The organism is Pseudomonas sp. NFACC13-1, from assembly GCF_900104425.1.
Taxonomy (GTDB): domain Bacteria; phylum Pseudomonadota; class Gammaproteobacteria; order Pseudomonadales; family Pseudomonadaceae; genus Aquipseudomonas; species Aquipseudomonas fluorescens_AA.
In genome coordinates this window covers 1-90708 of sequence record NZ_FMXV01000028.1, presented here as the reverse complement: position 1 = coordinate 90708, position 90708 = coordinate 1, and the positions used below count along the sequence as shown (strand labels likewise).

95 protein-coding genes are annotated in these 90708 nt (G+C 61.9%); 28 read left to right on the top strand and 67 right to left on the bottom strand.

The features are described 5' to 3' along the window. On the bottom strand, positions 1-292 hold a 292-nt coding region (locus BLQ55_RS26075; protein WP_139230479.1), incomplete at its 3' end, for a transposase. A gap of 330 nt (positions 293-622) precedes the next feature. On the opposite strand from BLQ55_RS26075, the gene BLQ55_RS26070 reads away from it, so the two are divergent. The 6 genes from BLQ55_RS26070 (at position 623) to BLQ55_RS26045 (ending at position 6457) form a co-directional block, all read left to right on the top strand. Further along, on the top strand, positions 623-1246 hold the full coding sequence (locus tag BLQ55_RS26070; RefSeq protein ID WP_092204510.1) for a CDP-alcohol phosphatidyltransferase family protein: 624 nt from the start codon (positions 623-625) through the stop codon (positions 1244-1246). 11 nt (positions 1247-1257) lie between these two features. Then, positions 1258-3015 carry a bifunctional alpha/beta hydrolase/class I SAM-dependent methyltransferase gene (locus tag BLQ55_RS26065; protein WP_092258168.1) on the top strand — a complete coding sequence of 586 codons (1758 nt, stop codon included), beginning with the start codon at positions 1258-1260 and terminating at the stop codon, positions 3013-3015. Next, positions 3015-4358: a phosphatase PAP2/dual specificity phosphatase family protein gene (locus tag BLQ55_RS26060; protein WP_092258165.1), complete on the top strand. Its 1344-nt coding sequence runs from the start codon at positions 3015-3017 to the stop codon at positions 4356-4358. The genes BLQ55_RS26065 and BLQ55_RS26060 overlap by 1 nt, the downstream gene beginning before the upstream one ends. Beyond that, on the top strand, positions 4348-4803 hold the full coding sequence (locus BLQ55_RS26055; RefSeq protein WP_092204507.1) for a hypothetical protein: 456 nt from the start codon (positions 4348-4350) through the stop codon (positions 4801-4803). The genes BLQ55_RS26060 and BLQ55_RS26055 overlap by 11 nt, the downstream gene beginning before the upstream one ends. 99 nt (positions 4804-4902) lie before the next feature. Then, a complete protein-coding gene (locus BLQ55_RS26050; protein ID WP_092204506.1) occupies positions 4903-5523 on the top strand; it encodes a lysophospholipid acyltransferase family protein in 621 nt (206 codons plus the stop codon). A 1-nt stretch (position 5524) separates the two neighbouring features. Continuing rightward, the gene (locus BLQ55_RS26045; RefSeq protein ID WP_092204505.1) at positions 5525-6457 is read left to right on the top strand and encodes a phosphatidate cytidylyltransferase; all 933 of its coding nucleotides are present in this window, start codon (positions 5525-5527) and stop codon (positions 6455-6457) included. A gap of 137 nt (positions 6458-6594) precedes the next feature. Here the strand turns inward: BLQ55_RS26045 and BLQ55_RS26040 are convergent, their stop codons facing one another. The 13 genes from BLQ55_RS26040 to BLQ55_RS25980 form a co-directional block, all read right to left on the bottom strand. Continuing rightward, positions 6595-7752 carry a glutathionylspermidine synthase family protein gene (locus tag BLQ55_RS26040; RefSeq protein ID WP_092258162.1) on the bottom strand — a complete coding sequence of 386 codons (1158 nt, stop codon included), beginning with the start codon at positions 7750-7752 and terminating at the stop codon, positions 6595-6597. Between the two features lie 12 nt (positions 7753-7764). Beyond that, a complete protein-coding gene (locus BLQ55_RS26035; protein WP_092204503.1) occupies positions 7765-8466 on the bottom strand; it encodes a DUF1190 domain-containing protein in 702 nt (233 codons plus the stop codon). A 19-nt stretch (positions 8467-8485) separates the two neighbouring features. Further along, complete coding sequence (locus BLQ55_RS26030; RefSeq protein WP_025215702.1) at positions 8486-8914, bottom strand: DUF350 domain-containing protein; 429 nt, start codon at positions 8912-8914, stop codon at positions 8486-8488. A gap of 15 nt (positions 8915-8929) precedes the next feature. After that, a complete protein-coding gene (locus BLQ55_RS26025; protein ID WP_092258159.1) occupies positions 8930-9592 on the bottom strand; it encodes a DUF2491 family protein in 663 nt (220 codons plus the stop codon). After that, the gene (locus BLQ55_RS26020; RefSeq protein WP_092258156.1) at positions 9579-10613 is read right to left on the bottom strand and encodes an ion channel; all 1035 of its coding nucleotides are present in this window, start codon (positions 10611-10613) and stop codon (positions 9579-9581) included. Before BLQ55_RS26020 ends, BLQ55_RS26025 begins: the two co-directional genes overlap by 14 nt. A gap of 367 nt (positions 10614-10980) precedes the next feature. Further along, positions 10981-11679 (bottom strand): PspA/IM30 family protein, encoded by a 699-nt coding sequence (locus tag BLQ55_RS26015; protein ID WP_003185899.1) that lies wholly within the window; start codon positions 11677-11679, stop codon positions 10981-10983. Positions 11680-11701: 22 nt separating this feature from the next. Beyond that, positions 11702-12283 (bottom strand): YjfI family protein, encoded by a 582-nt coding sequence (locus BLQ55_RS26010; protein WP_092258175.1) that lies wholly within the window; start codon positions 12281-12283, stop codon positions 11702-11704. 373 nt (positions 12284-12656) lie between these two features. Then, entirely contained in the window at positions 12657-13490 is an 834-nt protein-coding gene (locus tag BLQ55_RS26005; protein ID WP_092258153.1) for a YfaP family protein, read from the bottom strand. A 3-nt stretch (positions 13491-13493) separates the two neighbouring features. Next, complete coding sequence (locus BLQ55_RS26000) at positions 13494-15113, bottom strand: DUF2300 domain-containing protein (protein WP_092258150.1); 1620 nt, start codon at positions 15111-15113, stop codon at positions 13494-13496. A gap of 1 nt (position 15114) precedes the next feature. After that, entirely contained in the window at positions 15115-19683 is a 4569-nt protein-coding gene (locus BLQ55_RS25995; RefSeq protein WP_092258147.1) for an alpha-2-macroglobulin family protein, read from the bottom strand. Beyond that, the gene (locus BLQ55_RS25990) at positions 19680-20339 is read right to left on the bottom strand and encodes a DUF1175 domain-containing protein (RefSeq protein ID WP_060740429.1); all 660 of its coding nucleotides are present in this window, start codon (positions 20337-20339) and stop codon (positions 19680-19682) included. Before BLQ55_RS25990 ends, BLQ55_RS25995 begins: the two co-directional genes overlap by 4 nt. Then, complete coding sequence (locus BLQ55_RS25985) at positions 20324-22033, bottom strand: DUF2138 domain-containing protein (RefSeq protein WP_060740428.1); 1710 nt, start codon at positions 22031-22033, stop codon at positions 20324-20326. Before BLQ55_RS25985 ends, BLQ55_RS25990 begins: the two co-directional genes overlap by 16 nt. 29 nt (positions 22034-22062) lie before the next feature. After that, positions 22063-22851, bottom strand: coding sequence for a YfaP family protein (locus BLQ55_RS25980; RefSeq protein ID WP_092204496.1), 789 nt, complete (start codon positions 22849-22851; stop codon positions 22063-22065). Between the two features lie 486 nt (positions 22852-23337). Between BLQ55_RS25980 and BLQ55_RS25975 the strand changes: the two genes are divergently transcribed. The 4 genes from BLQ55_RS25975 to BLQ55_RS25960 all read left to right on the top strand — a co-directional run bounded on the left by BLQ55_RS25975 (position 23338) and on the right by BLQ55_RS25960 (position 28507). After that, entirely contained in the window at positions 23338-23580 is a 243-nt protein-coding gene (locus BLQ55_RS25975; RefSeq protein ID WP_003185917.1) for an exodeoxyribonuclease VII small subunit, read from the top strand. Then, positions 23577-24464 carry a (2E,6E)-farnesyl diphosphate synthase gene (ispA, locus tag BLQ55_RS25970; RefSeq protein ID WP_092204495.1) on the top strand — a complete coding sequence of 296 codons (888 nt, stop codon included), beginning with the start codon at positions 23577-23579 and terminating at the stop codon, positions 24462-24464. Before BLQ55_RS25975 ends, ispA begins: the two co-directional genes overlap by 4 nt. A gap of 115 nt (positions 24465-24579) precedes the next feature. Next, the gene (dxs, locus tag BLQ55_RS25965) at positions 24580-26478 is read left to right on the top strand and encodes a 1-deoxy-D-xylulose-5-phosphate synthase (protein WP_092258144.1); all 1899 of its coding nucleotides are present in this window, start codon (positions 24580-24582) and stop codon (positions 26476-26478) included. Positions 26479-26626: 148 nt separating this feature from the next. After that, positions 26627-28507, top strand: a complete 1881-nt coding sequence (locus BLQ55_RS25960; protein WP_092258141.1) for a TonB-dependent receptor domain-containing protein — start codon at positions 26627-26629, stop codon at positions 28505-28507. A gap of 113 nt (positions 28508-28620) precedes the next feature. Here BLQ55_RS25960 and BLQ55_RS25955 read toward each other — a convergent pair whose 3' ends face one another. The 12 genes from BLQ55_RS25955 to nrdR form a co-directional block, all read right to left on the bottom strand. Beyond that, entirely contained in the window at positions 28621-29406 is a 786-nt protein-coding gene (locus BLQ55_RS25955; RefSeq protein ID WP_092258138.1) for a cobalamin-binding protein, read from the bottom strand. Further along, complete coding sequence (locus BLQ55_RS25950) at positions 29406-29825, bottom strand: hypothetical protein (protein WP_060740421.1); 420 nt, start codon at positions 29823-29825, stop codon at positions 29406-29408. The genes BLQ55_RS25955 and BLQ55_RS25950 overlap by 1 nt, the downstream gene beginning before the upstream one ends. Continuing rightward, positions 29822-30439, bottom strand: a complete 618-nt coding sequence (gene ribA, locus BLQ55_RS25945) for a GTP cyclohydrolase II (RefSeq protein WP_092204490.1) — start codon at positions 30437-30439, stop codon at positions 29822-29824. Before ribA ends, BLQ55_RS25950 begins: the two co-directional genes overlap by 4 nt. 109 nt (positions 30440-30548) lie before the next feature. Then, positions 30549-31307 carry a substrate-binding periplasmic protein gene (locus BLQ55_RS25940; protein ID WP_092258135.1) on the bottom strand — a complete coding sequence of 253 codons (759 nt, stop codon included), beginning with the start codon at positions 31305-31307 and terminating at the stop codon, positions 30549-30551. Positions 31308-31318: 11 nt separating this feature from the next. Then, a complete protein-coding gene (locus BLQ55_RS25935) occupies positions 31319-31822 on the bottom strand; it encodes a phosphatidylglycerophosphatase A family protein (protein ID WP_053125805.1) in 504 nt (167 codons plus the stop codon). Next, on the bottom strand, positions 31819-32784 hold the full coding sequence (gene thiL / locus BLQ55_RS25930; RefSeq protein ID WP_092258132.1) for a thiamine-phosphate kinase: 966 nt from the start codon (positions 32782-32784) through the stop codon (positions 31819-31821). The genes BLQ55_RS25935 and thiL overlap by 4 nt, the downstream gene beginning before the upstream one ends. An 18-nt stretch (positions 32785-32802) precedes the next feature. Then, positions 32803-33303 carry a transcription antitermination factor NusB gene (gene nusB / locus BLQ55_RS25925; RefSeq protein WP_057713127.1) on the bottom strand — a complete coding sequence of 167 codons (501 nt, stop codon included), beginning with the start codon at positions 33301-33303 and terminating at the stop codon, positions 32803-32805. Further along, complete coding sequence (ribE, locus tag BLQ55_RS25920; RefSeq protein ID WP_003206025.1) at positions 33300-33776, bottom strand: 6,7-dimethyl-8-ribityllumazine synthase; 477 nt, start codon at positions 33774-33776, stop codon at positions 33300-33302. The genes nusB and ribE overlap by 4 nt, the downstream gene beginning before the upstream one ends. A 310-nt stretch (positions 33777-34086) precedes the next feature. Next, the gene (gene ribBA / locus BLQ55_RS25915; protein ID WP_072410441.1) at positions 34087-35178 is read right to left on the bottom strand and encodes a bifunctional 3,4-dihydroxy-2-butanone-4-phosphate synthase/GTP cyclohydrolase II; all 1092 of its coding nucleotides are present in this window, start codon (positions 35176-35178) and stop codon (positions 34087-34089) included. Positions 35179-35194: 16 nt separating this feature from the next. Beyond that, positions 35195-35872 carry a riboflavin synthase gene (locus BLQ55_RS25910; RefSeq protein WP_092258129.1) on the bottom strand — a complete coding sequence of 226 codons (678 nt, stop codon included), beginning with the start codon at positions 35870-35872 and terminating at the stop codon, positions 35195-35197. A 46-nt stretch (positions 35873-35918) separates the two neighbouring features. Then, positions 35919-37052 (bottom strand): bifunctional diaminohydroxyphosphoribosylaminopyrimidine deaminase/5-amino-6-(5-phosphoribosylamino)uracil reductase RibD, encoded by a 1134-nt coding sequence (gene ribD, locus BLQ55_RS25905; RefSeq protein ID WP_092204486.1) that lies wholly within the window; start codon positions 37050-37052, stop codon positions 35919-35921. Further along, positions 37049-37513, bottom strand: coding sequence for a transcriptional regulator NrdR (gene nrdR, locus BLQ55_RS25900; RefSeq protein WP_013694316.1), 465 nt, complete (start codon positions 37511-37513; stop codon positions 37049-37051). The genes ribD and nrdR overlap by 4 nt, the downstream gene beginning before the upstream one ends. Before the next feature lie 127 nt (positions 37514-37640). On the opposite strand from nrdR, the gene BLQ55_RS25895 reads away from it, so the two are divergent. The 3 genes from BLQ55_RS25895 to trxA all read left to right on the top strand — a co-directional run bounded on the left by BLQ55_RS25895 (position 37641) and on the right by trxA (position 39815). Continuing rightward, positions 37641-38105: a YbaY family lipoprotein gene (locus BLQ55_RS25895; RefSeq protein WP_092204485.1), complete on the top strand. Its 465-nt coding sequence runs from the start codon at positions 37641-37643 to the stop codon at positions 38103-38105. Further along, the gene (locus tag BLQ55_RS25890) at positions 38102-38755 is read left to right on the top strand and encodes a class I SAM-dependent methyltransferase (RefSeq protein WP_092258126.1); all 654 of its coding nucleotides are present in this window, start codon (positions 38102-38104) and stop codon (positions 38753-38755) included. Before BLQ55_RS25895 ends, BLQ55_RS25890 begins: the two co-directional genes overlap by 4 nt. A gap of 187 nt (positions 38756-38942) precedes the next feature. Beyond that, positions 38943-39815: a thioredoxin gene (gene trxA / locus BLQ55_RS25885; protein ID WP_092172783.1), complete on the top strand. Its 873-nt coding sequence runs from the start codon at positions 38943-38945 to the stop codon at positions 39813-39815. 99 nt (positions 39816-39914) lie between these two features. Here trxA and BLQ55_RS25880 read toward each other — a convergent pair whose 3' ends face one another. Continuing rightward, positions 39915-40265, bottom strand: coding sequence for a hypothetical protein (locus BLQ55_RS25880; RefSeq protein WP_092258123.1), 351 nt, complete (start codon positions 40263-40265; stop codon positions 39915-39917). Between the two features lie 120 nt (positions 40266-40385). On the opposite strand from BLQ55_RS25880, the gene BLQ55_RS25875 reads away from it, so the two are divergent. The 5 genes from BLQ55_RS25875 to BLQ55_RS25855 all read left to right on the top strand — a co-directional run bounded on the left by BLQ55_RS25875 (position 40386) and on the right by BLQ55_RS25855 (position 44564). Then, a complete protein-coding gene (locus tag BLQ55_RS25875; protein WP_092258120.1) occupies positions 40386-40973 on the top strand; it encodes a DUF2796 domain-containing protein in 588 nt (195 codons plus the stop codon). A 136-nt stretch (positions 40974-41109) separates the two neighbouring features. Continuing rightward, on the top strand, positions 41110-41820 hold the full coding sequence (locus tag BLQ55_RS25870) for an ABC transporter ATP-binding protein (protein ID WP_092258117.1): 711 nt from the start codon (positions 41110-41112) through the stop codon (positions 41818-41820). Between the two features lies 1 nt (position 41821). After that, positions 41822-43087, top strand: coding sequence for an ABC transporter permease (locus tag BLQ55_RS25865; RefSeq protein ID WP_092204479.1), 1266 nt, complete (start codon positions 41822-41824; stop codon positions 43085-43087). 11 nt (positions 43088-43098) lie between these two features. Beyond that, entirely contained in the window at positions 43099-43617 is a 519-nt protein-coding gene (locus tag BLQ55_RS25860; RefSeq protein WP_025215734.1) for a DUF3299 domain-containing protein, read from the top strand. A 248-nt stretch (positions 43618-43865) separates the two neighbouring features. Then, complete coding sequence (locus BLQ55_RS25855; RefSeq protein ID WP_092258114.1) at positions 43866-44564, top strand: OmpW/AlkL family protein; 699 nt, start codon at positions 43866-43868, stop codon at positions 44562-44564. 124 nt (positions 44565-44688) lie between these two features. Here the strand turns inward: BLQ55_RS25855 and BLQ55_RS25850 are convergent, their stop codons facing one another. Together BLQ55_RS25850 and BLQ55_RS25845 are read right to left on the bottom strand one after the other, a co-directional pair. Next, entirely contained in the window at positions 44689-45618 is a 930-nt protein-coding gene (locus BLQ55_RS25850; RefSeq protein WP_092204477.1) for an NAD-dependent epimerase/dehydratase family protein, read from the bottom strand. After that, positions 45611-46495, bottom strand: a complete 885-nt coding sequence (locus tag BLQ55_RS25845; RefSeq protein WP_092204476.1) for a sugar nucleotide-binding protein — start codon at positions 46493-46495, stop codon at positions 45611-45613. The genes BLQ55_RS25850 and BLQ55_RS25845 overlap by 8 nt, the downstream gene beginning before the upstream one ends. A 293-nt stretch (positions 46496-46788) precedes the next feature. Here BLQ55_RS25845 and BLQ55_RS25840 point away from each other — a divergent pair, with 293 nt between their 5' ends. After that, positions 46789-51102: a DEAD/DEAH box helicase gene (locus BLQ55_RS25840; RefSeq protein WP_092258111.1), complete on the top strand. Its 4314-nt coding sequence runs from the start codon at positions 46789-46791 to the stop codon at positions 51100-51102. Positions 51103-51237: 135 nt separating this feature from the next. On the opposite strand, the gene BLQ55_RS25835 is transcribed toward BLQ55_RS25840, so the two are convergent. Further along, a complete protein-coding gene (locus tag BLQ55_RS25835) occupies positions 51238-53325 on the bottom strand; it encodes a mechanosensitive ion channel family protein (RefSeq protein ID WP_092258107.1) in 2088 nt (695 codons plus the stop codon). A gap of 338 nt (positions 53326-53663) precedes the next feature. On the opposite strand from BLQ55_RS25835, the gene BLQ55_RS25830 reads away from it, so the two are divergent. Genes BLQ55_RS25830 through BLQ55_RS25815 form a run of 4 tightly spaced genes read left to right on the top strand, consistent with a single transcriptional unit; the run spans position 53664 to position 57679 of the window. Beyond that, positions 53664-54590: a DUF72 domain-containing protein gene (locus BLQ55_RS25830; RefSeq protein WP_092204473.1), complete on the top strand. Its 927-nt coding sequence runs from the start codon at positions 53664-53666 to the stop codon at positions 54588-54590. After that, positions 54587-55396 (top strand): endonuclease/exonuclease/phosphatase family protein, encoded by an 810-nt coding sequence (locus BLQ55_RS25825; protein WP_092204472.1) that lies wholly within the window; start codon positions 54587-54589, stop codon positions 55394-55396. The genes BLQ55_RS25830 and BLQ55_RS25825 overlap by 4 nt, the downstream gene beginning before the upstream one ends. Continuing rightward, positions 55393-56691: a cardiolipin synthase ClsB gene (clsB, locus tag BLQ55_RS25820; protein ID WP_092258104.1), complete on the top strand. Its 1299-nt coding sequence runs from the start codon at positions 55393-55395 to the stop codon at positions 56689-56691. The genes BLQ55_RS25825 and clsB overlap by 4 nt, the downstream gene beginning before the upstream one ends. Then, positions 56678-57679, top strand: coding sequence for a lysylphosphatidylglycerol synthase domain-containing protein (locus tag BLQ55_RS25815; RefSeq protein WP_092258101.1), 1002 nt, complete (start codon positions 56678-56680; stop codon positions 57677-57679). Before clsB ends, BLQ55_RS25815 begins: the two co-directional genes overlap by 14 nt. Before the next feature lie 132 nt (positions 57680-57811). On the opposite strand, the gene BLQ55_RS25810 is transcribed toward BLQ55_RS25815, so the two are convergent. The 3 genes from BLQ55_RS25810 to BLQ55_RS25800 all read right to left on the bottom strand — a co-directional run bounded on the left by BLQ55_RS25810 (position 57812) and on the right by BLQ55_RS25800 (position 61007). Next, positions 57812-58570: an alpha/beta hydrolase family protein gene (locus tag BLQ55_RS25810; protein WP_092258098.1), complete on the bottom strand. Its 759-nt coding sequence runs from the start codon at positions 58568-58570 to the stop codon at positions 57812-57814. Continuing rightward, positions 58560-59663: a DUF3182 family protein gene (locus tag BLQ55_RS25805; protein ID WP_092258095.1), complete on the bottom strand. Its 1104-nt coding sequence runs from the start codon at positions 59661-59663 to the stop codon at positions 58560-58562. The genes BLQ55_RS25810 and BLQ55_RS25805 overlap by 11 nt, the downstream gene beginning before the upstream one ends. 345 nt (positions 59664-60008) lie before the next feature. Further along, a complete protein-coding gene (locus tag BLQ55_RS25800) occupies positions 60009-61007 on the bottom strand; it encodes a GlxA family transcriptional regulator (protein WP_092258092.1) in 999 nt (332 codons plus the stop codon). 98 nt (positions 61008-61105) lie between these two features. Between BLQ55_RS25800 and BLQ55_RS25795 the strand changes: the two genes are divergently transcribed. After that, positions 61106-61660, top strand: a complete 555-nt coding sequence (locus BLQ55_RS25795) for a cysteine hydrolase family protein (protein WP_092258089.1) — start codon at positions 61106-61108, stop codon at positions 61658-61660. 82 nt (positions 61661-61742) lie between these two features. On the opposite strand, the gene BLQ55_RS25790 is transcribed toward BLQ55_RS25795, so the two are convergent. Further along, entirely contained in the window at positions 61743-65042 is a 3300-nt protein-coding gene (locus BLQ55_RS25790) for an ATP-binding protein (RefSeq protein WP_092258086.1), read from the bottom strand. A 210-nt stretch (positions 65043-65252) separates the two neighbouring features. Here BLQ55_RS25790 and BLQ55_RS25785 point away from each other — a divergent pair, with 210 nt between their 5' ends. From BLQ55_RS25785 to BLQ55_RS25775, 3 genes are all read left to right on the top strand, one after another. Beyond that, on the top strand, positions 65253-67178 hold the full coding sequence (locus tag BLQ55_RS25785) for an MAC/perforin domain-containing protein (protein ID WP_092258083.1): 1926 nt from the start codon (positions 65253-65255) through the stop codon (positions 67176-67178). Positions 67179-67347: 169 nt separating this feature from the next. Continuing rightward, complete coding sequence (locus BLQ55_RS25780) at positions 67348-68202, top strand: hypothetical protein (protein ID WP_092258080.1); 855 nt, start codon at positions 67348-67350, stop codon at positions 68200-68202. A 144-nt stretch (positions 68203-68346) separates the two neighbouring features. Beyond that, positions 68347-68964, top strand: coding sequence for a hypothetical protein (locus BLQ55_RS25775; protein ID WP_176814254.1), 618 nt, complete (start codon positions 68347-68349; stop codon positions 68962-68964). Between the two features lie 124 nt (positions 68965-69088). Here the strand turns inward: BLQ55_RS25775 and BLQ55_RS25770 are convergent, their stop codons facing one another. Beyond that, entirely contained in the window at positions 69089-69610 is a 522-nt protein-coding gene (locus BLQ55_RS25770; protein WP_092204461.1) for a single-stranded DNA-binding protein, read from the bottom strand. A gap of 9 nt (positions 69611-69619) precedes the next feature. After that, positions 69620-71017 carry an MFS transporter gene (locus tag BLQ55_RS25765; RefSeq protein WP_092204460.1) on the bottom strand — a complete coding sequence of 466 codons (1398 nt, stop codon included), beginning with the start codon at positions 71015-71017 and terminating at the stop codon, positions 69620-69622. A 179-nt stretch (positions 71018-71196) separates the two neighbouring features. On the opposite strand from BLQ55_RS25765, the gene uvrA reads away from it, so the two are divergent. After that, complete coding sequence (uvrA, locus tag BLQ55_RS25760) at positions 71197-74031, top strand: excinuclease ABC subunit UvrA (protein WP_092204459.1); 2835 nt, start codon at positions 71197-71199, stop codon at positions 74029-74031. Positions 74032-74107: 76 nt separating this feature from the next. On the opposite strand, the gene bfr is transcribed toward uvrA, so the two are convergent. From bfr to BLQ55_RS25605, 31 genes are all read right to left on the bottom strand, one after another. Beyond that, on the bottom strand, positions 74108-74572 hold the full coding sequence (bfr, locus tag BLQ55_RS25755) for a bacterioferritin (protein WP_003186005.1): 465 nt from the start codon (positions 74570-74572) through the stop codon (positions 74108-74110). Between the two features lie 157 nt (positions 74573-74729). Then, positions 74730-76178 carry a catalase gene (locus BLQ55_RS25750; protein WP_092204458.1) on the bottom strand — a complete coding sequence of 483 codons (1449 nt, stop codon included), beginning with the start codon at positions 76176-76178 and terminating at the stop codon, positions 74730-74732. A 223-nt stretch (positions 76179-76401) separates the two neighbouring features. Further along, on the bottom strand, positions 76402-76788 hold the full coding sequence (rplQ, locus tag BLQ55_RS25745) for a 50S ribosomal protein L17 (RefSeq protein WP_003186009.1): 387 nt from the start codon (positions 76786-76788) through the stop codon (positions 76402-76404). Positions 76789-76830: 42 nt separating this feature from the next. After that, positions 76831-77832, bottom strand: coding sequence for a DNA-directed RNA polymerase subunit alpha (gene rpoA / locus BLQ55_RS25740; RefSeq protein ID WP_003186012.1), 1002 nt, complete (start codon positions 77830-77832; stop codon positions 76831-76833). Between the two features lie 22 nt (positions 77833-77854). Continuing rightward, entirely contained in the window at positions 77855-78475 is a 621-nt protein-coding gene (gene rpsD / locus BLQ55_RS25735; protein ID WP_003176404.1) for a 30S ribosomal protein S4, read from the bottom strand. An 18-nt stretch (positions 78476-78493) separates the two neighbouring features. Beyond that, a complete protein-coding gene (gene rpsK, locus BLQ55_RS25730; RefSeq protein WP_002555466.1) occupies positions 78494-78883 on the bottom strand; it encodes a 30S ribosomal protein S11 in 390 nt (129 codons plus the stop codon). Positions 78884-78913: 30 nt separating this feature from the next. Beyond that, positions 78914-79270: a 30S ribosomal protein S13 gene (rpsM, locus tag BLQ55_RS25725; RefSeq protein WP_003186020.1), complete on the bottom strand. Its 357-nt coding sequence runs from the start codon at positions 79268-79270 to the stop codon at positions 78914-78916. 130 nt (positions 79271-79400) lie between these two features. Continuing rightward, positions 79401-79517, bottom strand: a complete 117-nt coding sequence (gene rpmJ, locus BLQ55_RS25720; RefSeq protein ID WP_002555468.1) for a 50S ribosomal protein L36 — start codon at positions 79515-79517, stop codon at positions 79401-79403. A gap of 30 nt (positions 79518-79547) precedes the next feature. After that, positions 79548-80876, bottom strand: coding sequence for a preprotein translocase subunit SecY (secY, locus tag BLQ55_RS25715; protein WP_003186029.1), 1329 nt, complete (start codon positions 80874-80876; stop codon positions 79548-79550). Beyond that, the gene (rplO, locus tag BLQ55_RS25710) at positions 80877-81314 is read right to left on the bottom strand and encodes a 50S ribosomal protein L15 (protein WP_003186032.1); all 438 of its coding nucleotides are present in this window, start codon (positions 81312-81314) and stop codon (positions 80877-80879) included. 3 nt (positions 81315-81317) lie between these two features. Next, positions 81318-81494, bottom strand: a complete 177-nt coding sequence (gene rpmD / locus BLQ55_RS25705) for a 50S ribosomal protein L30 (RefSeq protein WP_003176408.1) — start codon at positions 81492-81494, stop codon at positions 81318-81320. Between the two features lie 2 nt (positions 81495-81496). Then, the gene (gene rpsE, locus BLQ55_RS25700) at positions 81497-81997 is read right to left on the bottom strand and encodes a 30S ribosomal protein S5 (RefSeq protein WP_003186035.1); all 501 of its coding nucleotides are present in this window, start codon (positions 81995-81997) and stop codon (positions 81497-81499) included. A 3-nt stretch (positions 81998-82000) separates the two neighbouring features. Beyond that, positions 82001-82351 (bottom strand): 50S ribosomal protein L18, encoded by a 351-nt coding sequence (rplR, locus tag BLQ55_RS25695; protein WP_003186037.1) that lies wholly within the window; start codon positions 82349-82351, stop codon positions 82001-82003. Positions 82352-82361: 10 nt separating this feature from the next. Next, positions 82362-82895, bottom strand: coding sequence for a 50S ribosomal protein L6 (gene rplF / locus BLQ55_RS25690; RefSeq protein WP_003186039.1), 534 nt, complete (start codon positions 82893-82895; stop codon positions 82362-82364). Between the two features lie 12 nt (positions 82896-82907). Continuing rightward, complete coding sequence (gene rpsH / locus BLQ55_RS25685; RefSeq protein WP_017848802.1) at positions 82908-83300, bottom strand: 30S ribosomal protein S8; 393 nt, start codon at positions 83298-83300, stop codon at positions 82908-82910. A 210-nt stretch (positions 83301-83510) separates the two neighbouring features. Beyond that, positions 83511-83816 carry a 30S ribosomal protein S14 gene (gene rpsN, locus BLQ55_RS25680; RefSeq protein ID WP_003186042.1) on the bottom strand — a complete coding sequence of 102 codons (306 nt, stop codon included), beginning with the start codon at positions 83814-83816 and terminating at the stop codon, positions 83511-83513. A 13-nt stretch (positions 83817-83829) separates the two neighbouring features. Beyond that, the gene (rplE, locus tag BLQ55_RS25675) at positions 83830-84369 is read right to left on the bottom strand and encodes a 50S ribosomal protein L5 (RefSeq protein WP_003186044.1); all 540 of its coding nucleotides are present in this window, start codon (positions 84367-84369) and stop codon (positions 83830-83832) included. 20 nt (positions 84370-84389) lie between these two features. Then, positions 84390-84704: a 50S ribosomal protein L24 gene (rplX, locus tag BLQ55_RS25670; protein ID WP_003186046.1), complete on the bottom strand. Its 315-nt coding sequence runs from the start codon at positions 84702-84704 to the stop codon at positions 84390-84392. A gap of 11 nt (positions 84705-84715) precedes the next feature. Next, positions 84716-85084, bottom strand: a complete 369-nt coding sequence (gene rplN, locus BLQ55_RS25665) for a 50S ribosomal protein L14 (RefSeq protein ID WP_002555479.1) — start codon at positions 85082-85084, stop codon at positions 84716-84718. A gap of 23 nt (positions 85085-85107) precedes the next feature. Next, a complete protein-coding gene (gene rpsQ, locus BLQ55_RS25660; protein WP_003194644.1) occupies positions 85108-85374 on the bottom strand; it encodes a 30S ribosomal protein S17 in 267 nt (88 codons plus the stop codon). A gap of 2 nt (positions 85375-85376) precedes the next feature. After that, positions 85377-85568: a 50S ribosomal protein L29 gene (rpmC, locus tag BLQ55_RS25655; protein ID WP_002555481.1), complete on the bottom strand. Its 192-nt coding sequence runs from the start codon at positions 85566-85568 to the stop codon at positions 85377-85379. Continuing rightward, entirely contained in the window at positions 85568-85981 is a 414-nt protein-coding gene (gene rplP, locus BLQ55_RS25650) for a 50S ribosomal protein L16 (RefSeq protein ID WP_025215754.1), read from the bottom strand. The genes rpmC and rplP overlap by 1 nt, the downstream gene beginning before the upstream one ends. A 12-nt stretch (positions 85982-85993) precedes the next feature. Beyond that, positions 85994-86680, bottom strand: coding sequence for a 30S ribosomal protein S3 (gene rpsC / locus BLQ55_RS25645; RefSeq protein ID WP_003176422.1), 687 nt, complete (start codon positions 86678-86680; stop codon positions 85994-85996). Between the two features lie 13 nt (positions 86681-86693). After that, complete coding sequence (gene rplV, locus BLQ55_RS25640) at positions 86694-87026, bottom strand: 50S ribosomal protein L22 (RefSeq protein ID WP_003103908.1); 333 nt, start codon at positions 87024-87026, stop codon at positions 86694-86696. A gap of 11 nt (positions 87027-87037) precedes the next feature. Further along, complete coding sequence (gene rpsS, locus BLQ55_RS25635; protein ID WP_002555486.1) at positions 87038-87313, bottom strand: 30S ribosomal protein S19; 276 nt, start codon at positions 87311-87313, stop codon at positions 87038-87040. A gap of 16 nt (positions 87314-87329) precedes the next feature. Further along, on the bottom strand, positions 87330-88154 hold the full coding sequence (gene rplB / locus BLQ55_RS25630) for a 50S ribosomal protein L2 (protein ID WP_003186055.1): 825 nt from the start codon (positions 88152-88154) through the stop codon (positions 87330-87332). Positions 88155-88168: 14 nt separating this feature from the next. Next, on the bottom strand, positions 88169-88468 hold the full coding sequence (gene rplW / locus BLQ55_RS25625) for a 50S ribosomal protein L23 (RefSeq protein ID WP_002555488.1): 300 nt from the start codon (positions 88466-88468) through the stop codon (positions 88169-88171). Next, positions 88465-89067, bottom strand: coding sequence for a 50S ribosomal protein L4 (gene rplD, locus BLQ55_RS25620; RefSeq protein ID WP_003186057.1), 603 nt, complete (start codon positions 89065-89067; stop codon positions 88465-88467). Before rplD ends, rplW begins: the two co-directional genes overlap by 4 nt. Before the next feature lie 12 nt (positions 89068-89079). Next, a complete protein-coding gene (gene rplC, locus BLQ55_RS25615) occupies positions 89080-89715 on the bottom strand; it encodes a 50S ribosomal protein L3 (RefSeq protein WP_003186059.1) in 636 nt (211 codons plus the stop codon). Between the two features lie 80 nt (positions 89716-89795). Next, the gene (gene rpsJ, locus BLQ55_RS25610) at positions 89796-90107 is read right to left on the bottom strand and encodes a 30S ribosomal protein S10 (RefSeq protein ID WP_003186070.1); all 312 of its coding nucleotides are present in this window, start codon (positions 90105-90107) and stop codon (positions 89796-89798) included. A 155-nt stretch (positions 90108-90262) separates the two neighbouring features. Beyond that, positions 90263-90708: EF-Tu C-terminal domain-related protein (locus tag BLQ55_RS25605; protein ID WP_092259402.1), on the bottom strand; the 446-nt coding region annotated here is incomplete at its 5' end.

The window sequence follows — 90708 nt, the reverse complement described above, 5'->3', positions numbered from 1 at the left end:
TGCCATCCCGGTCGCGTGGGATATCCAGCCGCAGCGGACCATCTCCGGTCAAAACGGTTTTTCCACTCTTGCCATTGCGCTGATTAGTTTCATCCTCCGGGCGCTGCGCGCCCGGGGGATAGCCCAAGTGATGGCCGAGTTCAGCGGTCAAGGCTCGTTCAATCAGGGCCTTCTTGAACGCTGCCGAGGCGTCCTCGATGGCTTCCGCTGTCATCAGCCCCTCACCAAACTGCTCAAGCAGCTCTTTGGGGATTTTGGGCAGGTCACGCAGGGGTTTCTTTTTGGTTGGCATACATGCACCTCTGACTCATGTTATGCCCGAACACAAAATTTCTGACACTCCCAGCCGCTGCGATCTTTCCAAAACCAATTGAGTATCAAGCGAAAGGTCAGATCAAAAGATCGCAGCCTTCGGCAGCTCCTACCGCAGCCCAGCGGGAGCAAGCTCCCTCGCCACGGGTCTGTGTTTTTTCAATTTCCCGGAGTGTCTAACGCAGATAAATGCGCAAACAGATGCCTACCCGCGCGCATTCTCGAGAAATACCCGCCAGCAACCCCTCAACCTATCGTAATCTCGCATCTGTATAAGCCCAGCCCCGCAACCGGCCGAGATCTTCCCCCGATGCCCTCCATCTACCAACTCAAGCCTGCCTTTCAAAACCTGCTGCGCCCCATGGTTCAACGCCTCTACAACAACGGTGTCACCGCCAACCAGGTCACCCTGCTCGCGGGTATCGTCTCGGTGTTGGTGGGAGCGGTCATTGCCTGGTTCGCCAGCCATCCGTGGATTTTCGTCCTGGTTCCGGTCTGGATGTTCCTGCGCATGGCGTTGAATGCGGTGGATGGCATGCTGGCGCGGGAATTTGGCCAACAATCCCATCTGGGCGCCTACCTCAACGAGCTATGCGATATCATCGCCGACGTTGCCCTGATCCTGCCTTTTGCCCTGTTTGCCGATACCAGTCTCCTGCTCGTGTTGTTGGTCACACTGTTGGCGCTGTTCAGCGAATACGCCGGCGTGCTGGGGGCGATGGTGGGGGCTTCGCGGCGGTATGACGGGCCGATGGGCAAGAGTGACCGCGCCTTTGTGTTTGGCGTGTTGGCCACCGGTATTGCCCTGGGTTGGCTCGGGGCGCTGTGGATAAATGGTGTGATGGCGGTGGTTGCCGCCCTGCTGGTTTATACCTTGGTCAATCGGGTGCGTCATGGCCTGGACCAGGTGAAGGAAAACGCTCCCTCAGCATAAAGGAACTTGCAATGCGCGAAGCCCAACACCGGACATTCACCACCCACGATGGCGTGGAACTGTTCTACCAACACTGGCCGGCTGTCGACGCGGCAGCGGGTGAACCCCGCCAGGCCGTGTTGTTGTTTCATCGTGGTCATGAACACTCCGGGCGCATCGCGCACCTGGTGGATGAGCTGGACCTGCCCGGGTTCGACTTCTTTGCCTGGGACGCCCGTGGCCATGGCCAGTCGCCGGGCGAACGGGGCGACAGCCCGAGCTTCGCCACCAGTGCGCGGGACGTGCAGACGTTCTGCGATCACATCGGCACGGCGCATCAGATCGACGAAGCGAACATCGCCGTGGTCGCACAAAGCGTCGGCGCGGTGATCGTGTCCACCTGGGTCCACGACTACGCGCCGCGCATTCGCTCGCTGGTGCTGGCGTCGCCGGCGTTCAAGGTCAAACTCTACGTGCCGTTCGCCCGTCCGGGCCTGGCGCTGATGCGCAAGTTCCGTGGCAACTTCTTCGTCAACAGCTACGTCAAGGCGAAATTCCTCAGCCATGACCCGGAGCGGGTGGCGTCCTACGACAGCGATCCGTTGATCACCAAGGCCATTTCGGTGAACGTACTGCTGGGCCTGTACGAAGCCGCCGACCGCGTGGTGGCCGATGCCCAGGCGATCCAGGTGCCGACACAGTTGTTGATCTCCGGCTCGGACTTCGTGGTACACCGCAAACCCCAGGAGCAATTCTTCGAGCGCCTGGGCAGCCTGCACAAGGAAAAGCACATCCTGCCGGGCTTCTTCCACGACACCCTCGGCGAGAAGAACCGTGCGCCCGCCGTTGCCAGTGCCCGCCGTTTCATCCTGCAAAACTTCGCCCGACCGCTGGACCGCCCTTGCCTGCTGGACGCCGATCGCCTGGGCGCGACCTGCGCCGAAGCCGAAACCCTGGCCACGCCGCTGCCCCACAACTCGCTACGCGACCTCTACTGGCGCATGACCCGTGCCAGCATGCGCTTTGGCAGCAAGTTGTCGGCCGGGGTCAAGCTGGGCTTCGACACCGGGTTCGACTCCGGCAGCACCCTGGATTACGTCTACCGCAACCGCCCCACCGGCACCTCGGCGGTGGGACGGATGATCGACCAGAACTACCTGAACTCCATCGGCTGGCGCGGCATCCGCCAGCGCAAGCTGAACGTCGAGGAACTGCTGCGCCTGGCGATGGCCGAGTTGCGCGCCCAGGACCGCGAGGTGCGCATCGTCGACATCGCCGCCGGCCATGGCCGCTACATTCTCGAAGCCCTGCAAGGCGTCAGCCCGTTGCCCGAGTCGATCCTGCTGCGCGACTACAGCGACATCAACGTGCGCGATGGCAGTGCGCTGATCGTTGAAAAAGGCCTGGGCGATATCGCTCGATTCGTCAAAGGCGATGCCTTCGACCGCCAGGACCTGGCGGCGCTGGAACCCAAGCCGACCCTCGCCGTGGTGTCGGGCCTGTACGAGCTGTTCGCCGACAACCAGCTGGTCGGCGGCTCCCTCGCGGGCCTGGCCGAAGCTGTGGAGCCTGGCGGTTTCCTGGTCTACACCGGCCAGCCGTGGCACCCGCAACTGGAACTGATCGCCCGCGCCCTCACCAGCCACCGTGCCGGTCAGGCCTGGGTGATGCGTCGACGCACCCAGGCGGAAATGGACCAATTGGTTGAGGCGGCGGGCTTCCGCAAGATCACCCTGCGTGTCGATGAATGGGGCATTTTCAGCGTTTCGCTGGCGCAGCGAGTGCAGTAATGAGCGCCGTCATCGCTCCGGCCCGCGAACCCGCACTGCTGAAACCGGCGGTGCTGTGGCTGCTGTTGTTGGCGCCGCTGTTCTTCACCACCTACGGCTTCGCCACCTGGGTCACCTCCCAGCGTGACGACGTCGGCACGCTGGTGTTCGCCTGGGAAAGCCACATGCCGTTCATGGCCTGGACCATCGTGCCTTACTGGTCGATCGATCTGTTGTACGGCCTGTCCCTGTTGCTGCCCAGCAGCCGCGACGAACTCAAGCGCCATGCCTTGCGCCTGCTCACGGCCCAGGTGATTGCGGTCAGTTGCTTCCTGCTCTGGCCGTTGCGCTTCACCTTCCCCAGGCCAGAGATGGATGGCGTGTTCGGTTGGTTGTTCGAGGTGCTGGCGGGTTTCGACAAGCCGTTCAACCAGGCGCCGTCGCTGCATATTGCGTTGCTGGTCATCCTTTGGGTCTGCTATCAGCGGCATTTGCAGGGGGTCTGGCGTTGGCTGATGCACGGTTGGTTCGCGTTGATCGGCGTGTCGGTGCTGACCACGTATCAACATCATTTCATTGACCTGCCTACGGGCGCCTTGGCCGGTTGGCTGTGTGTCTGGTTGTGGCCGCTGGATCGACCCAGCCCGCTGCTGAGTGCGCGTCTGGCGGCGGATCCTGCTCGCCGACGCCTGGCCTTGCGTTATGGCCTGGGCGCGGCGGCGCTGTTCGTTCCGGCGTTTGCCTTGGGCGGCGCGTGGCTCTGGCTGATCTGGCCGGCGGTCGCGGTGCTCATGGTGGCGCTGAATTACCTGGTGTTCGGTGCCGACGGTTTCCAGAAGCGTGCCGATGGTCGCTTGAGTCCGGCAGCGCGCTGGTTGCTGGCGCCTTATCTGGCGGCGGCGTGGATCAATTCTCGCGGCTGGACGCGCAAGCATCCGCAGCCGGACCAAGTGGCGGATAACGTCTGGCTCGGGCGAATCCCCACGCCGATGGAATTGAAGGACAGTGCGTTTACCGGCGTGCTCGACCTCTGCGCGGAACTATCCATGGACAGCACGGGCGTCGCCTATCGCTCATTGCCGGTGCTCGACCTGACAGCGCCGACCGCCGAACAATGCCTGACAGCGGCAGAAGCCATCGAAAGCCTGCGCCAGCACGGGCCGGTGCTGGTCTGCTGCGCCTTGGGTTATTCGCGCAGCGCCACGGCGGTGGTGGCCTGGCTGCTGCACAGCGGCCGGGCGGCGAACGTCGATGCGGCGATCGTGCAAATCCAGCGCGCCCGTCCGCGTATTGTTTTGCAGGCGGCGCACCGTCGGGCGCTGGAGCAATTATCCATAGCACGGGGGCACGTCCATGATCAGTGACATGGAGCTCCACACCGTGGCGAGCCTGTTGCGCCGGGGTCATTCGCTGGACCAGCTGTCCACCGGGCTGACGCTGCTTGGGGCGCTGCTGGGGTTGGGGCAGTGGCTGGTGGGCGTCATCGATCCGTGGTTGCTGTTGTTGAGTGTGGCGCTACTGGTGCTCGGCGTGCTGGAAAAATACTGGGCGCTGCGCGTGGCGTTTGACGCCGATCTGTTCCAGCGCATGGCTGACAGCACCCAGTCCCTGGCCGAGCGCACCTACACGCTGGATCAAGCCCTCATCTCCCTGGGCCTGCAACCAGCCGCACGTGCCGGTCGCCTCTGGACCGAACGCCGGCATGGCGCATTGCTGTTGCTGCGTCGACAGTCACGCTTATTGGCCGTACAAGTCGTCCTGGTGCTGGGCTTCATCCTGGCCAGTCCCTGGTTGGCTTCAAGTATCTAGATAGTTTTTGTGGAGAGGGAACAAGCTCCCTCGCCACAGTTAATGGTCAGCTGTTAAAGATTGCGTCACTACCCGAACTTCTCAGGACAAGGAATCTTCATGTTCGAACCCGTGGTCGCCAACCTCATCACCTCCGCCGCCCGCATGGTCACGGGCGCGCGCAGCCTGTGGCTCGGCTGCGCGCCGACGTCGGTGCAACGGATCTACTTCGCCAACCACAGCAGCCACGGTGACTTCGTGTTGCTCTGGGCCTCGCTGCCGCCGGCGCTGCGCAAGCTCACCCGCCCGGTGGCCGGGGCCGACTATTGGCAAACCAGCCCGGTGCGTCGCTACATCATCAACCGGGTATTCAACGGCGTGCTGGTGGACCGCGAGCGCAAGGATCCCTCCTACAGCCCATTGCAGCCGATGCTCGATGCGCTGGAAAACGGCGATTCGCTGATCATTTTCCCGGAAGGCACGCGCAATCCGGAGGAAGGCCTGTTGCCCTTCAAGAGCGGGATCTACCACTTGATGAAAAATCACCCCGAGGTGGAGGTGATCCCGGTGTGGATCGCCAACCTCAACCGCGTCATGCCCAAGGGCCGTGTCCTGCCGCTGCCGCTGTTGTGCACCACCAGTTTCGGCGCGCCGCTGTGCATCGAAGAAGGCGAAAGCAAAGAGCAATTCCTTGAACGCAGCCGCGCCGCGCTGCTGGCACTGGCCCCGGAGCACGTCTGACATGGATCGATATACCCTGATGTTGTTTGGCGGGATCGGCGCCATCCTGGTGCTGGCTTCGTTGATCGGTTTCATTCTCAGGCTGAAAACCCGCGGCGCGCCGAACTCGGTGATCGATAACCTCAACGCCCGGATCAATGCCTGGTGGATCATGGTGCTGGTGATCGGTATCGCGTTCTGGCTCGGCAACGCCGCAGTGATCCTGTTGTTCTACGCGGTGTCGTTCTACGCCCTGCGGGAATTCCTGACCCTGACACCGACCCGGCGCAGTGACTACCCGGCCCTGGTGGCGGCGTTCTACCTGGCGCTGCCGCTGCAATACCTGCTGATCTACTACGACTGGTACGGGCTGTTTTCGATCTTCATCCCGGTGTATGTGTTCCTGCTGCTGCCGATCCTGGCGTCCCTGGGCGGCGATAGCACACACTTCCTCGAACGCGCGTCGAAGGTTCAGTGGGGCTTGATGATCGCGGTGTTCTGCATCTCCTTCGTCCCGGCGCTGCTGACCCTGGACATCGCCGGTTTCGAAGGGCGCAACCTGTTGCTGATCGCCTACCTGGTGATCGTGGTGCAGCTCTCGGACGTGTTGCAGTACGTGTGCGGCAAGCTGTTCGGCAAACACAAGATCGCGCCGAACCTGTCGCCCTCGAAAACCGTGGAGGGGTTTGCCGGCGGCATTTTCCTGGCCTCGCTGATCGGTGGCGCGCTGTGGTGGATCACGCCGTTCAATCCGTGGCAGTCGTTCCTCATCGCCTTGCTGATCAACTTGCTGGGGTTTGCCGGCGGCATCGTCATGTCAGCGATCAAGCGCGACCGCGGCGTCAAGGACTGGGGCCACATGATCGAAGGCCACGGCGGCATGCTCGACCGGTTGGACTCGGTGTGCTTCGCCGCGCCGATCTTCTTTCATTTGGTGCGGTACTGGTGGACCTGAAAAAGCCCGCGGCAAACACCGGAACCTGTGGGAGCGAGCTTGCTCGCGATAGCGTCAGGTCAGTCAACATCCATGTCGGCTGATCCACCGCCATCGCGAGCAAGCTCGCTCCCACAGGGGGTTGGTGTGCAGGGCTATCAGTCGAGGATCAGGTGCGGCAGGAACCGGCTGGAATCCTTGGTGATCAGGCTGTTGTCTTCCCGCACGCCAATGCCGGCCGCCTGGTCGCCAATGACCCAGGAGCCGATCAGGGTGTAGCTGTCGTCAAACTTCGGCAGCGGCGCGAATTCCTGGAGGATGAACGGCGCGTCGGTGTAGGGGCCGTCTTCTTTTACAATCAAGCCATCAGCGGTCTGCAACTCGACGTTGGCGCCTTCCCGGGAAAAGAACGGCTTGCGCACCCAGCCCTTGGGCACGGCTTTGCTGGTGTCGGTATCCAGGTGAGCCGCGAGCAGGTTCGGGTGGCCTTTGTTGAATTCCCACAGCAGCGGCAGGATGCCTTTGTTCGAGATGATCGACTTCCAGGCCGGCTCGAAAAACTGCGTATCACACTGGGCAATCGCCGCACCAAAAGGCTCGTGGAAGATGAACTCCCAGGCATGCAGCTTGAACAGGTGCGGGATCCAGCGCTCTTGCAGGTCGACAAAACGCCCGTCACTGTTGAGGCCGATGTCTTCGATATCGATGTGCCGCGATTCAATGCCGACTTTTTCCGCGATCAGGCGCAAGTAATCCGTGGTGCCCTTGTCTTCCACCGAGCCTTTCATCGAGGCGAAATAGAACGGCTGGGTGAGCTGCAACTGAGCGAAGGCCTGGTGCAGCTTGGTGTCGATGCTGTTGAACTGGTCGGCATGGGCCGGCAGCGTGCCGCGCTCGATGCATTGCTCCAGCCAGCCCCACTGGAACGCCGCCGCTTCGTAGAGGCTGGTCGGTGTGTCGTAGTTGAGCTCCAACAGCTTGGCCGGACCGCTGCCGCTGTAGGAGAAATCCATGCGCCCATACAGGTGCGGGTGGCCTTCAAGCCATGAAGTGCGCACCAGGTCGAAGAACGGCGTTGGAATGCTCAGGCGCTCCAGCAACTCTTCGCTCTGGACCACGCGTGCCACGAGGTCCATGCACATGTCATGGATCTCGGTGGTCGGGTCTTCCAGGTCGTCCTCGATCTGCTTGAGGGTGAACTGGTAGTACGCGCTTTCGTCCCAATAGGGTTCGTCGTCGATGGTGTGGAACAGAAAGCCAAGCCGCTCGGCGGTCTGCTTCCAGTCAGGACGCTCTGCGCAATGGATCTTCTTCATGGCGCTGGTTCCTCAACCACCGGAGCTGCTCGAACCGCCCCAACCGCTGCGGGCACTGGACTTGCTGCCGAAGCCGCCGCGAGACGTGGACGAAGCGACCGACATCGCCTTGCTGCTCTTGATGGTGTCGGTGTAGCTGCCGTAGCGCGCCTGGTTGGACTTGGTAAAGGTCGAACCACTGGAAACCCGCTGGCTGAGCGTCGAGGAGCCGTAGTCGCCGCGATCATCGCGGTAACGGTAAACCGGCTCGGAGTAATAGCTGTTGCGGTTGCCGCTGAGCATGTTGCCGATCAGCAGCCCGGTCAGCAGGTTGCTGAAGCCCGAACCACCGCTGTTCGCTTCCGAAGCCGGCAATTGGGCCCGGGCGGCGTCGACCTGGGATTGCGTGACTTCGCCATCGGCGCTCAGTTCGAAACCACCCAGCTTGGGAATGAACTGGCCGGTCGAGTCCTGCTGGCACCAATCGGGCACGAAGTCGGCATCGCAATCGGCCTGGCTGGCGTACGTCGGCGCGATGCGACGGTGCTCGCTCATGGCGGTCATGTAGGCGTCGGCGCAAATGTCCACCGGCAGCTTTTCATCGACACATTGCTGGACGGACTGGAAGTTGTACTTCTTCTGCAGCTTGTAGGTTTTTTCCGTTGGCCCGCAGCCGGAGATCGCCAGGGCGACCGACGCGGCCAGCGAAAGCTGGACGTACTTGCTTCGTTTCATCGGGTTCTCCGTGGCGCAATCAGTTCGTGGAAGGCGTCATGCACGCGGCGTTCAACAGGCCGACGCTGATGGCCACGGCGGCGATGTAGATACCGGCGGCGATTTCACCCTTCTTGATGCGCTCGGAGGCGCCCTTGAGCACCAGGCTGGTCACCAGGAACGCCAACAACTGAACGACCGCGGCGATCACCGTCCAGACGACGAAATCCAGCATGCTGATCGAGTAGGCAATCACGTTGCTGGCCGGGATGGCGAAACCAATGAGGGCACCGCTCAGGGCGATCGCCGCCGCCACGTTGCCCGAGCGGATCAGTTCGAACTCTTTGTGCGGCGTGACATGGATGTAGATGAACTGAAACAGCGCGAACAGCACGGCGGCGCCGAGGATGTACAGGGCGAAGCCGAACACGGCGGCCTTGTTCAGGGAAATGGAGAGCGCTTCAAGCATGGACTTCTTCCTTATTCAAAGAGTGTTCAAGTCAGTGGTGTACAGCGAAATACCCAGCGAAGTGCTCAGGCTGACGGTGCCTTCGGCGTCCTCTTCGACGGAGAACAGCAGGAACTCCCGGCGATCGGTCAGGCCGGTGTCGCGGGCGTACAGCATCGAACGGTGCTCGACACTGTAGGACTCATCCGGATTGCTCACGCGCTCGCTCAACGTCACCAATTCTGTCTGGCCCGCCTCGGTGCCCCATTCACGGTTGTACTCGACGCCGTCGTGGGTATAGGTCGGCAGGCCGATCAGGCTTTCAGGGCCGGCCAGGCGACGCAACTCCGCTTCGCTGTTGATCGTGACGTAGCTGAGGTAGTTGAACAGGATCACCGACTCGACCTGCCCGGCGATGTCGCCGCTGGTGTGCACTTGCAGCCAGTAGTCTTCGTCGTTCATGTAGCAGCGCGACAGCCAGTTCGATTGCCCGAGGTCGACGATGCCCAGGCTCCAGATCTGCTGGGAACCGGGGATGACCACGGTGCTGTTGCCGTCGAGCAACAACTTGAGCGTGGCATCGAACATGACCTGCTTGCCGGAGGCCAGGCCCAACGGCCCGGTGACGGGCGCGCCATGGCTGGCTGTCGTGTTCGCGTTCGGGGCCTCGAGCCCCATCAACTGTTTAAACCACCCCATGGGAAATTTCCTTGAGTCGCGTGGAGGCGATGTAGAAGAGTTCTCCGCCCACGACGCGCGTGGTGCCGGGCGGGTTGATCGCTGGGTGTCGGGCGCCCTGGGCGCGGTAGCCGATCAGCGTAGCGTTGTGCTGCTCTTTCATCCGGGTGTAGAGGTCGCCGAACGTCGCTTCAAACGCCTCGGGCAGTTTCATCAGGTACTGGGTGGCGCCTTCGCCCACACAGAGCAATTCGTTGATGACCACTGACGAGCCCGGGTCCTGGGAGGCCCGCACCAGCATTTCGATGGCCATGCTGGAGGTGCATTCCAGGCTCGGGGCATAGGCGCTGGCGAGGGCGGCGATTTCGCTGTCATTGAAATGGGCGACCACATGCCCGGCAGGCCCCAGTTGATTGACCGCCAGTACGGTGGCCAGGGTCAGGTCATCGGAATGGGTGCGCACCAGCACGCGTTCGGCGCCCGGCACGCCAGCACGCTGCAGCAGAGCGACGGAGGACAGGCTGTCGCCCTTGATGAAGGATGTCTTGCCGGGCATGGGGTTTTCTTCGAGATCGCAATCGCAGATGACGATCAGGTTGTCATTGGAGGTTTCGTCCTGCAGCAGCAGTTCGATAACCCGTTCGCTGGAAGCGCCCTCCCAGCCGATGAGAACCGTGTGGCCGACCTTGCCGGTGAAATCGCCTTTGCCCTTCATGCCTTTTCTCCAAACATCAATGACACTGCTGGTGGTTTTGCCGATGGCTGCCGTCAGCAGCGCGATGCCCCCGAGCATGACCCAGATAGCCACGAAAATTCGCCCGGCGGATGTCTGTGGCAACAGATCGCCATAGCCGACGGTGAGCGTGGTGGTGAGATAGAAGTAGATAAACGTGGCGGCGGCGATGAGGTGTTGCTCGCCCAGCAGCACCAGGCCGATCCAGGCCGTGGACAGGTGCACGCCCAACGCAATGGCCAGGCCCGCCCACCCGAACCGATGGAAGAAGGACGATGCGTACGAGCGCAACAAAAGGAAAATCGACATTTCGTCCCTGACTCCGTGGGGCTTCGTTCCTGGCGGGATCATCGCTCTGCGTGTGAATGCCCGAGCGGAGTGACCGGACAGCATTAAACCTGTTGCGGCGCTTGGATAAAAGTACCTGCGTCACAATTAAATCCAGGAGCGCCGGACACTATTGTGGCGAGGGCGCTTGCTCCCACCGAGCCCTAGAGGCTGTGTAGGAGCTGTGTAGGAGCTGTCGAGTGCAACGAGGCTGCGATCTTTCCCCAAACACTTGGATCCCAAGCGAAAGATCAAAAGATCGCAGGCTTCGCCAGCTCCTACAAAGTCGAGCGGGAGCAAGGCCACAGGTTTTGTGCTCGGCCTGCCTGAATTGATCAGCCCGAACGGATTATTCAGCCGATTTTTTCTTCAGGCGTTCCAGGATCGCATTGGCACTGCCTTCGTTCGGCGTGATGCCTGCATCGCGCAGCTTGCGTTCCAGGTCGGAGCCGGTCGAAGCTTCGGCCAGTTCGTCCTGGGCTTGCAGTTCAGCGGCACGTTGCTGTTGCTTGGCCTGCAGGCGGTTGAGCGTGCCGACGGCGGTTTCCAGCTTGCCATTGGCGCCACCGCTGGCGATGGAGGCACTGACCTGGGCCTTCTGCACGCTTTCGCGGGCCTTGGCCATGTCCACTTGCTGACGCAGGCTCTTGATGCGGCTTTCGGCCTTGGTGATGTCCTTGCGCATGTTGTCCGCGTAGCCACCGAACTCGGTGGCGTGCTTTTGCTCGGCGTCCAGTTCGTTGGTCAGGGTCGAAATGGCTTCGGCCACTTCCAGCGCCAGGTCTTCGCGGTTGGCCTGGATCGCGGCCAGGGCCTTGGCTTCCAGGTCCTTGATCTTGGCGTTGTATTCGCCGACGCGATCGGTCGCCAGCTTGTGCTTGGCCATGATGGTGACCAGCTCACGCTTGGCATTGGCCAGCGCGCTGTCGGCATCGCGGATTTCCTGGTCGAGGATGCGCAGGGCCTGTTGGTCGACGATCGATTCGCCGACTTCGTTGGCACCGCCACGCAGTGCGGTGAACAACTTGCTCCAGATGGACTGAGTCATTGGATGATTCCTGTTCGGCGAATTAGATGAAGAAGCGTTCGAACGCTTCGCTGGCGCGCTGGACGTTGTCGACGAGGGTTTTGACCTCGGTGACGACGTTGGTCAGGCTGGAGTCGGAGCTCAGCGCGCCGAACATGTTGTAGACGACCTGTCCGTTGGGCATGGTCTCGATGCCGATGGACGACAGCGGGAACATTTCCCGGCTGCGCAACACGGCGTCGTTGAAGGCCGCCACGTCGCTGATCGACTCGACATCCACCAGGACGGTATCGACGATGATCTGGTCGCCCACGACTGCGATGTAGATCGGCAAGCCACCGAAGTCATTCATTTCCAGCTTGATGCTGGACTCGGAGCCTTGGACGAGGGAGAGAGTGATGTCGTTCGCGACCACTTCGTCCAGGGCCTGAAGGGCGCTGTAGAGGCGGTCGATGTTCCAGTTGTTACCTGCGCTCATGTAATTCTCCGACATGAATGAGCCAGCCAGAATCGGTTGGCGTAGCTGTTTCTCCATCTGCTTGAGCAGGCTTCGGTTTTCGGGAAGCACCCAAGTCTCGTGTTTCACATACCCGGCGGCACTCAGGCCCGCACGCATCTGCTTCATGTAGAAGCTCGACGGTTTTTTCGCGGAGGGTTTGGCGCGCTCTTCCGTGCGGCTCGCTGAATCGGTCACAGACCCTTCAGGCGGATCTGATTGAGCGCTGGTTGGCATGGTACTGACCCCACTGTGAAAAACTCACGCGTGAGAAACACTACAGGTAGTTTCAAAAGCCCACAATAGCTCACGCGTGAGATTTTTATTTGTCACAAACGACGGATGAACCCTGTGGGAGCGAGCTTGCTCGCGATAGCGGTATATCAGTTTGCAGAGAGGCTGGATTTACCGACGCCATCGCGAGCAAGCTCGCTCCCACAGTTTTTTGAGCGTTCACAGATCAGGCGTCCACCATCGATCCTCTGTGGGAGCTGATGGCGGCTTACGGATAGCTGAAGCTCTTGACCAGCGTCAGCTCGCCCACCGCCCGCATCGGCACGACGAAGGTTTCCATCTTCTCGTTCGGCGTGCCTTCCTCCGTGATCACGGTGACTTGTGCGGTGGTCAGGGCTTGTTGCGCTTGCGCCCCACCGCCCTCACCTTCTTCGCCGTCCTCCTCATTGCGATAACCGCCGCCGTAGTAGTTCACATACACCAGGTACTGGCCTTTGATCGGCGCGGGCATGGCGAAGATTTCCGGGCCGTAGCCGGTGGTGACGTCGACGTCGAGGGCGGCACCGTTGGCAGCGACGCGGTCGCCGTACCAGATGTGGGCACCGTCGGGGGTGACCAGGTGCAGGTCCAGGTCGGTGCCGTCGCTGTCCCAGGTCAGCAACACCCGCAGCTTGGCCGGCGTGGCACCGCCGCTGGTGTTGAGAAACTGCGTGCGGTGGCGCTGCTGGCCATCGGCGCTGCGCACTTCCACGCTGTTGCTGCCGTTGGGGAACGAGAACGGCCGGTCGAAGCGCCCCTCCTCATCCAGCTTCAGCGGCAGGCTGACGCCGTTGACGATCAACTGGCCCGGCGCATTGCTGTCCTTGGGCGCGCTTTTGATCTGCCCGGTAATGCGGGCGGTATTGGCCTGGCCTGGGGGTGTGTTGACCGACGAGGCCGGGTAGTTGACGGTCTGGCTGAAGCTTTCGCCTTCACCGCCCGGCGCCCCGCTGCGCCAGCCGCCAATGGGGGTGTCTAGCTTGATAGCGTCAGCGGCCATGGCCGGTGGCAACGCGGTCAGGGCGCAGAGCAACAGCAAGACCTGTGGATAACGGAGTGTCATGGTCTATTCCAGCAAGAGGTGACGGGCGAGCCCTTCGATATAGGTTTCGTCCTGGCCGTTGGGGTGAGCTTCGAAGGCCAGGTGCAGATATTCATGGGTCAGGTCGAGACGGTCTTGCAGCGACAGCACGCCGCGCACATAGATGCGCTGGCGCTCGCGGTCGACATAAGGCCGGCCAAAGGCAACGCGGCAGACGGCGAAAGCGCTGATTTCGTTGTAGCCCACTTCACCTTCCAGCCGCTCACGCCAGCCCCGGCGCTGCTTGAGCAGCCAGTCCTGGGCGGCGGGCAGCGCCTCGCAGGACGCCACCGGATTGTCCCAGCGACTGAGGCTGGCACGCGGGTAGGCGTGCAGCAGGATGGCGTCGTAGCGTTGGCCGGCGTTGGCTTGTTCCACGGCTTGCGCCCAGGACAGTTTGTCCGGGCCGGGCTGGTCGGAGTGGTAGGTAACGTCGGTGCCGGCCAGGACCAGGTCGCTGGTCCAGGCGGCAATGGCGCGGGCTTCAGGCGCCGCCGGGCGTGGCGCGACGCGCTGGCGATGGCTGCTGTCGTCGATGCTCAAGCAATCACCGTTGCGTTGGGCGTTCTGCAGCAGATAGGTGCGGATCGCCACGGCCAGTGCCTTGGCGGCTTCGGCGGGCTCGGCCTTGGCTTCGCGCTGCAGCACCCGGGCGACGTATTCCTCCCGGTCCAGGCGCGCCACCAGCTTGCCGGGCATCAGGAACAGCTCGCCATCGCTGTGGATGTCCAATTGGTTGCCGTTGGTGAATTCGACGCGGTAATCCCCGCGCAATTGACCCGGCGCGGCAGGCCGGTCACCGGCCATCACCCGCTGCCAGGGATAGCGGGCGAACAGGCCGACTTCCACGCAACGCCCGGTTTCCGCCGGCCAGCGGGACGGCAATGCCGCCGCCAAACCTTTGCCGTAGACCTTCAGGACTTGCTGGCTGGTGCCACGGCCCCCGGCCCACACCGGGGTGCCGTCGGCCAGCCAACCGGCGAAACCGCCTTGTCGGGAGGATGGCCCCTGGTCCCCCAGCCAACTCCAGGTCTTGACCCGCAGGCGACTGCCCAACTCGCCAACCAGCCGCCCGTCCGCCGCGCCGAGCACCACATCCAGCAGCACCCGACGGGCCTGGTCCTGGGCCGGCAGCATGGCCAGGGCCTTGAGCAGCTCCGCGACCGGCACCTGCGTCTGGGGCTGCAAGGCCGGCAGGTCCGACAACCAGGCCGGCGCCTGGCGAGCCTGCCAGTAATCGCGCCAGTTCGAAGCCGACAGCCCGAGCCGCTGCGGCTCGAAATACAAGCCACAGGACTTCACCAGCGCCTGATCGCGACCGATGCTCTGCCCGGCATTGCAGCAATAGACCTCTTCCTTCGACTCGCCGCGGCACTCATAGACCGGCTCGCGAGCGTCGGTGTCCACCAACCAGGCGTAGACAAACAGTTTCCACAGACTGCCCAGTGGTGCCTGCAAGGAAGCGGGCAGCGGCTGGCGATCCAACACCTGGGCCTGGCTCACTCGCAGCAATTGACCGTCGAAGGCCAGGCGCAACGGCTCGTCCTGCGCCGTTGCCAGCGCAGGGATCAAGCACAACAACCACCCAACCCACCGCCTGCGCATGTCAGTTGACCGTGACCTGACCAAGCGCCGGTTTCTGCTCACGAGCCTGATTCTGCGGCGCGTAGACCTGGGTGAAGCGCACCGGTGGCAAGGTGAACTGGCCCTTCTGGGAGAAACGCACCAAGTGCCGCAGGCGCAGCTCGCCACTGAGGGCGTCCACCGGTACCGCGTACGCCATCTGGCCAGGCTCGAAGCGGGCTTTTTCCAGGGACGTCGGTTCGCTGTCGGCCTTGCCCATCAACTGGATGCCCCACGTGGTGCGCTCCACATCGGCACCCGGCGGCAGCGGCACTTCGAGCATGCCGTAGCGCAGTGGCGTCGAGGCCTTGCTGTTGATGATCACTTCATCCAGGTAGAGGCTGTCGCTGGACAACGGCTTGTTGCCCACGGCTTCGAGCTTGAAGGTGAAGGCCTCATCCCCCGGTACCAGGCGCGACAGACGCCGGGTGATGGACACCGCCATTGGCGCTACCGGCGGTTGCTGGCTCTGGAAGCTCAGTGCCGCTTGCACCGGACGCGCCTGGGTGCTGGTCAGGGTCAGCGTCGTTGGCGGCTGCGTGCCCTGCCACTGCCAGTAGGTTTCACCGCTCGCACCCTGCTTGGCTGCCCAGCCTTCGCTCGGTGCCAGGGCCGGGTCCGGCGCCGCCTGTTCGATGCTGCGCTGCAACCAGGTCAGGGTCAGGGCCCGTTCCAGGGTGGACTGCTGCGGCAGCACCCGTTGCAGCAACGCACTGGCGCGGGCCTGGTCGAAGGTCTGCAACGACAACACCAAGGCCTCGACGAACGGCTGGGAGCTGAGTTCCAGCTGCTGTTGCGCCGCATCGGCTTGACGGCTGAAGGCCGCCGGCAACGGCACCTTGGCCTGTTTCGCCAGGGACGCGGTCAGGACACGGGCGCTGGCCAGGCCAAGGGCCGAGTCCGGCGCGTACATGACCAGGCTGTCTTCACCGCTGTCCAGTACGCTCTCGGTACTGTCTTCACTGGCCTTCGCCAGATCGTCCATCAGGCCGCTGAGCAAGGTGTTCACCGGCAGTTGCATCTGCTTGGCGAACGACAGGATCAACGCCCGTTGCAGCAGCGGCGTATCACCGGCCTGCTTGGCATAGACCTCCAGCACCCGCTGCCAGTGTTCCGGCGGCAGGCTCAGGGCCAGGGCCTGGCTGGCGTGCCAGTCGGCGTAATAGGCATAGGCGGTGAGGAAGGCATCCGGCTCACCGTCCTGGCCCCACCAGGTGAAGCTCGCCGACGGTCCGGCCATCTGCACCAGGCGCAAGCGGCTGTTTTGCATGATCAACCGCAAGCGGTCGCGGATCTGCGGGTTCGACGCCAGGGTCGGATAGGCGATGCTCAACGGCAACAGACGGCTGGCGGTCTGCTCGACGCCTCCGTACGGGTAGCTCAGCAGGTCGTCCAGGGCCGAACGGAACAACGCTTGCGGGCTGTCATCCAGGCGCAGGCGAATATCGCTGGCGTCGGCCGGCAGGGTCAGCGGGGTGTCGGCGCCCAACACGTCAACGCGCTGGCTCTGGGTGACTTGCCAGCCGTTGCCAATGGCGTTCAAGTGCATGGCCAGGGCGTCCTGGGTTTCGCCGCTCAACTGCAACTGCACGCTCAGGTCACCACTGCTCAGCTCCATGGCCGGCAGCGCCACGTAGTTGATGCCGTTTTTCAGCTCCGCCGCCACACGCTGTTCAGCGCCGGCGTAACGGATCAGCAGTTCGGCCTTCAGCGGTTTTTCCGCTTGGCTGAACGCGAACAGGCCCAGTTGCGGCTTGTCGCCCGTGCGGAAACGGGTCGGGCCGCTCCACTTCAGGTACAGCGGTTTTTCCGAGGCGATGAACTGCTTCTTCTGTCCCACCTGGCCGTCGTCCGCGATCGCCTTGGCCGTGATGCGCCAGCGGGTCAGGGAGTCCGGCATCTTGAAGGTGAAGCGCGCCTTGCCGTTGGCGTCGGTGACCAGCTCCGGTTGCCACGCGGCGGTGTCGACGTCTTCACGCCGCGGCCGCTCCAGCACCTTGACCCCACGTTCGCTGCGGTTGGCCTTGCCCGGCGCACCGGGGCTGCCTGGCAGTGCCACGTCGTAGCTGATGAACGACAGGCTGGCACTGGTGCGCACGTTGTTACGGCGCGGGTGATAGAAGAACTGGTCGATGGTCGGCGCGACTTCCGGTTGCAGGGCGTAGACCATTTCGTCCACCACGCTGACCGTCAGGTGCGCCGGAATCGCCTTGCCGGCGAACTGGGTGCTCAGGTCCACGGTCACGGTGTCGCCGGGGCGGTAAGTCGCCTTGTCGGTGACGACGGCAACGTCGATCTGCGGCGTGACCACCTTGATGCCGGCGTTCTGGAAGCTGTACTGGCCGCCCTTGGTGTACAGCACCGAGAAGGTCAGGTTGGGCGCAAAGTGATCCTTCACGGCAATGCGCGCGCGGTATTGGGTGTCGCTGAGTTTTTCCATCTTCAGCCAGTCGCCGCCCTTGGACAGCAGCGCCGTGGCCTCGACCTTGTCCCGCTCCAGCGACAGCAACGCATCGCTGACCGGCTCCGGGAAGGTGATCAGCGCCAGCGCTTCGTCACCGGTCTTGTATTCAGGTTTGTCGAAGACGATCTCGACCGTGCCCGGCACGGCCTTGACGCCTTCACCGGTCACCGCATGGGCGGCGGCGCCGATGACCCGGCCATGGTCGTCCTTGAGCGTCAGGTTGTAGGTGCCCGGGCGTTCGAAGGTCAGGCTGAAGCCCTTGTCCTTGGCCGCCAGCTTGCCTTCGCCGGTGCTCTGGTCTTCCAGGCGCACCCAGGCGTAGCTGCCGGGTGTCACGGCCTTGGCTTGCTCGTTGCCGCCTTCGTTGGCGTAGCTGAACGCCACTTTCTGGCCGACGGCGCTGAACCGCTGGGGAGCACTCAGGCGGAAGTTCGCCGCGCCACGGTCGATGAGGATTTCCTTGGTGGTCTTGACCCGATACGCCGCCCCATCGCTGGCGAACACCGTGAGGGTGTAGCGGCTCGGCTTGTCGGCGGCCGGCAGGTCGAGGGTCGCGTTACCCTTGCCATCGGTGGTCACTTCGCTGCTGGTCAGCTCCACCGGGAATTGCCCCAGGTATTGCAGCTCGTTATCCACCATCGACAGTTGCTGGGCCCGCAGGCTCAGGCTCACCTTGGCATTCACCACGGGTTTGCCGTCCGGGTACAGCAGCACCAGATTGCCCTTGACCGGCTCGCCGGTCCGGTAATCCTGCTTGGCCAGGTTCAGGGCGATCTCGAAATGCGGCTTGATGTATTCGGCCACGCGAAAGGCGCTGCTGTAGAGCTGGTCCTTGTAGCTGAAGCGCAGTTCATAACCGCCGGCCACGGCGTTTTCCGGCAGTTGGAAACGGCCTTGGGTGCCGGCCTTGGCGTCCAGCTTCAGGGCCAGGGTTTGCAGCGCGGTGCCGGTGGCGTCCAGCACGCTGACATTCACGTCGGCGGCGGTCGGCTGTACCGAATCACGGGCGTTCTTGAACTCACGGCCAACGATTTTCAGCGACACCCAATCCCCCGGCCGGTACAGCGGCCGGTCGGTGAAGGCATAGAGCTTGGTGTCGTAGATTTCGCTGTCGTAGTAGAAGTTTTCCGAGACGAATACCCCGCCCTCCTCGTCTTCACCGATGACGAACGAACGTTCCGGGCTGACGTGCTTGAGGCGCAGCAGGCCGTCTTCATCGGTGGCACCGCTGCTCATCACGCCCAGGCCGTCGGTCCACAGCACATTGACCTTGGGCACCGAACGCCCTTCATGCTTGCGTGCGGCCCAGACCAGCAATTCGTCGCCAGCAATCTTGCTCACGGCCACGGTGTTGGAGACGAAGACCATGGTGGTCGCGCGGTATTTGCCGATCAGCGCTTCCACCAGGTACAGGCCTGGCTTCAACTGGCCCAGCGGCACATAGACGTTGCCCGGCGCGACGCTGACGAACTCACTGGACGAACCGGCCAGGTTGACCCCGGCTGGCGGCTGGATCGGCTTGGCCTGCCACAGTGGATAACGGAACTGGCTGACCACCGGCAAGCCCGGGATCAAGGCGAATTGTGCCGGCGCTTCATACGGCGTCGGCGCGACCAGGGCGTCGCCAATCTTCAATTCCGGCACTTCTTCGGTGACTTGCTGGCGGGACTCGTAGGAGAACGCCCGCTGCATCACCCGACGGGACTTGCGGTACCAGTTGTCCCACAGGTACGCGAGGGTGTTCGACAGGCCTTCACCCTTGAACTGGCCGTCGCTGACCACGCGGTGCAGGTTCTTCTGGCGCTTGAGGAAGTCCAGCGGCTTGTCGATGCGATAGACGCGGATGTCGGCGCCGCCGTAGGGCTCCATGCGGAACCGACGGTAGTCGCGGCCCGGCGCTTCGAGGCGAACCATGGCCTGTTCGTCGCTGGCGAAGCTGCTGTCGGCCAGCAGGAAGAAACTTTCACCGGCCACCGGCGTGTAGCCGCTGGGCTCCACCGTGTCTTCGGCATTCACGACAGGTGCCAGCAACAGGGCGAACAGCAGGGGCAATTTTGAACACAAGCGCAGCATGCGGGCACCGGTCATTGGGAGAGAAAGTTGAGTCGATAGACGCCGATGAAGTTGGGGTTGGCTGCGTCGGGTATCCATCGGGTGTCCTTCCAGTTCATGAGTTGTTGCAGGCTTGCGGAGCGCATGCCGTTGTCGGTAGGGGTTGTGGTGCCGGTGTGATAGGCGATGTAGCGGCCCATCCAGATCATCAGGTGCTGGTCGTCGCCCTGGTCGAAGAACATCAGGTCGCCGGGCCGGGCCTGGGCGACATCGCGGCCCACCAGGCGACTGTTGAACTGGATCAGCTTGATGGCGTTGACGTAGGGCCCGACCTTGCCGCCGCCCTGCTGCCATTGCTGGGCTAGGCGCCGCTGCGCATCGCTGAGCGGCAGTTCCGGCGGCAGGTAGCGATTGGACAGGCCATTGCTGCGCAGCCATTTTTCATCGTGGACCTTGAGCGCTTCGTTGGCGGCGAAACGCACCAGCCCGGCGCAGTCCTGCTGATACCAGCGCGGGCTCGGGCCTCGGCTCAGCTGCTCCTGGGCGATGCGCACGAACCAGGCGCGAAAGACCTGGGATTGCTGCACATCCAGCGCCGGCGCCTCGACGGCAAGCGCCGGCCCGCCGAGCAGCAACGCCAGCAGCAACGTCAACGCGGGGTTGCGGATCAGTGCTGTCACAGCGCTTTCCATTCCAGCGGCAGCCACTGCCAGTGACCATCCGGTTCGCTGCCCGCAGGCAAGGTCAGCGCGTATTTGCCATAGCCGCCGAGGGTGCGCAGTTTCGGGATCAGGTAGGTTTGCGCGGCGTTGTAGAACACCGGCTCCATGTCCTGGGGCAAGCTGTCGAGGGTTTCACGCTGCATCAGTTGCGCCATCGAATCCGGGCCGAAGTAGACCGGCATCAGCAGGTCCTTGGGCACGACGTCGGCCATGGGCGGGAAGCGTTTGTCGAGGGTGCCCAGGGCCTTGTCCACGAGTTTGTCATCGAGGGAGAACAGCAAGGTCGAACCGTGGCGTGCCAGGCTGACCCGCAGGAACGCCTTGCCGGTAATCGCCTCGGGCTGCTCCGCTTCCTTGGCCAGGTAAGGGCCGAAATTGGAGCTGACCTGACGCAGCCATTGGTGCGTCGAGCCTTGTTGTTTCTCGACGACCGGGAAGGCATGTTCGGCGACATTGTTTTCGTAGGCGCCGACCATCGAACCGAACAGGTTGCCCAGGTCGGCATCGAGCTTGCCATCGTCTTCATTCAGGCTCGCCACCAACAGCGGCGTGTACAGGCGTGAATCGGCGTACCAGCACAGGCCTGCGGCGCCGGCCACATGGTCGACCATGGCCTGGGCGGCTTTTTCGTCGGCGCCGAGTTTGACCAGCAACGGTTTCTGTTGCTCAGCCGCCAGGGGCAAGGCCACGCAGGCGCTGGCGCCCATGGGCATGGCTTGCCAGATCGGCTTGAAGTCGAAGTCCGGCTGGTTTTCCAGCTCGTCCATGGCCAGGAAGCTGTGCCAGCCCTTGTCGTCCATGTCGAAACGCAAACCGGCGAAGTTCGGGATGAAACGCTGGTAGCCCATGGCGAGCACGCTGGCGTTGACCGAGATGCGTTGCTTGACCTCCGGCGCCTTGGGCGGCAGGCCGAAGGCTTCGGGGAACAGTTTGTCGCCGTTGAGCAAGGCGGCCAGGGCGGTCGTCGAAACGCTGCCCGGTTCAACCGCGGAGCCGCTGGCCGGATCGTACAGCTTGGTCGGGTTGGACAGCACGACCAGCTTGTCGCCATGGGAGGCGAAGAGCAGGGATTTGCTGGCGTTATAGCTGAGCTGGTAGAGCGCAACGTCGTCACCGCCGACCTTCAGGTCGCTGAGCTTGCTCAGTTGCGCGTCATCCAGTGCGACTTTCGCCAACGGCTCCAGCACCTTCGCCAGGCCGCCGCGATCCATCACCAGCAGGAAATCCTTGAGGCGACCGTCCGCACCGCGCCACAACGCGACATCGGCTGGCTGGTCGAAAAGCTCTTCGATCAGGCTGTCCTGCAGCTTGAGGTCGTGCTCGTAGATGATCCGGCGCAGGCTTCCGATCAGCCCGAGGCGGTCGGCGTGGGCCTCGTAATAGAAGACGAAGTCCTCGGTGAGCGTGGCCTTGAGGAACGGCACCGCCAACAGGTCCTTGGGCAACTGGCTCAGGGAATGCGCCTCGAGCAAGCCGTCGGGGCGGCTCAGGCCGAGTTTTTCCAACGCCAACTCCATGGGCGGCGCCTTGGGCTTGGTCATGAACCAGCCCAACCCGGCGGCCACACCCGCTACCAGGCACAGCCCGATCAGTATCGCCGGCCAGCGGCGCACAGGTTTGGCGACAGGGGTCGGCGTGGTCGGGGAAGCAGTGTTGTCGCTCATATTCACAAGGGCCTGTTCATCCGTGGAGCTTAGTAATTGAAAGTCTTGACCAGCAACAGATCGCCAATGGCGCGCAGGGGCACGACAAAGGTCTCGCGTTTTTCATTGACGGTGTTTTCGTTGAGCACCAGGTTGATCTGCGAGGTGATCACCTCGTTCTGGTTGCTGGCCTCATCAAAGTTGTAGCCTTCGCTGCCGTAGTTGCCCCAATAGTTCACGTAGACCAGGTAGGTGCCGTGCATCGGCGCGGTCATGGTGAACATTTCAGGGCCGGGGCCGTCGACGCCATCCGGGTCGAGACCGCCGCCGTTGCTCAGCGCCGGCTGGCCGAAGAACGCATGTTGGCCGTCGGGTGTGACGATATGCAGATCGAGTTCGGCCTGGGGATCGTCCCAGCCCAGCACCACGCGGATCTGTGCCGGGGTGCGCAGGTTGTTGGCTTCATAGAATTGCACGCGCTTGAGGGAGCGGCCTTCGGAACTGCGCACCTCGACGCTGTTGGAACCGGCGCCGAACGCATACGGCCGGGCGAAACGCCCCTCGTCGTCGGTATAGAGATTCAGTGGATTGCCGTTGACCGCCAGGCTATGGGGCTGGCGCGCCGTGCCCATGTCCTTGATCCGGCCCTCGATCATCGTGCGGTTGCGCTGCACGCCCCGGTCGATAGGCGGTGTGGGATAGGCGACCTGGGGGTTTTCCGTGCGATCGAGCAGGCCACTGTAGCGCCAGCCCCCGACCGGCTCCGACAGCTCGGCCGAAGGCTCGGCCCACGCCAACGGCGCACCGAGCAACACGATCAATAAAGAAAGAAAACGCACGTATGCCTCCTGCCATGCACGACGCAACCCGGCGCCCTTCCCCGGGCGCTGCTTGTCATTATTCGGGTTTCGTCTGGAGGCCCCGCTACAAGGGGCCGTAGATGGCGCGAAGAGTAGCTATTCGGCGGATTTTCCACAATCGGGGAACACGCGATTCTGTGTGGGAAATCACGTACTGAGAGGTGCGTGAGCCGAATAGAGCCGTTATTCGGCTCACCAAATGAGCCGAATACGGAAACTGACGCTTATTTCGGAGGCAAACCCGTGGCGAGGGAGCTTGCTCCCGCTGGGCTGCGAAGCGGCCCTACCTGCCGGGCTTGAACCGGATTGCGACTGCTGCGCAGTCGAGCGGGAGCAAGCTCCCTCGCCACCAAAGCAGGTCGGTGCAAGCCCGCTGTCCCGCTTCGATCCCCCTGCCCTGATTTGCCCCAAAACCCCATGTCTGCTAGTGTCGCGCCGGTTTAACAGTCAACCGGAATAGCCGCCATGGCCCGCAAAAAAGCTGCACTGGATTTCGAACAATCTCTGGCCGACCTGCAAACGCTGGTGGAACGGCTGGAGAACGGCGAATTGTCGCTGGAAGACTCGCTGACCGCCTTCGAGCAGGGCATCGGCTTGACTCGCGACTGCCAGGCGGCGCTGGCCCAGGCCGAGCAGAAAGTGCAATTGCTGCTCGAGCGCGACGGTGAGCTGACCGAAGAACCTTTCGACGCGGAACAACCTGAATGATCGGTGCCTATCAGGCCAGCAGCCAGGCCCGGGTCAATGCTGCACTGGATACCTTGTTCAGCGCCCCGAGCCCGGAACTGGCGCGCCTGTACGAAGCGATGCGCTACAGCGTGATGAACGGCGGCAAGCGTGTGCGGCCGCTGTTGGCCTATGCCGCGTGCGAAGCCTTGGGCGGCCAGGCCGAACAGGCCAACGGCGCGGCCTGCGCGGTGGAGCTGATCCACGCGTATTCGCTGGTGCACGACGACTTGCCAGCCATGGACGATGATGACCTGCGCCGCGGCCAGCCGACCACCCACAAGCAATTCGACGAAGCCTGCGCGATCCTGGCCGGCGACGGCTTGCAGAGCCTGGCCTTCAGCGCCCTGCTGGACCCGGCCCTGAGCGACTGCCCGGCGCAGATTCGCCTGGACATGGTCAGCGCCCTGGCGTTGGCGGCGGGCCCCGCTGGAATGGTCGGCGGCCAAGCCATCGACCTCGGTTCGGTGGGCCTGAAGCTGGACCAGGACGCCCTGGAATACATGCACCGGCACAAGACCGGCGCGCTGATCGAGGCGAGCGTGCGCCTCGGCGCGCTGGCCAGCGGTCGGTCCACCCCCGAGCAGTTGCAGGCCTTGCAGGTCTACGCCCGGGCCATCGGCCTGGCGTTCCAGGTGCAGGACGACATCCTCGACGTTGAAAGCGATACCCAGACCCTCGGCAAACGCCAGGGCGCCGATATCGCCCGGGACAAGCCGACCTACCCGGCCTTGCTCGGCCTCGATGCGGCCAAGGCCTACGCCCTGGAGTTGCGCGACCAGGCCTTGGCCGCGCTGCGACCGTTTGACGCGGCGGCCGAGCCGTTGCGCGACTTGGCGCGATATATCGTCGAACGACGCAGCTGATACAGGGTCAACCCATTCATAAGTGCGTATCGGCCAAGTTCCGGCCTACGCGTGGGCAGCTTGCGATGCATAAGGTAAACTGCCGCCTCTTTCTATACCTATAACGATTCGCCTGATGCCCACGACGTTTCAAGAGATTCCCCGCAAGCGCCCGACCACGCCCCTGCTGGACCGCGCCAACACGCCGGACGGCCTGCGTCGCCTGGGTGAAGCCGAGCTGGAAACCCTGGCCGATGAGTTGCGCCTGGAACTGCTCTATACAGTCGGCCAGACCGGTGGGCACTTCGGTGCCGGCCTGGGCGTCATCGAGCTGACGATCGCGCTGCACTACGTGTTCGACACCCCGGACGACCGGCTGGTGTGGGACGTCGGGCACCAGGCCTATCCGCACAAGATCCTCACCGATCGTCGCGAGCGCATGGGCACGCTGCGCCAGAAGGACGGCATCGCCGCCTTCCCACGTCGCTCCGAGAGTGAGTACGACACCTTTGGCGTCGGCCATTCCAGCACGTCCATCAGCGCCGCCCTGGGCATGGCGATTGCCGCCCGCCTGCAAAACAGCGAGCGCAAGGCCATCGCCGTGATCGGCGACGGTGCACTGACCGCGGGCATGGCCTTCGAGGCGCTGAACCATGCGCCGGAAGTCAACGCCAACATGCTGGTGATCCTCAACGACAACGACATGTCGATCTCGCGCAATGTCGGCGGGTTGTCCAACTACCTGGCGAAGATCCTCTCCAGCCGCACCTACGCCAGCATGCGCGAAGGCAGCAAGAAGGTGTTGTCGCGCCTGCCCGGTGCCTGGGAAATCGCCCGCCGCACCGAAGAGTACGCCAAGGGCATGCTGGTGCCCGGCACGCTGTTCGAGGAACTGGGCTGGAACTACATCGGCCCCATCGACGGCCACGACCTGCCTACCCTGATCGCCACCCTGCGCAACATGCGCGACCTCAAGGGCCCGCAGTTCCTGCACGTGGTCACCAAGAAAGGCAAAGGCTTCGCCCCGGCGGAAGTCGACCCGATCGGCTACCACGCCATCACCAAGCTCGAACCCCTGGACGCCCCGGCCGCCGCGCCGAAAAAGGCCAGCGGACCGAAGTACTCCAGCGTTTTCGGCCAATGGCTGTGCGACATGGCCGCCGCCGATCCACGCCTGGTGGGCATTACCCCGGCGATGAAGGAAGGCTCGGACCTGGTGGCGTTCAGCGAACGCTACCCGCAGCGCTATTTCGACGTGGCGATTGCCGAGCAGCACGCCGTGACCCTCGCCGCCGGCATGGCCTGCGAAGGCGCCAAGCCGGTGGTGGCGATCTATTCGACCTTCCTGCAACGGGCCTACGACCAGTTGATCCATGACGTGGCGGTGCAGAACCTCGACGTGCTGTTCGCCATCGACCGCGCCGGCCTGGTGGGCGAAGACGGCCCGACCCACGCCGGCAGCTTCGACCTGTCGTTCCTGCGTTGCATCCCCGGCATGCTGGTGATGACCCCGAGCGATGAAAACGAGCTGCGCAAGATGCTCACCACCGGCCACCTGTTCGATGGCCCGGCGGCGGTGCGCTACCCTCGTGGCACCGGCCCGAACGCGACCCTCTCGACCGACCTCGAACCCATCGAGATCGGCAAGGGCGTGGTCCGCCGCCAGGGCAAGCAAACCGCCCTGCTGGTGTTCGGCGTGCAACTGGCCGAGGCCTTGAAAGTCGCCGACACCTTGGACGCCACCGTGGTGGACATGCGTTTCGTCAAACCCCTGGACGAAGCCCTGGTGCGCGAGATGGCCGGCAGCCACGAGCTGCTGGTGACCATCGAGGAAAACGCCATCATGGGCGGTGCCGGCGCGGCGGTCAGCGAGTTCCTGGCCCGGGAGAACATCCTCAAGTCGGTGCTGCACCTGGGCCTGCCGGACAGTTACGTCGAACACGCCAAGCCGGCGCAGATGCTCGCCGAATGCGGGCTGGACGAGGCGGGGATCGAAGCGGCGGTGCGTCAGCGGTTGCAGCTGTTGGGCCGGTAATTTCCAGACCACACAGATCCCCTGTGGGAGCGAGCCTGCTCGCGATAGCGGTGTGTCAGTCAACACCTATATTGACTGACACACCGCTATCGCGAGCAGGCTCGCTCCCACATTGGTTTTGTGTGACCCCATTAGTCACGGAACACCCATGAAACTGCGCCTCGCCCTCACACTTTCCCTACTGCCAACCCCAGACCTGCTGGCCGAGCCCTTCGAACGCGACCAGGCCTTGAAGCTGCCCGACATCGTGATCAGCGCCAACCGCCAAGTCGAGGCCCGCAACGACAGCAGTGCCGCCAACACCGTGTTCACCCGCGACGACATCGAGCGCCTGCAACCGGCCAGTGTCACGGACTTGCTCAGCCGCGTGCCGGGTGTGCAAGTGGCGCCGCTGGGTGGGCGCGGCAGCCTGCCGGGGATTTACATTCGCGGGACCAAATCGGCCCAGAGCCTGGTGCTGGTGGACGGCCAGCGTATCGGCAACGCCACCTCCGGTGACAGCAACCTGCAACGCCTGAACATCAACCAGATCGAGCGCGTGGAAGTGCTGCGCGGTTCGCGCTCGGTGATCTACGGCGCCGACGCGGTGGGCGGGGTGATCCAGATTTTCACCCGTCGCGGCAACACCCAGGGCCTGCAACCGCGCCTGCATATGGGGGTCGGCAGCCACCAGGCCCGGGAGCGCAGCCTGGGCCTGTCCGGCGGCGACGAGCAGACCCGTTTCAACCTCGGCGCCAGCCTCGACGACAGCGCCGGCAGCAACCGGACCCACGAGTCCTACGCCAGCGACCGCGACGACGATGCCAACCGCAACCAGTCCTTCAGCCTGAGCCTGAGCCACGCGGCCAGCGATGACCTGGAAGTTGGCCTGAACCTGCTGGATAACCGCGGCAAAAGCGAATACGACAACCCGTTCGGCCGCTTCGACCCGAGCACGTTCGAGTCCCTGCCCCAGCAGCCCTACAGCGAGTTCGCGGTGAGCAGCTTCAGCACCTATGTGGACGGGCGCATCAACGACACCTGGAAGTCCCGCCTGGAACTGGGCCACAGCGAGAACCGCGAAAAGACCTTCGACAAGCTCAGCGCTGTCCGCGAAGTCTTCAACACCTACCGCGATTCGGTGACCTGGCAGAACGATGTGACGCTGGACGAGCGCAACAGCCTGATCGTCGGCGGCGACGGGTATCAGGACCGGGTCAACAGCAGCACGCCGTTCGACGAAGACAGCCGCTGGAACCGTGCGGCGTTCATCCAGCACCGCCTCCAGACCGAAACGTTCTCGACGGAACTGGGCCTGCGTCGCGACCAGAACCAACAGTTTGGCGGCCAGAACAGCTGGAGCGGCACCCTCACCGTGCCAGTCAATCCGGCCAACGACCTGTTGCTGACCTACAGCGAGAGCTTCCGCGCACCGACTTTCAACGACCTGTACTACCCGGACTTCAGCAACCCCGACCTCAAGCCCGAGACGGCCAAGAGCTACGAGCTGCAATGGCGCAGCCAACTGAGCGACAGCGCCCGCCTGGAAACCTCGCTGTACCGCACCGACCTGGAAGACGCGATCATTTTTGGCCGCGACTCACGCCCGCAGAACGTCGCCTCGGCGCGGATCAACGGCTTTGAAATGGCCTATCTGCAGGATGTCTTCGGCTGGCAGGGCAATCTGGCCCTGGCCATTATCGACCCGCGCGACCGTGACAGCGGTCACACCCTGGCCCGCCGCGCCCGACGAACCTTGAGCCTGGACCTGGACCGGCAATTCGACCGCCTCGGCCTGGGCGCCACCTGGCAAGCGGTGAGCGGCAGCTACGACGATGAAGACAACCGCAACGCCCTGGGCGGCTATGCCCTGCTCGGGTTGCGTGGCAGTTGGACGCTGACCCGGGAGGTGAAGCTGGAGATGAAGGTGGATAACCTGCTGGACAAGGGCTACAGCCGGGCGCTGTATAGCCATGATGGGGGGCAGTATGGGTATCGGGAGGAAGGTCGGGCTTGGTTGTTTGGGGTGACTTGGACCCCGGAATTCTGATCCAGGAACTGTGGTGTCTGGCCTGGCGTCATCGCGAGCAAGCTCGCTCCCACAGTTACCTGTTATGAAATCCCTGTGGGAGTGAGCTTGCTCGCGATGGCAGGCGCCGCGGTCTATCTGTCTGGCGCAATCAACTCACATAGCCGCGCCGTCGCCTCGATCATCTGCCCACTGGGCCGCTCCAGGCCTTTGTCATTGACCAACAACAACCGCCCCTGCGCCACCGGCCAGGTTTTCCAGGCATCGAGCTGCCTCTGTTCCGTGGCCAGGATGACGTGCGGATTACGTCGCAGCACCGCTTCCACACTCACCTGCGGCGCCGGCACGCTCAGGTCGGCAAAAACGTTGTGGGCACCGCACACGCTCAGCGCATCACTGATGATCTGCCCACCACCAACGGTGTACAGCGGCCGGTCCCAGACCTGGTAGAACACCGGCAACGGCGGGTCTCGTCGATAGCGCTGGCGTAGCGCCTCGAGACGCACGCGCAGCTGAGCCGCCCGTTGCACGCCCCGCTCCGGGCGGCCGAGCTGCTGGGCGATGGCTTCGATTTGCGTGATGAGTTGGTCAAGGCTGCGGGGCTCGGCGACATGGATGGGGATGCCCAGGCCCTTGAGCTGCTCGCGCTGGGCCGGGCCGACACTGCCAGGCCAGAGCAGGAGCAGATCGGGCTTGAGGCTGAGCAAGCGCTCCATGTCCAGTTGCCCGTAACGGCCTACCGAGGGCACGTCCCTGAGCGCCGGCGGGCGATCCCCGCCATCCAGCACGCCCACCAACAGGTCGGCGGAGCCCAGTTCAACGACGATTTCCGACAGCGACGGCGCCAGGCTGACGACCCGCGAGGCGGCCATCGTCGAGGCACTGACGGCCAGCAGCAAGACCGCCAGCCAGCGGCTCATCAGCCGAGTTGACGCGGGATGCGGTACAGGTAGAACAACACGGCGGTCGACAAGGCCAGCAGCATCAACGGCACGGCTTCCAGGCCCACGAACACCGCCAGGGCACCGATCCAGGCCGGCAGCCCGGCCACCAGGAAGGCGGCGCGACGACGGGCCGCCAGGTCGATCCAGGCCTGGGGCTCTTCGGGTGTGTCGAGGGCTTTCTGGGTGGCGACCAGGGCCTGTTTATACGGCCCGAAGAATCGCAGGCTGACAAACATCGACGCCAGGCCGGCAATGAACAACGGCATCGCCAGCACCGGCAGAATCGCTTCGCCCTGGCCGAACACCGCATTGATCACGAACAGTGGCAGCAAGGCCAGGGCCAGGTATTTCCACCAACTGACCGACAGCCGCCGCCGAACCTGACCGCGCGTCACGCCCGGTCAACCTCGCCTTGGTGCTCGTTGCCCATCATGTGGTCGAGCTTGCTGGCCTTGGTTGCCAGGTAGAGTTTGTTGTGGGGGTTATGGCCGGTGTGCAGCGGCACACGCTCGGCCACCACGATGCCCATGTCGGTCAACGCCTTGACCTTGCGTGGGTTGTTGGTCATCAAGCGCAGCGACTTCACGCCCAGATGCTCCAGCATCGGCAGGCAGATGCTGTAGTCACGCAGGTCGGCGGCAAAGCCAAGGCGCTCGTTGGCTTCCACGGTATCGGCACCGCCATCTTGCAGTTCATAGGCGCGGATCTTGTTCAACAAGCCGATGCCACGGCCTTCCTGGCGCAGGTACAGCAACACGCCACGACCTTCGCGGGCGATGGCCTGCAGCGCGGCCTCGAGTTGCGAACCGCAATCGCAGCGCTGGCTGAACAAGGCATCGCCAGTCAGGCATTCGGAATGCAGACGGCCCAGCACCGCCGAACCGTCGGCGAAATCACCCAGGCTGAGCACGACATGCTCGCGGCCGGTGGCTTCATCGAGAAAACCATGCATGGTGAATTGCGCAAAGGGCGTTGGCAGCTTGGAAGCGGCAACAAAAACGACAGGCACCGGTGTGCTCCTGATCTAGTACTGGAGTTTCGCAGAGGCGGGCATTGTAACAGCACGTCCCGACCGACGCTTAGGCTGAATTGTCGGCCATAACCATCGAAAAGTTTGATTACGGCTTCGGTGGCTTGCCATTCTCGTCGAAAGGATAGGGTTGCTTCCAATGTTCGAAAATCGGCTTGAGCTGGCCGGTTTTCACCAGCACTTCCATCCGCCGATCGAACAGTTCGCTCAGTGCCCGTCCGTTGGCGGTGTTGGCAAAGCCCAGGTAGAGGGGCAAGTTGATCAGCGGCGAGAGTTTGAACTGCTTCGGGTTATCGGCCTTGGCGAGCACTTCTTCGATTTCCATCGACGCATCGATGTAAAAATCCGCTCGCTCATGGATCAGCATCGGCAAGATACCCACCGCCCGGTGGATCTCATTGAAACGCCGGACATTGGGCAGGTAGTTGTTGTATTCGTACCCGCGCATCCATACCAGCCGATAGTTGCCAATCGTCGCCAGGGTGGGCGTCGGCTTGGAGGCCAACCCCAAGGCATAGATGTGATCGACGTCGTAGTGCCACTTCGGGTAAAGCACGCCTTCGGATTCATCCCGATAGGCGCCGACCTGCACGTCGACCTCGCCGCGCTGCACCAGCCCGATCGAACGGGTGTAGGGCACGCTGCGGATTTCCAACTTGACGCCTTCAGGCTCGAACACCGCGCGCAAGATGTCCCAGCCCATGCCCTGGCCATCGGCCTGGGTGTAATCGGCCCACTCCTCGCTGGCCGCGCGGATCTTGTCAGGCAGCGGCGCCGACTCGGCCACCCTCACACCCGCACAGGCTCCTAGACACAGCAACAGCAGTAGTGCGCGGCTTACGCCCATGCCTGGCTCCTTCAGGTGAAACACCACACCAATCCTTGCATTGCCAGCCAGGCGAAAACCCCGGCCAATACATCGTCGAGCATGATCCCGACACCTCCGTGCACATGTCGGTCGATCCAGCGGATCGGCCACGGCTTGAGGATATCGAAGAAACGGAACACCAGAAATCCCGTCAGCAACCAATACCAGCCTTCCGGCACCAGCCACAAGGTGATCCACATGCCGACCATTTCGTCCCAGACGATGCCCTCATGATCGTGCACCCGCAGGTCGTCCGCCACTTTGCCACACAGCCAGAAGCCAAACAGCATGGTGATGCCGAGCATCAACCAGTAGCCCCAGTCCGGCAACATCTGCCACAACGGTATGAAGGGTAGCGCAACCAGCGAGCCCCAGGTGCCCGGCGCTTTAGGTAAAGTGCCCGAACCAAAGCCAAATGCCAGGAAATGCCAGGGATTGCGCCAGACCGAAGGCGGAACGAACTCTGCCGGGACCTGGTTGGGATGATCTGTCACGGTGTCTCCCGAAAATGTTGATAGCCCCGTACATGCGGGGTGATGTCGTGCCCGTCGCTGTCGACCAGCGTGACGCCTTGCCCGGCCAGCACGCTGCCGATCACATGGATCGGCCAGCCTTCGGCCTGCAACGCCGACAACCGGCTCGGCGGCAGGGTGAACAGCAGCACGTAATCGTCACCGCCACTCAGGGCGGCCTGCGCGGCATCGGCTCCACCAAGAAACGCGACCAGAGCGCTGGACAGCGGCAGTCGGTCCCGTTCAACCTGCAAGGCTACCCCGGACGCCAGGGCGATATGCCCACAATCAGCCAGCAGGCCATCGGAAATATCCATCGCCGCGCTGGCCTTTCCCCGCAACGCCAGGCCCAAGTCGATCTGCGGCCGGGGCGACCAATAATGAGCCAGCAGTGGCTCGGCAATCCCGGGCTCGGCGTGACGCTGGCCGAGCACCAACGGCAAGGCGCCGGCGGCATTGCCCAGGTCGCCGCCGACACACAGCAGGTCGCCGGGCTGCGCGCCGCCGCGGGTCAGGGCCTGGCCGGACGGCACATGGCCGAACACGGTCATGGTCAGGCTCAACGGCCCACGCGTGGTGTCCCCTCCCACCAGCGCCACGCCACAGGCCTGGGCCATCTGGTTCAAACCGCGGGCATAGGCTTGCAGCCAATCGGCGGTCACCGTCGGCAAGGTCAGGGCCAGGGTAAAGGCCAAGGGCTTGGCGCCCATGGCGGCCAGGTCGCTGACCGCCACGGCCAGCGAGCGCTGGCCGAGCAGGAACGGGTCGCAAGGGTCTGGAAAATGCACACCGGCCACGAGCGTGTCGGTGGAGACCGCCAGCTGTTCCCCGGAAGGAGCCGCCAGCAAGGCGCAGTCGTCGCCGATCCCCAGCGCAACGCCCTCGCCGCCCTGCGCGCAAGGCGCGGCGGCGAAGTAGTTACGGATCAGCTCGAACTCACCCATTGGGATAACAAGCGCCAATCAGCGCTTGAACGCCTTCACTTCAGCTTCACGCAGGCGCGGGGCGAGCTTGTCGAGCACACCGTTGACGAACTTGTGGCCATCGGTGGAACCGAAGACTTTCGCCAGTTCGATCCCTTCGTTGATCACCACGCGGTACGGTACGTCGACGCGCTTGAGCAGTTCCCAGGTGGACAGGCGCAGCACCGCCAGTTCAACCGGATCCAGCTCTTCGATGGTCAGGTCCAGGCAAGGCGTGAGGGCGGTGTCGATTTCGGTCTTGAACTGCGGGACCCCGTGCAGGATCTCGCGGAAATAAGCACCGTCGACATCGCTGAAATCGTTATCGACCCGAAACTGCGCTTCGATCTCGTTCAGCGATTGCTTGGCCATGTGCCATTGATACAGCGCCTGGGTCGCGAGCTGACGGGCTTCGCGACGCTTGGCGCTTTTCGATGGCTTGCCGGCGTCCGCAGGCTTTGGATCGCGCGGGTTGAAACGATCGCTTTCGTCGCTAATCACTTGGCCTCCAACTGCGCCAGCAGGCTGACCATTTCCAGGGCGGACAGGGCAGCTTCGGCACCTTTGTTACCGGCCTTGGTGCCGGAACGTTCGATGGCTTGTTCGATGGAATCAACGGTCAGCACGCCAAAAGCGACCGGCACGCCGAACTCCATGGACACCTGGGCCAGGCCCTTGGTGCATTCGCCAGCCACGTATTCGAAGTGCGGAGTACCGCCACGAATGACCGCGCCCAAGGCGATGATCGCCGCATATTCGCCCTTTTGAGCGACTTTCTGCGCAACCAGCGGAATTTCGAAGGCGCCAGGGGCACGGATGATGGTGATGTCGCTTTCGCTCACGCCATGGCGAACCAGGGCATCGACCGCACCGCCAACCAGGCTCTCGACCACGAAACTGTTGAAACGGCCCACTACCAGAGCGTAGCGGCCTTTAGGGGCGATGAAGGTACCTTCGATGGTCTTCAGGGTCATTCGTCAGATCTCTTAAAGAGCCAGAGCGCGTTCTATACGCGCTCCTTCAGTGATATTAGCCACGAATACAGGGCCGTGAATCCCGCCATCTCGTTCACTTGCACACCCTCTGTGGCGGGGGAGCTTGCGTCGTAGGAGCTGTCGAGTGCAACGAGGCTGCGATCTTACCCCAGACAATTGAGTCGAGAGAGAAAGATCAAAATCAAAAGATCGCAGCCTTCGGCAGCTCCTACATCCAGCGGGAGCAAGCCCTCGCCACAATGAATCTAACTAGCCTTAAGTGAACAACAATGCCGGAATCCCCGGGCCATTATTCGGAGGGCACGTATTCTACAACTTCCAGATCGAAACCGGATATCGCATTAAATTTCATCGGTGCGCTCATCAGGCGCATTTTACGCACGCCCAGGTCACGAAGGATCTGCGAACCGGCACCGACGATGCTGTAGGTGGTCGGTTTTTTCACTGCGGTTTGATCCGCGGTTTCGCGAATGTGCGCCAGTAGCACGTCGCCATCGAGCGGGTGGCCGAGCAGCAACACCACGCCGCTGCCGGCCTCGGCCACCGCGGCCATGGCGGCCCGCAGGCTCCAGCGACCGGGTTGCTTGACCATCAGCAAATCGCGCAGCGGGTCCATGTTGTGCACGCGCACCAAGGTCGGCTCTTCGGCGCATACGGTGCCCAGGGTCAGCGCCATGTGCACGTCGCCTTCCACCGAGTCGCGGTAGGTCACCAGGTTGAACTGGCCCAGTTCGCTGTCCAGCGGCTGCTCGGCAATCCGCTGAACGGTACGTTCGTGGATCATCCGGTAGTGGATCAGGTCGGCGATGGTGCCGATCTTGATGTTGTGTTCGGCGGCGAAGGTTTCCAGCTCCGCGCGACGGGACATGGTGCCGTCGTCGTTCATCACTTCGCAGATCACGCCGCTGGGTTCGAAGCCGGCCATGCGCGCCAGGTCGCACGCCGCTTCGGTGTGGCCGGCGCGGGCCAGGGTGCCACCGGCCTGGGCCATCAGCGGGAAGATGTGGCCGGGGCTGACGATGTCTTCGGCCTTGGCGTCCCGGGCGGCGGCAGCCTGTACGGTGCGCGCGCGATCAGCGGCGGAGATCCCGGTGGTCACGCCTTCGGCGGCCTCGATGGACACGGTGAACTTGGTGCCGAAGCCCGAGCCGTTGCGTGGCGCCATCAGCGGCAGCTTGAGCAGTTCGCAGCGCTCGCGGGTCATCGGCATGCAGATCAGGCCACGGGCGTGCTTGGCCATGAAGTTGATGTGTTCGGCCTTGCAGCACTCGGCGGCCATGATCAGGTCGCCTTCGTTCTCGCGGTCTTCGTCATCCATGAGGATGACCATCTTGCCTTGGCGGATGTCTTCAACCAGTTCTTCGATGCTATTGAGCGCCACGCGGCACCCCCTTGGGTCAGGATTTGAGGTAGCCGTTGGCGGCCAGAAAACTTTCGGTGATGTTACCGGCCCGCCGTTGTGAAGAGTCAGGCTCTGCGGCCTTGTCTCCCATAAGCAGGCGTTCCAGGTAACGGGCCAGCAAGTCGACTTCCAGGTTGACCCGGCGACCTGGCCGGTACGAAGCCATGATGGTTTCGCTCAGCGTGTGGGGAATGATCGTCAGCAGGAATTCGGCGCCATCCACCGCGTTGACCGTCAGGCTGGTGCCGTCGACGGTGATCGAGCCTTTATGGGCGATGTACTTGGCCAGTTCCTTCGGGGCGCGGATGCGAAACTCCACGGCCCGGGCGTTATCCGTGCGCGAGACCACTTCGCCGACGCCGTCCACGTGGCCGCTGACCAGGTGCCCGCCCAGGCGAGTGGTGGGGGTCAGGGCTTTTTCCAGGTTGACCGGGCTGCCGCTCTTGAGGTCGTTCATGGCCGTGCAGTCGAGGGTTTCGCGGCTGACGTCCGCCAGGAAGCCGTTGCCTGGCAGTTCAACGGCGGTCAGGCAGACGCCGTTTACCGCGATGCTGTCGCCCAGCTTGACGTCGCTCAGGTCGAGCTTGCCGGTTTCGACGTGGACCCGCACATCGCCGCCCTTGGGGGTGAGTGCACGGATGCTGCCGATGGATTCGATGATGCCGGTAAACATGGAGTCCTCCTCGAGAACGGGCCGCCGCGTGAGCGAAAGCCGGGAATTATACGCTGGCCGGTGGAACGGGAATGGCGATGACTCGCCAGTCATCGCCCACGGCGCGGATTTCGGTGATTTTCAGCTGGGGAGCGTCCTTCATCTGCGCCAGCGGCCAGTCCAGCAGTGGCCGCGCCGAAGAACCGAGGAATTTGCCGGCGATGAAGATCTGGAACTCGTCCACCAGCCCCAGTCGGGCGAAAGCCCCCGCCAGGCGCGGACCGGCCTCCACCAGCACTTCATTGACATCCCGGGCAGCCAGCGCCACCAGCAGCCGACGCAGATCGACCTGGCCGTCATCGCCCGCCACGATCATGCATTCAGGACCGTTGGCGTACTGTTCTTCCACCGCCATGCAGGTAGCGACCAGCGCCGGGCCGGCCTTGAAAAACGCCGCATCCAGGGGCACCCGCAGGCGCCCGTCCACCAGTACCCGCAACGGCGGACGGCTCATGACCAACGCAGTCTGCTCGGCATCCAGCCCAAGTTCATCGGCGCGTACGGTCAGCCGGGCGTTGTCCGCCAGCACCGTATCGGCACCGGTCAGCACCACACTGGCCTGGGCGCGCAAGCGTTGGACCGCCGAACGTGCGGCCGGGCCGGTGATCCACTGGCTTTCGCCGCTTTCCATGGCGGTGCGGCCATCCAGGCTCATGGCGAGCTTGACCCGCACGAACGGCAGGCCCTGTTCCATGCGCTTGAGAAAACCTTCATTGAGCTTGCGCGCCTCACCTTCCAGCACGCCGCTTTCAGTGGCGATGCCGGCCTGGGCCAGGCGTTGCAGGCCGCGCCCGGCGACTGCCGGGTTAGGGTCCTGCATCGCTGCCACCACCCGCGCCACGCCGGCGTTGACCAGCGCATCGGCACAAGGCGGGGTACGCCCGTGATGACTGCAAGGCTCGAGGGTCACGTAGGCCGTGGCGCCCCGGGCGTTGTCACCGGCGGCCCGCAGGGCATGGACTTCGGCATGGGGCTCACCAGCGCGGATGTGCCAGCCTTCGCCGACAATCTGCCCGTCACGCACGATCACGCAACCGACCCGGGGGTTGGGGTCGGTGGTGTAGTGACCACGTCGCGCCAACTCCAGGGCACGGGCCATGTAGTGGGCGTCGAGGACAGCCTGCTGCGCCGGGCCGGTCATTCTTTCACCGGTTCGCGGGCCAGGCGGTCGATTTCTTCACGGAACTCGTTCAGGTCCTGGAAGCGCCGGTATACCGAGGCGAAACGGATGTAGGCGACTTCGTCGAGCTTCTGCAGCTCGGCCATCACCAACTCTCCGACCACCAGGGACTTGACCTCGCGCTCGCCGGTGGCCCGCAGCTTGTGCTTGATGTGCACCAGCGCCGCTTCCAGGCGCTCGACGCTCACCGGGCGCTTTTCCAAGGCGCGCTGCATGCCGGCGCGCAGTTTTTCTTCGTCGAACGGCTGGCGGCTGCCGTCGGTTTTGATCAGGCGCGGCAACACCAGTTCAGCGGTCTCGAACGTCGTGAAACGCTCGCCGCAAGCCAGGCATTCGCGGCGGCGGCGGACTTGTTCGCCCTCGGCGACCAGTCGCGAGTCGATGACCTTGGTGTCGTTGGCACCGCAGAAGGGACAGTGCATGGTGGCAGGCAACAAAAAAAGGGAGGGCCATGGTAGCGCATCCCACTGGCAAGACAAGCCATAGGGTTTACGGTATACAGACGGGCCTACCGTCAGATCCATGGAATTCACCTTGCTGGAGCCACACATGCCGCTACGATCGCTCGTTTTGCTCAGTTTTTTCAGCCTGCTGATGGCGTGCAGCAGCGATGCCCCCAAGCCCGCCGCTCCCGCTCCGGCCCCCGCGCCGAAACAGGCCCAGGAAAAAGCCCGCCAGGCGGCCGAGCTGGGGCCATTACCGGCGTACCAGCGTGAAATCAGCGGCACCCTGCAAGGCGTGCCGGCCGGAGCCGAAGTGGAACTGGCGCTGCTGGTGATCGACGACAAGGACCGTCCACAACAATTGCTCGCCAGTTCCAGCCTGATCGGCACCAACCAGGCCCTGCCCTTCCGTTTGCGCTTCAACCCGGAAGCCTTCCCGGTGGGCGCCCGCGTGGAACTGCGTGGCCGCGCCAGCCAGTCCGGCCAGTTGATCCTGCACTTGCCGGAACAACGCATCAGCCAACCGACCACCCAGGCATTGGGCACCCTGCAATTCGTCAAAGCGCCATGAGTGCACCGCAAGACCTGCAACGGGCGTTGAGTGAATTGCTTGGCGACGCGCGTCTGGTGGCTTGTCCGCTCCCCGGCGCTGACTTGACGTTGTGGCTGATCGACGGCGACAACATGGACCGCGCCTTCAGCCCGGAAGAAACCCGGCGCATTCTCCACGAGCCGCCCTATTGGAGTTTCTGCTGGGCCAGCGGCCTGGCGATGGCCCGCTACCTCACCGAGCAGCCGCAGTGGGTGGAAGGCAAGCGGGTGCTGGATTTTGGTGCCGGTTCCGGCGTGGCGGGCATCGCGGCGGTCAAGGCCGGAGCCCTGGAAGTGGTGGCCTGCGACCTCGACCCACTGGCGATTGCCGCCTGCCAGGCCAATGCCGCGCTCAATGGCGTGGAGCTGGGTTATTCGACGGACTTTTTCGCCGAGACCGATCGTTTCGACCTGATCCTGGTCGCCGACGTACTCTACGACCGGGCCAACCTGCCGCTGCTCGACCAGTTCCTCAGTCGTGGTCGCGAGGCGTTGGTGGCCGATTCCCGGGTGCGGGATTTCCAGCATCCGCTGTACCGGCGCATCGAAATGCTCCAGGCCATGACCCTGCCGGACCTGGCCGAGCCGGAAGAGTTTCGCCATGTGAGCCTGTACCACGCGCGGCGCTGACCCTAAAAAGCATCGCGAGCAAGCTCGCTCCCACAGGGGGCGCATGAACACTCGAGATCCCTTGTGGGAGCGAGCTTGCTCGCGATGGAGCCCTGCCAATCTACACACCTCTCACCGCCACCCCGCTTTCAGCCACCCCCCACCACGCCGTATAGTTGCCCCATTCAAGCGCTCTACGAGATTGCCCATGACTCAGGAAACGCCCTACATCTTCGACGCCACCACCGCCGATTTCGACCAATCGGTGATCGCGAATTCTTTCCACAAACCGGTACTGGTGGATTTCTGGGCCGAGTGGTGTGCGCCGTGCAAGGCTCTGATGCCAATGCTGCAAACCATTGCCGAGAGCTATCAAGGCGAATTGCTGCTGGCCAAGGTCAACTGCGACATCGAGCAGGACATTGTGGCCCGCTTCGGCATTCGCAGCCTGCCGACGGTGGTGTTGTTCAAGGACGGTCAGCCCGTCGACGGCTTTGCCGGTGCCCAGCCGGAGTCGGCGGTACGCACGATGCTCGAACCCCATGTGCAGATGCCACCGCCGGCCGCCGCCGACCCGTTCGAACAGGCCCAGGCGCTGTTCGACGACGGTCGTTTCGCCGACGCCGAAGCCGTGCTCACCGTGTTGCTGGGTGAAGACAACACCAACGCCAAGGCGCTGATCCTGTATGCCCGCTGCCTGACCGAGCGCGGCGAGCTGGACGAAGCGCAGACCGTGCTCGACGCGGTGAAAAGCGATGAGCACAAGGCCGCCCTCGCCGGTGCCAAGGCGCAGATCCAGTTCCTCGGCCTGGCCAAGCACCTGCCGGACGCCGCCGACCTCAAGGCGCGCCTGGCGAAAGACCCGCAAGACGACGAAGCGGTGTACCAACTGGCGATCCAGCAACTGGCGCGCCAACAGTACGAAGCGGCCCTCGATGCGCTGCTCAAGCTGTTCGTGCGTAACCGCGGCTACAGCGAAGGCCTGCCCCACAAGACCTTGCTGCAGGTATTCGAACTGCTGGGCAACGACCATCCGCTGGTGACGACCTATCGCCGCAAGCTGTTCGCGGCGTTGTATTGACTCCCCTGTAGGAGTTGCCGAAGGCTGCGATCTTTTGATCTTTTGCTTGAGACTCAAGCGTCTGGGGAAAGCTCGCAGCCTCGCTTCGCTCGTCAGCTCCTACGCGGTTTCGTGCCAGCTATAGAGTGGTGTGTCGCCGCCACTGATGACTTTTACATCCGGGCTATGGCGCAGGCGCACCAACAGGCGCTTGCCCGCCGAGGCGCTGCCGGTCAGGCCTTCGAGCTGCTCCAGCAGGTCCGGACCGCTCAGTTGGCCGGCCTTGCGCAGCAGTTCCTTGGCGATCTGCCATTGGGCATCGTCCTGGTTCGTCGGTTTGGCCGCCGGTGCCGCTGCACTTTCGGATTTGGCCACTTGCAACTGCGCGCCGAGCTGCGCCCAGTCGCCCTCATCCATTTCGATCGTCAAGTCCACCGGCCATTCGCCGACGGTTCCGCGTATCCGCAACATCACCGTGCTCCTGAATATTTCATGTACGCATGCTCCCATGGCCCTTGCGCGACGCCAAGCAGACGGTCAAACTCTCCGCACTTTCGTTATAAGATTACATAACCTTTTCGGAGACTCGTCATGCGTCGTCTGCTTCTCGCTTTGCCGTTCGCCCTGCTGCCATTGGCTGTCGCTCATGCGGCGGTGGAGCATGACCACGACCATGATCACGAACATGGCAGCCTCGGCGCCCATGAACACGGCGTTGCTCGACTGAACGCTGCCCTGGATGGCCAGACCCTGGAGCTGGAGCTGGAAAGCCCGGCGATGAACCTGGTGGGCTTCGAACATGCCGCCACCAGCGATGCCGACAAGGCCAAGGTCGCCGCGGTACGGGCGCTGTTGGACAAGCCGCTGGCGTTGTTCAACCTGCCGGCCGCCGCCAAGTGCAGCGTGGCCCAACAGGAACTGGAAAGCCCGTTGTTCGGCGATGAACCGGACCACGAAGACCATGACGAAGACGCCGATGGCGACGAACACCACGAGCACAGTGAGATCCATGCCCACTATCAGTTCACCTGCGCCGCCGCTGGTGCATTGAAGAACCTGGACCTGGCGACACTGTTCAAAACCTTCCCGGCCACCCAGAAAATTCAGGTACAACTGATCAGCCCGAGTGGCCAACAAGGCGTGGAAGTGACGGCCAAGGCGCCAACCCTGAAATTTTGATTCACCGCAAAACCCGATGTGGGAGCGAGCTTGCTCGCGATGAGGCCGGCACATCCAATACAGATGTAGCCTGACCCAGCGCTATCGCGAGCAAGCTCGCTCCCACAGGGGTTCACCTTGATCTGACCGGTTTCATATGACCCAAGCACTCATCGAACTGTCCGACCTGGGCTTCAGTTGGCCCGGGCATCCGCCCTTGCTGGATATCCCGGCGTTTCGCCTGGAAGTGGGTGAAACCTTGTTCCTCAAGGGCCCGAGTGGCAGCGGCAAGACCACGCTGCTGGGGCTGTTGGGCGGGGTGCAAACGCCGGATCGCGGCAGCATCCGCCTGCTCGGCCAGGAACTCAGCGAACTGACCGCCGGCCGCCGCGACCGCTTTCGCGTGGACCATACCGGTTATATTTTCCAGCAGTTCAACCTGCTGCCGTTTCTCTCGGTACGGGAGAACGTCGAACTGCCCTGCCACTTCTCGAAACTGCGCGCGCAGCGGGCCAGCCAGCGCCATGGCAGTGTCGATCAAGCGGCCGCCACGCTGCTGGCCCACCTGGGCTTGACCGATCCGAACCTGTTGGAGCGTCGCGCCGACTCGTTGTCCATCGGCCAGCAACAACGGGTCGCCGCCGCCCGGGCCTTGATCGGTCAACCGGAACTGGTGATCGCCGACGAACCGACTTCAGCCCTGGACTACGACGCCCGGGAAAACTTCCTGCGGCTGTTGTTCGCCGAATGCCGCGAGGCCGGGTCGAGCCTGTTGTTCGTCAGCCATGACCAGAGCCTGGCGTCGCTGTTCGACCGCCACCTCTCGCTGGCCGATCTCAATCGCGCCGCCACGCCACTCGAGGTCTGAGATGTATTTGTTCCGTCTAGCCATGGCCAGCCTGGCGAACCGCCGCTTCACGGCGATCCTCACCGCGTTTGCCATCGCCCTCTCGGTCTGTCTGTTACTGGCGGTGGAGCGAGTGCGCACCGAGGCGCGAGCCAGTTTCGCCAGCACCATCAGCGGCACCGACCTGATCGTCGGTGCCCGCTCCGGATCGGTGAACCTGCTGCTGTATTCGGTGTTTCGCATCGGCAACGCCACCAACAACATCCGCTGGGACAGCTTCGAACAGTTCGCCAAGAACCCGAAAGTGAAGTGGGCGATCCCCATGTCCCTGGGCGATTCCCATCGCGGCTACCGGGTGATGGGCACCACCGAGGCCTACTTCGAGCATTACCAGTACGGCCGTCAGCAACACCTGGAACTGGCCGATGGCCGGGCTTTCGCCAGCGATCCGTTCGAAGTGGTGCTCGGTGCCGAAGTGGCCGAGGCGCTGCACTACAAGCTCGGCGACAAACTGGTGCTGGCCCACGGCGTGGCGGCAATCAGCCTGGTCAAGCATGACGACAAGCCCTTCACCGTGGTCGGGATTCTCAAGCGCACCGGCACCCCGGTGGATCGTACGCTGCACATCAGCCTCGGCGGCATGGAGGCGATCCACATCGACTGGAAGAACGGCGTGCCGGCCCAGGGCAATGGGCGCATCAGCGCCGACCAGGCCCGCAACATGGACCTCACGCCCCAAGCGATCACCGCGTTCATGCTCGGCCTCAACAGCAAGATTTCGACCTTCGCCTTGCAGCGCGAGATCAATGAGTTCCGTGGCGAACCGCTGCTGGCCATCCTCCCCGGCGTAGCACTGCAGGAGTTGTGGAGCCTGATGGGCACGGCGGAAAAGGCCTTGTTCGTGATTTCGCTGTTCGTGGTCCTGACCGGGTTGATCGGCATGCTCACGGCGATCCTCACCAGCCTCAACGAGCGTCGCCGGGAAATGGCGATCCTGCGTTCGGTGGGCGCGAGGCCGTGGCACATCGCGACGCTGCTGGTGTTCGAAGCCTTTGCCCTGGCGCTGGCCGGGGTCATCGCCGGGCTGGCGTTGCTGTACATCGGCATCGCCGCCGCCCAGGGCTACGTGCAGTCGGCCTACGGTTTGTACTTGCCCCTGGGCTGGCCGAGCGAATATGAATGGACGCTGCTGGCGGGCATCCTGGTCGCCGCCCTGCTGATGGGCAGCGTGCCGGCCTGGCGCGCCTATCGCCAATCGTTGGCCGACGGCCTGTCGATCCGTCTATGAGGACCTTGAAGATGCCCCGCGCCCTGCTTGCACTGTTGATGATGGTCGCCCTGCCGCTGTGGGCGGCCGAGCCGAGGGACCTGGCCTGGTCGGAAATGATCCCGCCGGATGCACCGCCGGAAGTGCCGAACATGACGCCCCTGCACGACCTGTCGAAGATGAGCGACGCCCTGGCCGCCGAGTCCGCTCCAGCCGCCAAGCAGGATTTGCCCAACGCGCCGGTGGTCAAGGCCCTCGATGGCCAGCAGATTCGCTTGCCAGGCTACATCGTGCCGCTGGAAGTCAGCGAGGAAGGTCGCACCACGGACTTCCTGCTGGTGCCGTATTTCGGCGCCTGCATCCACGTGCCGCCACCGCCGTCGAACCAGATCGTGCATGTGAAAAGCGAGGTCGGCGTGAAGCTCGACGAGCTGTACCAGCCGTACTGGGTCGAAGGGCCGATGCAGGTCAAGCCGTCCACCAGCGAACTGGCCGATGCGGGATATCAGATGGAGGCGCAGAAGATTTATGTGTATGAGTTGCCGGAGTGAATCGGGTAGTGATGGGCAGTCCGTCAGATAGCTATCGCGAGCAAGCTCGCTCCCACAGGAGATCTCAGTGCCTATGCGACCTGTGTGGGAGCGAGCTTGCTCGCGATGGGGCCGTCAAGGCTTGCTCATCATCATTTCATTGAGCTGGGTCAATTAATCGACCAAGACTCATTGAGCTGTGTCAAAAGACCGGGCCAGGCGCCTCCTTACCATAGGACATCAATTTTGAAATGTCCTCTGGAGCCCCCATGCACAAGTCCTTGCTCAGCGCCTCCCTCGTCGCCCTCGCGCTCGCAGCCCCGCTCGCCCAGGCCCATACGGCCGGTGACATCATCGTTCGCGCCGGCGCTATCACCGTCAATCCAGAGGCCGACAGCTCCAGCGTCAAGGTCGACCGTGGTCCGCTGGCCGGCGCCGACCTGGGCGGCAAGGCGACCATGAGCAGCGATACGCAACTGGGCCTGAACTTCGCCTACATGCTGACCAACAATTGGGGTATCGAACTGCTGGCGGCCTCGCCGTTCGAGCACGACGTGAAAATCAAAGGCACCGCCCTCGGCGCGGCCAATGGCAAGCTCGGCACCCTCAAGCACCTGCCGCCCACACTGAGCCTGGTCTACTACCCGCTCGACGCCAAGTCGGCGTTCCAACCCTATGTCGGTGCCGGTATCAACTACACCTGGATCTACGACGAACACGTCGGCAGCGAAGCCAGCGCCAATGGCTTCAGCAACTTCCGGGCGAAAAACAGCTGGGGCATGGCCTGGCAGGTCGGTGCCGACTACATGCTGACCGACAACATCATGATCAACGGCCAGATCCGCTACATCGACATTGACACTACCGCCTATGTGGACAACAACGCCGTGGCCGGTGGTACCCGGGCCAAGGTGAATATCGATGTGGATCCGTTCATCTACATGGTGGGGTTGGGCTACAAGTTCTAAGCCTCACTCCAGTCTAAAAGCACTTGTGGGAGCGAGCCTGCTCGCGATTGCGGTGGATCAGCCAGCATTCATGTTGACTGATGAACCGCTATCGCGAGCAGGCTCGCTCCCACAGTTTTAAGCTTTAGCGCCCCAGCAACCGCGCCAACCCCACACTCAGCGGCGTTTGCTGTGGGAAGCTGAAGCGCTGCACCAACCGGTGGTTGTCGGCCCGGGAATGGCGAATGTCGCCGGAACGCGCCGGGCCATAGCTGATCGGTGGCAGGTCGCCCACCACGGCGGCCAGGGCCTGGAGCATCTGCTTCAGGGTCGTGGCCTGGTTCCAGCCGACGTTCACCGCGCCCACTTCCACCTCGGGCTTCTCGATGGCCTGCACCAGCAAGTCCACCAAGTCTTCGACATAGACAAAGTCCCGGGTCTGCTCGCCGTCGCCGAATACGGTGATCGGCAGGCCCTTCTGTGCCCGTTCGCTGAAGATGCTGATGACCCCGGAATACGGCGAGGACGGATCCTGGCGCGGGCCGTAGATGTTGAAGAAGCGGAACACCACCGGCTCCAGGTTGTGCTGGCGGCGATAGAAATCGAAGTAGAACTCGCTGGCGAGCTTGTCCGAAGCATAGGGCGTGAGCGGGGCCTTGGGGGTTTCCTCGTCGATGGACTCGCCTTCGCCGTTGTTGCCGTAGACCGCTGCGCTGGAAGCGAACAGCACCCGCTTCACCCCGCTCTGGCGCATGGCTTCGCAGACATTCAGGGTGCCGATGAAATTGCTCTGGTGCGTACGCACCGGGTCATCCACCGAGGCTTGCACCGAGGCCACCGCAGCCAGGTGCGCCACGGCGCTGCAACCGGCCATGGCCCGGGCCACCAGGGCGGCATCGGCGACGTCGCCTTCGATCAGTTCGACCGCCGGGTTGTCCAGCGGCAGGTTGCTGCGCTTGCCGGTGGACAGGTCATCGAGGATACGCACCGCATGCCCCTTGGCGAGCAAGGCGTCGGTCAGGTGCGAACCAATGAAACCCGCGCCGCCGGTGATTAAAACAGGGCCTTCAGCCATGGCGATAAAACCTATCCAGTAAGCCCGGGAGTGCTGCGCGCCAGGCGCGGGGCTTGATCCCGAAAGTGTGCAGAATTTTCTTGCAGGCCAGCACCGCGTGCTGCGGTTCTTCCGCGGCGTCCGGCCGTGCGGCATGGGCCTGGGGCGTGGGCGACTCGATGGCCAGCGGATGCAGGGCGCGGGCTTCGGTGAGGATCGCCTGGCCCAGCGCCAGTGGCGTGGTCGCCTCATGCCCGGCGTAATGATAGGTGCCCCACAGCGGCGCCGCGCAATCGAGTTGCTTGAGCACCGAAATGATCACCCGCGCGGCATCGTCCACGGGCGTCGGATTGCCCCGGCGGTCGTCAGCCAACAACAGCTCTTCGGGTTGCTCGGCCCTGGCCAGGAAACGGCCGAGGGTGCCATCGGCGCTGTCGTCCAGCAGCCAGCCAAAACGCAGCAACACATGCTGCGGGCAGGTGGCGCGCACGCTTTGCTCGATCCGCCACAGCGCCTGGCCGCGCACGCCCAGGGGCACGGGCTCGTCCTTCTCGCTGTAGGCCGTGGCACGGGAACCGTCGAACACCCGATAGCTCGACGGTTGCAGCAAGATGATGTTGTGATGCTGGCACAGCCCGGCCAGACGCTCGACAGCGCGCTCCTGGCCGGCCAGGCGCTGCTCGCTGACGGCCTCGGCCTGGAACCAGTCGAAGTAGTACGCCAGGTTGATCAAGGCGTCCGGCCGGGTGTCGTCGAGCAGCTGCGTCAGGCTCGCGGCATCCCAGCCGTCTTCGGGCGGGCGGGGGGCAAGAAAACCGATGTCTTCTTCTGCACCGAGGCGAATCAGCGCCTGCCCAAGGGCATTTCCGCCGCCCAGTAACATAAGGCGCATTCGCATAAAGTCAGCAGGCCCACTCTATTGGCACAAAAATTGGGTCGACAACGCCCGCAGGCGTTGCCGGAATCGTTGCATTTTGCGGGTTTAGTGCGCAACCGTCACCCGTAAAGTGTGGATCCGGCATTTGTGTGCGCCTTGAGGCCGCTATCGCGAGCAAGCTCGGCTCCCACAGGGATCGCATAGGCACTGATATCTCCTGTGGGAGCGAGCTTGCTCGCGATGAGGCCCTGACAGGCGATGCAGATCTCAGCCGGTACTTGCATCTCCCCCGCTCCGCCCGCATAAACTGCCCTATGAATCTGCCCCTTGCAGCCGACCACGCCATGGCAGGCTTTCACCCCGCCGTTCGCGCCTGGTTCAGCCAGACCTTCCCGGCGGTCACGGCCGCCCAGGCCCGGGCGTGGCCGTTGATCGGCCAGCGGCGCTCGGTGCTGGTCGCGGCGCCCACCGGCTCGGGCAAGACCTTGACCGCGTTTCTCGCGGTGCTCGATGACCTGGTGCGCCGCGGCCTGGAACAAGGAGGCCTGCCGGACCAGACCCTGGTGGTGTATGTCTCGCCGCTCAAGGCCCTGAGCAACGATATCCAGATCAACCTGCAGAATCCCCTGGCCGGCATCACCGAGCAGTTGCAACGAATGGGCTTGCCACCCTTGCCGATCACCACCGCCGTACGCACCGGCGACACGCCGCAAAAAGACCGCTCGGCGATGCGCAAGACTGCGCCGCACATCCTGGTGACCACGCCCGAATCGCTCTACGTGCTGCTCGGTTCCGACTCCGGCCGGCAGATGCTCGCCAGCACCCGCACGGTGATCGTCGATGAAATCCACGCCATCGCCGCCAGCAAGCGCGGCAGCCACCTGGCCTTGAGCCTGGAGCGCCTGCAAGCCCTGTGCGCCGAACCCCTGATGCGCATCGGCCTGTCGGCCACGCAAAAGCCCATCGAAGCGGTGTCACGCTTTCTCGTCGGTGAAGGCCGCGCCTGTGAAATCGTCGACATCGGCCACGCCCGTCCCCGGGACCTGGACATCGAGGTGCCACCGGTGCCGCTGTCGGCGGTGATGGCCAATGACGTGTGGGAGCTGGTCTACAACCGCCTCGCCGAGCTGGCCCGAGAGCATCGCACCACCCTGGTGTTCGTCAACACGCGGCGCTTGGCCGAACGCCTCAGTCGCCATCTGAGCGAACGCCTGGGCAAGGACGCCGTGGCCGCCCACCACGGCAGCCTGGCGAAGGAATTTCGCCTCGACGCCGAACAACGCCTCAAGCGCGGCGAACTGCAGGTACTGATCGCCACCGCCTCCCTGGAACTGGGCATCGATATCGGCGATGTCGATCTGGTCTGCCAGATTGCCTCGCCCCGTTCGATCTCGGCGTTCCTGCAAAGAGTCGGACGCTCGGGCCATCAGGTCGGCGGCACGCCCAAGGGCCGCCTGTTCGCCACCACCCGCGACGACTTGATCGAATGCGCCGCCCTGCTCGATTGCGTGCGCCGTGGCGAACTCGACATCCTGCACATCCCCAAGGCGCCGCTGGATGTGCTGGCCCAACAGATCGTCGCCGAAGTCAGTTGCCAGGAATGGCCGGAACAGGCGCTGTTGGAAACCTTCCGCCGCGCCTCGCCCTACGCCGAGCTGGACGAAGGGCATTACCAGGCGCTGTTGCAGATGCTCGCCGAAGGCCTCAATGGCCGCCAGGGCGTGCGCAACGCCTACCTGCACCGCGACGCCGTGACCCGGACCCTGCGCGGGCGCCGGGGCAGCAAACTGACGGCGGTGACCAGCGGCGGCACTATTCCGGACAACGCCGACTACAGCGTGCTGCTCGAACCCCAGGGCTTGAACATCGGCAGCGTCAACGAAGACTTCGCGGTGGAGAGCATTGCCGGCGATGTGTTCCAACTGGGCAATACGTCCTATCGCATCATCCGCGTCGAGGCCGGTCGTGTGCGGGTCGAGGACGCCCAGGGCCAACCGCCGACCATTCCGTTCTGGCTCGGCGAAGCCCCGGGGCGCAGCGACGAATTGTCTTTGGCCGTGGCCCGCCTGCAAGCCCAGCTTGATCACCTGCTCGGCGCCACGCCGGGCAACCTGCAACCGGCCCTCGACTGGCTGACCGGCACCTTGCGCCTGAACCTCGCCAGCGCCGAACAATTGATCGATTACCTGGCCCCGGCGCGCCTGGCCTTCGGCGCCCTGCCGTCCCAGGATACGCTGCTGATGGAGCGGTTTTTCGACGAATCCGGCGGCACCCAACTGATCATCCACACGCCCTTCGGCAGCCGCATCAACCGCGCCTGGGGCCTGGCCTTGCGCAAGCGCTTCTGCCGCACCTTCAACTTCGAATTGCAGGCCGCCGCCAGTGAAGACGCCATCGTGCTCTCGCTCTCCACCAGCCACAGCTTCGAACTGGACGAAGTCTGGCGCTACCTGAACAGCCACAGCGCCGAACAGATCCTGGTCCAGGCGGTGCTGGATGCACCGCTGTTCGGCGTGCGCTGGCGCTGGAACGCTGGCGTGGCCCTGGCCCTGCCGCGCTACACCGGCGGGCGCAAAGTCGCCCCGCAGATCCAGCGGATGAAAAGCGAAGACCTGATCGCCAGCGTGTTTCCGGACCAGATCGCCTGCCTGGAAAACCTGGCCGGCGAGCGGGAGATCCCCGATCACCCGCTGGTGGAACAGACCCTCGACGATTGCCTGCACGAAGCCATGGACAGCGAAGGTTGGCTGGCGCTGTTGCGGCGCATGGAAGCGGGCCAGATTCGCCTGATCAGCCGCGACCTGCCGGCGCCCTCGCCGCTGGCGGCAGAAATCCTCAGCGCCCGTCCCTACACCTTTCTCGACGACGCACCGCTGGAAGAACGGCGGACCCAGGCGGTGATCAACCGGCGCTGGAGCGATCCACAATCCACCGACGACCTTGGCGCGCTGGACGCCGAAGCCATCCAGTCGGTGCGGGATGAAGCCTGGCCGACGCCGGCCAATCTCGATGAGATGCACGAAGCCTTGATGAGCCTGGCCTGCATCGCCGACAGCGAAGCCGACGCCCACCCATCGTGGCGGGATTGGCTGCGGGCACTGGCCGCGAGTGGTCGCGCCAGCCACATACAGATCAGCGCCGAGCGGGGACTGTGGGTGCCGCTGGAACGCCTGAGCTGCTTGCAAGCCCTTTATCCACAGGCTCGCTGGGAACCGGCGCTGACCCCGCTGGCCGATTTCGATGAAGCCTGGAACGTTGACGAAGCCCTGGTGGAAGTGCTCCGCGCCCGGCTCAGTGCCTTCGGTCCGCTGCCGTTGAAGGCCATCGCCTACCCGCTGGGGTTGTCGACCCCGCAGGTCACCCAGGCCCTGGCGCAGCTCGAGCAGCAAGGCTACGTGCTGCGTGGGCGCTTCACGCCGGGCACCGGCCAGGAGGAATGGTGCGAGCGGCATTTACTGGCGCGGATCCATCGCTACACGGTCAAGCGCCTGCGCCGGGAAATCGAGCCGGTGATGTTGCAGGACTTCATGCGCTTCCTGTTCGACTGGCAGCACCTGTCGTCGTCCACCCAGGGCCGGGGCAATGCCGTGCTGCCGTCGATCCTCGGCCAGTTCGAAGGCTACCCGGCCGCCGCCTCAGCCTGGGACAGCGACCTGTTGCCCGGGCGGATCAAGGACTATTCGCCCGGTTGGCTCGATGAGTTGTGCCGCAGCGGCAAGTGGGTATGGACCCGCCTGAGCGCGCGCCAGAAGCCGTCCGCCAGTGCCCTGCGCAGTACGCCGGTGGTGTTGCTGCCGCGCAGCCAGGTGGCGTTGTGGAGCAGCCTGGCCGGGCAAACGGCCCTTGAGGAGTTGTCGCCCAAGACGCAGAAAGTCCATCAGGCCCTGAGCGAGCATGGCGCGCTGTTTTTCGATGAGCTGGCCCATGAAGCCCACCTGCTGCGCAGCGAACTGGAAATCGCCTTGCAGGAACTGGTGGGCGCCGGGTTGGTGAATGCCGACAGCTTTGCCGGCTTGCGCGCGCTGATCACCCCGGCCAGCAAACGCCAGGCCCGCAGCAGCCGGCGCGGCCGCGGCGCGTTTGTCGGCGGCATGGACGACGCCGGGCGCTGGGCCTTGTTGCGCCGCAGCCAACCCGCCCCCGTGGAAGGCAACCGCCCGACGCCCACTGCGCCGGAGACTCTGGAACACATCGCCATGACCTTGCTCCGGCGCTATGGCGTGGTGTTCTGGCGCTTGCTGGAGCGGGAGGCCGAGTGGCTGCCGAGTTGGCGCGAGCTATTGCGCACTTTCCATCGTTTGGAGGCGCGGGGCGATATTCGTGGTGGGCGGTTCGTCAGCGGCCTGGCGGGGGAACAGTTCGCCCTGCCCGAAGCGATTGCGTTGCTGCGCGAAACCCGCCGCCGCCCCACCGACGGCAGCTTGGTGGCGGTGTGCGGGGTCGACCCGCTGAACCTGGCCGGCACCTTGCTGCCGGGGGCGAAAGTGCCGGCGCTGGCGAGCAATCGGCTGGTGTATCGGGACGGGTTGCCGGTGGCGGCGTTGATCGCTGGCAAGCCGGTTTTCTGGATGGAATTGGATCAGCAGGGGATGGCTGAAGTCCGTAGCAAGCTGATCCAGAAAGGTTGAGGGTGGCTGAGCTGGCCCCATCGCGAGCAGGCTCGCTCCCACAGTTTGATCGCATTCCATCTGAAGAAACGCAGTCCTCTGTGGGAGCGAGCCTGCTCGCGATGAGGCCATAAGCCTCGCCATACAACCCGGCCATTATTGCGGCGGACCAGACACCTCATCGCCCACTTTCGACTCGGCTACAAGCCGCTGCGGCAACATCACCTGCTGTGGATAAGTCTGCGCAAAGTGCACCGCCGGGTGGTTATCCACAAGCTTCTTCAACTGCTGGTTGAACGCCCGGCTCACCGCATATTGCCCACCCGACACGGTGCGGAACTGCGCCGTGAGCACCACGCCGTTGAGGTCCATCTTGTCCACGCCGAACACATCCAGCGGCCCTTGCAGGTTGAACTTGAGAAACGGGTCTTCGGCGATCGAACGCCCGGCCTCGCGGATCAGCTCGATGGCCTGGTCGACATCGGTGTCGTAAGTGAATTGCACGGAGAAAAACGCAAAGGCGAATTGCCGGGACTGGTTGGTCACCGCCTTGATCTGGCCGAACGGCACCGAGTGCACGAAACCCTTGCCGTCGCGCAGGCGCAGGGTGCGGATGGTCAGGCCTTCGACGGTGCCGGCGTGGCCGGAGTCGAGCACCACCCAGTCGCCGATGGATAGCGTGTCTTCAATGATGATGAACAGCCCGGTGATCACGTCCTGCACCAGTTGCTGCGAACCGAAACCGATCGCCAAGCCCACCACCCCGGCACCGGCCAGCAACGGCGCGACGTTGATACCCAGGTTGGCCATGGTGGTGATCGCGCAAATCACCACCAGGATGATTTTCGCCGCGTTGCGCAACAGCGGCAGGATGGTCTTGACCCGGGTGCTGGGCTGGCGGGCGCCGCGTTTGTTCAGTGGCGGCTTCAAGGCTTCCTGGATTGCCGTGTCGAGCACCACCCACGTGAGCCAGGTCATCAGGAAAATCAGGCCGATACGGCTCAAGGAATCACTGATCGCCCGGCCCACGGCATTGCGCGAGGCGAACTCGAACAGGGAAATGCCCCAGATCCGCCCGAGGATTTCAATGAATGCCACCGCCATGACGATCCGCAACAACGCATGCAGCAAGCTCAACAGCCGGCCCTTGTAGGCGCTGTTGCGTTGGATGGCCTCGGCCTTGGGCGACTTGAAGATGTGCTGGAACACCGTGCTGAGGAACACCATCGCAATCAGCAGGATCGTGGTGAACAACGCGCAACGCAGGGCTTTCTGGTTGTCCTCGCCGACACCGATCAGGCTCACCGCCGACACCAGCACCATCAACAGGATCGGCCAATACCAGAGCCCGGAGAAAATCCGCAACGACTCCTGCAAGGCCGGTTGTTTCAAGCGCTGGGCCAGGGGGCGGTTGCGGATCAGGTGCGCCACCGGGCGGCGCATGCGGATCACCAGCCAGCCAAAGATGATCGACGCCGACAACCCGGTGAACACCGCGACGCTGCTGGTGATGTTGCCGCCCAGTTGCCGGGCGATCTGCGGACTGGTCAGGGCATCGCTGAGGGCGGCGAGAAAGCCGATCAGGAACAACGGTCGGGGGCTGAAACGCCGGATCATCGCCACCGCCCGGCGTTTGTGGCCGGCGTTGAACATCACGATCACGCACAGCAACACCGAGGTGGAAAAAATACCGCTGCTGGTGGCGTAGGCGAAGCACAACGCCAGGGCGCGACCGACCGAGACTTGCAGAAAGTGACTGACATAGAGGGTCAACGGCAGGCAGATCAATGCCGCAGCGGTGTACGGCAGCAGATAACCGAGCAGGTCGCGCAAGCGCCGGCGGGTGCGCAGCCAGCGCCGGTGGCCCAGATGTCGCAACAACAACCGCGCCGCGGACCAGATAACCGCAAACGCGCCGATCCAGACACTGGACAACAACAGGAAATCCCCTGCCACGCGCCAGGACGAACGGGACGTCTGGTCCACCAGCCGGTCCACCTCGTCCGCCGCCCGGTCCGCCCGCAGGCGCCAGGCATCCACCAGGCTTTGGTTGAGGTCGAGTTTGTCCTGGACGTCGTCGATGCTCGAACTGATGGCCCCCAATAAACCGCCCTGTACCAGCGGCGCAGGTTCGGCGGGCGGTTCATCGGGCTTGGTGGTGCCAGGGACAGCGGCGGTCCCGTAGGCGCTGGTGCCGGTCAGCGCCAGCAAGAACAGCAGCAATACAGTGCTCAATCGAGACAAAACGCGAGGCTCCTTCACACGGGATCGGTAAGGAACTGATCAATATTGGGCCGGCAAGTTCGGTTTTGGCGGGATGTGAGCATCGAGAGCCAATAAATCTCTGTAGGAGCTGCCGAAGGCTGCGATCTTTTGATCTTGAGCTTTCACTCGCGATTCAATTGTCTGGGACAGGATCGCAGCCTCGTTGCACTCGACAGCTCCTACAGGCGTAGTCCAGCAGGGAGCCCCTCGCCCCGACAGTATTCACTGCCACCGGGCATCCCATCGAAACTTTCCAGGCTCCGCGACAGTCATCAAAAGACACAGGCGGTACGAGGTCATTGGCACGGGAGGGATACATGACGGCGATCCACATTGGCATTTCCGGCTGGCGCTACACGCCTTGGCGGGGGGATTTCTACCCGAAGGGGTTGACCCAGAAACGGGAACTGCAATTTGCCTCGCGAGCGGTCAACAGTATCGAAATCAATGGATCGTTCTACGCCCTGCAACGCCCCGAACGGTATGCCCAGTGGTATGCCGAGACGCCGCCCGGCTTCGTGTTCAGCGTCAAGGCCCCGCGCTTCATCACCCACATCAAGCGCCTGCGGGACATCCGCAAACCTTTGGCCAACTTCTTCGCCTCCGGCGTGCTGGAACTCAAGGAAAAACTGGGGGCGATCCTCTGGCAGTTTCCACCCAGCTTCAAGTTCGACCCCGAGCTGTTCGAAGACTTCCTCAAGCAATTGCCCCACGACACCGAAGGCGCCGCCGCCCTGGCCCGGGAGCATGAGCCGCGCCTGGACGGCCATGCCAGCACCGAGACCGATAAAAAGCGGCCGCTGCGCCACGCCGTGGAAATCCGTCATGAGAGTTTTATCGACCCCCACTTCATCACGTTGCTCAAGCGCTACGACGTGGCCCTGGTGATCGCCGACACGGCCGGCAAATGGCCCTATCGCGAAGACGTCACCAGCGATTTCGTCTACCTGCGCCTGCACGGCGCCGAGGAGTTGTACGCCAGCGGCTACACCGACGAGGCGTTGAAGCGTTGGGGCGACCGGATCGAGGCCTGGAGCCACGGCAAGCAGCCGAGCGACGCGCACCTGATCGACCCGGACAAGAAACCCCGGGCACGCAAGAGCCGGGAAGTGTTCTGCTATTTCGACAACGACATCAAAGTCCGCGCGCCCTACGACGCACGCCATTTGCTGGAACGTTTCCATCTGGACAAGGACCTCGCCACCGCGCCCGGCCAGCGACCGGCCGAAGGGGTGTTGCCATGAACCGTCCGCAAACCAGCGAAGCGACCTGCGAGCCGACCCGACAAGGGGCTCAGGATCTCGACCGGGTCAGCCGTTTCACCGTGCTGACCGTCAACACCCACAAGGGCTTCACCGCCCTGAACCGGCGCTTCATCCTGCCGGAACTGCGCGAAGCGGTGCGCAGTGTGTCCGCCGACGTAGTGTTCCTGCAGGAAGTCCACGGCACCCACGAACACCATCCCCAGCGCTACAGCAATTGGCCGAGCATGCCGCAATACGAATTCCTCGCCGATACCCTCTGGCCTCAATTCGCCTATGGGCGCAACGCGGTGTACCCGGCGGGCGACCATGGCAATGCGTTGTTGTCGAAATTCCAGATCATCCGCCACGACAATCTGGACGTGTCCATCAGCGGCCATGAAAACCGCGGCATGCTCCACAGCGTGCTGCGCCTGCCGGGCGATGGGCAGGATGTGCATGCCATCTGCGTCCACCTGGGGCTGCGCGAAGGGCATCGTGTCGAGCAACTCAAGCTGCTTTGCCAACGCTTGAGCGAACTGCCGCCCGAGGCACCGGTGATCGTTGCCGGCGACTTCAACGATTGGCGCGGCAAAGCCAGTGAACTGCTCGAACCCTGCGGCCTGCGGGAAGTGTTCGCCGAACAGTGGGGCAAGCCGGCCCGCAGCTTTCCGGCGCGCCTGCCGATCCTGCGCCTGGACCGCATCTACGTGCGCAACCTCAAGGCCCATCATCCCAAGGTGTTGAACGTACGTCCCTGGTCGCACCTTTCCGACCATGCACCGCTGTCGGTGGAGATCGAATTATGAGCGCGACGATGGACAAGGCGACGGTGGAACAGGTCGACACGACGCCCACCGAACGCAACCCGGCGCTGGCCGATATCGAATACGGCTGGCACGGCAACAATCGCGTCACACTGCTGGAAAACGGCGAGGAATATTTCCCCAGGGTCTTCGAGGCCATTCGCCGGGCCGAAACAGAAATCCTGCTTGAGACCTTCATTCTGTTCGAGGACAAGGTCGGCTACGAACTGCGGGACCTGCTGGTGGAAGCCGCCCAGCGTGGCGTGCGCATCACCGTCAGCCTCGATGGCTTCGGCTGCGGTGAGTTGACCACCGCTTTCCTGGCCTCGTTGAGCGACGCCGGGGTGCGCTTGCAGATGTTCGACCCGGCGCCCCGGCACCTGGGTATCCGCACCAACTGGTTCCGCCGCCTGCACCGCAAGATCGTGGTGGTGGATGGGGTGATTGCCTTCATCGGCGGGATCAACTTTTCCGCCGACCACTTGGGGGATTTCGGCCCCGAGGCCAAGCAGGACTATTCCGTGGAGATCAAGGGGCCGGCGGTGGTGGACATCCATCACTTCGCCCTGCTGCAAAGCGGCCGTCCGTCCCGGGCCAAGTATTGGTGGCAACGCCGCCGCAGCCGTCGCAACGAACTGGCCTTCAGCGACCATGACGGCCAGGTGCGCCTGGTCTACCGGGATAACCACGAACATCAGACCGACATCGAAGAGGTCTACCTGCAAGTGCTGCGCAGCGCCCAGCGGCGGGTGGTGATCGCCAATGCCTACTTCTTCCCCGGTTACCGGTTGCTGCGCGAGATCCGCAACGCGGCGCGGCGCGGCGTGGAGGTGCGGCTGATCCTGCAAGGGCAACCGGACATGATGATCGCCAAGCTCGCGGCCCGGATGCTCTATGACTACCTGCTCAAGGCCGGCGTGGTGATCTACGAATACTGCGAGCGGCCGCTGCACGGCAAAGTCGCCTTGGTGGATGAGGACTGGAGCACGGTGGGGTCAAGCAACCTCGACCCGCTGAGCCTGTCGCTGAACCTGGAAGCCAACGTGCTGATCCGCGACCGGACGTTCAACCGCGAGCTGTTCGAGCGCCTCGACTACCTGATCCGCAACCATTGCACGGTCATGCCCGAAAACCATGCGCCGCGGGGCCTGCTGTGGCGCATGACCATCGGCTTCATGGTGTTCCACTTTTTGCGCCACTTCCCGGCCTGGGCCGGCTGGCTGCCGGCCCATAAACCGCGTCTGAAACCTTTTTCACCGCCGACGGCGGTCCGGAGCGAACCCCATGAACCACTCTGAAGCGCACACCGCGCCGAGAGATGCCCATGCGCCGGAACAGGCCAAGCCCAAATCCCGCTGGAGCCGGTGGAAAAGACCGCTGACGCTGGCGTTTTTCCTGCTGTTGATCGTGCTCTTCACCGCCCTGGCCCGGCGCATCGATTGGTCCGAGGTGTTCACCACCCTGGCTGATTTCAAAGTGCGCACCTTGATCATCGCTGCTGCGCTGACCATCACCAGCTTCATCACCTATGCCTGCTTCGATCTGATCGGACGGACCTACATCCGCCAGAAACTCGGTTGGCGGCAGATTTTGCCGGTGGGGGTGATCAGTTATGCCTTCAATCTCAATCTCAGCGCCTGGGTAGGCGGTATCGCCATGCGCTATCGACTGTATTCGCGGCTGGGCGTCAGCAGCGGGAACATTGCCAAGATCCTCGGGCTGAGCCTGGCCACCAACTGGTTCGGCTACATGACCCTGGCCGGGGTGGTGTTCAGCAGCGGCCTGGTGACCATGCCGCCGGGCTGGAAACTCAGCAGCGATGCGTTGCAAGGCGTGGGCGTGCTGTTGTTGTTGGCGAGTGCCGGATACCTGGCGGCCTGCCGGTTTTCCAAGCGTCGGGCCTGGACCGTCCGTGGCATGGAAATCAACCTGCCGTCGCTGCGCATGGCGGTGCTGCAACTGGCGTTGGGCGCGCTGAACTGGTCGTTGATGGCGGCGGTGATTTTCACTTTGCTGCCCAGCAAACTGGATTACCCGATGGTGCTCGGGGTGTTGCTGATCAGCAGCATTGCCGGGGTCATCACGCACATTCCGGCGGGGCTTGGGGTGCTGGAGGCGGTGTTCGTTGCCCTGCTGCAACATGAGGTGTCACGAGGCAGCCTGCTGGCGGGGTTGATCGCTTACCGGGCGATCTATTTCATCCTGCCGTTGCTGATTACTGTGGTGATGTACCTGGTGATCGAGGCGAAGGCCAAGGCGTTGCGGGTCAAGCCTGGGGTCAAGTGATGGGTTGCCTGGCCCCATCGCGAGCAGGCTCGCTCCCACATTGGATCTGTCGTGAACACACTATTTCGATCGCCACACACCCCCTGTGGGAGCGAGCCTGCTCGCGATGGAGCCCCCGCAAACACCGCACGATCAGCGTTCCTGGATGATGCTCAACCGCTCTCCCACCACCATTTCCGTGATCCAGTCCACCAGGATCGAGGTGTAGGCCTGTTGTGACACGGGGTCGCTCAAGGCATGGTCGGCGCCGTCGATGATGCGGTGGGTCAGCGAATGGGTCTGCTGGCACGCCGCCCGGTAGCTCATGATCGTGGCATGGGGCACGTAGGCATCGGTCTCGGACTCCACCAGCAACACATCGCCGGAGAACTGCGAGCACGCGTGCAAGGCGCGATTGGTGCTGGCGTGCACCAGGGTGCTGCGATAATCCAGCAGGTCAGTCTTGTCCAGGTCGCGCTTGGGCGTGTGCCATTGCTCGTCGCGGTACAACGCCGGCACCCGCAGGGCCAGCCAGCGCACCGGGCGCAGCGACGTCAGGATCGAGGCCAGGTAACCGCCATAGCTGGTGCCCACCACGGCAATCGCCGAAGTATCCAAGGCGGGGTGGGCGAGCAAGCGGTCGTATGCCGCCAACACATCCCGCAGGTTGTCCTCGCGGGTCACTCGGGACAACGGGATGCCCGCCCCGCCGGTGTGCCCGCGCAAGTCGAAGGTCAGGCACACGCAACCGAGGCCGGCGATGCCTTTGGCCCGTTCCAGGTCGCGCTCTTGGCTGCCACCCCAGCCGTGTACGAACAACACGCCTGGGACTTTCGATTTGGGACTCAGGAACGTCCCGTCCATGCGTTCATCGTCGATTTCGATTTGGATGGTTTCACTTCTAGCCGTCATAAGATTCAACCGTTACGTATTTGAGAAGAAAGTCGCTGTTGTGGGCCTCGCCGCGATAAACCTCCCTGGCCCCGGCTGGCAGCGGTTGGTCGAGGTAGGTTTCCACCGAAGACACCCGCACCGCGCTGGTCTCAGGCGTTTCGACGAACACCTGCAACGCCGCCAGTTCGGCGCTGCTGGCCCCGCCCATGCGCCACGACTGTTCCAACACGCCGCCACGGGGCTGGCCGGCGGCATCCAGGCCCTGGGCAATGTCGTAATTGCGCCGCGACGCAAAAAAGCCCGGGTAGGCCTGGTTGGCGGCGTCATCGAACACTTGCGCCAGCCGCACCGCCTCGCGCACGTCGTCGGGTAGTTCGAGCCTGAGCAACTCGATGTAGCCGCCCTGCACCACCAGCAGGTCCGACCCGCCGTACACCTCCAGCCCTTCGCTGTCGTGGGTCAGGTGTTGAACGCCGCAATAGCTCAGGACCTGGCCGTTGATGAAGCTCTGGCCGACGCTCTGGGTCTTGACCTCATTGAGGTGCTGTTCCAGCACCACGCCATCGCGAAACAGCGCCTGGGCGTCGGGCCCGGCGGCGACTTCATCGAACTGCGCCAGGCTCTTGATCAACCGTTGACCACGTCCGGCACAGGCATGGATCGGCTTGATGCGGATCGGCCCGGTGTAGAGCAAATGTTCGGCGGCCGGGCGGGCGTCCTTGAGTGAAAAGACCGTCACGCCGTCGAGCACCGCGCCTCGGGTGAGCTTGGCAAACAGCGGCGACCAGCCTTGGGGCGCCACCGCGTCCTTATTCAACAGACCGTGGGTAATCGCCTTGGTGCAGATAAAATCATGCTCGACATACCCACCCCACACATCCTCCGGCCCCTTCACCCCCAGGCGCATCAAGGTTTCGGCGCCGATCAGGGTTTGCGTGGGCAACAGATAAAGATCCTGACCGGCACTGAGGTCATGGCTGTCGCCGTACTCCCAACCCAGGATCTGCGCCAGCCACTGGGCCAGTGCACGGTTGGTCTCGACCTCATGGCGCGGCGCTTGTGGATTGACCGAATAGGCCACGACCCGTTTGTTGCGATTGACTGATGTCATGCGGTGCCCTTCCTCCTGCGCTCGATGGCTTTAGATATGCCTGTAAATCAGGAAAGTTGCAGAGATCAGGCCAACGGAGTGACGGATGATGAGGGGTCAGCCAAGCGGGCGCATCGCAAGCACTTGATAGCACCGGGCCTGTTTCATTCTGCACGACATGCGCTTGGCATCCCGCAAATTGCACGATGCCTCAAGTCAAATGCCACCCTGTGGCGAGGGGATTTATCCCCGCCGGGATGCGAAGCAGCCCCAAACGCAATCAATACCCACACGCCTGACACACCGCAAAATGCCAGGGCTGCTTCGCAGCCCAACGGGGATAAATCCCCTCGCCACAAAAAGCATTCACTGCGTCCTTGAAACACCCAGCGGGCTCACCCCGAACCTCGCCCGATAATCGCTCGGCGCCAACCCGGTGATTTTCCTGAACGTCGCGCGAAAGGCACTGGGGTCCTGGTAGCCGACGGTCCAGGCAATGTGATCGATGGTGCCATTGGTGAACTCCAGCATTTCCCGGGCCTTGCCGACCCGCAGGTGCTGGCAGTATTCGGTGGGCTTGAGCCCGGTGGCGGCACGGAACCGGCGCAGGAAGGTGCGCTCTTCCAGACCGGCCCGTTCGGCCATCGCACCGAGGGAAACCTCCACCGCGCCGTTGCTTTGCAACCAATGCTGGACCTTGAGAATCGCCGCATCGCCATGGCCGAGGATGGGCGCGAAGTTACTGCCGCACTGACTCGCGCTGTCGCTGTGTTCGATCACCAGAAATTGCGCGGTGCGCGTGGCGATGCTGGGCCCGAGCAGGCGGTCCACCAGGCGCAGTCCCAGTTCCGACCAGGCCATCAGCCCGGCGGTGGTGATCAGGTCGCCGTCGTCGACAATCGGTTTGTCGGCGTTGAGCTTGATCTTCGGGTAACGGGCGGCGAAATCCTTGGCCGAGCTCCAATGGGTGGTGGCGCTGCGCCCATCGAGCAGGCCGCTTTCGGCCAACAGGATCGAGCCGACACACACACCGCCCAACACGGTGCCGCCCGCATGCTGCGCCCGCAGCCAATCCATCAGCGTTGGCGAGGCCAGGTCGTCATCGAAGCCGGCGAGAGACGGCGGGATCAGCAACGCCACCAAATGGCCCGCCGGGCCGGTTTCGCTGTCGAACACCCGCTGCGGCGCCTCGCCGTTGTCGGTCTGCCAGTGACTGATCCGCAACCGTGGCAATTGTGCACTGGCGTGCTCGGCCGCGATCCGCTGGGCCACGGCGAACAGATCGGTCAAGCCATGCACCGCCGCCATTTGCGCGCCGGGGTAGATGAGCACCCCAAGCTCGGCGACTGCCCTTTGCTGCGCCATTGTCAGTTTTCCCTCGCTTATTGTCGTTGCGGCCAATCCTCGAACCGGTGGTAAAGGCCAATACTGGCGCCCTACCCCACCTGATCAAGGAAGCCCTCATGTCCAAGCAAGCGCTCATCGTAGTCGATATCCAGAACGACTACTTCCCCCAGGGAAAATGGCCGTTGGTCGGTGCCCAAGCCGCCGCCGATAACGCCGCACGGTTGATCGAAGCCTTTCGCCAGGCCGGCGACAACGTGGTGCATATCCGCCATGAATTCACCTCCGACGACGCGCCGTTCTTCACCCCTGGCTCCGAAGGCGCACAGTTGCACCCCAAGGTACTCAACCGCGCCGACGAACCGGTGGTCCTCAAGCACTTCGTCAATGCGTTTCGCGAAACCGAACTGCAAGCCCTTCTCGACCAGCACGGCATCGAACAACTGGTGGTGGTCGGCAGCATGAGCCACATGTGCGTCGATGGCGTGGTGCGGGCAGCGGCGGACCTGGGCTACGGCGTCACGGTGATCCACGATGCCTGTGCCACCCTCGACCTGGAATTCAACGGCGTCGTCGTGCCGGCTGCCCAGGTGCATGCGGCGTTCATGGCAGCGCTGGGGTTTGCCTATGCGAGCGTGGTGAGTACCGAGCACTTCCTGGCTGACCGTCAATAAGCCCACGACACAGCAAAAAAAACCGCACTTCATCACCCAAGTGCGGTTTTGTCTCAGGCATCCACGGCGTGTCTGGAGGCGATCAAGTCTCCAGCACGAGCAACAACCGCGGCATCGTCGCCACGAACCCCATCTGCTGCGCTTCGCGCGCCATCCCCTTCAGCTTCTCGCCACTGGCTTGATCGGCGTTGCGCAACCACTGCCCCGCCACATCGATCAGCCGCACATGATGGTTGATCCAGGCGCACGACGCCGACTCGGGCAATGCCGCCATCTGTTGCCCATGCCAGATAGCCTTTTCGGTATTGCCCGCCAACAGGCAGGTTTCAGCGGCCGCCACGCGAAAGCGCAAGGCGTTGTGGGCCAGGCAGGCTTGGGTGAGCTGGGCTTCGCCCTTCGCCAAGGCCTGCTGGCTGAATGGTCCGTCATCGCTGATCATCGCCAGGCTGCCGTAGACCCAAGGCCCGATGTAGCGCTGCAACTCGAAGCGTTCCACCAGGCTCGCCGCCTCCATGATCAAGGTCTGCGCCAGCCCGCGCTCGCCCTGGCGCAACGCCACCCGCGCCAACCCTTCCAGCAGGATCGCTTCGAAACGGCTGGCGCCAAGGCTGCGCGCCAACGTCAGGGCACTGTTCAGCTCTTGTTCCGCCAAGGCATCCTGGCCGCCCGCCACCAGCACCCAGGCCGCAGTGAGTCGCGAGAAAACCTGCGTTCGATGATTGCCCAGCCGGGTGCTGCATTCGATGGCTTCCATGGCGTCACGCAAGGCGGGCTCTGGCTGGCCCAGGTACAACTGCGCCGATCCACGAGCACTGCGATTGGCCGCCTCCATGTGTGTCCACCCATTGCGCTCGCACAGGCGTACGCATTGATCGAAGACCTCGTAGGCAGTCTGCATGCGCCCTTGTGCGTAGTAGGAGTCGCCAATGCCACTCAAGGCCTTGGCCTCGGTTTCCAGGTCCCGGCCGATGCGCGCAGAGGACAGCGCTTCTTCATGAAGACGGCGACACTCGGCGTAATCACCCCGTGGGAAATAGATATTCCCGCGCAAGTGATTCAACCGGGCAAGCGCCACATGGGCCTGCATGGACCGGGCGATGGGCAGCATGTCCTCGATCAGGCGCTCCTCCTCGTCCAGGCAATCGAGGGTATTGAGGACTGCCGCCAGCCCCAACGCGGCCTCGATCCGATCCTGCGGCTGCTCGGCCAATGCCAAGGCTCGCTGGAAATGCGCCCGGGCCTCCACGGTCTGGCCCAGGCCCGAGCACGCCTGGCCGCACAACAACGCGAAGGGAAAATTGCCCTGCGCGCGTTCGGCAAACGCCGAGCATTGCCGTGCCAGTGCAAGGACACTGTCGTACTGGCAGGCCAGCCGTTTTTCGCCCATGGCCACCAACAGCGCGTCGAACGCCGCCGGATCGTTGGCCCGGAGCAAATGCTGGGCATAAAGCACCCGGTCGCGCGCGCGATAGAGATTCGCCACCTCACCGTGCAGTTGCTCGCGCAGCAACGTGGGCATTGAATCGTAGAGGCAGTGCATGACCAGGTCGTGGACAAACAGATAGCTGCCTGGCTCGACCTCCCGCAACAACCCCTGGCGCATGTCCGCGGTCGGCAGATAACCGGGCTGCCCCAGCGCTTCGCGCCACAGCGTCAGCTCGAAGCGATTGCCCAGCACCGCGGCGTAATGCAGGGCGCGACGTTGCTCGGGAGCCAATTTGTCAAAGCGGGTCTGGACCAGATGCCGCAGGCTGTCAGGGAAAACCCCTTGCTGGCTCGACAGCAGTTGCGTCAGGTACAGCGGGTTGCCTTGGGCACGGGCGACACATTCGGCCCGGTAGCGCGGATCGACCTCAGTGAATTGCTCCGCCAGGACCGTGGCCTCCCGCGCCCGGATCGGCGCGATATCGAGCACACTCATGGGACTGGAGGAATGCGTACGGATTTCGCTTTCCAGCGGATCGCCTTCGGGACGGGACGTCAGCAGCCAGACCACGGGCGCTTCGTCAGTGGCATCGAGCAGCCTGCCCAGCAGCATAAACAGCGTGGCATCGCCCCAGTGCAGGTCCTCGACGCAGATCAGCAAAGGCTGTTGCACTGCGATGCGCAGCAACACGTCGAGCAAGGCCTGAAACAGCCCCTGGGTACGGGCCTGGTTGCTCATCGCGCCATACAGGGTCAGAGACTCGGCAGACGACACACCCATCAGCACTTGCAAGAACAGGCGATGGTCGGCGGCCACGTTCAGGCGGGACAAAGCGGCGTCCAACAGCGGGGCGCTGACGGACGCCGCGCCACCCAGGTCGAGCAGGCTGGCCAGCAGTCGCCCCAGGGGCCAAAGGCTGTTGTCCATGCCGAAATCCAGCACATCGCCGCGATGGCAGGCAAAGCCACGCTGCCGGGCCATTTCGAAAAATTCGCTGACCAGGCGGGTCTTGCCAATGCCCGCCACGCCGCGCACATAGACGATGTGCCCGTCCTGGCATTCCTGGGTGGCCTCGATCACCGCCTTGAACTGCAAGAGCTCGATGGCCCGTCCCACCAACGGACGCGGCGCGTTTTCGTCGAGGCTGCGCGGGCGCAGGCATTTGCGATAGGCCTGGAACTCATCGTCGCTGGACGAAAACTCAAACCGTGCAGCGAGCTGCTCCAGCAGGTTTTGCGCAACATACACCGGGGCGTGGCCATGACGCTCCGACAGCGCCTTTTGCGCGAGCAGGACAGGTTCGATCACAGGCTCAGTGGTGTCGGCACTCAGGCGCACTAGCCGCAGCAACAAGGCATGCCCGGCCGTGACGAATTGCTCCCGACTCAGCGCCAGCGCGCAGAGCAGGCCCCGCTCGCTATCGCTGCGATAGGCCTGTGGCGAACCGAACTGGGCGATCACCACATCCTGCGTCATTCCCAGTGGAACGCCACCGAACTGACGCACCAGACGCTCGATTTCTTCCATGAACGTCGTCGCGGGCAGCCCATCGATCCGAAAGGACAGCTCCAGCACGTAGCGGATGACGCTGTCATCGACCTGTTGCAGCGCCTGTTGCGCAAAGGCCGTCTGGTGCACCGCGCTCATCGTCTGTTGGATATGCGCCAAAGCCGCCGAGGCGGGAGTGCTCAGCAGCTCACTCACATCGACCCCGAAGGCCGTCGCCAAGTGCCGAGCCGTGCGGTAAAGCACCGGCTTGCCGGTTTCGGCCCGCTTGATGGAGGCGATCGAGACGCACAGATGCCGGTTCAGGCAGGCCTCGGCCAGGGTTTCCTGGCTCAGGCCATGCTGTTTGCGCAGGCCTTTCAACGACACGGCGTCCAGCAGCACACGGCCGTCGGATATGGAGGCATCACGCCTGGGCAGGGCAGCAAAGGTGTTTGGTCGGGAGTCCATGTCGATAGCCCTTCTACCCTGGGACAACGGCAGCCGATCGAGTGTACTCCTGCGCCTCGCCCGGGTTAACGAAAAGATGGCATTTGGCCTGATACCAAACTGATACCGGACTGACACCGCTCTGGACTGTCCGCGTATCACCGCCCTCCCGATACTCACTCCCATCAATTGGCACCCAGTTGATACAACCTGAGCGATGGGAGAAAGGCGATGAGCGATGGACTGAAGGGCAACGCAGGCGATGACGTGCGGGATATCGGCGGCTCGCAATTACTGGGGCGCGGACTGAACCGGCTCGATTGGGCCGGCGACAGCAAGGAGTGCCTGAAGGTCGGCGATACCGAATCGGGCAAACGTGTGGTGCCGTACCGGAAAACGTCTTACAACGTGGGGAAAAACGTCACCCTGTCCACGGTCGTGGCCAACGACAATTTCTCGACCGAGACGTTTGCCTCCCGCGACGAATTCGAAAGACATACCCAGACGAGTGTCGAAGCCTCCGGCAAATACGGCGCCTTTTCCGCCGGTTTCAAAGCCACCTTCGGCAGTGAAATCAAGACGCTCGTAGAGCGCGAAGCCGCGCTCTACAGTCATACGGTGCGGTTATGGAAACTGACCTTCGACGTCACCCCCGCCAATGCGACGGAAGTGTTCAAGAAGCGCGTCGATGAGTTGCCCAAGGCCTTCGACCCGAGCAATCCGGCGCCGTTCTTCAATTTCCTGGTCGACTTTGGTGCCGATATCGTCAGCGAAGTGACTGTCGGTGGTTCGCTGAACTATGCGATGACCGCACTCAAGAGTTTCCTCAGCCAGACCAACACCCTCGATGCCATGGTCAAGGCCGAATACGGCGCCTTTGTCAGCGGCAGCGCGACCACCTCGGTCTCGGAAACGGTCAAGAAAAACATCGCCCATCGCAACGCCAACCTGACCACCCGGGGCGGCACGCACGCCATCGCTTTCAACCCAGTGGAACCGAGCAATTGCAATGCGGAGTTCGGCAAATGGCGCGAATCGCTGCCCGACGACCCGACCGTCGTGGAGTTGGCAATCGCGCCGGTCTATCGCTTCGTCAAGGAAGGCGAGACCCGTACGGCACTGGAGCAGGCCTACCAGTGGTACACCAGCTACAAGGCGGAAATCGAAGCCAATTGGCAAGAGTCGGTGGTTGTCCTCGGCCGCTCCGGGCGGCAAACCACCTCCAAGGCCGAAGCGACCCGCCCGGCCGTGCGAATGGTGTTCGTCGACAACAAAAGCAAGGAAACCAGCGAAAGTTTCCACTACCCACCCGCCGCGAATGCATCGGCCACGGAATTCGAACAGTTCTGGGATGCGCTGGCCCTGCTGCTGAGACAAAAAAGCGGGCAAAAATTGCTGATGGCCACTGAGCGCTGGCCGCGCGACGCACGCTACTACCCGACGTATGCCATGCGCGAGGCCCTGCTGTCCAACGGCGCCAGCGAAGTGTCGCTGATGCGCTGGGACACGCTGACCAAGCACATGCAGCCCAACCCGTTGTCCGGCCTGACCTATGTGCTGGCGGGAAATGACTTCGAGGTGCCCGGTGTCGATGGACTCATTGCCGGTTTTGGCCAGGCAGGCAAGGACCTCAACCCAACGGTGAAGGTCAAGGCTCGGTTTTCCCACGACTCGTTCGGCAAGGTCAAGTTGGTCAAAACCGCAACGACCGAGGAAGACCCTCGCACCGCGCTGTACATCGTGCGCAACAATACCGACGCCAAACCGGCCCTGGCGGTCGATCCGCAGAACCGGACCCGTATCGCCATGCAGACGCCGGACAGGCACAACCCGGGGCAGTACTGGTACATGCCCGAGCTGGAAAAACCTTATCTGGAAATCAACCACCCGGTGCTGCTGATCAACTACGAGACGGGAACCTGCCTGCAGGGCATGCACGACCAGGGCGACTGCCGGCTCAAGCCCATCGAACCGGGTCGCCAGCAGGACGACGTCATCTGGGACCGGCGCGGCGATGAGGTGTTTCACCTGTTGATGGTCTACAACTGGAGGGACGCCTTGTGCCTGACCCAGATTGAAAAACGCGCCGCCGTCCGGCCTTGGCGCCTGCCTCACGGCATGGACTGGTTGCGTGAGCAGCATCGTCCGTACAGTTGACACCCAATAGTCCCCCCCTGTGGGAGCGAGCTTGCTCGCGATGACGCTGGTTCAGCTTGCTTCAATGTTGAATGTGCCACCGCTATCGCGAGCAAGCTCGCTCCCACAGGTTCATTGGGCGATTGAGCGCCCTTTTCTCTAGCCTTCTTGCGTGCGTGGTCCCCATACGATGCAAGTCTTCAACAGTGTTCCCTTTATCGGCGATGGCGTGGAAACAGCCCTCGATCCCCGCCGGTTCCCCTACCTGTTCAACGACCATGGCCTGGCACGACCGAGTGTCCAGGAGCGCGGCCACCTGATCCAGCTCAGCCCCGAGAACCCGGCCCTGTCCCTGGGCACTCGCTACTCGGGCATCAGTTGGCGGGACCGTGAGGTTGCAACGAACAGCGGTTCCTACTGGATCAAGACGTTCGACTTCCATGCCAGCGAAGTGCACTACGCACCGATCTGGGCAACCAAGGAAACGGCGCAGGCCTTTGGCATGACCCTGCTCGGCAACGGCGAATGCCTGCGTTTCGAATACGACCAACTGATCCTGGGCCAATACACCTACGGCAAATGGGCCGGCCACCAGTCGCCCTACCTGGGCCCGGCGCGCCAGCGCGAGCTGCTGACCTACAACCCGACCGACCTCGAATACCACAACTTCCCCCATGCGTTCTTTTCCCGTTATGGCCGCTTGCCGCTGGTGATCAGCGTCGCCCGTTGGCGACCTGCGTCGAGGGAAATCCATTTGGCCGACCTGTGGCTGCGGCCCGGCGATGCGCTGGTCCTGCCGCCCAAGCACTACCCCGACATCGCCCCCAGTGATGCCCACGGCGTCGAAAACTGGCCGGCCGTCGTGGACCTGCATGGCAATCGAAACTCGGCGCTGGCCTGCTGGTTCGGAGAAGGTGAGGACTGTTTGCTGACGGAGACAATCCTGGCCAACTCGACCTTGATGAGCTCTCCCCAGGGCAAACCGCACTATCACGAAGAAAAAGCGCCGACGCGGCATGAATTACCGGCGGACTATCGGCCCTGAGAGGTGATAGCACGGCAAGTCAGACAGAAAAACCTGGATTGGCGGGGGCCAGGAAGAACCCAACCTCGGGCGAACCGTTTTTACTAGGCGTACTTGAGGAATAACGATAAGAATGGCCGGGCATTTTTCCCAAGAGCCAGCCGTATGAAACGCAAACGCCCGCCGCGCCTGGTCGAATCCCCGTTCCCGAGCACTGCATCAGCACCACTGCACCCGCCCAAGTGGGATTGCTCAAGCGACGTATCCAGGCCGGGGTACCTGGGCACGATGGTGTATGCCGTGGTGATCCTGCTGGCCTTGCCGGTCTACGGGCTGGCAGTGCTATCGACAAAGCTGTTCCATGTCGGACAAAACCTGTCGCCCCTCCACACAAGAGTGATCGAGGACCCTCTGTTCATAGCGCTCATGTTCATCAGCGCATTCATGGCCGTCTGCGTGCTCAACTGGCTGGCATCCGGACCTAAGGTGCTCGGCTTCTGCTTTGACGAACGCCAGCAACGCCTCACCTTCACCCAGTGCCGCCCTGCCCGGCAAACCACCGAAGAATGCGTGCCGTACAGAGATATCCACTCCATCAGGCCCTACATAACGACCGCTTCCGCCCACTTTTGTCACTTTGTGGTGTGCTTCGCCGGGGCCAATGGCAAACCGATCGAACTTCGGTTTTCGGATGTAACGGTGCGGGACATGGCGTTCCATGCCGAGTGGTTGAGGCAGTCAATTGGCGAGAGGATGCAGGAGGTATTGGATCTGGATCTGTGAGCGAGGTCGGGCTTGCCAGTGTCTCCAAAGTGACGAATCGGTTTGCGCCAGACAAATAAAAAGCCCCAAGTGCCGAGCGCTTGGGGCTTTCGTGACCTACCTGCGTAACGCTCTCAGGCAAGGATCAGAACGGGATATCGTCATCGAAGCTGTCGAAATCCGGAGCCGGTTGCGGCGCGGCCTGTTGCGGAGCCGACGGGCGCTCACGTTGTGGCTGTGGAGCCGACTGCTGTGGACGAGGTGCCTGCTGACGTGGGGCCGACTGCTGGTAGTTGTTGCCACCTTGTTGCTGGTCGCCCTGTGGACGGCCACCCAGCAATTGCATGGTGCCTTGCATGTCGACCACGATTTCGGTGGTGTAGCGCTTGATGCCGTCTTTTTCCCACTCGCGAGTCTGCAGCTTGCCTTCGATGTACACCTGCGAACCCTTGCGCAGGTATTCGCCGGCGATCTCGGCCACCTTGCCGAACATCGACACGCGGTGCCATTCGGTCTTCTCGACCTTCTGGCCGGTTTGCTTGTCGGTCCACTGTTCGCTGGTCGCCAGACTCAGGTTGGTCACGGCGTTGCCGTTCGGCAGGTAGCGAACTTCGGGATCCTGGCCGCAAGTACCGACCAATATGACTTTGTTAACCCCACGGGCCATAACGTTCTCCTAGGCTTCGCACGTGGTCGGGGCCGGGTTGTTCACCAGGCGCTCGAGCGTCGCGCGATCCAATAATTCGGTGTCGAGTTTGATATACACGGCCGCCTCGTCGGCGACCACCACTGCATCGGTTACTCCAACGACGGCCTTCAGACGCTCGGTCAGGCCAGCCTCACGAATCGCCTCGGGCGATAAGGGCAAGCGCAGGCTCGTCACATAGGGAGGTTCGCGCATGGTAACAGCAAAGGCTAACCAAAGTGCAGCCAGCGCGGCGCATCCCAGGAACACAACCGACAAACCGCCATGCTGGAACAGCCAGCCGCCGAGGATCCCGCCCAACGCCGAACCCAGGAACTGGCTGGTGGAGTAGACCCCCATCGCCGTGCCCTTGCCGCCCGCCGGCGAAACCTTGCTGATCAGCGACGGTAGCGAGGCTTCCAGCAGATTGAACGCGGTGAAGAACACCACCGTGCCGATCACCAGGGCCCGCAAGCTATCGCCGAACTGCCAGAAGAATAGCTCAGTGAGCATCAGCGTCACGACGGCGCCGAGCAAAACTCGTTTCATTTTGCGTCGTTTTTCGCCATAGATGATGAACGGGATCATGGCGAAGAACGAGATCAGCAACGCGGTCAGGTAGACCCACCAGTGCTGTTCCTTGGGCAGGCCGGCTTTCTCGACCAGCGCCAGCGGCAAGGCCACGAAGCTGGACATCAGCATGGCGTGGAGCACGAAAATGCCCAGGTCCAGGCGCAACAGGTCCGGGTGCTTGAGCGTCGGGATCAATGCCTGGCGCGCCACCCCGGATTCCCGGTGCTGCAACGGCCCGGTGGCGCGCGGCACCATGAACGCCACGATCAGGATCCCCACCAGCGCCATGGCACCGGTCGCCAGGAACAGGCCCGACAAGCCAAAGGCCCGGGTCAGCAGGGGACCGACCACCATGGCCACGGCGAATGACAGACCGATGGTCATGCCGATCATGGCCATGGCCTTGGTCCGGTGCTGTTCGCGGGTCAAGTCCGACAGCAGCGCCATGACGGCCGCGGAAATGGCCCCGGCACCCTGCAGGATGCGTCCGGCGATCACGCCCCAGATCGAGTCGGCATTGGCCGCCAGCACGCTGCCGAGGGCGAAGACGATCAGCCCCAGGTAGATGACCGGACGCCGGCCGATGCGGTCGGAAATGATCCCGAACGGGATCTGGAAGATCGCCTGGGTCAGGCCATAAGCACCAATCGCCAGGCCGATGAGGGCCGGGGTGGCGCCTGCCAGGTCCATGCCATAGGTCGCCAGCACCGGCAACACCATGAACATGCCCAGCATACGGAAGGCGAACACCAGGGCCAGACCGCCTGCTGCGCGTGTCTCGCCACGACTCATGCGTTCGCTGTGGGGATCTTGCATGGAAAAACCTCATGTGAACCGGCGGCGATTCTACCAGTCCCATCGATTGAGAGGGTATATGGCGACCGTTTGCCGCGCAGTCTTCATGTATGGCTGCAATCGCGCCTTCAATAGTGTGCATCCATCCAGTATTTGCCCGTATACTCCTACGTTTTCGACGCCCGCCGAGCGAGGCCACTTTGGACAAGATCCTGATTCGTGGGGCCCGTACCCACAACCTGAAGAATATCGACCTGACCCTGCCACGGGACAAGCTGATCGTCATCACCGGCCTGTCCGGATCCGGCAAATCATCCCTGGCCTTCGACACGTTGTACGCCGAAGGCCAGCGACGCTATGTCGAATCGCTGTCGGCCTATGCCCGGCAGTTCCTGTCGATGATGGAAAAACCCGACGTCGACACCATCGAAGGCCTGTCGCCGGCCATTTCCATCGAACAGAAGTCGACCTCCCATAACCCCCGGTCGACGGTCGGCACCATCACCGAGATCTACGACTACCTGCGCCTGCTGTATGCGCGTGTCGGTATCCCCCGCTGCCCCGACCACGACATTCCCCTGGAAGCCCAGACCGTCAGCCAGATGGTCGACCTGGTGCTGGCCCAGCCCGAAGGCAGCAAGCTGATGCTGCTGGCCCCGGTGGTTCGCGAGCGCAAGGGCGAACACCTGATGGTGTTCGAAGAATTGCGCGCCCAGGGCTTCGTGCGAGCCCGGGTCAACGGCAAGCTGTGCGAGCTGGACGAACTGCCGAAGCTGGATAAACAGAAGAAGCACTCGATCGATGTGGTGGTCGACCGCTTCAAGGTCCGTGCCGACTTGCAGCAGCGGTTGGCCGAGTCCTTCGAGACCGCGCTGAAGCTGGCCGACGGCATTGCCCTGGTGGCGCCGATGGACGACGAGCCTGGCGAAGAGATCATTTTCTCCGCACGTTTCGCCTGCCCGATCTGCGGCCATGCCATCAGCGAGCTGGAACCCAAGCTGTTCTCTTTCAACAACCCGGCTGGCGCCTGCCCGACGTGCGACGGCCTGGGGGTCAAGCAGTTCTTCGACACCAAGCGCCTGGTCAACGGCGAGCTGACCCTGGCCGAAGGGGCGATTCGCGGCTGGGACAGGCGCAACGTCTATTATTTCCAGATGCTCGGGTCGCTGGCGGCCCACTACAAGTTCAGCCTGGACAAGCCGTTCAACGAGTTGCCCGCCGACCAGCAGAAATTCATCCTGCACGGCAGCGGCTCGCAGAATGTCGACTTCAAATACCTCAACGACCGCGGCGACATCGTCAAGCGCTCCCACCCGTTCGAAGGCATCGTGCCGAACCTGGAGCGACGCTACCGCGAGACCGAATCGGCCAGCGTGCGCGAAGAACTGGCCAAGTTCCTCAGCACCCAGCCCTGCCCTGACTGCCGAGGCACTCGCCTGCGACGCGAGGCGCGGCATGTGTGGGTCGGCGAGAAGACGCTGCCGGCGGTGACCAACCTGCCGATCGGCGACGCCACCGATTACTTCGGCGGCCTGAAGCTCACCGGTCGTCGTGGCGAGATCGCCGACAAGATCCTCAAGGAAATCCGCGAGCGCCTGCAGTTCCTGGTGAACGTCGGCCTGGACTACCTGACCCTCGATCGCAGCGCAGACACCTTGTCCGGCGGCGAAGCCCAGCGTATTCGCCTGGCAAGCCAGATCGGCGCCGGCCTGGTGGGGGTGATGTACATCCTCGACGAGCCGTCCATCGGCCTGCACCAACGGGACAACGACCGGTTGCTCGGGACCCTGAAGCACCTGCGGGACATCGGCAACACGGTGATTGTGGTCGAGCACGACGAGGACGCCATCCGCCTGGCGGACTACGTGGTGGACATCGGCCCGGGCGCGGGGGTCCACGGCGGGCATATCGTTGCCCAGGGCACCGCCGCCGAAGTCATGGCGCATCCTGACTCGCTGACGGGCAAATACCTGTCGGGCCGGGTGAAGATCAAGGTTCCGGCCAAACGCACGCCGCGCAACAAGAAGCTGTCGCTGACCCTCAAGGGCGCCCGTGGCAACAACCTGCGTAACGTCGACCTGGAAATCCCGATCGGCCTGCTGACCTGCGTGACCGGCGTATCCGGCTCCGGCAAGTCGACGCTGATCAACAACACCCTGTTTCCCCTCAGCGCCACGGCCCTGAACGGCGCCACCACCCTGGAAGCGGCCGCCCACGACAGCATCAAGGGCCTGGAGCACCTGGACAAGGTGGTCGACATCGACCAGAGCCCGATCGGCCGCACGCCGCGTTCCAACCCGGCGACCTACACCGGGTTGTTCACGCCGATCCGCGAGCTGTTCGCCGGCGTGCCGGAGTCCCGCTCCCGAGGCTACGGCCCGGGGCGCTTCTCGTTCAACGTCAAGGGCGGGCGCTGCGAGGCCTGCCAGGGCGATGGCCTGATCAAGGTGGAAATGCACTTCCTGCCCGACATCTACGTGCCGTGCGATGTGTGCAAGAGCAAGCGCTACAACCGCGAAACCCTGGAGATCAAGTACAAGGGCAAGAACATCCACGAAACCCTCGAGATGACCATCGAGGAAGCCCGGGCGTTCTTCGATGCGGTGCCGGCCCTGGCGCGCAAGCTCCAGACGCTGATGGATGTGGGCCTGTCATACATCAAGCTCGGGCAATCGGCCACGACCCTGTCCGGCGGTGAGGCCCAGCGGGTCAAGTTGTCCCGCGAACTGTCCAAGCGCGACACCGGCAAGACCCTGTATATCCTCGACGAGCCGACCACTGGCCTGCACTTCGCCGATATCCAGCAATTGCTCGACGTGCTGCATCGCCTTCGCGATCACGGCAACACCGTGGTGGTGATCGAACACAACCTGGACGTGATCAAGACGGCTGACTGGCTGGTGGACCTGGGGCCGGAAGGCGGTTCCAAGGGCGGCCAGATCATTGCCGTGGGCACGCCTGAACAAGTGGCCGAAATGAAGCAGTCCTACACCGGTTACTACCTCAAGCCGTTGCTGGAGCGTGACCGGGACTGATTTTACCCCGGGCACGAAAAAGCCCCTGTCATCTCATCGATGGCAGGGGCTTTTTGCTTTTCTTCTGTGGGAGCGATCAGAACTGTGATTGCAGGTAGTTTTCCAGGCCAATCAACTTGATCAGACCCAACTGCTTCTCGAGCCAGTAGGTATGGTCTTCTTCAGTGTCGTTGAGTTGGATACGCAGGATCTCGCGGGTCACATAGTCGTTGTGCTGCTCGCAGAGCTCGATGCCTTTGCACAGCGCGGCGCGGACTTTGTATTCCAGGCGCAGGTCAGCGGCCAACATATCGGGCACGGTGGTCCCGACATCCAAGTCATCCGGACGCATCCGTGGCGTGCCTTCGAGCATCAGGATCCGGCGCATCAATGCATCGGCGTGCTGGGCTTCTTCTTCCATCTCATGGTTGATACGTTCGTAGAGCTCGGTGAAACCCCAGTCCTCGTACATCCGCGAGTGGATGAAATATTGATCACGGGCTGCCAGTTCGCCTGTCAGCAACGTGTTGAGGTAATCGATTACATCTGGGTGACCTTGCATCGCCCTACATCTCCACAAGCTTTGAAGGCTCTAGTTTGAACCAACCTGACCGAGAGGTCACTCGTTCATCGCAATAAAAGCGAAGAAAATCCGAGAAAACCGGGCTAAATAACGCAAAAACCGCCCAAATGAGGGCGGTTCTGCTTCTCGTTTAGACTTAGTTAAGCTGTACGCCCAACGCCTTTGCGATACCTTCTCCATAAGCGGCGTCCGCCCTGAAGAAATGCTGGAGCTGACGGTCAACGACATCCGCCGATACACTGGCCATCGCGCCGGCGATATTGTTGATCAGCAACGCTTTCTGCTCATCGCTCATCAAACGGAACAACGCACCGGCGTGGCTGTAGTAGTCCGTGTCTTCGCGATGATCGTAACGATCCGCCGCGCCACTGAGGGCCAGGGCCGGCTCCGCATAACGCGGCGCCTGCTTCGGTGCCTCCACATAGCTGTTAGGCTCGTAGTTCGGTGCCGCCCCGCCATTGCTGCCAAATGCCATGGCACCGTCGCGCTGGTAAGTGTTGACCGGGCTACGTGGCGCATTCACCGGCAATTGCTGGTGATTGGTGCCCACACGGTAGCGGTGCGCATCGGCGTAGGCGAAGACACGACCCTGCAGCATGCGATCCGGCGAGAGACCAACCCCTGGCACCATGTTGCTCGGGCCAAACGCCGCCTGCTCGACTTCAGCGAAGTAATTCAGCGGGTTGCGGTTGAGCTCGAGCACACCCACTTCGATCAACGGAAACTCTTTCTGCGACCAGGTCTTGGTCACGTCGAACGGATTCTCGTAATGGGCCGCGGCCTGGGCCTCGCTCATGATCTGGATGCAGACACGCCATTTCGGGAAGTCACCGCGCTCAATGGCCTCGAACAGGTCGCGCTGGGCATAATCCGGGTCGGTACCCGCCAGGCGTGCCGCTTCTGCCGGCGCGAGGTTCTTGATGCCTTGCAGGGTCTTGTAGTGCCACTTCACCCAGTGCCGCTCACCCTGCGCGTTGATCAGGCTGTAGGTGTGGCTGCCGAAGCCGTGCATGTGGCGGTAGCCATCCGGAATGCCGCGGTCGGAAAACAGGATGGTGACCTGGTGCAGCGCCTCAGGCGAATGCGACCAGAAATCCCACATCGCCTGGGCACTTTTCAGGTTGCTTTGCGGTAGACGCTTCTGGGTGTGGATAAAATCCGGAAACTTCAACGGATCACGGATGAAGAAGACCGGCGTGTTGTTGCCAACGATGTCCCAGTTGCCTTCCTCGGTGTAGAACTTCAGGGCAAAACCCCGTGGATCGCGTTCAGTGTCGGCCGAACCACGCTCGCCACCCACAGTGGAGAACCGCAGGAAGGTGGGGGTCTGCTTGCCGATCGACTCGAACAACTTGGCGCTGGTGTACTGGGTGATGTCCTGGGTGACGGTAAAGGTGCCGTAGGCCCCCGACCCTTTGGCGTGCACGCGACGCTCGGGAATGTTCTCGCGGTTGAAGTGAGCAAGCTTTTCGATCAGGTGAAAATCGTCGAGCAGCAGCGGGCCGCGCGGGCCGGCGGAACGAGAGTTCTGGTTATCGGCGACAGGAGCGCCGCTGGCGGTCGTAAGCGTTTTGATCTGGCTCATGCTCAATCTTCCTAGGTCGGTCTTCAAACTGCCGGCTAATCGGCTGGAAAGGAGTATTGATCATGTTAGTGACAGTATCCAAATTCATTAAATTATGGACATCGATAGTCATTATCTAATGCTGAAGACTTGCCGATAGCCAAACCAGGCGGAAGGGTCCTGGCACTTTTCAGCAGGCAACAAAAAACCGGGCACAAGGCCCGGTTTTTCGTTTGTTGCCGACTTACTCAGCGGATACAGCTTCACCGCTGGTAGCACGATCAACCAACTCGACGTACGCCATAGGCGCGTTGTCGCCAGCGCGGAAACCGCACTTGAGGATGCGCAGGTAGCCACCCTCACGGGTAGCGTAACGCTTGCCCAGGTCGTTGAAGAGCTTACCAACGATAGCTTTCGAACGAGTACGGTCGAAAGCCAGACGGCGGTTAGCCAGGCTATCTGTCTTGGCCAGAGTGATCAGCGGCTCAGCAACGCGACGCAGTTCTTTGGCTTTCGGCAGTGTAGTTTTGATCAGCTCGTGCTCGAACAGCGACACCGCCATGTTTTGGAACATGGCCTTGCGGTGCGAGCTGGTGCGGCTCAGGTGACGACCACTTTTACGATGACGCATGGTTCATTCCTTACCAAACACAACGTTCGGTGATTACGACGATCAGGCAGTCGCCTTGTCGTCCTTCTTAAGACTTGCAGGCGGCCAGTTGTCGAGGCGCATGCCGAGGGAAAGACCGCGGGAGGCCAGAACGTCCTTGATTTCAGTCAAGGATTTCTTGCCAAGGTTCGGAGTCTTCAACAGCTCTACTTCGGTACGCTGAATCAGGTCGCCGATGTAGTAGATGTTTTCCGCCTTAAGGCAGTTAGCCGAACGTACAGTCAGTTCCAGATCGTCAACCGGGCGAAGCAGGATCGGATCGATCTCGTCTTCCTGCTCGACAACCACTGGCTCACTGTCACCCTTGAGGTCGACGAACGCAGCCAACTGCTGTTGCAGGATGGTTGCAGCACGGCGGATAGCCTCTTCAGGATCCAGGGTACCGTTGGTTTCCAGATCAATAACCAGCTTGTCCAGGTTGGTACGCTGTTCGACACGGGCGTTTTCCACCACGTATGCGATACGGCGAACTGGGCTGAACGAAGAGTCAAGCTGCAAGCGACCGATGCTGCGGCTTTCGTCTTCATCGCTCTGACGCGAGTCTGCCGGTTCATAACCACGACCACGAGCTACGGTGAGCTTCATGTTCAGGGCGCCGTTAGACGCCAGGTTAGCGATTACGTGATCGGGGTTAACGATCTCGACATCATGATCCAGCTGAATATCGGCAGCGGTAACCACCCCCGAACCCTTCTTCGACAAGGTCAGCGTAACTTCGTCACGACCGTGCAGCTTGATAGCCAGACCTTTCAGGTTCAACAGGATTTCAATTACGTCTTCCTGTACACCTTCGATGGCGCTGTACTCGTGGAGCACACCGTCAATCTCGGCCTCGACTACTGCACAGCCGGGCATTGAGGACAACAGGATGCGGCGCAGCGCGTTGCCCAGGGTGTGGCCGAAACCACGCTCGAGAGGCTCGAGTGTGATCTTGGCGCGGGTTGGACTGACAACCTGCACATCAATATGGCGGGGTGTCAGGAACTCATTTACCGAAATCTGCATGGATGCACCTATTTTCTAGCCCTTACTTGGAGTAGAGCTCGACAATCAGGCTTTCGTTGATGTCGGCGGACAGATCACTGCGAGCAGGAACGTTCTTGAAAACGCCCGACTTCTTCTCAGTGTCTACTTCTACCCATTCTACGCGGCCACGTTGGGCACACAGATCGAGAGCTTGGACAATGCGAAGTTGGTTCTTTGCTTTCTCGCGAACAGCAACCACGTCACCAGCACGAACCTGGTAGGACGGAACGTTTACGGTCTGACCGTTAACGCTGATCGACTTGTGCGATACCAGCTGACGGGATTCGGCACGAGTAGAACCGAAACCCATACGGTATACAACGTTGTCCAGACGGCATTCGAGCAGTTGCAACAGGTTTTCGCCGGTTGCGCCTTTCTTGCCAGCTGCTTCTTTGTAGTAGCCGCTGAATTGACGCTCGAGAACGCCGTAGATACGACGGACCTTCTGCTTTTCACGCAGTTGGGTGCCGTAATCGGACTGGCGACCGCGGCGTTGGCCGTGGATACCAGGTGCTGCTTCAATGTTGCACTTCGATTCGATCGCGCGCACGCCGCTCTTCAGAAAAAGATCGGTGCCTTCGCGACGAGCGAGTTTGCATTTTGGACCAATGTAACGAGCCATTCTTTACAATCTCCTGGATTACACGCGGCGCTTCTTCGGCGGACGGCACCCGTTGTGCGGGATTGGCGTCACGTCGGTGATGCTGGCGATCTTGTAGCCACAGCCGTTCAAAGCGCGGACTGCGGATTCACGACCTGGACCTGGACCCTTGACGTTGACGTCGAGGTTTTTCAGGCCGTATTCCAGCGCAGCTTGACCAGCACGCTCAGCAGCTACTTGAGCAGCGAACGGCGTGGACTTGCGGGAACCGCGGAAACCCGAACCACCGGAGGTAGCCCAGGAAAGAGCGTTACCTTGACGGTCGGTAATGGTCACGATGGTGTTGTTAAAAGAAGCATGGATGTGGGCGATGCCATCAACCACTGTCTTTTTAACTTTTTTACGAGGACGAGCAGCAGGTTTTGCCATGATTAAATTCCTGTCGATTCGCTGGGGCGATTACTTGCGGATCGGCTTACGCGGACCTTTACGGGTACGCGCGTTGGTCTTGGTACGCTGACCGCGTACTGGCAGACCACGACGATGACGCAGACCGCGATAGCAACCGAGGTCCATCAAGCGCTTGATTTTCATGTTGATTTCGCGACGCAGGTCACCTTCAGTGGTGAACTTCGCCACTTCGCCACGCAGCTGTTCAATCTGCTCGTCGCTCAGATCTTTGATCTTTGCCGCTGGGTTGACCCCAGTCACTGCACAAATTTTCTGTGCAGTAGTGCGACCAACACCATAGATGTAGGTCAGCGAGATAACAGTATGCTTGTTATCTGGAATGTTGACGCCTGCAATACGGGCCATTCAGTGGGACTCCAATTGACAGCTACCTACGCCCCGGAAGCCAAGAAATAGGGCGCGAGATAATATCGCTGTAATAACAAATAATCAACCCGGCAGCGCACTAGCTGCCGGGCTTAAAGCACAATCACACTCAGCCTTGGCGCTGTTTGTGACGCGGTTCCGCGCTGCAAATTACCCGAACAACACCTTCGCGGCGAATAATCTTGCAGTTGCGGCACAGCTTTTTCACCGATGCACGAACTTTCATCACCAACTCCTCGAACCTTATGGACGCTACTCAGCGCAACATGCCGCTGCCGTAGCCCTTCAGGTTGGCTTTCTTCATCAGGGATTCGTACTGGTGCGAAACGAGGTGCGATTGTACTTGGGACATGAAGTCCATCACAACCACGACCACGATCAGCAACGAGGTCCCGCCAAGGTAGAACGGTACGTTTGCCGCAACCACCAGGAACTGGGGCAACAGACAGACGGCCGTCATGTAAAGAGCACCGAACATGGTCAAGCGAGTCAGAACGCCATCAATGTAGCGCGCAGACTGCTCACCTGGACGGATACCCGGAATAAAGGCACCGGACTTCTTCAGGTTTTCCGCTACGTCTTTCGGATTGAACATCAACGCCGTATAGAAGAAGCAGAAGAAAATAATCCCTGCACTAAACAGCAGAATATTCAACGGCTGACCAGGAGCGATCGACTGCGAGATGTCCTGCAACCAGCCCATACCTTCAGACTGGCCGAACCAGGCACCCAACGAAGCCGGGAACAGCAGGATGCTGCTCGCGAAAATAGCCGGAATGACGCCGGCCATGTTCACCTTCAACGGCAAGTGGCTGGTCTGCGCAGCAAACACCTTGCGGCCCTGCTGACGCTTGGCGTAGTGAACAGCGATTCGCCGCTGACCACGCTCGATGAACACCACGAAACCGATAATCGCTACTGCCAGCAGACCGATGGCAACCAGGGCGAAAATGTTGATATCACCCTGACGCGCAGACTCGAAAGACTGCCCGATCGCTCTCGGAAGACCGGCGACGATACCTGCGAAGATCAACATCGAGATACCGTTGCCAACACCACGCTCAGTAATCTGCTCACCCAGCCACATCATGAACATCGCGCCCGCCACAAACGTGGTTACCGCAACGAAATGAAAGCTGAAGTCAGCAGTGAACGAAACGCCCTGCCCCGCCAGGCCAATGGACATGCCAATGGCCTGAACGAGAGCGAGGACGACAGTGCCGTAGCGGGTGTACTGGCTGATCTTGCGACGGCCAGCTTCACCTTCCTTCTTCAACTGCTCCAGCTGCGGGCTGACGGCGCTCATCAGCTGCATGATGATCGATGCCGAAATGTACGGCATGATCCCCAGTGCAAAGATGCTCATCCGCTCCAGCGCGCCGCCGGAAAACATGTTGAACAAGCTAAGAATGGTCCCCTCATTCTGTCGAAACAGGTCCGCGAGTCGGTCCGGGTTGATACCTGGAACCGGGATGTGTGCGCCTATTCGGTAGACGATAATCGCCAGGAACAGAAAACGCAGACGAGCCCAGAGTTCAGACATACCGCCTTTGCCGAGCGCAGAGAGAGCACCTTGCTTAGCCATTTATTCCTCGAACTTGCCGCCAGCTGCTTCGATAGCCGCACGCGCACCTTTGGTGGCGCCGATTCCCTTTCCGATGGTGACAGCACGAGCAACTTCGCCCGACAGCATGATTTTCACACGCTGTACGTTCTGGTTGATCACGTTGGCATCCTTCAGGGACTGCACGGTGACGATGTCGCCGTCCACTTTGGCCAGCTCGGACAGACGCACTTCTGCGCGGTCCATGGCTTTCAGGGAAACGAAACCGAACTTCGGCAGGCGACGATGCAGCGGCTGTTGACCGCCTTCAAAGCCTGGAGCAATGGTGCCACCGGAGCGGGAGGTCTGACCTTTGTGGCCACGGCCACCGGTCTTGCCCAAACCACTACCGATACCACGGCCCGGACGATGCTTTTCGCGACGGGAACCCGGCGCTGGACTCAGATCATTGAGTTTCATCGATTAACCCTCGACACGCAGCATGTAGTAAGCCTTGTTGATCATCCCGCGATTCTCGGGAGTATCCTGGACTTCTACAGTGTGACCGATGCGACGCAGACCCAGACCCTTAACGCACAGTTTGTGGTTAGGGATGCGGCCGGTCATGCTTTTGATCAGCGTTACTTTTACGGTAGCCATGATCAGAAGATCTCCTTGACGCTTTTGCCACGCTTGGCGGCAATGGATTCAGGAGACTGCATTGCTTTCAAACCCTTGAAAGTGGCGTGAACCACGTTTACCGGGTTAGTCGAGCCGTAGCACTTGGCCAGAACGTTCTGAACGCCAGCAACTTCGAGGACAGCACGCATAGCGCCGCCAGCGATGATACCGGTACCTTCAGAAGCAGGCTGCATGTACACCTTCGAAGCGCCATGGGCGGACTTCATTGCGTACTGCAGAGTGGTGCCGTTCAGATCAACCTGGATCATGTTGCGGCGAGCAGCTTCCATGGCCTTCTGGATCGCAGCAGGCACTTCACGCGACTTGCCACGGCCGAAGCCAACACGGCCCTTACCATCACCCACTACGGTCAACGCAGTGAAAGTGAAGATACGGCCGCCTTTAACGGTTTTGGCTACGCGGTTAACTTGAACCAGCTTCTCGATGTAGCCTTCGTCGCGCTTTTGGTCGTTATTTGACATAACTTAGAACTCCAGCCCAGCTTCACGAGCAGCATCAGCCAGCGCCTTGACGCGGCCGTGGTACTTGAAGCCAGAGCGGTCGAAAGCCACCTGCGAGACGCCAGCGGCTTTAGCACGCGTAGCGACCAGCTGGCCAACCTTAGTGGCCGCGTCGATGTTGCCAGTGGCGCCATCACGCAGTTCTTTATCCAAAGTCGAGGCACTTGCCAGGACTTTGTTGCCGTCGGCCGAAATGACCTGGGCGTAGATGTGCTGCGACGAGCGGAACACGCAGAGACGCACGACTTCGAGTTCGTGCATTTTCAGGCGTGCTTTGCGAGCGCGACGCAGTCGAGTAACTTTTTTGTCGGTCATTTGCTATGCCCTACTTCTTCTTGGCTTCTTTACGACGGACGACTTCGTCCGCGTAGCGCACACCTTTGCCTTTGTACGGCTCTGGTGGACGGAAGTCGCGGATCTCGGCGGCCACTTGACCTACCAGCTGCTTGTCGATGCCCTTGATCAGGATATCGGTCTGGCTAGGAGTCTCAGCGGTGATGCCTTCCGGCAGTTCATAATCCACTGGGTGCGAGAAGCCAAGAGCCAGGTTCAGCACTGTGCCTTTTGCTTGCGCCTTGTAACCAACACCGACCAGCTGGAGCTTGCGCTCGAAGCCTTGGCTTACGCCTTGGACCATGTTGTTTACCAACGCACGAGTGGTACCAGCCATTGCGCGAGTCTGTTGATCGCCATTGCGAGCAGCGAAACGCAGCTCACCAGCTTCTTCAACGATCTCAACGGACGAATGGATGTTCAGTTGCAGAGTGCCCTTGGCACCCTTCACCGAAAGCTGTTGGCCTGCGAATTTGACTTCGACACCGGCTGGCAGCTTAACGGGGTTCTTAGCGACGCGTGACATGCTTATCCCCCCTTAGAACACAGTGCAAAGAACTTCGCCGCCGACACCGGCAGCGCGCGCAGCACGATCTGTCATCACACCTTTGTTGGTGGAGACGATAGACACGCCCAGGCCGCCACGAACTTTTGGCAGATCCTCGACGGACTTGTACTGACGCAGGCCAGGACGGCTAACGCGCTTCACTTCCTCGATGACCGGACGGCCTTCGAAGTACTTCAGCTCGATGGACAGCAGAGGCTTGATTTCGCTGCTGATCTGATAACCCGCAATGTAACCTTCGTCCTTCAGGACTTTGGCAACAGCTACCTTCAACGTAGAAGATGGCATGCTTACGACGGACTTTTCAGCCATCTGGGCATTACGGATACGAGTTAGCATGTCCGCTAACGGGTCCTGCATACTCATGGGCTAGACGCTCCTAATACACAAAAAATTAGCCTTTCGGCTAGTACGTGTCGCCGAGCGCATCCGCGCAATAAAAACACGGGCTCAGGCGAGCCGGGTATTCTAGACACACCCCACAAATGAATCAAGCCCCAATAGGGGCTTGATTCAAGTTCAAGGTCACCGACGGTCAGGATCTTGCGACCCCGAACGCCGAGACTTTGACAGTGCTTACCAGCTGGCTTTAACCAGACCTGGAACGTCACCACGCATTGCAGCTTGACGCAGCATGTTACGACCGAGGCCGAACTTGCGGTACACGCCGTGCGGACGACCAGTCAGGCGGCAGCGGTTACGCATGCGCGAGGCGCTTGCGTCACGTGGCTGCTTCTGCAGGGCTACGGTAGCTTCCCAACGCGCTTCTGGACTTGCGTTCAGATCAACGATGATAGCTTTCAGCGCTGCACGCTTGGTGGCGTACTTGGCAACGGTGAGCTGACGCTTCAGCTCACGGTTCTTCATGCTCTTCTTGGCCATTTTCCTACTCCAATCAGTTGCGGAACGGGAATTTGAAAGCGCGCAGCAGTGCGCGACCTTCGTCATCCGTCCGAGCAGTGGTGGTCAGGGTAATGTCCAGACCGCGGAGAGCGTCGATCTTGTCGTAATCGATTTCCGGGAAAATGATCTGCTCTTTAACGCCCATGCTGTAGTTGCCACGACCATCGAAGGACTTGGCATTCAGGCCGCGGAAGTCGCGAACCCGAGGCAGGGAGATCGACAGCAGACGATCCAGGAACTCGTACATACGCTCACGGCGCAGGGTCACTTTGACGCCGATCGGCCAACCTTCACGGACTTTAAAGCCAGCGATGGATTTCCGAGCGTAAGTCACGACGACTTTCTGACCGGTGATCTTTTCCAGGTCAGCAACAGCGTGCTCGATGACTTTTTTGTCGCCGATCGCTTCGCCCAGACCCATGTTCAGGGTGATTTTGGTAACGCGCGGAACTTCCATCACGTTCGAAAGCTTAAGTTCTTCCTTAAGTTTCGGTGCGATTTCCTTCCGGTAAATCTCTTTTAGTCGTGCCATGGTCTTCTACCTAGCAGTGTTCAAGCATCAACCGCTTTTTGGGTCGACTTGAAGACACGAATTTTCTTACCGTCTTCTACTTTGAAACCAACGCGGTCAGCCTTGTTGGTTTCGCCGTTGAAAATGGCGACGTTGGAAGCGTGCAGTGGCGCTTCTTTCTCGACGATACCGCCCTGTACGCCCGACATCGGGTTAGGCTTGGTATGACGCTTGACCAGGTTCAGACCACCAACAACCAGACGGTTGTCAGCAAGAACCTTCAGCACCTTACCGCGCTTACCTTTGTCTTTGCCGGCGATCACGATGATCTCGTCGTCACGACGAATCTTTTGCATGTCGGATCTCCTTACAGCACTTCTGGGGCGAGCGAGACGATCTTCATGAACTTCTCAGTACGAAGTTCACGGGTCACTGGCCCAAAGATACGGGTGCCGATCGGCTCTTGCTTGTTGTTCAACAGAACAGCAGCGTTGCCATCAAAGCGGATGATGGAGCCGTCAGCACGACGAACGCCATGGCGAGTGCGGACTACGACAGCAGTCATCACTTGGCCTTTTTTCACCTTACCGCGAGGAATTGCTTCCTTGACGGTAACTTTGATGATGTCACCGATACCAGCGTAACGACGATGGGAGCCACCCAGCACCTTGATGCACATAACACGGCGAGCGCCGCTGTTATCGGCCACATCGAGCATGGATTGAGTCTGAATCATATAATTTCTCCGACCCCTAGCCCTTAGACTTCCACAGCGCGTTCGAGAACATCAACCAGCGCCCAAGACTTGGTCTTGGCCATCGGACGAGTTTCACGAATAGTGACTTTGTCGCCGATGTGGCACTGATTGGTTTCGTCGTGCGCGTGCAGCTTAGTCGAACGCTTAACGTATTTACCGTAGATCGGGTGCTTAACGCGACGCTCGATCAGAACGGTGATGGTTTTGTCCATCTTGTCGCTGACAACACGGCCAGTCAGCGTACGGACAGTTTTTTCGGCTTCAGCCATGATTACTTACCTGCCTGCTGGTTGAGCACAGTTTTCACGCGAGCGATATCACGCTTAACTTGCGAGAGCAGATGAGACTGCCCCAACTGGCCAGTTGCTTTCTGCATACGCAGATTGAACTGGTCGCGCAGCAGGCCGAGCAGTTGCTCGTTCAGCTGCTGTGCTGATTTTTCACGAAGTTCATTCGCTTTCATCACATCACCGTCCGTTTAACAAAGGCGGTGGCGAGCGGCAGCTTTGCAGCAGCCAGGGCAAAAGCCTCACGCGCCAGCTCTTCAGTTACACCCTCGATTTCATACAGGACTTTGCCTGGCTGAATCTGGGCAACCCAGTATTCGACGTTACCCTTACCTTTACCCATCCGAACTTCGAGTGGCTTCTTGGAAATAGGCTTGTCCGGGAATACACGGATCCAGATCTTGCCACCACGTTTTACGTGACGGGTCAGAGCACGACGCGCTGACTCGATCTGACGAGCGGTGAGACGACCACGAGCAACAGACTTCAGCGCGAACTCGCCGAAGCTGACTTTGCTACCGCGCAATGCCAGGCCACGGTTGTGACCGGTCATTTGCTTGCGGAACTTCGTACGCTTTGGTTGCAACATTTGGCGTACCCCTTACTTAGCAGCTTTTTTACGAGGCGCTGGTGCTTGTGGCTTCAGTTCTTCTTGGCGACCACCAATTACTTCGCCTTTGAAGATCCAAACCTTTACACCGATCACACCGTAGGTGGTGTGAGCTTCGTAGTTGGCATAGTCGATGTCGGCACGCAGGGTGTGCAGTGGCACACGACCTTCGCGATACCATTCAGTACGTGCGATTTCAGCACCGCCGAGACGACCGCTCACTTGGATTTTGATGCCTTTGGCACCAATGCGCATGGCGTTCTGTACAGCGCGCTTCATAGCGCGACGGAACATTACGCGACGCTCCAGCTGCTGAGCTACGCTCTGCGCAACCAGCATACCGTCGAGCTCCGGCTTGCGGATCTCTTCGATATTGATGTGCACAGGCACACCCATTTGCTTGGTCAGGTCCTGACGCAGTTTCTCAACATCTTCACCTTTCTTCCCGATAACGATACCTGGACGAGCGGTGTGGATGGTGATACGTGCAGTCTGCGCCGGACGATGGATATCGATACGGCTTACGGACGCGCTTTTTAGTTTGTCTTGGAGATACTCACGCACCTTCAGATCAGCGAACAAGTAGTCCGCATAAGTCCGACCGTCTGCGTACCAGACGGAGGTGTGCTCCTTGACGATTCCCAGGCGAATGCCAATGGGATGTACTTTCTGACCCATCTCTTCGACTCCGTTACTTGTCAGCAACCTTGACAGTGATATGGCAAGACCGCTTGACGATGCGATCAGCACGGCCTTTGGCACGTGGCATGATGCGCTTCAGCGAACGCCCTTCGTTGACGAAAACGGTGCTGACCTTCAGGTCATCAACGTCTGCGCCTTCGTTATGCTCGGCGTTGGCTACGGCCGACTCCAGCACTTTCTTCATGATCTCGGCGGCTTTCTTACTGCTGAAAGCCAACAGGTTGAGCGCTTCGCCCACCTTCTTCCCGCGGATCTGGTCGGCGACCAAGCGGGCTTTCTGGGCGGAGATTCGAGCGCCCGACAACTTAGCGGCTACTTCCATTTCCTTACCCCTTAACGCTTGGCTTTCTTGTCAGCCACGTGCCCACGGTATGTGCGGGTACCGGCGAACTCGCCCAGTTTGTGGCCGACCATGTCTTCGTTCACGAGAACTGGGACGTGCTGGCGACCGTTGTGTACTGCGATGGTCAGACCGACCATTTGTGGCAGGATCATCGAACGACGCGACCAGGTCTTAACTGGTTTGCGATCGTTCTTTTCCGCCGCCACTTCGATCTTCTTCAGTAGGTGAAGATCAATAAAAGGACCTTTTTTCAGAGAACGTGGCACTGTCGTATCCCTCTATTTACTTGCGACGACGGACGATCATTTTGTCGGTACGCTTATTACCACGAGTCTTCGCGCCCTTAGTCGGGAAGCCCCATGGCGATACCGGATGACGACCACCAGAGGTACGACCTTCACCACCACCATGTGGGTGGTCAACCGGGTTCATGGCAACACCACGAACGGTTGGGCGAACGCCACGCCAGCGCTTGGCACCAGCTTTACCCAACGAACGCAGGCTGTGCTCGGAGTTCGAGACTTCGCCCAGGGTCGCACGGCATTCAGCCAGTACTTTACGCATCTCACCAGAACGCAGACGCAGGGTCACGTAGACACCTTCACGAGCGATCAGCTGAGCCGAAGCACCAGCGGAACGAGCGATCTGTGCGCCTTTACCTGGCTTCAATTCGATGCCGTGTACGGTGCTACCAACTGGAATGTTACGCAGTTGCAGAGCGTTGCCCGGCTTGATCGGTGCCAGGGCACCTGCGATCAGCTGGTCGCCAGCACTCACGCCTTTAGGGGCGATGATGTAGCGACGCTCGCCATCTGCGTACAGCAGCAGAGCGATGTGAGCAGTACGGTTTGGATCGTATTCGATACGCTCGACGGTGGCAGCGATGCCATCCTTGTCGTTGCGACGGAAGTCGACCAGACGATAATGCTGCTTATGACCACCACCGATGTGACGAGTGGTAATACGGCCATTGTTGTTACGACCACCAGACTTCGATTTTTTCTCGAGCAGCGGTGCGTGAGGAGCGCCTTTATGCAGCTCCTGGTTGACCACCTTGACCACAAAACGGCGGCCAGGGGAAGTCGGTTTGCATTTAACGATTGCCATGATGCACCCCTTCCTTACTCAGCACTGCTGCTGAAATCGAGATCTTGGCCTGGCTGAAGGGAGATAACTGCCTTCTTCCAGTCATTACGCTTGCCCAGACCGCGAGCAGTGCGCTTGCTTTTACCCAGAACGTTCAGGGTAGTCACGCGCTCTACTTTCACGCTGAACAGGCTTTCGACGGCCTTCTTGATTTCCAGCTTGGTTGCGTCGGTAGCAACCTTGAAAACGAACTGGCCTTTCTTGTCTGCCAGAACCGTAGCCTTCTCGGAAACGTGCGGGCCAAGCAGAACTTTAAATACGCGTTCCTGGTTCATCCCAGCAGCTCCTCGAATTTCTTCACGGCCGACACGGTGATCAACACCTTGTCGTATGCGATCAGACTGACCGGATCGGAACCCTGCACGTCACGAACGTCGACGTGTGGCAGGTTGCGAGCAGCCAGGTACAGGTTCTGATCAACAGCGTCAGACACGATCAGGACGTCAGTCAGGCCCATGCCGTTCAGCTTGTTCAGCAGATCTTTGGTTTTCGGTGCTTCAACAGCGAAGTCCTGAACCACGACCAGACGATCAGTACGCACCAGCTCAGCAAGGATGGAACGCATTGCTGCGCGATACATCTTCTTGTTCAGCTTCTGGGAGTGATCCTGAGGACGAGCTGCGAAAGTGGTACCGCCGCCACGCCAGATTGGGCTACGGATAGTACCGGCACGAGCACGGCCAGTACCTTTCTGACGCCATGGGCGCTTGCCGCCACCGGAAACGTCGGAACGGGTCTTTTGCTGCTTGCTACCTTGACGGCCGCCGGCCATGTAGGCCACGACTGCTTGGTGAACCAGCGTCTCGTTGAATTCGCCGCCAAATGTCAGTTCGGAAACTTCGATCGCTTGAGCGTCATTTACATTTAATTGCATGTCAGCTTCCCCTTAACCGCGAGCCTTGGCTGCTGGACGTACAACCAAGTTGCCGCCAGTAGCGCCAGGAACAGCGCCCTTGACCAACAACAGATTGCGTTCAGCGTCCACGCGCACTACTTCGAGGGACTGCACGGTCACGCGCTCAGCGCCCATATGACCGGACATTTTTTTGCCCTTGAATACACGACCAGGAGTCTGGCACTGGCCGATAGAGCCTGGAACGCGGTGGGATACGGAGTTACCGTGGGTGTTATCTTGCCCGCGGAAGTTCCAACGCTTGATCGTACCCTGGAAGCCTTTACCCTTGGACTGACCGGTTACATCAACCAGTTGGCCAGCGGCGAAGATTTCAGCGTTGATCAGATCGCCGGCCTGGTACTCGCCTTCTTCAAGGCGGAATTCCATTACGGTACGACCAGCGGCAACGTTCGCCTTGGCGAAGTGGCCAGCCTGAGCTGCTGTTACACGCGAAGCACGACGCTCGCCGACAGTGACTTGCACTGCACGATAGCCATCGGTCTCTTCAGTTTTGAACTGGGTGACGCGATTCGGCTCGATCTCAATGACCGTGACCGGAATGGAGACACCTTCTTCGGTGAAAATACGGGTCATACCGCATTTACGACCGACTACACCAATAGTCATGTTGTAAACCTCATGAGTGTACGGGGCTTTCACCCGCTATGGCCGCCCATTTCAGAGCGTTACACGACTAAGACCGAGTCTTAGCCGAGGCTGATCTGCACTTCCACACCGGCCGCAAGATCGAGCTTCATAAGAGCATCAACGGTTTTATCCGTTGGCTGGACGATGTCCAGAACGCGCTTATGAGTACGGATCTCGTACTGGTCACGCGCGTCTTTGTTGACGTGCGGGGAGACCAGAACGGTGAACCGCTCTTTACGGGTAGGCAGTGGAATTGGACCACGCACTTGAGCACCAGTACGTTTCGCGGTTTCCACGATTTCCTGGGTGGATTGGTCGATCAGGCGATGGTCAAAAGCCTTCAACCTGATACGGATTTGCTGATTTTGCATTGGATTTCAGACTCCGGCTGCTATTCCCACCGGGCGCAATACGCCCGTTAAAAGGAGGCGCAATTCTATAGACGCCCCTGGTAGGTGTCAACCCAATAAAAAAGCCCCCGCTAAGCGGGGGCTTTTCAACTCATCAAGTCGACTCTAAAAGAGACTTACTCGATGACTTTGGCTACGACGCCAGCGCCGACGGTACGACCGCCTTCACGGATAGCGAAACGCAGGCCGTCTTCCATCGCGATGGTCTTGATCAGGGTAACAGTCATCTGAATGTTGTCACCTGGCATTACCATTTCAACGCCTTCTGGCAGCTCGCAGTTACCAGTCACGTCAGTTGTACGGAAGTAGAACTGTGGACGGTAGCCTTTGAAGAACGGAGTGTGACGGCCGCCTTCTTCCTTGCTCAGAACGTAAACTTCCGCGGTGAACTTGGTGTGCGGCTTGACGGTGCCTGGCTTGACCAGAACCTGGCCACGCTCAACGTCGTCACGCTTGGTGCCGCGCAGCAGTACGCCGCAGTTCTCGCCAGCACGACCTTCGTCGAGCAGCTTGCGGAACATTTCAACGCCGGTGCAGGTAGTTTTCTGAGTGTCGCGCAGAC

Excerpts from the sequence above, each read along its gene's own strand:
- BLQ55_RS26070 (WP_092204510.1), top strand. The coding sequence starts at position 623 with ATGCCCTCCATCTACCAACTCAAGCCTGCCTTTCAAAACCTGCTGCGC.
- BLQ55_RS26065 (WP_092258168.1), top strand. The coding sequence starts at position 1,258 with ATGCGCGAAGCCCAACACCGGACATTCACCACCCACGATGGCGTGGAA.
- BLQ55_RS26060 (WP_092258165.1), top strand. The coding sequence starts at position 3,015 with ATGAGCGCCGTCATCGCTCCGGCCCGCGAACCCGCACTGCTGAAACCG.
- BLQ55_RS26055 (WP_092204507.1), top strand. The coding sequence starts at position 4,348 with ATGATCAGTGACATGGAGCTCCACACCGTGGCGAGCCTGTTGCGCCGG.
- BLQ55_RS26050 (WP_092204506.1), top strand. The coding sequence starts at position 4,903 with ATGTTCGAACCCGTGGTCGCCAACCTCATCACCTCCGCCGCCCGCATG.
- BLQ55_RS26045 (WP_092204505.1), top strand. The coding sequence starts at position 5,525 with ATGGATCGATATACCCTGATGTTGTTTGGCGGGATCGGCGCCATCCTG.
- BLQ55_RS26040 (WP_092258162.1), bottom strand. The coding sequence starts at position 7,752 with ATGAAGAAGATCCATTGCGCAGAGCGTCCTGACTGGAAGCAGACCGCC.
- BLQ55_RS26035 (WP_092204503.1), bottom strand. The coding sequence starts at position 8,466 with ATGAAACGAAGCAAGTACGTCCAGCTTTCGCTGGCCGCGTCGGTCGCC.
- BLQ55_RS26030 (WP_025215702.1), bottom strand. The coding sequence starts at position 8,914 with ATGCTTGAAGCGCTCTCCATTTCCCTGAACAAGGCCGCCGTGTTCGGC.
- BLQ55_RS26025 (WP_092258159.1), bottom strand. The coding sequence starts at position 9,592 with ATGGGGTGGTTTAAACAGTTGATGGGGCTCGAGGCCCCGAACGCGAAC.
- BLQ55_RS26020 (WP_092258156.1), bottom strand. The coding sequence starts at position 10,613 with ATGTCGATTTTCCTTTTGTTGCGCTCGTACGCATCGTCCTTCTTCCAT.
- BLQ55_RS26015 (WP_003185899.1), bottom strand. The coding sequence starts at position 11,679 with ATGACTCAGTCCATCTGGAGCAAGTTGTTCACCGCACTGCGTGGCGGT.
- BLQ55_RS26010 (WP_092258175.1), bottom strand. The coding sequence starts at position 12,283 with ATGAAGCAGATGCGTGCGGGCCTGAGTGCCGCCGGGTATGTGAAACAC.
- BLQ55_RS26005 (WP_092258153.1), bottom strand. The coding sequence starts at position 13,490 with ATGACACTCCGTTATCCACAGGTCTTGCTGTTGCTCTGCGCCCTGACC.
- BLQ55_RS26000 (WP_092258150.1), bottom strand. The coding sequence starts at position 15,113 with ATGCGCAGGCGGTGGGTTGGGTGGTTGTTGTGCTTGATCCCTGCGCTG.
- BLQ55_RS25995 (WP_092258147.1), bottom strand. The coding sequence starts at position 19,683 with ATGACCGGTGCCCGCATGCTGCGCTTGTGTTCAAAATTGCCCCTGCTG.
- BLQ55_RS25990 (WP_060740429.1), bottom strand. The coding sequence starts at position 20,339 with ATGGAAAGCGCTGTGACAGCACTGATCCGCAACCCCGCGTTGACGTTG.
- BLQ55_RS25985 (WP_060740428.1), bottom strand. The coding sequence starts at position 22,033 with ATGAGCGACAACACTGCTTCCCCGACCACGCCGACCCCTGTCGCCAAA.
- BLQ55_RS25975 (WP_003185917.1), top strand. The coding sequence starts at position 23,338 with ATGGCCCGCAAAAAAGCTGCACTGGATTTCGAACAATCTCTGGCCGAC.
- ispA (WP_092204495.1), top strand. The coding sequence starts at position 23,577 with ATGATCGGTGCCTATCAGGCCAGCAGCCAGGCCCGGGTCAATGCTGCA.
- dxs (WP_092258144.1), top strand. The coding sequence starts at position 24,580 with ATGCCCACGACGTTTCAAGAGATTCCCCGCAAGCGCCCGACCACGCCC.
- BLQ55_RS25960 (WP_092258141.1), top strand. The coding sequence starts at position 26,627 with ATGAAACTGCGCCTCGCCCTCACACTTTCCCTACTGCCAACCCCAGAC.
- BLQ55_RS25955 (WP_092258138.1), bottom strand. The coding sequence starts at position 29,406 with ATGAGCCGCTGGCTGGCGGTCTTGCTGCTGGCCGTCAGTGCCTCGACG.
- BLQ55_RS25940 (WP_092258135.1), bottom strand. The coding sequence starts at position 31,307 with ATGGGCGTAAGCCGCGCACTACTGCTGTTGCTGTGTCTAGGAGCCTGT.
- thiL (WP_092258132.1), bottom strand. The coding sequence starts at position 32,784 with ATGGGTGAGTTCGAGCTGATCCGTAACTACTTCGCCGCCGCGCCTTGC.
- ribE (WP_003206025.1), bottom strand. The coding sequence starts at position 33,776 with ATGACCCTGAAGACCATCGAAGGTACCTTCATCGCCCCTAAAGGCCGC.
- BLQ55_RS25910 (WP_092258129.1), bottom strand. The coding sequence starts at position 35,872 with ATGTTTACCGGCATCATCGAATCCATCGGCAGCATCCGTGCACTCACC.
- ribD (WP_092204486.1), bottom strand. The coding sequence starts at position 37,052 with ATGACCGGCCCGGCGCAGCAGGCTGTCCTCGACGCCCACTACATGGCC.
- nrdR (WP_013694316.1), bottom strand. The coding sequence starts at position 37,513 with ATGCACTGTCCCTTCTGCGGTGCCAACGACACCAAGGTCATCGACTCG.
- BLQ55_RS25895 (WP_092204485.1), top strand. The coding sequence starts at position 37,641 with ATGCCGCTACGATCGCTCGTTTTGCTCAGTTTTTTCAGCCTGCTGATG.
- BLQ55_RS25890 (WP_092258126.1), top strand. The coding sequence starts at position 38,102 with ATGAGTGCACCGCAAGACCTGCAACGGGCGTTGAGTGAATTGCTTGGC.
- trxA (WP_092172783.1), top strand. The coding sequence starts at position 38,943 with ATGACTCAGGAAACGCCCTACATCTTCGACGCCACCACCGCCGATTTC.
- BLQ55_RS25880 (WP_092258123.1), bottom strand. The coding sequence starts at position 40,265 with ATGTTGCGGATACGCGGAACCGTCGGCGAATGGCCGGTGGACTTGACG.
- BLQ55_RS25875 (WP_092258120.1), top strand. The coding sequence starts at position 40,386 with ATGCGTCGTCTGCTTCTCGCTTTGCCGTTCGCCCTGCTGCCATTGGCT.
- BLQ55_RS25870 (WP_092258117.1), top strand. The coding sequence starts at position 41,110 with ATGACCCAAGCACTCATCGAACTGTCCGACCTGGGCTTCAGTTGGCCC.
- BLQ55_RS25865 (WP_092204479.1), top strand. The coding sequence starts at position 41,822 with ATGTATTTGTTCCGTCTAGCCATGGCCAGCCTGGCGAACCGCCGCTTC.
- BLQ55_RS25860 (WP_025215734.1), top strand. The coding sequence starts at position 43,099 with ATGCCCCGCGCCCTGCTTGCACTGTTGATGATGGTCGCCCTGCCGCTG.
- BLQ55_RS25855 (WP_092258114.1), top strand. The coding sequence starts at position 43,866 with ATGCACAAGTCCTTGCTCAGCGCCTCCCTCGTCGCCCTCGCGCTCGCA.
- BLQ55_RS25850 (WP_092204477.1), bottom strand. The coding sequence starts at position 45,618 with ATGGCTGAAGGCCCTGTTTTAATCACCGGCGGCGCGGGTTTCATTGGT.
- BLQ55_RS25845 (WP_092204476.1), bottom strand. The coding sequence starts at position 46,495 with ATGCGAATGCGCCTTATGTTACTGGGCGGCGGAAATGCCCTTGGGCAG.
- BLQ55_RS25840 (WP_092258111.1), top strand. The coding sequence starts at position 46,789 with ATGAATCTGCCCCTTGCAGCCGACCACGCCATGGCAGGCTTTCACCCC.
- BLQ55_RS25830 (WP_092204473.1), top strand. The coding sequence starts at position 53,664 with ATGACGGCGATCCACATTGGCATTTCCGGCTGGCGCTACACGCCTTGG.
- BLQ55_RS25825 (WP_092204472.1), top strand. The coding sequence starts at position 54,587 with ATGAACCGTCCGCAAACCAGCGAAGCGACCTGCGAGCCGACCCGACAA.
- clsB (WP_092258104.1), top strand. The coding sequence starts at position 55,393 with ATGAGCGCGACGATGGACAAGGCGACGGTGGAACAGGTCGACACGACG.
- BLQ55_RS25815 (WP_092258101.1), top strand. The coding sequence starts at position 56,678 with ATGAACCACTCTGAAGCGCACACCGCGCCGAGAGATGCCCATGCGCCG.
- BLQ55_RS25810 (WP_092258098.1), bottom strand. The coding sequence starts at position 58,570 with ATGACGGCTAGAAGTGAAACCATCCAAATCGAAATCGACGATGAACGC.
- BLQ55_RS25805 (WP_092258095.1), bottom strand. The coding sequence starts at position 59,663 with ATGACATCAGTCAATCGCAACAAACGGGTCGTGGCCTATTCGGTCAAT.
- BLQ55_RS25800 (WP_092258092.1), bottom strand. The coding sequence starts at position 61,007 with ATGGCGCAGCAAAGGGCAGTCGCCGAGCTTGGGGTGCTCATCTACCCC.
- BLQ55_RS25795 (WP_092258089.1), top strand. The coding sequence starts at position 61,106 with ATGTCCAAGCAAGCGCTCATCGTAGTCGATATCCAGAACGACTACTTC.
- BLQ55_RS25790 (WP_092258086.1), bottom strand. The coding sequence starts at position 65,042 with ATGGACTCCCGACCAAACACCTTTGCTGCCCTGCCCAGGCGTGATGCC.
- BLQ55_RS25785 (WP_092258083.1), top strand. The coding sequence starts at position 65,253 with ATGAGCGATGGACTGAAGGGCAACGCAGGCGATGACGTGCGGGATATC.
- BLQ55_RS25780 (WP_092258080.1), top strand. The coding sequence starts at position 67,348 with ATGCAAGTCTTCAACAGTGTTCCCTTTATCGGCGATGGCGTGGAAACA.
- BLQ55_RS25775 (WP_176814254.1), top strand. The coding sequence starts at position 68,347 with ATGAAACGCAAACGCCCGCCGCGCCTGGTCGAATCCCCGTTCCCGAGC.
- BLQ55_RS25770 (WP_092204461.1), bottom strand. The coding sequence starts at position 69,610 with ATGGCCCGTGGGGTTAACAAAGTCATATTGGTCGGTACTTGCGGCCAG.
- BLQ55_RS25765 (WP_092204460.1), bottom strand. The coding sequence starts at position 71,017 with ATGCAAGATCCCCACAGCGAACGCATGAGTCGTGGCGAGACACGCGCA.
- bfr (WP_003186005.1), bottom strand. The coding sequence starts at position 74,572 with ATGCAAGGTCACCCAGATGTAATCGATTACCTCAACACGTTGCTGACA.
- BLQ55_RS25750 (WP_092204458.1), bottom strand. The coding sequence starts at position 76,178 with ATGAGCCAGATCAAAACGCTTACGACCGCCAGCGGCGCTCCTGTCGCC.
- rplQ (WP_003186009.1), bottom strand. The coding sequence starts at position 76,788 with ATGCGTCATCGTAAAAGTGGTCGTCACCTGAGCCGCACCAGCTCGCAC.
- rpoA (WP_003186012.1), bottom strand. The coding sequence starts at position 77,832 with ATGCAGATTTCGGTAAATGAGTTCCTGACACCCCGCCATATTGATGTG.
- rpsD (WP_003176404.1), bottom strand. The coding sequence starts at position 78,475 with ATGGCTCGTTACATTGGTCCAAAATGCAAACTCGCTCGTCGCGAAGGC.
- rpsK (WP_002555466.1), bottom strand. The coding sequence starts at position 78,883 with ATGGCAAAACCTGCTGCTCGTCCTCGTAAAAAAGTTAAAAAGACAGTG.
- rpsM (WP_003186020.1), bottom strand. The coding sequence starts at position 79,270 with ATGGCCCGTATTGCAGGCGTCAACATTCCAGATAACAAGCATACTGTT.
- rpmJ (WP_002555468.1), bottom strand. The coding sequence starts at position 79,517 with ATGAAAGTTCGTGCATCGGTGAAAAAGCTGTGCCGCAACTGCAAGATT.
- secY (WP_003186029.1), bottom strand. The coding sequence starts at position 80,876 with ATGGCTAAGCAAGGTGCTCTCTCTGCGCTCGGCAAAGGCGGTATGTCT.
- rplO (WP_003186032.1), bottom strand. The coding sequence starts at position 81,314 with ATGAAACTCAATGATCTGAGTCCAGCGCCGGGTTCCCGTCGCGAAAAG.
- rpmD (WP_003176408.1), bottom strand. The coding sequence starts at position 81,494 with ATGGCTACCGTAAAAGTAACGCTGATCAAAAGCATGACCGGCCGCATC.
- rpsE (WP_003186035.1), bottom strand. The coding sequence starts at position 81,997 with ATGTCAAATAACGACCAAAAGCGCGACGAAGGCTACATCGAGAAGCTG.
- rplR (WP_003186037.1), bottom strand. The coding sequence starts at position 82,351 with ATGACCGACAAAAAAGTTACTCGACTGCGTCGCGCTCGCAAAGCACGC.
- rplF (WP_003186039.1), bottom strand. The coding sequence starts at position 82,895 with ATGTCACGCGTCGCTAAGAACCCCGTTAAGCTGCCAGCCGGTGTCGAA.
- rpsH (WP_017848802.1), bottom strand. The coding sequence starts at position 83,300 with ATGAGTATGCAGGACCCGTTAGCGGACATGCTAACTCGTATCCGTAAT.
- rpsN (WP_003186042.1), bottom strand. The coding sequence starts at position 83,816 with ATGGCCAAGAAGAGCATGAAGAACCGTGAGCTGAAGCGTCAGCTCACC.
- rplE (WP_003186044.1), bottom strand. The coding sequence starts at position 84,369 with ATGGCACGACTAAAAGAGATTTACCGGAAGGAAATCGCACCGAAACTT.
- rplX (WP_003186046.1), bottom strand. The coding sequence starts at position 84,704 with ATGCAAAAGATTCGTCGTGACGACGAGATCATCGTGATCGCCGGCAAA.
- rplN (WP_002555479.1), bottom strand. The coding sequence starts at position 85,084 with ATGATTCAGACTCAATCCATGCTCGATGTGGCCGATAACAGCGGCGCT.
- rpsQ (WP_003194644.1), bottom strand. The coding sequence starts at position 85,374 with ATGGCTGAAGCCGAAAAAACTGTCCGTACGCTGACTGGCCGTGTTGTC.
- rpmC (WP_002555481.1), bottom strand. The coding sequence starts at position 85,568 with ATGAAAGCGAATGAACTTCGTGAAAAATCAGCACAGCAGCTGAACGAG.
- rplP (WP_025215754.1), bottom strand. The coding sequence starts at position 85,981 with ATGTTGCAACCAAAGCGTACGAAGTTCCGCAAGCAAATGACCGGTCAC.
- rpsC (WP_003176422.1), bottom strand. The coding sequence starts at position 86,680 with ATGGGTCAGAAAGTACATCCCATTGGCATTCGCCTGGGAATCGTCAAG.
- rplV (WP_003103908.1), bottom strand. The coding sequence starts at position 87,026 with ATGGAAGTAGCCGCTAAGTTGTCGGGCGCTCGAATCTCCGCCCAGAAA.
- rplB (WP_003186055.1), bottom strand. The coding sequence starts at position 88,154 with ATGGCAATCGTTAAATGCAAACCGACTTCCCCTGGCCGCCGTTTTGTG.
- rplW (WP_002555488.1), bottom strand. The coding sequence starts at position 88,468 with ATGAACCAGGAACGCGTATTTAAAGTTCTGCTTGGCCCGCACGTTTCC.
- rplD (WP_003186057.1), bottom strand. The coding sequence starts at position 89,067 with ATGCAATTAAATGTAAATGACGCTCAAGCGATCGAAGTTTCCGAACTG.
- rplC (WP_003186059.1), bottom strand. The coding sequence starts at position 89,715 with ATGACTATTGGTGTAGTCGGTCGTAAATGCGGTATGACCCGTATTTTC.
- rpsJ (WP_003186070.1), bottom strand. The coding sequence starts at position 90,107 with ATGCAAAATCAGCAAATCCGTATCAGGTTGAAGGCTTTTGACCATCGC.